This is a genomic window from Niastella vici (assembly GCF_002077945.1).
Classification (GTDB): domain Bacteria; phylum Bacteroidota; class Bacteroidia; order Chitinophagales; family Chitinophagaceae; genus Niastella; species Niastella vici.
Genome location: NZ_LVYD01000052.1, coordinates 57,672 through 173,014 on the forward strand (window position 1 = coordinate 57,672; position 115,343 = coordinate 173,014).

Below are 115,343 nucleotides of genomic sequence, written 5' to 3' on the forward strand. Positions count from 1 at the left end.
ACCGGTGCGCAAAGAATGAATGGCGCTATTTTCAGGGCCATCACCGATTTAAGCCATCCATTGGCTTACGGCTATAATTATCCGTACGTTGATCTGTTCAAGGCCAACACGGTGTATCCTGAGCGGAATAAAAATCCGTATTCCAATCCGTTTGTGTATGGCGACAAGCCTTTGCAAAGTGGATTTGTAACCAAAGAGAATTATGATGCCATTAAAAACTCCGCAGCGGTGCTGGTAAATACGTTGGGGAATGGGCGGGTGATCTCCATTGCCGACAATCCCAATTTCAGAGCGTTTTGGCTGGGCGGAACGAAGTTGTTTATGAATGCGATATTTTTTGGAAGATTGATAGAATTGGGATCGGGAAAGAATGAAAAATAATTTTCTAATAGGCTAATAGAAAGGCATCTACGAAACCCAGGATTGTGTAGCAGGTACAAAATCATATCTGGGGAAGAGACTTAGCAAGAATTTTTCCCCACGCTTAAACACCCTGTTGCCACTAATGCGGGAAACCGTAAATTGCCCCACAAACAATATTTAAGTACGAAGCTAAATTTATTAAGTATGATCAAGTTACAAGTAATCGGCAACCTGGGTAAAGATTGTGTTACCAACAATGTGAATGGAAAAACAGTAATGAATTTTACGGTAGCCCATACAGAAAGATTTCGTGATGCCCAGGGGAACCAGAAAGACAAGACCATTTGGGTGGATTGTGCTTACTGGAGTGACCGTACAGGCATTGCGCCATATTTGCGCAAAGGCACACAGGTGTATGTAGAAGGAAATCCAGAATTAAGAACATTTACTAAGCAAGATGGTACATATGGCGCTTCGTTGACGCTGCGGGTAATATCGATTCAATTATTAGGTGGTCGTCCTGAAGGTGGTAGCGGCGGAAGTGATTTTAGCGGCGGCAATCAATATTCAGCACCAGCGGCGCCTAAAGCAGGCGCTAATGTTTCATCGGGCGGCGGTGGCTTCAATGAGCCGGTTGATGATCTGCCGTTCTAACTTAAGAATAGAGTCGCCTAAAGTTTTGGCATAATAAAACGGGTAACGTCATAAAGAGGTTGCCCGTTTTTTATTTCGTAATTTGCAATAAAGGAATTTTATGGAAGGTAATGCTCCAAACTTGACGCAACTCAATTTATTGTGTTCTGTTCTTTTCAAACTCCTTCACCAACCTTTCCACCTCTGCCTTACTCACCGCCTTTTTCTGATCATCAAGATCAATCACATACAAATATCCTTTGTTGCCGGCAGTGGCGCTGAACGCACTCACCAAATTAAACTGATCGCTTACCAGTAAACGCCCGTTCGAAACATTCCACAATTCTTTCGCACACAAACAACCCATCGTAGGCGTCAATGGATAATACGGCTTGTTCCTGAAATACTCCGGATCAATTGTAGTACCATGGGCAATAATGGAATTACGCCCCACCTTGCCGGCATAAAATGCTTCTGTTACCCAGGGCATGGTTCGCATGGCTGGCGGCAGCAATTGCAAATACCCCCAAAGCATATCATTATTGGGCGTGTACACCACACTGTCGCCTGCATGAAAAAAGGTGGTCCATTTTCTTTCAAACGGCATTACCAGTTGCAGATTGGGCGTGGGCCCAATAAGTTTATTATACGTTACCGCAGTGCCCTGAATACTGTAAACACCTTGTGGTGTATTGCCATCGGGAATAAAATAGGGAAGTCCGGAAGCAGAGCGGGCCAGTTGCTCAAACACCATTAACCGGCCATCGGCATACCGCATAAAGCTGCCATCGGCATTTTGAACGATGGCCAGTCCGGCATAATCGCGGTTATGCCGCTGAAACGAATACACGGCTTTTTTCTTAACCGTTTGCTGATAGCGGAACAATTCAATGAGGTCATTGACAGCAGGTGCTTTATAGCGGGTATACGTGTTCAGGTATTTATCCAGCTCGGCCAGTATGCTGATATTACCATAATTGGGGAACTGTTCCCTGATCCTTTTGCGGATCGTTGCTGCATTTACGGCAGCGGTATCATACCGTAAACAATAAGTGGCGGCAATGGCGAACAAAATGGGATTCGTTTCTTTGGCCAGCAGCAGCTGAATGCTTTGAATGTATTGATCGGGATATACGCCATACACGGTTTCGAGCATGGCCCGTTTGGTATCGTATTGTAATGAATCGTACTGAACGAATAACTGGGTAATACCCTGCTGGGTTGTATCATTATCCAGCGCAAACTGAACGATGGCCCGGCAGGCTGCTTCATACCGGTATTCTGTATTGCTATCGAGGGGCGACAGAAAAGCTTTTCCCACCACATTCTCATGCAGGTCTTTTACCAGTAACTGCCGCTTTTTATATAGCACAAAATCGCTATAAATATCTTCCCGGCGCGGCTGGGCATCAATATCATATTGTATTAAAAAAACAAGTAGACAAAGAAGTACGGCCTTACCATTCATATTTATCAAATATACTTTTACCGGCTGAAAAAAGTCTTTAATAATTGGTAACTTCCCAAGCCTGTGTGCAATTAGCAATGCTTACTGGCGGGTACTCAGCAAGAAACGTGCAGTTATTAATTTATTTAGTTTAAATCTGATTTTAATGTTTGTGGTTTGGTTTTTGCACTTTGCCCTTTGCCCGCCAACCCCACCAGCCGGTGGAGAAAGCGGGTTGCCCAATTGCTCCTGAGCGCAGTCGAAGGATCCGCCCCCTACCCGATACCTTAATTCTATTGAAATATGTCAAAAGATTACGCATCTACCCGCCGTAAATTTTTAAAGCAGTTAACAGCTTCTTCCGCCTTGCTGGCCGCTGGCCCGTTTGCCTCTGTAGCCAACCAGGAACAGCTGGAAGAACGCATCATCCGTTACCAAAAACCCATCAGCGCAAACGACACCATTCGAATAGGCATTATTGGTACCGGTATCATGGGCCACAATGATCTGCAAACAGCCCTGAAAGTCCCCGGTATTGAACTGGCCGGCGCCTGCGATCTGTATACCGGCCGGCTCGAAAGAATAAAAGAACTATACGGCAGCACTATCTATACTACACAGGATTACCGCGAACTGCTCAATAAAAAAGACATTGACGCCGTGATCATTGCAACCAGCGATCACTGGCATGCCCGCATAGCCACCGATGCATTCCGCAAAAACAAACATGTGTATTGCGAAAAGCCCATGGTGCATAAATTATGGGAAGGCCTTCCATTGATAGGCGCCCAGCGGTTGAGCAAAAAAGTAATGCAGGTGGGCAGCCAGCGCGTAAGCAGCATGGCCTACATAAAAGCAAAAGAATTATACAAGGCCGGGGAAATAGGCGCCCTCAATTGTGTGGAAGCCACTTACGACCGGCAAAGCGCTATTGGCGCCTGGGAATATACCATGCCTACCGATGCTTCGCCGCAAACCGTTGACTGGCGGCGGTATATCAGCGGCATGCCGCAGATACCCTTCGATCCTAAAAAGTTTTTCTGGTGGCGCAATTATAAAGCGTTTGGAACCGGAATGGCCGGCGATCTGTTTGTGCATTTGCTCTCGGGCATTCATATGATCACCGATTCAAAAGGCCCTACCCGCATTGTTTCGAGCGGACAACTTTCTTACTGGAAAGACGGCCGCGACGTTCCGGATGTAATGACGGCCATTATGGATTATCCGCAAACCAAAGAGCATCCTGCATTCCAGGTAATGTTACGCGTGAACTTTATCAGCGGTGGCGGCAATAAAAGCGTTATCCGTTTGTACGGAACCGAAGGGATGATTGAAATGGAAGGGAATGGTTTCACTGTTACGCACAGCCTGCTGCCCAAAGCGCCGGGTATTGGCGGCTATGATGCGCTGAACACCTACCCCACCGCCATGCAGGAAGAACTGAAAAAACAATACAGCGACCGCTGGACCAAAGACGACGAAAAAAGACCCGAAAAAGCACCGGTGAAATATAAAATGCACGAAGGGTACAGTGAGCACCTCGATCACTTCACCAATTTCTTCGACGCCATTCGAAACGGCACCCAGGCCAATGAAGGACCCGAATTTGCCTTCCGCGCCGCGGCGCCCTGCCTGGCTGCCAATGACAGTTATTTTACGAAAAGGATCATTTACTGGGACCCGCTGAATATGCGGTTGAAAGGGGCGTAAGCAGCATGGCCTAAACGCTGCGGTCATGGGTTAATTGAATTCGAAAGCAGGAACTTTCTTTTCTTTGCACCATGGCTGAAAAAATATACTCGTACCAACATCTATTCAATTTTACCAACCAGGTATTCCAACAAATAGGCTGTCCGGCAGAACAGGCCGAACTGGCGGCCGAAGTACTGTTAAGCGCCGACCTGCGGGGTATTGACTCCCATGGCGTTGCCCGCCTCAGCGGATATGTGCGCCTGTGGGAGGCCAAACGCGTGAACGCCACCCCCAATATCAGGATCATTCATGAAACCCCCTCCACCGCAGTCGTTGACGGCGATAGCGGGCTGGGCCTGGTAGTGGCGCCCTTCGCCATGCAGGTGGCCATTGAAAAAGCAAAAAAAGCAGGCACCGGCTGGGTCAGCGTGCAAAACAGCAATCACTTTGGCATCGCCGGCTACCACGCCATGATGGCCCTTGAATATGAAATGATCGGTATGGCCATGACCAATGCCAGTCCGCTCGTTTCTCCCACATTTTCTACTGAACGCCTGTTGGGCACCAACCCCATTTGCGTAAGCATACCCGCCGGGGAAGAACCGGCTTTTGTAGCCGACCTGGCCACCACCACCGCCGCCAATGGCAAACTGGAAATTTTACAGCGCAAGAACCAGGAAGCCCCCCTGGGCTGGATCCAGGATAAAGAAGGAAATCCTTCGACCAACGCCCATGAATTAAAAACCGGTGGCGCCCTGCTGCCCCTGGGTGGCGACCGTGAGCATGGCAGCCATAAAGGCTATGCGCTGGGAGCAGTGGTCGATATTTTCTCCGCCGTATTAAGCGGCGCCAATTACGGCCCCTGGGTGCCCCCCTTCCCGGCCTATGTGCCCATGCCAACCGGTATGCCCGGCAAAGGCATCGGTCACTTCTTTGGCGCCATGCGGGTTGATGCTTTCAGGCCGGCCGCCGACTTCAAACATCATATGGACAACTGGATCAGGCGTTTTCGCAGTGCCAAAACCGTAGCAGGAGAAGAAAAAGTGCTTATTCCAGGCGATCCCGAACGGGAAATGGAAGCGCTGCGGATGAAGGAAGGCATTCCTTTGCTCGATGCGGTAGTAACTGACCTAAGCGCTGTTGGTGAACGATTTGGGGTAAAGTTGTAATGGTGAATATTGATTCGCCCCGGGCCGGGGGTGCGCAACCATCCCGTAGCGTCCTGTAATGCAGTCGCAGCAAAGGCCTTCACCAAAAACGAGATGGCATTATCCTGCAAATACAACACACAAACTACGATCTGTACCTTATCTTTGCAGCCCTTAATAAAACGCAACTAAATATCTTTAGATGAAACGAGCCAGGCAAAAATTTTCATTAACCCTTTAATGCAATTTAATACAATGAAAATTTTTGCCTGGGGAGTTCCATCAGGCAAAAACAAAAAATTAATATTTTCTGATGAAAATCATGAAGTTTGGCGGCACCTCGGTGGGCAAACCCGACAGAATGCACCAGGTAGCGCAACTGATAACCAAAGACGACAGTGAGCCAGTTATCGTAGTGTTGAGCGCATTAAGCGGCACTACCAATTCACTCGTAGCCATTGGCGAAGCTATGGCCGCCGGCAGTCGCGACCAGGCTAAAGAACTGATCGACAAACTGGAAGCCCATTACCAGTCATTTATAAAGGAACTGGTGAAGACCGATAAAGCTTATGCCAAAGCCAGGAGCATCGTATCTGAACACTTCGAGTTCCTGAACATCATATTGAAGATCTCTTTCAGCGAAGCCCTGAGCAAGGATATTCTGGCACAGGGAGAATTGCTTTCTACCAAATTATTCAGCGTATACCTCGAAGAAAAAGGTATCGATCATATGCTGTTGCCCGCGCTCGAATTCATGACCATCGACGCACAGGATGAACCGCAGCTGAGCACCATCAAGGTGAAATTGTCGCGCATTCTGCAACAGAACAGCAATAAAAAATTATTTATCACCCAGGGCTATATCTGCCGCAACTCCCGTGGTGAGGTTGATAACCTGAAACGCGGTGGCAGTGATTATACAGCATCACTGGTAGCCGCAGCGGTGAATGCTTCGGTTTGTGAGATCTGGACCGACATCGACGGCATGCACAACAACGATCCCCGTATCGTTAAAAAGACCGTTCCTGTTGAACAGCTGAGTTTTGAAGAAGCTGCCGAGCTGGCTTACTTTGGCGCCAAGATCCTGCACCCAACCTGTATTTGGCCTGCCCAGCAACAAAAGGTTCCGGTGAAGTTGCTGAACACCATGCAACCCGAAGCCCTCGGTACTACCATTACCCAGGAGGCCGGTTCTGTAGGCGTTAAAGCCGTTGCCGCCAAAGATGGTATCATCGTGATCAATATCAAGAGCAGCCGCATGCTGCTGGCCTATGGCTTCCTGCGGAAGATCTTTGAAGTGTTCGAAAAATACCGCACTTCAATTGACATGATCACCACTTCAGAAGTTGCGGTATCAGTAACCATTGACCATGGCGGTAACCTTACTGCTATTGTAAAGGAGCTGGAACCATTTGGCACCATCACTACAGAAGATAACCACACGATCATTTCGGTAGTAGGTAATGAAATTGCACAAACCAAGCATATCCTGAGCAAATTGTTTGAAGCCCTAACACCCATTCCAGTACGAATGGTTAGTTATGGCGGCAGCAAGCACAACGTATCGATGCTCGTTCCTTCTTCTTACAAAACCCAAACCCTGCAATTGCTGAATAAGGGTTTGTTTGGATTGGAATAGGTCAATGGTGAATGGTCAATGGTGAATGGTCAATGGTGAATGGTCAATGGTGAATGGTCAATGGTGAATTGACTCGCGAATTTTGAGCAGACCTTTATTAATATTGAAAGCCGGTAATATCGAAAGACATTACCGGCTTTTTTTTGCTCCCCCTTTAGGGGGCTGGGGGGTATTACTTTATCCACCCACTCTTCGTCATCCACTCCTGCACCAGGTCCATCCACTTCACCTCACTGGTTGAGTTGTTCATCCCGAAACCATGACCGCCTTTTTCGTACAAATAAAAATCAAACGGCACCTTGTTCTTCTGCAGGGCGGTAGCAAACAATAACATGTTCTGCACTTTAACGGTGCTGTCGTCTTCGGCATGCACCAGGTAAGTGGGCGGTGTTTTTTTCGTTACCTGCAATTCGTTTGAATATTCCATCTTCTTTTCAGGCGAAGGGTCTTTGCCCAGTAAATTTTCTCTCGATCCCTTATGGCAGATGCTGTCGGCAAAACTGATCACCGGGTAAACCAGGATCATAAAATCGGGACGCAGGTTTGCTTTTTTACCGGCATCAATATAGGCATGATTAAAATGGGTGCCGGCTGCGGAAGCCAGGTGCCCGCCGGCCGAAAAACCAATGATGCCTACCCGGTTCTTATCAATTTCCCATTCTTTGGCCTTTTCACGCACGATCTGAATAGCCCGTTGCGCATCCTGTATGGGACCTATTTCCTTATTGACCATGGTAACATCACTCGGCAACCGGTACTTTAGTACAAAGGCGGCCACGCCCATTTCATTAAAACGTTTGGCTACATCGTACCCCTCATGACCAATAGCTACATTTCTGTAACCACCACCGGGTATAACAACAACAGCAGCGCCCGTAGCTTTTTCTTTTGGTGGCAGATAAATGGTGAGCGTGGGTATACTTACCTTGCTGATCATGGGAACACCTCTGTGCGAGGTATCTGTTTTTTCTTCATCAGGTGCCGGTTTTGAATTAGGAATGGAATCGGCATATAACGGCATTACGGTTTGAGTGTAACTGATCAAAACAAAGCAAGTTAAGGTTACAAAAAGGATGAGTGGTTTTTTCATACACGGCTACTTATAACCAAATTTACTTGTTTACATTAAAAATTACAGCCATTCTTTTACGCGTTGGCCAAATTCATCCGCGGGGAACAGTTTTGGTAAATATTAAGTTAATACGCCGCCCGCCTGGTTGCAATGACCGGGAATCGGATCAACTTTGTTTTAACACCAAAAAACCTATGATATGAAAAAAATTTACTTAGCGTTTATCCCCATTCTTATTTTCCTCATTGCAGCCTGCAGCAAAGATTTTTTGAAATCATACGACAAACGCATTACCGGCGGCACCTGGGAATTATATGATGTAAACAATTTTGGCATCGGCAGCCACTATTCGCCGGTGTTTAACAGCGGCCGTTTTACTTTTGAATCAACCGGCCAGGTGACCTATACCACAAACCTGGGTGAAGAATATACCGGCAGTTGGGACATCAGGCACGGGTGGCGGGGCAAAGAACTGAACATCACAGTTACCAATTTTCAAACCCAAAAAGTATTGTCAGAACATTTCGACCTTATGGAGTTCACCAGCACCAACCGGTTCAAAACCCATATATACACTGGCGGGCGCACGTATACTTTTAAGTGGAGGAGATAGCTTTAAAAAGGCAATAAACAGCAGGTAATGGTAAAAAAGAAAAACCGGCAACCTCATAAAGAAGTTACCGGCTGTTATTATGCTAAAAAGTGAGGCGACTCAACTTAAAACCAAAAAACAGATTAGATAACCAGCATGGCATCGCCGTAGCTGAAGAAACGGTATTTATCCTTGATGGCTTTTTTATACGCCTCCATCGCCAGGTCGTAACCGGCAAAAGCACAAGTCATGATCAGCAGACTGGTCTTGGGCAGGTGCAGGTTGGTAACCAGTGAATCGGCAATGTTGAACTGGTAAGGCGGATGAATAAAGATGTTGGTCCAGCCCTCAGAAGGCTTCAACAGCTTTTCAGCTGTATACGAGCTTTCAAGTGCCCGCATGGTGGTAGTACCAATGGAGCAGATACGGTGATTGCCCTGGATCGCTTTATTTACAATTTTGCAGGCCAGGTCTTCAATTTTATAATACTCCGCATCCATCTTGTGCTTGCTGAGATCTTCCACTTCAATGGGACGGAAAGTACCCAACCCCGTGTGCAGCGTTACTTCGGCAAACCGAACGCCTTTGATCTCGAGCCTTTTAATGAGCTCAATGCTGAAGTGCAAACCGGCGGTTGGCGCCGCCACAGCACCTTCATGCTTGGCGTAAACGGTTTGATAGCGTTCTTTATCGTCTGCTTCAGGCTTACGTTTAATATATTTTGGCAGGGGCGTTTCACCCAGAAATTCCAGCATATTGCGGAATTCTTCATCGGTACCATCCCACAAAAAGCGAATAGTGCGGCCGCGTGAAGTTGTATTGTCAATTACTTCGGCGATCAGTTCATCGTTCTCGCCAAAGTAGAGTTTATTACCAACACGAATTTTACGGGCGGGGTCCACAATCACATCCCACAGCCGGTTGGGTTTATTTAATTCACGCAGCAGGAACACCTCAATTTTCGCCCCCGTTTTTTCCTTCCGGCCGTACATGCGGGCCGGGAACACTTTGGTATTATTCACTACGAACACATCCTTATCATCAAAATAATCCATGATGTCGCGGAAATGTTTGTTCTCTATCTGGCCGGTTTGGCGATGAACAACCATCAAACGCGCATCTTCACGTCTTTTTGTAGGGTGTTGGGCAATAAGGTTAAGTGGTAAATCGAACCGGAACTGTGAAAGTTTCATGTGTATTTTTAAACTGTTTTTAAAAGCCACATGATACGAACAGGGGGAGTAAGATCAGGGTACATCGGGGTGGTATTCCGATACAAACGAGGTCTTACGGCACCAGGTTTGATATCATGTAAGCTAAAATTCGAGCGGGCAAAGGTAATTAAAAAAAGGGCCGAACCCAAATTTAAAAATCAATAATATGATAGAATTGTCGCCGGGTACAGAAAACTCCTTACAGTAGTGTATCCCTGACAAGTATTGGCCCCGGAAGAAGCTGGTTGGAACCGGAGGGCACAAATTAGGAGCCGGCAATAGGCAGCCGGCAATTAGCTGCGCCCACCGCTCATCAAAAACAGCCAAACTTTTATGGCTTTTTCCCATTTTAACATCTCTCCTATGAATTCACCCCGCTGACATTTGGTTTATTATTACGAAATTTATAAAAGGGAAAAGTGCACTACAGAGAACTCATCAATCGCGCCTTTTAAAATAACCAGGTACCTCCTTCCCGGTAATTACCGGGAGGCATTTCAAGTCACCGGTCATTAATTATTGAGTATGAGAAAATCGATCTCCTTCCTGCTTGTCGTGCTTGTAACCATCGTTATGCCATCCATGGCACAGCAGCCAGCCCATAAACCTAAAATGTCGCCCCAGCCCTCCATTCCGGTTCCGCCCAAACCCGCCTCCAAAAAATATCCCAGCCTGTTGTGGGAGATCAGCGGCAATGGTCTTAAAAAACCGTCCTACCTGTTTGGCACCATGCACGTGAGCGATAAACTGGCTTTTCACCTCGGCGATAGCTTTTACACCGCTATCAAAAGCGCCGATGTGGTGGCGCTGGAAACCAATCCCGAAAGCTGGCAGGACGATTACAGCCAGTCAGTTTTTTTCAGGGGCGGCCGCCGCAATGGCAATAGTTTAATGAACCTGTACTCGAGCCGGTGGGAATGGCCGGCAGACCACATGCGCATCACCACGTTTGCCATCGACCGCTATGAAGAAGCCATAAAAGCCGCGCTGGCGGTAGAACCCTCCATGATCAATGGCATGCTGTACCGCACCTATGGACGCCAGGCCGAAGATTTTGAAGAAGACACCTTCCTCGACATGTACATTTTTCAAACCGGTAAAAAACTGGGTAAACGGGTAAGCGGGGTAGAAAATTTTCAGGAAAGCGAAAAGCTGGTAATGGAAGCCTACAAGGCCATGCTGCGCGATCAGAACAAAAAAAGAAGAAGCTACGATTACGAAGGCATGATGACCAATCCCAAAAAAGTGGAAGATGCCTACCGCAAAGGCGATCTCGACCTGCTCGATTCCCTGGAAAGCCTCACCGTGTTCTCCGATGCCTTCCAGGAAAAATTCCTGTACAAACGCAACGAGATACAGGCCAACTCCATTGACTCCATCATAAAAAAAATGTCGCTGTTCGTAGGCGTGGGCGCAGCTCACCTGCCGGGCAAACGGGGCGTTATAGAATTGTTGCGCCAGAAAGGCTACACCATGCGCCCGGTTCGTATGGACGACCGCAACAGCATGCAAAAAGAAAACGTTGACAAAATACGCATCAATAATACATTCACCACACAAACAGGCGACGATGGCTTTTACAGCGTTTCCATTCCGGGAAAAAAATTCTACCGCTTTACCGACTGGAACGGGATGGATGTAGTGCAATACGCCGATATGGTGAACGGCGCATATTACATGGTAACCCGTATAAAGACCAACAGCCTGTCGTTGGGCCATAGCAGTGACCTCGTATTAAAAAAGATCGACAGCCTGCTGTACGAGAACATCCCCGGCAAGATCCTGAAAAAAACAGCCATTACGAAGAATGGCTACAAAGGACTTGATATCATCAACCGCACCCGCCGCGGCGATTATCAACGCTACCAGCTATACATTACGCCCTTTGAAGTGCTGATCTTTAAAATGAGCGGCAATGGCGAATACATAAATGCCGGCAACGAATCACAGGAGTTCTTCGGTTCCATTAAACTAAAAGAATACGCAACAGCCGGCTGGCAAACCTGGCAGCCGCCAACAGGTGGCTTCAGCGTACAAATGCCCCACATCCCAGCCCTGCTTAAAGACAATGGTTTTGGCACCGACAGGCTTGAATATGCGGCCAGCGATGCGGCTACAGGCAACAGCTATCTCATCATGAAAGCCAACCTGCACAATTATTCTTTCATTGAAGAAGATACATTTGAACTGAACCTCATGGATGAAAGCTATGGCTATTCCGACTTTATCGACAAACAGCTCAGCCGCCGCTTTATATCGCTTAACGGATACCCCGCGCTGGAAAGTAAATACAAACACAAGGATGGCAGTTTCAGCAGCGTGCGCTATGTAATACAGGGACCGGTGTACTATGCCATAATAGCCAGTTACAAAAACGACAATCCCGATACACAACGCTTTCTGCAATCATTTGCCATTACGCCCTATATTTATCCGGTCCCGGCCCCACGCACCGATACAGTAATGAGCATCACTGTTACAACGCCCATATATGCGCAAGCCGATAAAAAGAACGACTCGCCCGGCATGGAAGAATTACTGCAGCTATCGAATGGTATGATGGATGATGACGCAGACGACATTAACGTACCCGCATTCAGTACCCGCCTTATAGGTAACGATACCATCGGCGAAAAAATACTGGTGATGCATTTCAAAGTGCCGCAATACAGTTATAAAAAAGACAGCGCCACCTTGTGGAAGAATGCTTCAGTAAGCACCTGGTTCTCAGACAGTACTTTCATCATAAAACAAAGCAGGGAATACACCCTGCCCAATGGCATGCGTTGCCGCGATCTGCAGCTAACCGATACCAACAGCAGCCGCCTCATCATCTCTAAAATGTTTTATAACAACGGGCATTTCTTCAGCATTACAACCCTTACCGATACGCTGAGCAAACAAAGCGCCCTGCTCTCGAATTTCTTCAGCAGTTTTAAACCAGTTGATACGCTGAAAGGCGAATCGCTGTTTGCCCGCAAATCGGAACAGTTCATAAAAGACCTGTTCAGCAAGGATTCCATGACCGTTAAAAAAGCCCGCAGATCATTGTACCAGGTTGCTTTCGACTCAACAGATGTACCGCTGCTGAAAAAAGCCATTGACTCGCTCAACTGGAAAATGAAAGATTACCTGACCCTTAAAAAATTCTTTATCGACAACCTGGGCCGCATCAGGGATACCAGCATTGTATCTTATCTGCAGAAATTATACTGGAAAGTGAAAGACACTGCCGACTGGCAGGCGGCTATTTTAAATGCCTTGCTGAACCAGCGTACAAAAACCGCTTTCCTGGCATTCAAAGACCTGGTGCTGCAGGAACCACCTGTCATGGACGATGACTATACCTACAACCGGGGCTTCAGACTGCCATCTGTATACGTAGATTACACCACAGTAACAAAAAGTAAAAAGACTTCTTATTTCGGCAAGTGGGCGCCCCTGTTCGATACCCTTTCGCTGTCAAAAGTTATTTTCCCTGATATTTTACAACTGATGAACATCGACGATTACCGCAACGATGTCATGAATTTACTGGTGACCATGGTCGACAGTGGTTACCTGAAGACGGAAGATTATGAAACCAGCTTCCCGAAGATCTACCTGGAAGCAAAACAACTGCTGAAAAAGCAATTGGCCAAAGAGAACAAGGCCAACATGGAAAAAGCCGCCCGTAAAGAGGCGCCCGTAGCATCCCTGTACCCTGCTGATGATGACGATACCGGGGTTTCCGATGCCGGCAATACCGACCTCGACCGCTATGCCATTCTGCTGTTGCCATTCTATAATAAGAACCCGGGCGTGCAAGCTTTCTTTGAACAGTTGCAAACCACCCAGGACCGGCGATTATTGTACAATACGTATATCCTGTTGTTGCGGAATAAATATAAAGTGCCCGATCCCTTCTTTACCAAATACGCCAAACTCGATGAATACCGCAGTGAACTGTATATTGACCTGGAGACCAACAAAATGACCGACAGGTTCCCGAAACAATACAAAAACCAGCTGGATATTAGCCGGAGCCTGATCGTAAAAACGCTGACCAATTACGACAAGATCGACACGCTGATATTCATTGACAAACTGCCGGTAGCCTATGAGCAGAAAAAAGGCTATGTATACTTTTTCAAATACAAACGCATGCGCGATGATCTTACCTGGCAGGTGGCTACGGCCGGCATGCAACCCGAAAAAACAGAGCTGGTTGATGTGAAGAATGATGATTTTACCTCGGTAGATGAAGACCGAAAACTGGAGAGCGACAAACCGGTTAAAGAGCAATTACAAAAAATGCTGAAGGAAATGTTGTATGCACGCCGCAGCAGCGCTTCGGTATTTTACGATGCCAGGTCGTTTACCCTGTACCGGAATTATTTATCTGAAATGGTGAAGAGCCAGCGATACCGCGATTAAGTTCACGGAGCATTCATGTACCTTTACCGACATGACAGATGAGCTGCAAATTATTGAGCAAACAAAGAACTGGATCAAAGCAATAGTGATCGGTTGTAATTTTTGTCCGTTCGCCAACCGGGAATTTACAAACGATACCATTCGCTACCACGTTGAATTCAGCGCCAAACGCACCGATGCACGGGAAACATTATTAAAAGAATTAAAGCAGCTCGATAAGGACAAAACCATTGCCACCACCTTACTTATATTTCCAAACGCATTTGCAGCGTTCGACACCTACCTGCAGTTTGTTGCATTTGCCGAAAACCTGTTGCAGCAAAAGGGTTATGAAGGCATTTACCAGTTAGCCTCCTTTCACCCGTTATACCAGTTCGAAGGCAGCGCCCCCGATGATGCCGCCAACTATACCAACCGGTCAATATACCCCATGCTGCATTTACTGCGCGAAGACCAGGTGCGCAAGGCTATTCAATACTATGGCAATGCCGATGAGATACCCGAAAGGAATGTTCAATTCGCCCGTGAAAAAGGGGAAGCATATATGAAGATGCTTAGGGATAGTTGTTTGTGATGCTTATGCTATAATGCCTTTCGGAATGGAGGCGATCAATTGTTTGGTATACTCTTTCTGCGGATGAAAATAGACCTGCTCCGCATCCCCGATCTCTTCTATCTTTCCTTTGTTCATCACCATAATGCGGTCGCTGATATACCGCACCACCGACAGATCGTGCGAAATAAAAACAATGGTAAAACCCATTTCTGCTTTCAGATCGTTCAGCAGGTTCAGCACCTGTGCCTGTACGCTTACATCGAGGGCCGAAACCGATTCATCACAAACAATGAACTCAGGATTCAACGCCAGCGCCCGCGCAATAACGATCCGCTGCCGCTGACCGCCCGAAAACTCATGTGGGTAGCGATGAAAATGTTCTGCTTTCAGGTTTACCTTTTCAAGCAGCTCCACTACCCTGTCTTTCCGTTGCCCGCTATTGGCAATGATATTATGTACTTTTAATGGTTCTGCAATAGCCGACCCTATCGTTAATCGCGGGTTCAGGGAAGAATAAGGATCCTGGAAAATGATCTGGATATCCTTCCGCATGTCTTTCATGGTAGCGGCATCTATCTTCGACAGGTCGGTGCCATCATAATACACCGAACCCGAAGTAGGGGGTATCAATCCCAGCAAGGTTCGTCCAAGGGTGGTTTTACCACAACCCGATTCGCCTACCAGCCCCAGCGTTTCGCCTTTATAGATCTCAAACCGTACATTATCGATCGCCTTTACATATTCAAGCGGTTTACCCAGCAGGCTCTTTTTTGAGGGGAACCATACATTCAACCGCGACACCTGTATAAAGGGCCGTTTAACCACAGTTGTCTCCGGTTCGTCGCTTACTATTGGCGGAACCGCAGACTGTATATAACGGGCGGCCTCAAACGGCCGGTTGTGTTCCAGAAAATCGCTGACGATGGGCAGCCGTTCTCCCTTGGGATGCAATACCGGCCGGCAGGCCAGCAGTCCTTTTGTATAAGGATGTTGCGGATTGCTGAAAAGATCAGCCACAGGGCCGGCCTCTACAATTTCGCCCCGGTACATCACCACAGCGCGGTCGGCCACTTCTGCCACCACACCCAGGTCGTGCGTAATAAAGATGACGCCCATCTGCTTTGTCTGTTGCAGTTCTTTAATCAACTGCAGAATGGTCTTTTGCACCGTAACATCCAGGGCCGTGGTGGGCTCATCACAGATCAGCAGGGAGGGCTCGCAGCTCATGGCCATGGCGATCATCACACGTTGCTTTTGCCCACCGCTCAATTGATGCGGATAACGGCGAAACAACTGTTCGGGATTGGGCAACTGCACCTGCCTGAACAGATCGATCGTTTTTTGCGTTGCTTCTTTTTTACCGGTCTTCAGGTGCAGCCGCAATGCTTCCTGCACCTGGTGCCCGCAGGTGAACACGGGGTTCAGGGAGGTCATGGGTTCCTGAAAGATCATGGCGATGTGGTTACCGCGAATAGCCCGCAACTGACCGGGTGTTTGCGTTAACAGGTTCACCGGTTCATCTCCATCAACTGAAAATAATATTTCTCCATTTGTATACCGCGCCGGCGGTTTGGGTAATAATTGTAATATGGATAATGAAGTCACCGATTTGCCAGAACCCGATTCGCCTACAATAGCTACGATCTCACCACGATTTACCGTGAGCGAAATATCCTTTACGGCAGTGGTGGTGCCAATGTCGGTAACAAAATCGACCTGCAGGTTATTTATTTGTAGTAAAGGCGCTGGCATTTTGTGGTATAGGTATAAACAAATATCGGGAAAAGCAGGCATATAACACGACAGAAACGACAACGGTGAGCCCAGTTAAGCGCTCACCGTTGTGCATATTGTTTATTTCTTCTTTCCTACTTCTTACTCACCCTGATAACTCCTCCTCCATTATAAGAATGGTAGTCACCATTATACATCGCTTCGGCACTTACGGGTCCCATACGGTAGTTACCCGGTGAAACGGCCCGCACCGCATAATAATAGGTTTGCCGGCTGTTTCTCAGATCATCAAACAAATTAATACGATCATCCCGAACATCCAGCGCAACAGGTGTGGCTGCGTCTTTTATCCATTCCATACCCGGAATTTCCTTGGTACGGGGGTTTTCAATTTCAAAACCTGCAGGCAGAATATCTGTGATCACCACATTATCAACATAACCATCGTACGCTTTCTCTACCGTTACCTGAACGATCACCAGGTCGTTCTGGGTAAACGAATTGCCTTCTATTGTGCGGCCATAACGATCAAAGAAACGGCGGCGTACCTTGATAAAATTATCTTCTTCTTTATAGGCGCCGCTTACGCTTATGCCTTCGCTTTGCCAGTAATAATACAACCGGCCTTCGCCTTTCGATGTAATGTCGATATTGGTTCCACCCAGTTGTTTGGCGGTTAACTTCAACGGACTGGCTTCTACACTGCCTACTGTTTTACCGTTCACTTTTACATCGGCGCTCACTGTTGCCTTGTTGGCAGCGCGGGCCATTTTACCCAGCGCCAGGAAGCTGAACGAACATTCCTGTGTGCTGTACCAGCGCCGTTGTTTTAATTTATCGGCCACATGTTTTGCCATCACCGGTATTTGCGCATTGGAAGGGTCCGCATCAATGAGGGCATTCAACGCAATGGCCTCGTCACGAATATCAGAATAGAAGCTGCCGCCGGTTTGTGCAACCGATACTTCACCACTGAACGAGGAAGGCAGCATTTCGCGGAACTTCGCCTTATCACCGGCCACGGCATAGGCCACACTCAACAGGTATTTACAATCAAGGCTCAGCAGCATGGCATTCGACTTGTAATAGTTCATGGCGCTTACATTGGGCTTACCGGCCAGTGCCAGCACATACAAACTATAGGCAACCTCTTTGGGCGCTATTTTCTTTTTATCGTTCTGATTATAGTAGTATAAAACAGTTTCCTTGTTCTTCAACTTGTTGTTCAGGTAATTGAGAATACCGTTCAACACGTTCTTGTCAACTTCGAACCCGGCTTTTTGTGCTTCGAGTAAGAAATGGCCTGCATATACTGTAGCCCACCAATGTTCGGTACCTTCTCCATCCCACAGGGTAATGGCGCCATTGTACAACTGCCGCAGTTTTATTTTGCGGATGGCTTCGGCTATATTCCAGTTGGCGTTTGCTTTATTCCCCTGGTTGCTTTTCATTTGATCGGCCAGGTCGCCATAATACAATTGCGGGAAGGCGGTTGAAACAGTTTGTTCGGTACAACCATAAGGATATTCACACAGGTAGCGCAACTGCTTACCCAGTTCCAGGGCCGGACTGCGGCTTACCACCAACTGGTAATCGGTGCTGTTGGGCATAAAATCGTTCAACGGTATACTGATGCGTTGTACACCACCACCGGTGAGTGAACCGCTGCCGGTAACCACCTGCAAGGGTGAGGCCGGCCGTATACTGATCTCGGTTTCATCGGTGAACTTTTCACCCAGTCCCTGCACTTCCACTTTTATTTTTCCCACATTAACAGCAGGCGCAGCCACTACCTGGAAGATAGCCTGTCCTTCGCTGTTGCTGTTGATACTGATCGACTGTTGCTTATCGCCCAGTACATTCAGCGGTCCGCTTACGTTCAATGCAGCAGTGGCCGATGCTGATTTGTTAGTGGTATTGGTAATAGTAACCGGTACATTCACTGTATCGCCCGGGCTCAGGAAGCGCGGCAAAGCAGTGCTCAGCACCAACGGATCGGCTACGGTCATGGCAGCTTCGCCGTTACCAAAACTTTCATCCTTATACGCCACCGCCATCAAACGTACTTCACCACTGAACTGCGGAATATCAAACTCAAATTCCGCTTCCCCGCTGCCACCGGTTTTGGTGGTACCGCTCCAGTAGGAAACGATCTTGAAGCGTTTGGCCGGCATGGGGTTGGTGCGTTTATTTGCTTCCAGTTCACCGTCGCCACCCGTACTGCTCAATGTGGCTTTTAATTCGGGGAACAACAACGGGTACAGATCATAGGCATTTACCTCCAGTGCTTTAGCAGCATAGAAGTGATTATACGGATCGGGTGTTTTAAAATCTGTTATCTGCAACACGCCGTTATCAACTGCCGCCAGGGTTACAAAACTGTTGGGCGCCGCTTTTACCGTCACCTTCTGGTGTGTACGCGAGCGAACCGATTTTTGCGCCACGATCTGCACATCAATTTTGCGGCTCTTTTCTTCTACTTTCAAACTTTGATAACCATGTGCTACTGTTAATGGAATATCACTTACCTCGTGCGGTTTAATGAGCGTTGCGGTAACATATACGTTTGGTAAATGCTCGGCAGAGATCTTCAGATCAACCGAAGCGGTGCGGTTCTCCACATTTACATACTGGTACGAAACCACTTTATCGGTTTCCATGGTCACCAGCATGCGGCCGCTGAACGGCGTTTTGAACAACAGCTTCGCATTATCGCCGGCCTGGTAAGAAGATTTATCGGCTTCAATATCAATATTACCTTCTGTATTTACTTCAAACGAAGAGTTATCGCCGCCCCAGAAACCATAACTATAGAAATGTTTGCTTACATAGCTGCCCGAGCCGGGGATGCTCACCTGCAATTCATAGTCGCCGGGCGAACGGGGCACAAAGCCATAGTAAGCGCCTTCGCCGCTGATGGTAATATTCTGATCGGTCACTACTTTATTATCTTCCTGTGATTCGTACCGGAAATAATCCCCGCTCTTGGTGAGCACCGTACGATATTCATGTTTTATCACTTTTACCTGTGCCTTTGCGCCATTCAACACATGCTCGTCTTTATCCAACGCAATAATGGGGAATTTCACCTGCTGGTTCAGCGGGTAATACCAGTACCCATCGCTCCCCACACCAAAGAAGATCTTTTGCGTGTAAATATTGGCGGTGGCGCTGCGGCTCACCGGCCGGCCGGTTTCATCAAACACGGTAGCATAGAACGTTGTCTTCAGCAATCCTTTGTTGGCATACAGGGCGGGCACTTCAAAGGTTTGTTTGGCATTACCATTTTCATCGGTACTGCCCTCGTTCGTTGTTTTGTCGAACGACATGCCCTGGTTCACGATACCAAAGTCAAAGCGTTCATATTTTTTAGGACTGAAATTGGCCGCGCTGGTCTGGATCTCCGTTTCATAATTGCGGTTAGCCGCCGGCGGTCCAAAAAAGTTTACGGCATTTATCGCCAGGCTGGCTGATTGTCCGGGCTCAAGTGAGTTCTTATCCAGTTTGGCAGTCACCTTAATGCGATCGGGCACAAACTCTTCAATGCTGAAATTCTTGCTGGCCAGCAACACATCGTTCGAGGTATATACTTCCAGCGTATAACTACCGGTAATAGCCGACTCTGAAATATCTACATCCCCATCGGTAGCGCCCTGTACATTCAAGGTTTTGCGGAAGGTCTTCAACTCTTTACCATTCGGCAGCAGGAATTTCATTTTTACCGGCAGCTCACCCGGTGATTTCCACAACCGGTCGCGCAGCACAACGGCAAAATTCACTTTTTCACCCGGGCGGTAGATATCACGTTCTGCATATATAAAGGCATCGAGTCCCGTGCTGTTGCTGCGCTTGCCACCTACCTCAAACCGCGAGGTGTTCACCCTGGTGGTGTTGAATGGCAGATAATTAAAATCAGTAGCGGTCTTGGCAATGATCATGGCAGGCTTGAACCCGGCAAATTCCTTCCGCGCAAAAACAACTTCGGCCACGCCATCGGCATTGGAAGTACCGGTTCCCAACACCTGGTTGTTGTTGCCATACACCACTACATTCATCCCATTCACCGGTTGTGCGGTTTTAATGGAGTTGGCAAATACAAACAGTTTATCTTTTCCTTCCCGGGCAATTAACCCGATATCTGATTTGGAAATAAAGCGGCTGTCGCTGATCCAGTAATCGGTAGCCGACCGTATTTTAATATGATAAATACCTTTAAAGTCGGGCAGGCGGTCTTCTACATTAAAAGTGAACAACCGGCTGTTGCCGTACTTAGGCAGCGAGCGCGTATCGATCTCCTGTTCATAGATCACATCGCCGAAACTAACATCACTGCTATAATCATAATCACCGCCATAATATTCTTCATCGTCACCGCCACCGCCGTTATTCTCATCTTTCGGCCGGTAGCCATAACGTTGCGCCGCCAGCAGGTTGCTTTCATAGATCTTTGAAATGATCACTTTTACCTTGGGAATGTTGGTAACGCGCACTTCAATATTCTGGTTACCCAGGGCGCTCAGGTAAACGGCCTTGCTATTGCCAAATTTCAGCGAAGGCTCCAGCTCACCAAAAGCTACATTATTATCGTACTGTTCGCGCAGCACGCCACCAATACGGCCACGCAATCCTTTGGCAATGGTGAATACATAACTTTTATCGGCATCGAAATTATCGCTGGTCACAGTGAAACCATCTTCGGTTTGCTGAACAGAGAATTTTACCGCAGGGGTGAAATGGATCAGGGAAGAAATGTTCTCCATAAGCACCTGCTGGCTGGTACGCACAAACACAGTACCCGATAACCCGTCGTGCTCGGCATGCACATCATTAATAGTAAGGTTGTAGGGCGAAGGGATCACCACTTTGTTTTCAATAGCCTCCTTCGTTCCATTCACACCACCATCAGGAACCAGTCCTTTATCGAAAGCCACTTTTGCATCGAGGTCTTTATCTTCCAGTTTCATCCCTGAAATGCGCAACGAAATGCGGCTATCGGGTCCTTCAGTTATGATCTGGTAAGCAAGCGGCTTGCCATCGATCTGCAACGTCATTTTGTCTTTTATGGTAGCCGGACTGATCGCATAATTAAAATACAGATCAACCTGCGGGTAAGCGGTAGTGGAATGCTGATCAGGAAGCATCCAGGTTACGTTGGTATTATCCAACTGCAGGTAAGGCGTATAAAAGGTGATCTCCTCCCCTTTATCGAGCTTGCCAATTTTGCTGTGGTCAAGCAGATCACCACGCAATTTGGCCTGATAGCTGGTTGCAGGCGACAGGGGTTGTGCGGGTGAGAAAACGAGCTCATCCGGATGTTCCCACCGGAAGCGGCCCTGGATCTTTGGTTCAAAAGAAACATACTCAGTAGAATCCCATTGATTTAACAGTGAATCGGGAACAAGGGATTTGTTGAAGCGGAATACCAGGTTACCGAGGGATTGCACTTCACCTTTGGCATTGGTATAACTAAGAGAGACAGCGCTTCGATTACAGGCGGCTATTACTGTTACAACCAGCACGCCTAGTGTAATCAGGGCGATCTTTGACTTACGCATATAGGGTTAAAGTTATTAGCATGATTAGGCCCGTCTGTACCGAACGTACAATTCGGGCAGGCTTGGGCGCGTTAAAATACAAAAAGGAATTAAATATTTACCGGAACCTTTTGTTGATAAAAATAAAAGTTGAAATTAGCAGGGAAACTATGGAGGAAGGCTTGACAAAGCCATAGAATTGAAAATTGTACCCGAAAGTTACAATCAATTTTTTCACTCCGTTTGTTAATGTGTTATTAAAGTAAGCAATATATGCGCACAAAGGCGCCATGGCGTGAAAGTATAATTAATTGGAGCAAGCGTGTCGCTACCTGGAGCCGCAGTACACCCGCTAAACGAAAATCCCTGAAATACGGTAAACGCCTGCTGATCACCATCGTAGCATCAGTTATTACTTTTTTATTACTTAACTGGGTATTTCCGCTGCCCGATAAAATTGAATACTCCACCATCATAACCGATAGCAAGGGCGAAGTGATACATGCCTTTTTGACCAATGATCAGAAGTGGCGCATGAAAACCGAGCTGGAAGAGATCTCGCCCCTGTTGCGCAAAACGATCATAGAAAAGGAAGACCGGTATTTCTATTCGCACCCCGGCATCAATGCGTTGGCCATTACCCGGGCTTTTGCCAAAAACATCTTCCGTCTCAAACGCACTTCCGGCGCTTCAACCATAACCATGCAGGTAGCCAGGGCGCTGGAACCCAAAAGCCGCACCTACTTCAATAAGTTCATTGAAATGTTCAGGGCTTTGCAACTGGAATACAGGTACAACAAGAACGAGATCCTGCAACTGTACCTGAACCTGGTGCCGTATGGTGGTAACATTGAAGGCGTAAAATCAGCCTCTATCCTTTACTTCAAAAAAAATCCCGATCACCTGTCGCTGGCCGAGATCACTGCGCTTTCCATAATACCCAATCGCCCTTCTTCCCTGGTTATGGGCAAACACAATGACCGTATTGTGGCCGAACGCAACCGGTGGCTGCAAAAATTTGCCAAAGACAAAGTGTTCACCCAAAAAGAAATTGCCGATGCGCTTAGTGAACCGCTCACCGCTACCCGCGGAACCGTTCCCCAACTGATACCACACCTTGCCTGGAAACTGAAACAACAGGGCGGCGATATCATAAAGACCAATATAGAATTGAACACCCAGCTAAAGACAGAAAAGCTGGTGGCCGATTATTCCCGCATTCTTACGCTGAAAAACATCCGAAATGCAGCGGTGGTCATTATCGACAATAAAACGCATAATGTAATTACCTACGTTGGCTCGGCCAATTTCACCGATACCATCGATGGCGGACAGGTGAACGGCGCCAAAGCCATTCGCCAGCCGGGCAGTACCTTAAAACCCTTGCTGTATGGCCTTTGCATCGATGCCGGACTCATGACACCCAAGGCCGTTATCACCGACGTTGCCGTAAATTTTGGCGGGTATGCACCCGAGAACTACGACAAACAATTCAACGGATATGTGACCATGGAATATGCGTTGGAACATTCGCTGAACATTCCGGCAGTAAAAGGATTGCAAATGCTGGGCAAAGACCCCTTCATTCAAAAACTGGGTGAGTGCGATTTTCAACAGATCAAAAAAGACCAGCGCAAGCTGGGATTATCATTGATCCTCGGCGGTTGTGGCGCCACGCTCGAAGAGCTGACCGGATTGTATTCGGTGTTCGCCAATAACGGACAATACCTGCCGCCCCGGTATACGCAGGATAGCTTTCAGCAAGCTGGCCAGGGAATAAAGATCTTAAGTCCCGCTGCCACATTCATGATCAATGATATTTTATCGAAGGTTAACCGCCCCGATTTTCCGTTGAACTGGGGAAGCACCGAACACATGCCCAGGATCGCCTGGAAAACCGGCACCTCCTATGGCCGCCGCGATGCCTGGAGCATCGGGTACAACCGGAAATATACCGTAGGAATCTGGACGGGCAATTTTTCGGCCCTTGGCATTCCTGAATTAAGCGGCGCGAATATTGCCACGCCACTGCTCTTTAAAATTTTCAACACCATCGACTACGACAGTGATGAGCAATGGTTCACCCAACCGAAAGATTGTGATATTCGCATGGTGTGTTCAGAAACAGGTTTACCGCCGGGCGAACATTGCCCCAATACAGTAACCGATTATTTCATTCCGCTTGTTTCAACAAGCCAGTTATGTAATAACCTGCAGGAAATAGCGATCTCGGCCAATGAAAAGATCTCGTATTGCAAAACCTGTCAGCCCGCCGAAGGCTATAAAAAGAAATGGTATCGCGTGGTATCGCCCGAAATGCAACGCTATTATGAGGAACGGCATATCGTATACGAAAAAATACCGCCGCATAATCCCGATTGTGAGCGGGTGTTCAAAGATGGCGGACCGGCCATTACTTCTCCGCGCAATGGATCGGAATACTTTATCAGCAAAAAACATCCGGAACCTTTACAACTTTCGTGCAATGTGGGCAACGACGTGCATAAAGTATACTGGTATATAAACAACCAGTTCTATAAATCAGGCGAAGTGCACAACCGCCAGTTCTTTATGCCCGAAGAAGGGCCGGTGAAAATTTCCTGTACCGATGATAAAGGACGGAACCGCGATATCTGGATCAGGGTAAAGTTTGTTGATCTGTAAGTAACTAATCAACTTTCGTTACTTCACCACTACCCGATATATTCTTATTTACCTGGGCAGTGCCTTTATAGCGAATTTTGCCGCTGCCTGAAATATTAGCATCCAGCTTTATACTGCTGTACACATCAATATTACCGCTGCCCGAGATGCCCAGTTCAGATTCTTCTGACTTTAAATTCAGGGCGCTGATACCACCACTGCCCGAAACATCAGCATTGATCTTTTTTGTATCACCCGAAAGGCTCACGGTGCCGCTACCCGACACGTTGGCTTCAATTTCAGGCGCATCCACATCAAGCGACATTTCACCACTACCGCTTGAAGAGATGTTTAATGTGCCATCATGGGTGATCTTTGTTTGGCCGGTTACATGTCCCGAACCGGAATTTTCAATGCTCTTGTAAGTAGGAGACGTAATATATACTTTCACTGTACGGCTGGGATCGAGCCATACGTGTTCTTTTGAATCAATATCAAGCACCCCGTTCTCAACACGTACATCTATATAGGAAAGGATATTTTGTTCTGCCTCTATTCTTACATCCGCCGCACTTCCCTGAGTAAGAAATACATCAAAACCAGCACTCAATTCAACCCCGTTAAAATTGCCCGGCTGAAATGTTTTGGAGGTCATACTTCCATCTCCTTTTACCCGGTGACCGTCTATACAGGCGTTCAGTAAAACAACAGCAGCGAGCAAAACAAAAGCGATCTTTTTCATATAAGAAGGTTTGGTTAAATGGATGATTCAATTTTTATTTTACCTGGGTAATGCTTCCATTACCCGTAATATGAGTAGAAGGTTGTGCATTTCCTTTATAGCGCACATTCCCATTGCCACCAACCGATACATCCAGTTTCAGGCTCGCATACACATCAGCATCACCATTGCCCAGTATCTTCACCTTCGTTTCTTCTGCCATAAGGTCGAAAGCTTTCAGATTTCCATTGCCATGCAGGCTGCAATCAAAATATCTTGACTGACCTTTTAATTTAATGCCACCATTACCGGTTAACTCGGCGGTTACCTCGGGGGCATCAACATCCAGGTTGATATTCCCATTCCCCTGCACGCCCAGATCAATTTTTGAAGAATCGGTGATGGTTCCCTGGCCAATTATATCGCCAGTACCGCTGGAGTGTATTTTCCGAAACCGGGGAGCGGTCACAAAGATCTTTACTGATCGCCGGGGCCTCAGCCACACACCTTCTTTTGTACGCACCTGCAGTATATTATTATCAACATACGTTTCTATATAAGGTAAAATATTGCTTTCTGCTTCAATTTTCACAGTGGCAGGGCTGCCCACAGCAACATATACGTCAAATGTGCCATGCGACGAAACGCCTTCAAAAGAACTGGCACTCCTGTTCTCAGTAGTTACCTGGTTATTTCCTTTTATGCGGTGACCAACGAACCGGCAATTAGTAAGAAGCATGGATGATAATACAAGAATAGCAGCCCATTTTTTCATGTGTGGAGGTTTTAGTTTGATTACGTTCTACAAAATAATCTGTTTTCACTGCATTTGACGCGGAAGGAGCAAAAATGTTACAGCAAATGGTTGACAAATAATGGATTAATTTAATAGAAGCAGGATACCAATTGACGGTTACCGGGGAAACAAACTCTAAAAATCAGGAACTCCGGGCCTTTTTGGAAAAATTGATGATCGGGAACTAATTTCTCCCCCTGTAGAGGGCTGGGGGGATACCTGTATTTTCTTACCTTCGCACCACCATGACGGAAAAGATTTTAATTCTCGATTTCGGCAGTCAGTATACTCAGTTGATTGCCAGGGCCGTCCGGGAGGCCAACGTTTATTGCGAAATAATTCCCTACCACAAAAAAGTTGACTTTGATCCTTCACTGAAAGGTATAATCCTGTCGGGTTCGCCCTTTTCTGTGAACGACCCCAAAGCGCCGGAAGTAGATGTAAAAGCCCTGCACCAGCAATTGCCAGTACTCGGCGTTTGTTACGGCGCTCAGTTAACGGCCAAACAATTTGGCGGACAGGTTGCCAAAAGCAACAAGCGGGAATATGGCCGCGCCCTGATGCACAAACAAACCGACGACGTGTTACTGAAAGATGTAATGGAACAATCGCAGGTTTGGATGAGCCACAGCGATTCGGTGCTGGAAATGCCCGCCGGCTTTAATGTGCTTGCTACTACCGACAGCATCCCTTATGCCGCCTTTAAAAAGAACGGCGAAGCCAATCCGCTGTATTGTGTGCAGTTTCACCCCGAAGTTTACCATTCGGTTGAAGGCAAAAAGATCATCAGGAACTTCCTCGTAAATATTTGCGGTTGCCAGCAAAGCTGGACGCCCGCCCATTTTATCACCGATACGGTAAATGCCCTGAAACAACAGATCGGCAATCGTAAAGTGATCATGGCGCTGAGCGGTGGCGTTGATTCTACCGTTGCCGCAACCCTTATACACAAAGCCATCGGCAATAACCTGTATGGCATTTTTGTTGACAATGGCGTACTGCGTAAGAATGAGTTTGAGCAGGTGCTCGACACTTACAAGACCATTGGCCTGAATGTAAAAGGAGTAAATGCCAAACAGCTGTTTTACGACGAACTGAAAGGAAAGACCGATCCCGAAGCCAAACGCAAAACCATCGGCCGCCTGTTCATTGAAGTATTTCAGGCCGAAGCCAAAACATTTGAAGGGGTTGAACTGCTGGGCCAGGGAACAATTTATCCCGACGTTATCGAAAGCGTTTCGGTACATGGCCCTTCAGTAACTATTAAATCGCACCACAACGTAGGCGGCTTACCCGATATCATGCACCTGGAACTGGTAGAACCTTTACGCTACCTGTTCAAAGATGAAGTGCGCCGTGTTGGGCATGAGCTCGGTATTCCCGCCGACCTGCTGAACCGCCATCCCTTCCCCGGGCCAGGCCTGGCCATTCGCATTCTGGGCGAGATCACACCCGACAAAGTAGCCTTGCTGCAGGAAGCCGATCACCGGTATGTACAGGGCCTGAAAGAACATAAATTATACGACCAGGTTTGGCAGGCAGGCGCTATTTTGCTGCCGGTGAAAAGCGTTGGCGTAATGGGTGATGAAAGAACGTATGAATTCACCGTAGCTTTACGTGCGGTAACTTCCGTAGATGGCATGACCGCCGACTGGGCTCATCTTCCATACGAATTTTTGGCACATATTTCGACTGATATCATCAACAACGTTAGAGGTATAAACCGGGTGGTATACGACATTAGCAGTAAACCACCTGCAACGATAGAATGGGAGTAACCGTCTTTTATGTATTACCATCCTGATAGCGATCGGGATGGTAATATTAAATTTCGGCGGCGTGCGTATACAAATGACATTACAACAGTTAGTCAATAAAGCATTCCCTATGATGAAAAAATGGATCGTATTATCGCTTTCATGTCTTGCCATGGTCCTCGTAGCGCCTGTATTTGCTCAAATAACACCAGCTGTACAACCAGCACCAGCCACGCTTACAGATTCTACCCGCCAGCAAGTAGCGATCTTTACACCACTTTACCTTGATTCGGCATTTGATATGGCCGGCAATTACCGGTACGACGCCAAAACCTTTCCCCGAATAGCCAGCGCCGGCCTTGAATTTTGGGAAGGCGCCGAACTGGCCATTGACTCCTTAAAGAAGGAAGGTATTAAACTGGATATTCATGTATATGATACCAAAGCATCGCAACAACAGCTAGACTCCCTGCTCACCAGCGAAGCATTCCGTTCAACTGATCTTATTATTGGACAGGTTACCGGTGCTGAAGCCGCAAAATTTGCCGGTATAGCTGCCTCGTTGGAAATCCCCTTCATCAATACCAACTTCCCCAGTGATGCAGGCGTTACCAATAACCCGCATTATGTAATTCTGAACTCTACGCTGGTTACCCATTGCGTTGGTATTTACCGGTGGCTGCAAAAGAATTATTCTTTACAGGACATTATAGTTTTCAGAAAGAAAGGGGTGCAGGAAGACCGCATACGAACTTACATTTCCGACTTTGAAAAAAGCACAGCAGTAAAGCTGAAACTGAAATACGTAACACTCGACGATAACTTCACACAGGAAAATCTCGAACTGTATCTCAACAGCGAAAAACCGAATATTTGTTTGGCCGGCAGCCTCGATACGCATTTTGCGCAAAAGCTTTGCCAGCAACTGGCCCTCTTAAGCAAAGCAGGCAGCCCTAACGTGATCATTGGTATGCCTACCTGGGACCAGATCGATTTTACACAAACGCAGTACAAGAACCTTGAAATAGTTTACAGTACGCCGTTCTATGTAGCGCCCACGGGTAAACTGGCAGCATCGGTACTGGAGAACTTCAAAACAACTTATTATTCACGACCAACGGATATGGTTTTCCGTGGTTTTGAAACCATCTACCACTTTTCGCATTTATTAACGCTGTATGGCAAGAACCTGGGTTCAAGCCTGAGCGATAAAAAATATATGCTGTTCGGTGAATTTGATATTCAACCGGTCATCAATAAAGCCACCATGACCCTCGATTATTTCGAAAACAAAAAGCTTTACTTTATCAGAAAAGCCGATGGCATTGTAAAAACAGTCAATTAGTTTCCGGTTACCAATTTCCGGTTACCGGACCAGAAAGCCGTACCATGGGCATAAACCGTGGCACGGCTTTTTTGTTTACTAAATGTTATGTATTTCGGGTACCAGGCAACCGGTACCTGGTAACTGGTAACCGATTTTATGCCACTCATATCATTTACAGACAAAGGACTTTATTGCGAACAGGGAAATTTTTACATAGATCCCTGGCAACCGGTCGATAAAGCGGTGATCACCCATGCCCATAGTGATCATGCCCGCGGCGGCAGCCGGGCCTATTTATGCCACCGCGATTCCTTACCCCTGTTAAAGTTGCGGTTAGGCCCCTACAATTACCAGTTGGTTGAATGGAATGAAAAAGTAATCCTGAACGAAGTAATAGTATCACTTCACCCTGCGGGGCACATCATCGGTTCTTCGCAGGTACGGGTTGAATACAAAGGAGAAGTATGGGTGGTAAGCGGTGATTACAAAACGGAAGCCGATGGGCTCAGCGGCATATTTGAAGCCATTCCCTGTAATACGTTCATCACCGAATCAACCTTTGGCTTACCCATTTATAACTGGAAACCACAACAGGCAATATACCACGATATCCAAAACTGGGTCCGCAGCAATGAACTGGCCAATAAAACATCTGTATTGATCGGCTATAGCCTGGGCAAGGCCCAACGGCTGTTAAAAGCGGTAGAAGAAGTACCCGGGAACATTTATGTGCATGGCGCTATCTGGAATGTACATGAAACCTTATTGCAGGCGGGTTTTAAATTACCTGCCGTGCAACGTATTACGCCCGACACGCCCAAAGAAGCATTTAAAGGAAGTGTGGTAATAGCGCCGCCTTCTGCGGAAGGCAGCTTATGGATGCGCCGCTTTGCTTCGTACAGCGTTGGCATTTGCAGTGGCTGGATGCAGGTGCGCGGTAACCAGCGCCGAAGAAATGCAGATGCAGGTTTTGCGCTCAGTGATCATGCCGACTGGAATGGTTTATTACAAGCGGTAAAAGCAACCGGGGCCGAAAAAGTGTACATCACGCACGGATTTCAATCGGTGTTCAGCAGGTACCTCAATGAAATTGGAATAGATGCCAGTGAGGTGAAGACGGAGTATGGAACGGAGGATGAAGAAACCCAATCAGCTAATTAGCACGTTATGCATTCTTTCGCCCAACTAATATATACGCTAAGTGGTAGTACCAAAACAAACGAAAAACTTCAGGCGTTGGTCAACTACTTCGCGCACGCCAATGAAAAAGATAAGGTATGGGTAATTGCCCTGTTCAGCGGACGCCGCCCACGCCGTACCGTTAGTGGCACCCAACTCGCCGTTTGGTGCGCCGAGCTGGTGAACCTGCCCATGTGGCTGTTCCAGGAATGCTATCATACGGTGGGCGATCTGTCAGAAACCATTGCCTTGCTGATCCCCGAGAAGACCAACGGTTCCACACAACACCCCGCTCAACCCCTTCATTACTATGTTGAAAAATTCCAGCAGCTCGAAAAAGCAGCAGAAGCAGAGAAGAAACTATTCATTTTGCAATCGTGGTTGGAATTGAGCAGCCGCGAACGTTTTGTCTTCAACAAATTACTGTCGGGCACTTTCAGGGTAGGCGTGTCGCAAAAACTAATGGTGAACGCCCTGGCCCGTACCGTTCAGCTCGACGCCAATGTTATTGCCCATCGTATCAGTGGCAACTGGGACCCTTCCACCACTTTATTTTCAGCGTTGCTGAGCGAGCAAAGCACCCAAACAGATCTTTCAAAACCCTACCCTTTCTACCTGGCCTATGCGCTGGAAGGTTCATTGACCGAACTGGGCGAGCCGGCCGACTGGCAGGCAGAATGGAAATGGGATGGTATTCGCGGACAGGTTATAAAAAGAAATGACCAGTTATTTGTCTGGAGCCGCGGCGAAGATCTTATCACGGAGAAATTTCCCGAATACACCATCCTGCAAAGCAAACTCCCAAACGGCGTTGTAATAGACGGAGAGATCTTACCCTACAAAAACGGACAGGTACTTAATTTCAATGTACTGCAAACCCGCATCGGGCGAAAGAACATTACCAAAAAACATTTGCAGGAAGCACCGGTTGGCCTCTTTGCATACGACCTGCTTGAACTGAACGGTGAAGACATCCGTCACCTGGCTTTGGCTGAACGCAGGGCGGCGTTGGAAGAGTTGATCGGCATGTTGCAATTGCCCTGGTTGCAACTATCCCCCATAGTTACTTTCAGCAATTGGGATGAACTGACCACCATTCGCGAACAAAGCCGGGCCATCAACAGCGAAGGCCTGATGTTAAAAAGAAGATCATCGGCTTATTTGGTTGGCCGCCGCCGGGGCGACTGGTGGAAATGGAAAATTGACCCGCTCACCATCGATGCCGTAATGGTGTATGCACAAAAAGGCGCCGGCCGGCGCAGTAACCTGTATACCGATTATACGTTTGCCGTAAAAGACGGCGATAAACTGGTGCCGTTCACCAAAGCTTATTCCGGCCTAACCGATAAAGAATTTGCCCAGGTTGATGCTTTTGTAAAAAAGAATTCGCTGGAGAAATTCGGGCCGGTGCGCACCGTAAAACCCGAACTGGTATTTGAAATAGCCTTCGAAGGCATTGCCGCCAGCAACCGGCATAAATCGGGGGTGGCCCTGCGTTTTCCCCGCATCAGCCGGTGGCGCATCGATAAACCACCCGATGAGATCAATACGCTCGACGACCTGAAGAAGATGTTGGAACTTTATGGCAAATAGGCCTGGGGTTTCAGGTCAGCGCGCAATCGAAGGCGCCAAGACACACGCATCGAGCTTCCTGAGCGTAGCCCGGGAACGAGATGCACATTGCCGGTTCACATTTAACACTCCCCGCTTTCCTGCCAAATTTCAAATTCGTAAATTCGAAGTATAATTCCTGCACATGAACAAATGGATGGTACTGGTAATCATTGTAGTAAGTGGCGTTGCGTTTACGAGCGTGTTGACCAATGTCGATTATGAACCAGTTCCTATTCCCCCCAGTGTACAACGCACGGGCGGCGATGTGCAAAAAGGATACGAATACCTCACTACCGGCGACTATGTAAAAGGCGGTATTCCCTACAGCATGTTCATCATGGGCATGGGGAAAGACAGAACCAATTACCTGAACCGTACCGGAAAAAATGAGAAGATCTCACATGAATATACGGCCGTAACTTCTACCAATGGCGAAATACTGGTAGCACCCAATTGCATGCAATGCCATGCACAGGTGTTTGAGAATAAACTGGTGATGGGCCTCGGCAATACATTTATTGATTTCACCGAAAATGAAAAGCTGAATGTAAAGAACCTGAAGACGGCGGAAAGCATGTTGAAGCTCACAGCCCCCAACAAGTACAGGGCCGCCAAACCATTTCTGGATGTAGCAAAGACCATTACGCCCTACCTTCACACCGATATCAGGGGCGTTAACGCAGCCGATCGGCTGGCAGCCGTGCTGGTAGCCCATCGCGACCCGGTAACCTTTAAATGGAACGCAGAAACCCAACTGGATATTCCGCCGGGCGTTATTCCGTCAGATGTACCTGCATGGTGGTTGCTGAAGAAAAAGAATGCCATGTTCTACAACGGGTTCGGCCGGGGCGACTTTGGCCGTTTTCTGATGGCAAGCAACCTGCTTACTGTTAATGATACGGCCGAATCGCATGAGGTAGACAGCCATATGCCCGATCTGCTGGCGTATATATATTCGCTGGAACCGCCCAAATATCCCGGCGCCATCAACACGTCACTGGCAAAAGAAGGAGAGATCGTCTTTATCAAAAATTGCTCCCGCTGTCATGGCTCCTACAGTGGCGACGAACAATATCCCAACCTGTTGATACCAGAAGCGGTTATTCAAACAGATTCGTTTTTGTGTAAGAATAATTATTCCAGTCCGCAGTTTGTGAACTGGTTCAACCAAAGCTGGTTCACTACCGGCGATCACCCTGCCCGGCTGGAACCCTTCATGGGTTATATAGCCCCACCGCTCGATGGCATTTGGGTAACCGCTCCCTACCTGCATAACGGCTCTGTGCCAACGCTCGAAGCCCTCCTCAACAGCGATCTGCGGCCCAAATACTGGAGCCGGGATTTTGACAAACCTGAATATGATTATCAAAAGCTGGGCTGGAAGTTTAAAAAAGAAGAAAAGCCTGGTGATAAATCTATTTACAATACCGACCTGCCCGGTTATGGTAACTATGGGCACAACTACGGTGATAAGTTAAAGGAGAAGGAGAGAAAAGCGATCATTGAGTATTTGAAAACGCTTTGATCCGAAACGAAAATCGGCAATCCTGCTAACCGGGAACTGGTAACTGGCTTTCACTCCCCCTTTAGGGGGCTGGGGGGTAAAAATGCCTCCCGAAAAATCGGGAGGCCTGATGTGCAAAATAACCCTCGTGTAACATCATTTAGCCAGTTTACGGAACGAAGTATTTTCGCCTGCTTTCACCTGCACCAGATAAGTACCGGGTAGCAGCGCCGACAAATTACTCATGACAATGGTATTTCTGCCCGTCAGCCCTGACTGCTGAAGCTTTCGTACCAGCCTGCCACCTGCATCGTACAGCGCTACCTGAATCATTCCGGCTTTCTCCAGTTGCATACTTATTTGCAGGATATCTGTAAAAGGATTGGGGAATACCTCGCTTGTCAGTAAAGTATTCCCTGTTCTTACTGCCACCATATTGCTATAATACATATTTCCATAATAATCCGTTTCACGTATACGGTAAAAAACCGTTCCCGTGATACCAGGCGTATGCATGTACGAATATGAAGTGGTTTGGTTATCATTGCCAGTGGCGGCCAGTTCACCTGCTGCGGTAAACGCCTGGCCATCCTGGCTATATTCAATGGTAAAGGAGCGTGCATTGGATTGTGCATAGGCGAACCAGTTCAGTTGCACCTGACTGCTATAATAATTTGCCTGCAGCGAAGAAAGTTTTAATGGCAACACCGTGCAAATATCGGGATTCGCCATAGTGGGCACATAGGTGGTGGTATCGGCCGCAACGAGGCCTGCATTGACGTTCAGGTTACTGAAAGTGCCATTGGTTACCGCCTGGTTAATGTTTAATCGTTGAGCGCCTGCGCCATAGCCTGCAATGGTTTGGTTATTGCCAATACTACCCGCCACATGCAGGCTGCCATTGCCCGTTAGCTGTCCGTTATTGCTAAAGGCGCCGCCTATTCGCAATTGCGCATTGCTGTTATCGATGCGAAAAGTACTTCCATTGATCGTATATGAGCCATGTACCCGCATCAACCCTTCATTACGCGTACCTATTGAACTGGTAAGACTGTTTGAAACTGTCAACTTCCCCAGATTGATCAGGGAATCGCTGGTACTGCCGCCGCTGAACGTGTTATTGCTGCCCTGAAAAACTGCTATATTCTGATTTTTTAATGTACCTGCTATATTAACGTCCCCGGAAACAGTTACCCGCCCCCGGTTATCAATGGTAGTACCACTGCTGGTAGTAAGGCTTTGTGAAAAATTTAAAACGCCATTATTGTTGATGGTGGCGCTGCTGCCCACATTGGTGCCCTGGCTGAAGGTCATAGTGCCACAGGCAGTATTCGAAACCGTTAGGGTAACGTTCTGGTTCCAGCTGCTTGCCCAGGTAAAGCTGCCGCTGTTGGCGATGGCAGCACCGTTACTAAGCGATACGTTGTTCATGACAACCGTACCATTATTGGTTATGCTGGAAGAGAAACTATTGGCCTGGCTGGGAGCAAATTGTCCGCCCACCTGAATTTGAATGATTGATCCCTGATTGGTAGAAAGATTACCGGTATAATTTCCGCCGTTAATGACCACCATTTGGCCGCCATTATTTATTTGAACGGCTCCGCTTACTGCACCAGTAATACAGGTAGTAGTTCCATTGGTAATTGTTCCCGTGCCATTGACAATACTGCCGGCAGGGCATTGGGCTGTTACAGCCTGGGTGGTAAATATTAACATATTTATCGCCAATAACCACCTGATATTGGCGTGGGTACGAAATAAGGGGTTCATGCGGATCGAGGGTTGGGTTGCGGCCCCTACTTCTCCAATCCCGGGCCAAATCAAAAAAGATTACTATCTGTTTTCAGCATACATTTATTCACTCATATTTAAATACCTGTACACTTTACATTTATACCATTTATAATTTTTAATGAAATACCCTTAGCGATCCTGTAAAAACATATATCAATCCATATTTATTTCCCCGTACCGGAATTTTTTTCCAAAATATGGAAGAGGGCATTAAAAGGGCTTATCCCTCCCCACTCCCCTGTCGCCTACGCAAGGCTCGGCGACCAAAGGAAAATTCACTAAATTACCCCGCAAAGGAAAAGGCATCCGGTACACATAGAAGTGTTGCGGCATGCCCTTGTGTTATGAGGCTTCAAACAACTACCGGATATACAATTATTTCAAACTGGCTGGCAAACAAAGGCCTTCACCCGTTCCCCTTCCAGGAAGAAACCTGGCAACATATAATCGATGGCAAAAGCGGATTGGTAAATGCCCCCACGGGCTGCGGAAAGACCTTCTCTGTTTTTCTGGGTTCTGTTATTGATTTTATCAATTCGCATCCCAACAACTGGCAATCAAAAGCAAATAATGGGTTACAACTATTGTGGATCACCCCGCTACGGGCCCTGGCGAAAGATATAGGCCGGGCTATGGAAGAAGTGATCAGGGAGTTGGGTATGGAATGGAAGATCGGCATCCGCAACGGCGATACCGACATCAACGAACGGCAGCGGCAAAAACGCCGCATGCCCGAGGTGCTGATCATTACGCCTGAAAGTTTGCACCTGCTGCTTTGCCAGAAAGGATACCCTGCTGTATTTGAAACCCTGCAGATCATGGCAGTTGATGAATGGCATGAGCTCATTGGTTCAAAAAGAGGCGTGCAGGTTGAGCTGGCTGTATCGCGATTAGTGGGCATGCGGCAGGCTCAATTAAAAGTATGGGGCATCTCTGCAACCATCGGTAACCTCGATCAGGCAAAAGAGGTACTGCTTTCCCCTACCGGCCGGGCCGGCGCCATCGTAAAAGCCAATATTCGCAAAGACGTTGTTATTGAATCAATCATTCCCGATGAAATAGAAAAATATCCCTGGAGCGGTCACCTCGGGCTCAAACTCATTCATAAAGTATTGCCCATCCTGAATACCAGCCGCACTACGCTCATCTTTATCAATACCCGTGGCATGAGCGAGCAATGGTACCAGGCCTTATTAACGGCAGCGCCCGACCTGGCCGGCGCCATTGCCCTGCACCATGGCAGTATTGAACAGGAGCTGCGCATTTGGGTGGAAGAAGCGTTGCATACCGGCCGCCTCAAAGCAGTTGTTTGCACCGCCAGTCTCGACCTCGGTGTTGATTTTCGGCCTGTTGAAACCGTGATACAGGTAGGATCGCCCAAGGGCGTTGCGCGCTTTCTGCAACGCGCGGGGCGTAGCGGGCATAGCCCGGGCGATGTAAGTAAAATTTATTTTCTGCCCACCCATTCGCTCGAACTGGTAGAAGCTGCCGCTTTAAAGAATGCGGTGGAAGAAACATTCATCGAAAGCCGCGAGCCCATGCTATTGTGCTTCGATGTACTGATCCAGTACCTGAGCACGCTGGCCATTTCAGATGGCTTTAAACCCCATGAATTAATTGAAGAGATCAGGTCAACGTATTGTTACCGCGATATCACTGATAGTGAATGGATGGCCATTCTGGAATTCATCACATCAGGCGGCAATGCCCTGCAGCAATACGATGAATATAAAAAGGTAGAGATCATTGATGATATATACAGGATCACCAGCCGGCGCATAGCCATGCGGCATCGCATGCATATTGGCACTATTGTAAGCGAAGCTATGATGAAGGTGAAGTTTGTAAGCGGTGGCTTTATTGGCGTTATAGAAGAATGGTTCGTCACCCGCCTGTCGCCGGGCGATGTGTTTACCCTGGCCGGGCGTAACCTGGAGCTGGTGACCATCAAGGACATGACGGCCCTGGTGCGGAAATCAAATGCTAAAAAGTCGATCGTTCCCAGTTGGCAGGGTGGCCGCATGCCATTGAGTGCGAATTTGGGGAAGAAGCTTCGCGAGAAATTTGAAGAAGCTCAACACCTGGGGCAGTCAACCAATAGTGGCAAGCACCGAAAAAAGGACAACCATTCACCACTCACCACTCCAGAGCGAAGTCGAAGCGACCGTTCACCCGACATTGAACTGCAGGTACTGCAACCGCTCTTCAACCTGCAACAACACCTCTCCCATGTGCCTGGGGCCAACGAGTTGTTGATTGAACAAATTGAGACCAAAGACGGATACCACCTGTTTGTTTTTCCGTTCGAAGGGCGATTGGTACATGAAGCCATGGCAGCTATTTTGGCCTGGCGCATCAGTAAAATAACCCCTATCACGTTTTCCTTTGCCATGAATGATTATGGGTTTGAATTGCTCAGCGATCAACCCATACCGGTTGATGACACCAATGTATATGAGTTGTTCACCCCCGATAATTTACTAGCTGATATTCAGCGAAGTGCCAATGCAACAGAAATGGCAAAACGAAAATTCCGCGATATAGCAGTTATTGGCGGCCTCATATTCCAGGGTTATCCCGGTGAGCAAAAAAAAGCGCGGCATTTACAATCTTCGGCCTCCTTGTTATTCAATGTATTCTCAGAATATGAGCCGGGGAATTTATTATTACGGCAAAGCTATCAGGAAGTGTTCGATCAGCAGATGGAAGAAGTACGATTACGGAATATGTTGGAAAGGATACAGCGATCGACCATTATCATAACTTTTCCACAGCAGCTTACCCCATTCTGTTTTCCGATAAAAGTTGACAGTATGCGCGAAAACCTCACATCGGAAAAGCTCGAAGACCGGGTAAAGAGAATGCAGGCGCAACTGAACGCGCCGGGTCCATAAAAGGGAATAAACTAGCTGATCTGTAGACTGAGTTGACTTAAATTACGATTACAGGTTTCCACATTGCTCCCAAAATGAGAATCTGACCATGCACTCAGCCAGTTGTTGGACCAGGAACAAAAAAATGCCTGCCTTTTTATTGCCGCACCGATAAGCACGAAAAAAAAGCAGGCATAGTAAATTTACACACAGCACTAACCAACAACGTTTAAAAACTTTCAGAGGATCAACAGGTTATTGACAATGGCACTCTGAAGAGAGATTCCATAAGCTAGGGATTAATACGAGCCAAACAGCCAGGCCTTTCCAGGAATTGATTTTGGGTACGCTGTTTTCAAGGGTTCACAGATGATGCAGGGAATGGATGTACGTGTTTTTACAGGGACAGTATATATTGACTAAGAGTAAAAGGCTAAAAAGAAGTTGATTGACATTGGATTTCACCGGTATTCATTGGATATTAGAATGACTTTTGGACGGTTGAATTAAAGGACTCTGGACGATACGAGGTTGCCAATCCCCGTCAATCAACTTGAATTCAAATATACTTGTGGATAACTATGTGGACAAGAGCAGAATTGCCCTATTTTATTTATTCAGTTTTTACCTGCTCAACTAGTAAGAATCACATATATCCGGGATATTAAACACAAACACACATAGTAAACTTACCTTTCAAATAGTTTTACGTATATTCCGAAATAATATAATTTCGTAAATCTGCTATAGTATTTGTCACGAAAATTTAAGACTTTGGGGGCGAAAATGAAAGTAGTGTAAACAGACATTTTCAATCCCTTATTCTATTAAAAATACAACCCGCATGAAAAAACCTGACACCGAAGGCGTTATTAAAGTAGCTATTGCCGACGACCATGCCCTGTTCAGGGCAGGCGTACGTACTGCTCTGGCTGCTAAAAGGGACGTAGAGCTCATCGCCGAAGCCGACAACGGCATGCAACTCTTGAACCTGCTCAGACACATCGAACCAGACATTATTTTGCTGGACATTCAAATGCCTATTATGGATGGTATTCAAACCCTGCCTGAGATTCGCAAACTTCGGCCAGAAGCAAAAGTGATCATTCTTTCCATGCACAATGATCATTCAATGATCAGTAAGCTCATGGAGATCGGTGCCAATTCTTATCTCACTAAAAACTCCGATTCGGAAACCATTTACCAGGCCATTAAAACCTGTTATGAACAGGAATTCTTTTTTAATGAGCTTACCAACAAGGCTTTACTTACTGGTTTGCGTACCAAGCGCACAGATATAGCGGGCCCACAGGATGTAAACCTCTCCGAAAAAGAGATCCGGGTTTTGAAACTCATGTGTGAAGAAAAGACCACCAAGGAAATTGCTGATATCGTAGAGATCAGCCCCCGTACCGTTGAAGCTATCCGCGACAAACTCAAAACCAAAACCGGCGCCAAATCAATGGCCGGGTTGGTTATGTATGCGGTTAAGAATGGTATAATAGCCCAAGACTAAATAGTTCAACGTTCCATCATCAGTCAAAATGTCTGTAAAAGTCCGAAAGCAGGTACACTGTTTTCGGATTTTTTTTGCCCGAAACCTTTGGGTAGAATAATGATACATTGCCCATAATTTATTGGCTCTTACAAGGGCCTCACAGGGACATAGCAGGGACCTAACAGGGAGCTTACAGGGAAAAACTCCTTATGAAGTCCCTTTTAGTTCCTGGTAAAGCCCTTGCAATAATCCTGTAAAATACACTATCGACCCACCATATTCCCACCCAACAATCGCTCCCTACCCAACGACTTTTTGATCATTTGTATTCTTTCCAGAACTTCACCCCATGAACAACTGGTTGTTTTACAATGAAGAGATCATTCCGGCCGATACACCCATCATATCAGCCGGTAACCGGGGATTGCGCTTTGGTGATGGTTTGTTTGAGACCATTAAAGTGGTTAATGGTAAAATGCCCCTTTTCGATCTGCATAAGGAGCGCCTGAACCAGGGGCTGGCGGTTCTGAACATTCAACTGCCCGAACATTACACCGCCGATTACCTTACCCAGATAATTCTTGACCTCTGCGGCCGCAATAATATTCCCGGCGCAGCACGCATACGCATCACTATTTTCCGGGGCAACGGCAGCCTGTTTGCCACGGAAGACCCGTATGCATCCATCATCATTCAGGCTGAACCGTTGGCCAGCGACTATCTCGCACTCAATGACACCGGTTATAGCATTGATATTTGTCCGGGTATACAGAAAAGCTGCGATCAACTGTCAAACATCAAATCGAACAATTACCTGCCCTACGTAATAGCGGCCCAATACGCCCGTCAACATCAGTTGAACGAATGCCTGGTGATGAATACCCATAACCGCATTTGCGATGGTACCATCGCCAACATCTTTCGCTTACATCAAAACACGATCTATACGCCACCTTTATCTGAAGGCGGTATAGCAGGCGTAATGAGAAAATTTTTATTGAACGAATTACCCAAAGCAGGCTATGCCATCCAGGAAAAGATCTGTACGCCCGAAGAACTGGAAGCCGCCAACGAGGTATTTCTTACCAATGCCCTGTATGGTATACGATGGGTAAAGCAGTTCAGGAACAAGGTGTATGGCAATCAATTTGTAGCAGGTTTATACGAAGCATTTATAAAACCGCTGAACAATGGGTAAGAACCAGGCTGTCAACATCTTTTGGTTTCGCCGTGATCTGCGGTTACATGATAATGCAGGGCTTTACCATGCCTTGAAAAGCGACAACCCCGTTCTGCCCATTTTTATCTTCGACACAAATATTTTAACTCAGCTGCCGGCCAGGGCCGACCGGCGGGTTGAATTCATTCATGAGGCATTAACACAATTGCAACAACAGCTGATTGAATCAGGTTCCTCTTTGATCGTATATCACGATACACCCCTCAACGCTTTTAAAAAACTGATTCAGCAATATACCATCGGCAAAGTTTTCACCAACCACGATTATGAACCCTATGCCCGCGAAAGAGATGAAAGCATTGCCCGGTTTTTAGAACAGCACCAGGTGTCATTTCACACGTATAAAGACCAGGTGATCTTTGAAAAACAGGAAGTGGTGAAAGATGACGGCAGGCCCTATACGGTGTTCACTCCATACAGCAAAAAATGGAAGGCCACGTTGAATAAGTTCTATCTGAAAACTTATCCCACTGAAAAATATTTCAGCAACTTTCATCAGCTGGCAGCCAAAGCGGTGCCTTCATTACGAGCTATAGGGTTTACCAAAACAGGGGACTCCTTTCCGTCGGCCACTGTTGATAATAAGATCATAAAACTATACGACCAACAGCGCGATCTACCGGCCATCGCAGGCACCACCCGGTTAGGCGTTCACCTGCGCTTTGGCACCATCAGTGTGCGGCAACAGGCGCAAAAAGCCATTAAGCTCAATGAAACATATTTGAACGAACTCATCTGGCGCGATTTCTTTCAAATGATCCTTTGGCATTTTCCGCATGTAGGAAAGGGCAAGGCCTTTAAAGCGGAATATGACTTTATAAAATGGCGTAACAATGAAGAGGAGTTTACCCGCTGGTGCCAGGGCAATACCGGTTACCCCATCGTTGATGCGGGTATGCGCGAATTAAATACCACCGGTTTTATGCACAACCGCGTGCGCATGATCACCGCCTCCTTTCTGGCCAAACATTTACTGATCGACTGGCGCTGGGGCGAAGCCTATTTTGCCGAGAAGCTGCTCGATTTTGAGCTGGCCAGTAACAATGGCAACTGGCAATGGGCAGCCGGCTGCGGTTGTGATGCTGCACCCTATTTCAGGATTTTCAACCCATATTTACAAACAAAAAAGTTTGACCCCGAGCTGGCATATATCAAAAACTGGGTGCCTGAATTTGAGGGATCAAACTACCCCGCTCCTATTGTTGATCATGAAACAGCCCGCAAGCGTTGTTTGGAAGTATATAAGAAAGCGCTGCAGCGCTAAACTTCAATGGCGGGCAACTGCCAATGATCGTACAGCTTTTTTATAAACACATTGATATACCGCTTCAAATACGTTTCATTCAGGAAAGTATTCGTCCAGTTTTCAAAACGATGGCTTTGCACACCCAGGTAAAAGAATAAAAGGCTTATACTGGCAGCAGGTATCAATTGCTTTTCTGCTTCGGAAATGGGCGTAACAGATTCGTAGCCTTTTAAAAAGTGTTCCAGCTTTAATTCATATTGTCCTGGCTCTCTTTCGGTATTGAATAGCTGTAACATGTAATAGGCAATATCATGCACCAGCCAGCCATTGCCACAGAAATCAAAATCAAATATGGTCACCTCTTCATTGTTGTGAATATTCATGTTATCGAACCAGATATCCAGATGCACTACCCCTTTTCGAAGCAAATGCGCGGGTGCGTTATAATATTGCCGTAACATATACCGCTGCACCCGGTACATCCATTGCATTTCTTCTGTATCAATGGATAAATATTGCTTTATCAACTCAAATGAATCCATCAACAGCACCTGTGGCGTGTATCGAACCCGTTCAATTACCAGGTCCTTCGTTACCTGGTGCATACGGGCCATAATTACGCCCAGCTTATGATGAAGCGTTTCAGAAAAGCTCAGCGTCTTTTCTCCTTTTGCATACGAGAATAACACGCCCATACGCATACCTTCAGGCGCCGGTAGTTGTTGAATATAATTACCCTGCGGATCGGGCAGGGCGAAAGAAACAGGAATGCCATTTTCTTTTAACAGGTCCAACAGTTTAAGCTCTTCAGTGATCTCGGTTTCGGATCGCCAGTTTAAACTGTATAACCTGAAAACATATTGCTGCTTACCATCTGTTACCAGGTAAACATGATTGATGGCGGCACGTATTAAACGGCAGGTAGTGCCAGCTCCTAAATGATATTGCTGTTGCAGGTACACAGCCAAATGTGTTGCCGACAGCGTGGAACACACAACGGGGAAAGGTTGCATAATTGATTATTTTTTAATATCAGCGAATTGATTAAGATCCCGTAGACGGGAGGAGCAGAGGCTGATAAAGAAGGGGCAGCGTGCAGAAAGGAACCCGACCTTTGCCGGGACACCCCACGGAAATGGGGCAGCGAATTTAAACAGTTCCGGCTTACCAGCAAAAAAAATCGAACCGTTAACAGGTTCGATTTTCAAAATTCATCTTCAATATGTTTTACTGCTGCGCCATTCTTATTGCAGTACTGCGCAGTTTGTAGTAGTAATCGTCGATATCCTGCCCCGAGCGCACTGTTAATGCAGAACCATAATTGTCTGGTTCAAGGGAGTAGGTAACACAGGCCTTGTCGTATTTGCTGCCCGATGCCCGGGACGAAAAAAAGGCATTCAGGATAATATCATTTTTGCTAAAGAAAAGTATTTGACCGGTAGAATCGCATTTGATCTTTTGCTTGGGATCGCGTTTTCCATTGATCAGCTCTTTATAGATATTTATTTCCGATTGATCTGTAATGGTTTCAGAAAGTGTATCGCCGTGGTTAAAGAATTTCAATTGCACTTTATCCACATCTTGCAAAAGTTCTGCAAAAAACTTTTTGCCTTTGTTTTTTTGGCTAATACTGCCGCAGGAAAACAATGTCAGGAGAGCTAAACCAAGGGAAACATTTTTCATATAATTACTTTTACAGTACAGCACTCGCTTTACAGATCAGGCACCCGGGTTCAATTCACATTTTACATCCCGGAAATTCAGCAAAGGGCATACCATATTCCTAAACTGCCAGAAAGATATTTTCTGTTTTTGATTTTACCTGTTTTAATTGCTCGTAAATATCCAGAAAAGTATTTACAGCGGCTCTGCCATCGGGTCCCAATTGCAAAGAATAGTTATTCACATACAGATCGATATGCTGCCGCATCACCGTTTCACTCATTTCCTGCGAATGCTGTTTTACATAATCTGTTATCAATGGGTAATTTTTGAATGCGTACTCCAGGCTTCGTTTAATTATGGCGTCTACTTTTTGCTGCAGGGCGCTGGGGAATGTTTTTTTCATTACAATGCCCCCCAGCGGAATGGGATTACCGGTTTTTTGCTCCCAGTATTCGCCCAGGTCAACCAGTTTATGCAAACCCTTTTGCTGATAAGTAAAGCGGTTTTCATGAATGATGACACCCGCATCCACTTCGCCACTCAACACAGCATCTTCAATGGCAGAAAAAACCATGAATTTCTTTTTGGCAGCCTGGGGATAAGCCAGCGAGAATAACATATGGGCAGTAGTATGCTCACCGGGAATGGCAATGGTCATGTCATTCACGTCTTTAGATTGAGCGCCTCCCTTTTTCGTAATTAACAGGGGCCCAACGCCTTTGCCAAGGGCGCCGCCGGCATTCAAAACAATATAATTATCAAGCAACAACGGCAATACGCCATAACTGATCTTGGTAACATCGAGCCGGCCCTGCAGCGCCCATTCGTTGAGCGTTTGTACATCTTCAAGCACCGGTTGTACCGTTATACCATCGGTATCGATCTTTTTGTTTACCAGGGCATCGAAGATAAACGTATCGTTGGGGCAGGGAGAAAAGCCAAGAGTAAGTTCCATTATGTTTGAATTATGTGCTTTTATTTTTAAAAGATCAGTTACAGGGTACAAGTTTCAGGTTGCCGCTTACCAATTGCCAGGGGTTCCCTTGTAACCTGAAACCTGAAACTTGCAACTCCTTCTTATCCCAAATCGCTATTCACTATCTCAATTAGCTTTTCATTTAACAGCTGAATCGCTTCTTTCATCTTCCATTTAGACTTGTCACGCTCTCCTACCATATTTGAAATGGCGCGCAATTGTATATATGGAATTTTTTCACTCAGTGCTATATAATGGAATGCAGCACCTTCCATCGATTCAACAACCGGCTGATACTTTTGTTGTAATTGCCCGATGCGTTCCCGGCGGGTAGTGATCTCATTGATAGTGACGGCTTTTACCATCGGCAGGTTGTATTGCCGTAATAATGCTGAGTTATTATTCACCAGGCTTTTACCCGTATAGGGAGTGGTAATCTGCGGCAGGCCCATATCAAAGATATCTTTGAACTCATTGTTTTCTTCGACCCCCAGGTCGCCGGTCACTTCTTCGTTCACCAGTACCAGGCTGCCGGGCGGAAAGGCAGTATCATAACTGCCGCCAACACCGGCCTGAATAAGCATATCGGGCCGGCGATTGAGAATGGTTCTGGTTAGCCAGTAGGCCGTGCTCATAGTACCAATGCCGGTGATCAGCACATCAAAGCGGTTCCTGCCAATTAAACAATCCCTTTCTGCCAAATAATTAATTGTAGGTTGAATTTCGAAATTCGTAGCGGCCGTTAGCAAAATTTCCATGGTGCAAAGAAAAGAAAGTTTGTAGTACACAGTACGGCGTTTTTAGTTCCCCGGTCCGGGGTTTTCCTGTTTGGTCGGGGGGAGTGCCGCCCCCATCCCGGTTCCTTCCTGCTATAAAATGGAGAAGCATTACCTTTGCGGCAAATTTTCGTGACAACAATGGTGTATTTGACTCGTGTTGAACATTTTAACGCCGCCCACAAACTGTACAACCCTAACTGGAGCCAGGAGCAGAATGAACAGGTCTTTGGAAAATGTGCTAATCAGAACTGGCATGGCCATAATTACGAATTATATGTTACCGTAAAAGGCCGGCCCAACCGGGATACCGGTTTTGTATGTGATGTAAAGGAATTGAGCCGCATCATTAATCAGTATGTAATTGAACATATTGACCATAAGAACCTTAATGTGGATGTACCGTTTATGAAGGACCAGCTTTGTTCAACCGAGAACCTGGCCATTGCGATCTGGAAGCAATTGCAACCCCAGTTACCGGCCGGGGTACAATTACATGGGATTAAATTGTATGAAACTCCCCGTATATTCGTGGAGTATTTCGGCGAATAGCCGGTAACCAACCCAAACAATCACAACCACAGCCTGTTATATTTTATGCTTCATACAATTTAAGGGTAAGGCAGGCAACCTGATTGGAGCGACCCTGTATCTTCAGAATATTGAATGTCGGGCAGACGACTTATAAATGATAAAAAGCATTTTTACTTTGTATCTTAAATAACATGAGCAAAAAAGTAGCTGTTTACCGTAAGGAACATTTTAATGCGGCCCACCGCTTATATAATCCTGCCTGGGATATGGCTAAGAACGATGCCGTGTTTGGGAAATGTAATAATCCCAGTTTTCATGGTCATAATTATGAGGTGATTGTGAAAGTGACCGGCGTACCTGATCCGGAAACGGGTTATGTGATGGACATGAAAATATTAAGCGAGTTGATCAGGGACCATGTGCTGGAAAAATTCGACCATAAAAACCTGAACCTCGATACTGAATATTTTAAAAAGCTCAATCCAACAGCTGAAAATATTTGCCTGGTGATCTATGATCTCTTGCGTGCGCAAATTGATGCCGGGCTCGACTTGCAGGTACGATTGTATGAAACAGAAAGGAATTTTGTAGAATATCCGGCAGAGTAAGCGGTGAATAATAGAGATTGGATATCAGCAAACATTCCGCATTAACCAATAAAAAACTAAATCAACGGAAATGGCTTACAAAAAAATTGAACACTATGAAGATAAGCTCATGCCGGGCTTAACCCACCATTACCGGGAAGCGTTGGCATTGTTGGGCGAGGATCCGGAACGCGAAGGCTTACTGAAAACGCCGGAGCGAGTAGCCAAGGCAATGCAATATATGACCCAGGGATACGATATGGATGCCAGGGCTATCTTAAATTCGGCCAAGTTCAAGGAGAATGTAAGTGAAATGATCCTGGTAAAGGATATTGAATTGTACAGCCTGTGCGAACACCATTTGCTGCCTTTCTTCGGAAAAGCGCATATTGCCTATATCCCTAATGGATATATTACCGGTTTAAGCAAACTGGCCCGGGTAGTTGATGTATATGCCCGGCGGTTACAAGTTCAGGAACGGCTTACCACCCAAATACTCGACGCCATCAAAGAAACCCTGCAACCACTTGGCGTGGCGGTAGTTATAGAAGCATCGCACCTGTGTATGATGATGCGGGGCGTACAAAAACAAAATTCAGTGACCACCACTTCGGCTTTCTGGGGCGAATTTGAGAAGAACGAGACCAGAAGCGAGTTTACCAAATTGATCTCTTCCAGGTTACATTAACAGGGGGGCTGGAAGCGCTAAATTGGCGGTAACACGTTGGAATCAGGAAACTTGTAAGACATAAAAGCATCTCATAAAACAAAGGGTGGGCGGCACGGTCGCCTGCCCTTTGATTTTTTATGAATTTTCCAATTTTTTATTTCAGCCTTAGGGCCCCGGACGGGGACTTCTTTTTTGGATAGTTAAAACCTTTGTGGCATTTTTGTTTTTTAAACCCCTTTTTACATTATGACACATGCTTTTGTGTTCCCGGGACAGGGGTCCCAGTTTCCGGGGATGGGAAAAGACCATTATGAAAACAGCGCTTTTGCGAAAAGATTATTTGAACAGGCGAATGAGATCGTGGGGTTTCGTATTTCGGATATCATGTTTAACGGCAGTGAAGAAGATCTGAAGCAAACCAGGGTAACACAGCCCGCCATCTTTCTTCATTCTGTTATTGCCTTTAAAAGTATTGATAATGCACGCCCCGAAATGGTTGCCGGTCATTCATTGGGTGAATTTTCGGCCCTGGTGGCAAATGGCGTTTTGAGCTTTGAAGATGGATTAAAACTGGTAAGCATCAGGGCACAGGCCATGCAAAAAGCCTGTGAAACAAATCCATCTACCATGGCGGCCGTATTGGGTCTTGAAGATGCCAAAGTTGAAGAGATCTGCGCCCTGGTACAGGACGAAACCAATGAGGTGGTTGTGCCGGCCAATTATAATTGCCCGGGCCAGCTGGTGATCAGCGGCAGCATAAAAGGTATTGAAGTGGCTATTGAACGCCTGAAGGCCGCCGGCGCCAAACGGGCACTGGTATTACCGGTAAGCGGCGCCTTTCACTCACCTTTAATGGAATCAGCCAAATCCGAATTGTCAAAAGCTATTGACGCTACGACCTTCTATCATCCTAATTGTCCTGTTTATCAAAACGTTGTGGCGAAAGCGGTAGGCAACAAGGAAGATATCAAACAAAATTTGATCGATCAGCTTACAAGCGCAGTAAAATGGACGCAGAGCATCAAGACGATGATCACCGATGGCGGCACCCATTTTACAGAATGCGGCCCCGGTAAGGTTCTGCAAGGTCTTATTGGCAAGATCGACAAGAAAGTTACTACGGATGGAGTAAGTTAGTTTTGAGCTAAAAGCTGCCCCTAAAACAAAAGTGGATCACCGTTATCGATGATCCACTTTTGTTTTGTTACAGGTTTCAGGTTCCAGGGCATGTGCAGTTCTCCCTTGTAACCTGAAACTTGCAACTCATTCATATTTTAACATTGACCCGTTTACAGTTCCTTATGTTACTTGCTACCTGATCATTCCTTTAAACTTTGGTTCGCCCAAACGAACATTCGAGTGCAGCACTTCTTCGGTTAACCCGGCACGTTGTTCTACCGTAAAACCCAGGCGGGCATAACTGCCACTATTTATATAACTAAGAACAGAGCTCAGGCAGGTTTCATGGGCATCGCCCCAGTCCTTATCTAACCCATCCGCTACCTGGTAATTCAGGGTCAATCCATTAAAGTAATTCCCTTCCCCGTTCTTGTTCACCGTACGGAAGGAAACCGGGAAAACATACCAGTCGAATACAGAAATAGGATAAAAACCAACCGGCTTGCCGTGGGTATGGGTAGGACCAATCAGCTGTACATCCATATAAGGCACCAGGCTGTTTATCAGCAATTCACTGGCCGATGCAGTATTCTGGCTTACAATAAAGAAAAGCCTGCTCAGGTTGAGGTTTCCCTTTTTGGCAAAGTTCTCCGTTGCATTATAGGAGGAATAGTGGTTGTTAAATTCTTCCGTTAGCATAACGCCATGATCGCCGGCAGTGGGCACCAGGTAATTGGCGAGCAAATTCTGCACCGCCACATAGCCCCCGCCGTTATACCGGAGATCTACTACCACATCCTGCACCTGTTCATTGCTGAACCGGTCAAAGATGCGTACAAATTCATTTTTGATCTCATTGGTATCGCCAAGGAAAGAATTAAATACAAAATAACCGGTCTTGCTGCTGCCGGTATTATATACAGTATCGAATAACAGGGGATGTTCTTTATAAGAAGCCGCTTTTAAAGTAATAGTAGTATCGGACCCTGTGGGGCGGCCAAATAAAAAAGTTCCGGTATTGCTTTGATATACTGATTGAATAATTGCGGTGGCATTGGCCGCGGTGATATTGGCATCACCATTGATCTGCTTAATGTGCCAGCTGCGTTTGATACCAGCTTTGCCCGCGGGAGATTCCTTTTCTACATACGATACCCGCAGATCGTTATTGGTATAGAAAAAGATGTTCAATCCAAAATCGCCACCAATGCCGGTGCTCAGCTTCTCCCAATCAGATTTCAAGATGGCAAAACTCCAACGGTCAACGGGCATAGAGAACCCGGGTTCTGAACTGAAGGTCCTGATGCCTTCCATTACGCCGTTAGGATCGGTATAGGTATGAGCGTCGAATGAAGAAGGGATATGATCATACCACAGGTAAATATCACGGGCAATGTTGGCAGCCGTATCATTCTTTACTTCACGGCTAACAGCATCATGCTCTTTTCTGCAGCTAATTAAAGTAAGTCCTATAAAAATTGCAGTCCCTGCAACAAGCGTTTTCATAAAAGAAACTGAACGTTTTTCTATGTGACCAATATCCGATATAAATATCCTAATTAAAATATAAAGAAAGTAAATCAGAATCACAGGGAGAAGGCAACCCGGATAACTTTAACAAGTTACAAATAATTGAGGAAAAAGTTTGGGTGCAGGGGGAATTTGGATTTGAGAATTGGGCAGGAAACGGAGGTTGGGGACCGAACCAGGAGATCGATTTCTGATTTTTAGATTTAGAGATTTTGCGATTTCCCCTGGTTTGAACTTTCCGAAAAATCTCAAAATCCCTAAATCCCGAAATCTCAAAATCCTACACAGTGATGCTGCAATTGATCCACTCGGGATCAAACTGCGCTTTGTATTTTTTGTAGAAATTGATAGCGGGTGCATTCCACTCAAGCACCTGCCATACAATACCATTGAATTGCTGAGCTTTAGCTTCTGTTATCAATTGATCGAACAGCATTTTGCCCAATCCATTACCCCGCATTTTTTCCGTAACGATCAGGTCTTCGAGGTACATCCGCTGCCCCTTCCAGGTACTGTACCTGATGTAGTAAAGGGCAAATCCTTCTACCTGTCCATCGGCTTCGGCCACAAAAGCCCACCAAACCGGCTGGGCGCCAAAACCGCTTTCAATAAAATGTTCCAGTGTAACAGTGACTTCATCGGGGGCTTTTTCATACACCGCCAGTTCATTGATCAGTTCCAGTAAACGGGCACAATCTTCTTTTACAGCACGTCGAATTCTTATTTCCATTGTTGTTTTAATATATTACAAAATTAACTCAATCAATTATCTGCTTTCTTACTCCCGGTCCTTTTACAAACCTGCCGGGTTTGGCGCCGGTATGTTTTCCATTTGTAAACACGGGTACGCCATTTACCAGCACCTGCTGAACACCAGTGGCAAACTGGTGCGGCTTTTCATAAGTAGCATGGTCCTGTATGGTGGCCGGGTCAAAAATAACCACATCGGCATAATTACCGGCTTTAAGCTCACCGCGGCGTTCGATCTTCAAATTGGTTGCCGGCAGCTTCGTGAGTTTGCGAATGGCTTCTGTTAATGATAACACTTTTTCGTCGCGCACATATTTTCCCAGCAAACAGGCTACGTTGCCATAAGCCCGGGGATGACAATTAAATTTCAAAAAAACGTCTTCGGGCGAAAAAGAACCTTCATCACTGCCAAAGCTTACCCAGGGTAATTGCAGTTGCTTTTTAATATTGGCTTCATCCATCAGGAAATAAATAGATTCTATGCGGGAGCTATCCTGCACAAGGAGGTCAAGCACCGTTTCTTCCGGTGAAGCGTGCCGCATGCCGGCTATTTCACTCAATGATCTTCCAATGTATTTTTTCAGGCTATCCTGTCGAAAGCCAACCAGCAAAATATGATCGGGCGAACCGGCCGCCACATAAAAGTTTTCCCAGGTGGTAGTTGGCGTAACCATGTCGTGAAGGGTTTGCTTGCGAATGGCAGGGTCCTGCAAACGCTCACGCATTTTTCCAAATCCACCATCCTGTAAAGCAGGTGGTAAGCAGGCAGTGAGGCCCGTTCCACCGGCCAGGTAGTTGTACATATCGGCCGTTATGTTCAGTCCTTCGGCGCGTGCGCGCTCAATACGGCGGATCACGCTGTCCATTTTATACCAGTTGGTTTTACCTGCCGCTTTCAGGTGATATATTTCGGCATGAATGTGTGCGCGTTTGGCAATATCGATCAGTTCTTCCACCGCTTCATACAACTGCGTGCCTTCGCTGCGCATGTGTGAGATGTAAGAACCGCCATAGCGGGCCGCTTCATCGCACAATTCAACCAGCTCATCGGTTTTGGCAAAAAAGGCCGGCGGGTATATGAGGGAAGAGCCAACGCCCAGCGCGCCTTCCTGCATAGCCTGTGCAACCAGTTTTCGCATGCTGTCTAACTCCGGGGCTGTTGGCTCACGGTTATCTTCGCCCACAATATAACGGCGAACCGTAGTGGCGCCAACAAATGAAGCCACATTGCAGCTAACGCCTTTTTGTTGCAGGTAATTCAGGTATTCGCCCAGGGTGGTCCAGTTTACTTTGTATTTAATGTCGGTTTGGTATTGCTCCATTTGTTTTTTCATGGCCGGCGTCAGCGGGCCCATACTCTCCCCTTCGCCCATTACCTCCAGGGTAACCCCCTGACGAATGTCGCTTTGCGAACGGCCATCGAGCAATAATGATTCATTGGCCCAGCTTAGCATGTTGATGAAACCGGGCGCTACGGCCATACCTTTGGCATCGATCACCTGTTGTGAATGGGCGCCGCTGAGGTCGCCGATAAATGCAATGGTATCGGCATTGATAGCGATATCGCCCTTGTAAGGCATTTTGCCATTGCCATCATAGATCATCCCATTCCGGATGATACAATCGAATTTGTTTTCCGACGATAATTTGCATGCGCTACCTGTTACAGCTATGCAACCGGCCATTAACCAGAAAAGAGCCTTCATTGTATTTCAGTTAAGATTAGGTTCATTGTCAACTACAAACCCTTCAACGACTGCTCCAGATCGATGAGAATATCCTGCACATTCTCCATACCGATACTCATTCGTATAAGCCCATCCGTAATCCCATACCGTTCACGTTGTTCTTTGGGCACCCCGTAATGCGTCATGGATGCGGGGTGGCACAGCAAGGTATCGCAGGTGCCCAACGATACAGTGCGCGTGCACAATTGCAGGCGGTCCATCATTTTAACACCAGCCTGCAGACCACCTTTGAGCTCAATGCTCATGATGGCGCCGGGATGCCGCATTTGTTTGGAGCTAATATAAAAATCAGGATGCGATGGAAGCCCGGTATAGTTCACTTTTGAAACAGCCGCATGCCCTTCGAGGTAATTAGCGATCTCGGTGGCGTTGTGGCAATGCCGTTCCATTCGCACTTCGAGCGTACGCATGCCATTGATAAGCAGGAACGCATCGAACGGGTTGCTGTTACCGCCCAGCAATTGATAGGTTTTAGCCGCCCGCGTATTCATGAATTCAATATCGCGGCCAATGAACACCCCGCCTACCGCCGTTCCATGACCGTTCAGGAATTTGGTAGTGGAATGTATAATAAAATCAACCCCGAACCGGAATGGCTGTTGCAGGTACGGTGTGGCAAACGTGTTATCGCAGGCCACTATTTTGCCGTATTGCTTCGCCAGTTTGGTGAGTTCCTCAATATCTACACATTGCACCGTGGGGTTAGCCGGCGTTTCGAGATACATCATTTTTATTTGCGGATCTGCTTTCAATGCTGCTTCTGCTTTATTCAGATCGCGCAAATCGACGATCACGGCTTCAATACCCAGACCGGGTAATATCTTATCCATCATTTCCTGCGACCCGCCGTATAAGGAGTAATGCGAGAGAATTTTATCACCGGCTTTCAGGTTCGATAAAAACAAAGTGGTGATGGCCGCCATACCCGATGCATGGAGCAATGCTTTTGTCACTAACGGCCTGCCGCCGGCATCGGTTACGCCAAAGCATTCCATGGCCGCGATCTTTTTTTCGGCCTCGGTAAAAGTGGGATTGCCCCAACGGCTGTAGATATAGCCTTCCTCCTGCTTGCTAAATCGGCGCATGCCCTGTTCGGCAGTGTCATAAACAAATGTGGAGGAAGCATAAATAGGTGTCAGGTGTGCATAGTTTGGGTCCTGCTCGTGGCCGGCATGTATTGCCAGTGAGGTAAAGCCTGTATACGGGAATTCTTTCTTTGCCATGTGTTCGAAGTTAACAGGTTTCAACTTTACAACATAAAAAAAGCCGGTAACATCACAGATGTTACCGGCCATTATAGTAATATAGTAAGCCCGCAAATTCAGGCATGCCGCTATTAATAGCGAGCCCCGAAATGCATTAGCCCATTAACTAACTGAATAACTTACGAACTTTTTAGTACCCCCACTTCACCAGTGTGGCGCCCCAGGTAAAGCCGCCGCCAAACGCAGCCAGTACAATGTTATCGCCTTTCTTCAGCTGACTTTCCCAATCATATAAACATAAAGGAATAGTACCTGCGGTGGTATTGCCATAACGCATAATGTTCAGCATCACTTTATCGTGGGTAAGGCCCATGCGATCGGCAGTGGCATCAATGATGCGTTTGTTGGCCTGGTGCGGAACCAGCCAGGCAATATCGGCCCCGGTGAGTTTATTTCTTTCCAACAGCTCGGCGCTAACATCGGCCATGCCTTTTACGGCTGCCTTGAATACCGGCTGTCCTTCCTGGTAAATGTAGTGTTCCTTATTGGCAACTGTTTCGGCCGAAGCGGGGCGTAATGAACCGCCGGCTTTCATGTGCAGGTGCGCACAACCGGCCCCATCGCTTCTCAAAATGCTATCCAGCACGCCGTACCCTTCGGTATTGGCTTCCAGCAATACAGCGCCGGCGCCATCGCCAAAGATGATACAGGTGGTACGGTCGCTGTAGTCAACAATTGAGCTCATTTTGTCGCCCCCGGCCACAATCACTTTTTTATAGCGGCCGCTTTCGATCATCATGGCACCTGTGGTAAGGGCATACAGAAAGCCGCTGCAGGCTGCCAGCAGGTCGTACCCCCAGGCATTCTTAAGACCTGCCTTGTAGCAAACCATGTTGGCAGTGGAAGGGAACATCATGTCGGGTGTAACCGTTCCTATCACCAGGGCATCGATCTCATCGGGGGTTATGCCTCTTTTCTCTAATATTTGTTTTACGGCCGGAACAATGAGGTCTGAGGTACCTTTCTGGCCTTTCAGGATTCTTCTTTCTTCAATACCGGTACGGCTCCGGATCCATTCGTCGTTGGTATCTACAATTTTTTCGAGGTCTGCATTTGTCAGCTTGTCTTCAGGAACAAAGCCGCCAACAGCTGTGATGGCAGCAGTAATTTTTTGCGTCATGCTTCTATTATACAAGTTTGATATTGAATCATTTTTGAGAACAAAGTCGCTATCAATAGGGCAAATAAGCTGGCAAAGATAATATAAACCCGGTTACCAGTTACACCCGCGGTTCGCAGGGAATTCGCCAGGTATTCGGGTGTAGTTCGCTACCATGCCCCTTAGTACACCCCTGGTTTTACCGGAGTATACCCGTACTCTCTACCGGCTGCACCTTGCTGTGTTGGGGCTACACCTCACTTACACCCTTGCCTGATGACTATAACGCATTCATTAAGTAATTGTTATATACCCCAAAAAGTGCAGCCAAATAAGCGCCTGCTAAAAATTCACAAACCCCAAACTTCAAACGATAAAGCAGAATCCTTTCCCTATTTTCGTAACATGATCGCATTTGTAAGAGGACAATTCGTATTAAAAACGCCCGCCGTTGTTCATATAGAAGCCAACGGTGTGGGATACGAGTTACAAATAAGTCTCAATACTTTTTCTCACATTCAGTCGCTCGACAATGGACTGCTATATACACATTTGCACATTAAAGAAGATGCTCATACGCTGTATGGCTTTTATGATGTGGCAGAAAAGGAACTGTTTTTGCAATTGGTGAGCGTCTCGGGTGTGGGTGCAGCTACTGCACGAATGATGCTGTCTTCCCTGAAACCCGATGAGTTGTCGCGCGCTATTGTTCAGGGCAATACCAAACAACTGGAAGCCATCAAGGGGATCGGAAAAAAATCGGCCGAACGTATCATTTTGGAGCTGAAGGATAAACTCAGCAAAACCAAGCCAGGCCTAAATATTTCGCCCTTGATAAACAATACGTTGGAACACGATGCGTTAAATGCCTTGATTGCACTGGGAATAGCCCGGTCTTCAGCCGAACAGGCCATTCAACGTGTCATAAAAGCGGAACCTTCTCTTAGTGCAGTTGAAGATATTATTAAGAAAGCTTTAAAAACCATTTAAGCCTATCGGTCGGAACTCTACCTAACTAATTCTTTAGAGAAGATTGTTACCTGCACTTTACAGAAACCGGATAACACCTGTGTTAATCGCCGTGTGCGTTGCATTGAGTTCAACCGCTAAGGCTAATTATGCGCCCTGGCAGGATACCAGCAAACCACAAAGCACCATTGACACACTGAAATATCCCCTGCACGACCGGCGGGGCGATAAATTTACCTTTCCTGAACGGAATTCGCTTGGATTGAACGACCCGGCCAACATCCAGGATTCCATCATTTACGATCCCAAAACAAGACAGTACTACATCATTGAAAAGATAGGCAACTTTTACTATCGTAAACCTACCTATCTCACCTTTGAAGAGTTCATGGCTTATCAGGCGCGAAAACAGGAAACGGATTATTTCAAGAAAAGATCGAATATTCTCAGTGGGCTTAACCGCAAAATGCTGAAGCCTAAGATGTCCATGACCGATAACCTGTTCAACCGCATTTTCGGGAACGGTAAGATCGAGATCAAACCCCAGGGTGAGGTGAATATCATCGCCGGCTACCAGGGGCAAAACATCAAGAACCCGGCGCTGCCCGAAAGGGCCCGCCGTAACGGTGGTTTCGATTTTGACATGAACGCCAACCTGAGCGTGATCGGTAATATTGGTGACAAGCTTAAACTGCCCATCAGTTATAACACCCTCGCCAATTTCGATTTCGATAACCAGCTCAAGCTCGATTACACCGGTAGCGATGACGAGATCATAAAAAAAATTGAAGCGGGTAACATCTCGTTCTCTTCAAAAGGAACGCTGATACCCGGCGCCCAGCAATTGTTCGGGATAAAAACCTCGCTGCAATTCGGGAAGCTCTACATTACCGGCGTGCTCGCCAACCAGCGTTCGCAAAAACAATCGCTGGGGCTGCAGGGCGGTTCGGCCAACACCTATTTCGAGTTCAAGGCCGATGATTATGAGGAGAACCGCCACTTCCTGTTAGCCCAGTACTTCCGCAAAAACTTTAATAAAGCCATGTCGAAGTTGCCTGTGGTAAGCTCACAGGTACAGATCCTCCGTATGGAAGTATGGGTAACAAACCGGAACGGTTCTACCACCGAAACCCGCGACGTGGTAGGCCTTATGGACCTTGCTGAAATACATCCTTACGACAGTATCAATACTCAGCCCAACCCCGGCAACGGGAATGGATTGCCCTATAACGATGCCAACGACCTGTACCGCCGCATCATCAAAGACCCCGCCAGCCGGCAGCCATCGTACATTACCAGCAAGCTGCAGTCGTTAGGTTTGCGCCCAGTACAGGATTTTGAAAAAACATTTGCCCGTAAGCTAAGTGCAAGTGACTTCGTTTTTAACCCCCAGATCGGTTTTTTGAGTATCAACCAACCGTTGCAACCCGATGAAGTGCTGGGGGTAGCTTACCAGTACAGCTATAACGGCAAAATATACCAGGTGGGTGAATTTTCGCAGGATGTCCCACCCGATACCACCCAAAAGGCCGCGGGCACCCAAAAGGTACTTTTCCTGAAATTGTTAAAAGCCACCAGCCAACGTACCAACCTGCCGCTGTGGGACCTGATGATGAAGAACGTGTATACGTTGAAAACAAAAGACGGAAGTTATCTTTCAAGCGTACAGGCAGCCGATTTCAAGCTGAACGTATTATACGAAGAACCGAGCCTGGGCCAGAAGCGCTTTTTACCTGAAGGCGATAGACCCGGCACCCCCTTGCTCACCCTGCTGAACCTTGACCGGTTGAACTCCCACAACGATCCCCTACCCGATGGGGTATTCGATTTTCTGGAAGGCTTTACCATACAATCGCAACAGGCCCGTATCATTTTCCCCATGCTTGAACCATTCGGGCGCGACCTGCAGCAAGTGGCCTTCAGTGGCAGTACACCCGATATAATTCAAAAATATATTTACTACCCGCTTTATGATACCATCAAGGAAATAGCCAAGACCTACGCCAACCTCGACCGGTACGTCATCAGCGGGTATGCAAAAGGCCAAAGCACCTCCGAGATCTCACTGGGCGCCTTTAACGTACCGCAAGGTTCGGTAAGCGTAACAGCCGGCGGCCAGATCCTGAAAGAGAACCAGGACTATGTGGTAGATTATAACCTCGGTACGGTAAAGATCATAAACCAGGCCATTCTGAATGCCGGTTTGCCGGTGAACGTGCAGTTTGAGAACAATGCGGGCTATGGTATTCAGCAACGAAACTTTATGGGCCTGCGGCTTGATTATATGGCCAAACAAACCGCACGCGAACAATTGAGCATTGGCGCCTCACTGGTACGGTTGGGCGAACGCCCCTTCTTTACCAAGACCAGCTATAACGAAGACCCCATTCGCAACACCATGTACGGGGTCGACTTCAACTACATGACCCAGGCACCCCGCATCACCAGTTGGTTAGACAAACTACCCTTTTACCATACCACTGAAATGAGTACCATCACCGCCTACGGTGAAGCCGCTTACCTGAAACCGGGCCACCCCCCGCAAATTGGTAAAGGCAGCAGCAGCCAGGTATTCATTGATGACTTTGAAGGCTCGCGCAACGCTATTGACCTGCGTTTTCCGCTGGTAAGCTGGGGGCTTTCTTCAACCCCCGCCCATAATGGCCTGTTCCCCGAAGCCGATAAACGCGATTCGCTGGAATATGGTTACAACCGCGCCAAACTGGCCTGGTATAACATTGAACCGGTATTGCAGGACAAGACAAGCGCCGACAACCCCATCAGCAGAAATCTGCTGAACGACCCCCGGGTACGTTCGGTGAACGTGCGCGACATCTTCCCGCAACGTACGCCCGACCTGGGCCAGGGAAGCCTGGTCACCTTCGACATGGCCTACTACCCTACCGAAAGAGGTCCCTATAACTTCGATGCCCGCACCGGCAGCATTGCGCCCACGGGCAGGTTACTGAACCCCAAAACCCGTTGGGGCGGTATCATGCGCGGTATTGACCAGGTTGACTTTGAGACCGGCAACGTGGAGTTCATTGAATTCTGGTTACAGGACCCCTACATCCTGAACCCCGGCAGCACCGGTGGTGAACTGTATTTTAACCTCGGTAATATTTCGGAAGACGTGCTGAAAGATGGAAAACGTTTCTTTGAGAACGGTATCAGCGGTGCTGTTACCACCGCCCTCGAAGATACGGCTACCCGCTGGGGTAAGGTTCCGGCCAACCCCATACAGGTAACCCAGGCCTTCAGTAACGATCCCGGCGACCGCCCCCTGCAGGATGCCGGTTTCGACGGTTTGGTTGATGATGCGGAACAAATAAAATTCCAGGCATACTTAAACCAGCTGCAGGCTATTGGCAGCCAGGCCTATCAAAAGGCATTGGCCGACCCTTCGAGCGATGACTACATCAACTACCGTAATTCACAATTCGGTTCAAACGACGGTATTCTTGCCCGTTATAAGAACATCAACAACCCGCAAGGCAACTCACCCGTTGCCGGCAGCGGCGATAAATTTGTAAGCGCCTTTACTTTATATCCCGACCAGGAAGAATTCAACCGCGATAATACGCTGAACGAACTGGAAGAATATTTCCAGTACCGCGTTGAACTGAAGAAAGGCAATATGCACGTAGGTTCCAACTACATTACCGACAGTATTGAAGTAAGACCCAGCGGCAGCCCTGCCGAAACCTGGTACCTGTTCCGCATTCCCATCAGGGAATACCAGCAGAAAATAGGCAGCATCCCCGACTTCAAGTCTATTCGCTTTATCAGGATGTACCTTACCGGTTTTGAAGATTCAGTGGTATTGCGTTTTGCCAAACTGGAACTGGTACGCAACCAGTGGCGCCAGTTCAATTACCAGCTCGATACAACCAGCCAGTATGTGCCCATTCCTACCACCACCACTACAACAGTAAAACAGCTGGCAGTGAATGTGGAAGAGAACAGCTCGCGGTATCCGGTGAACTATAAAACGCCACCCGGTGTTATTCGTCAGCAACAGCTGAGCAACAACAACGTAAACCTGTTGCAGAACGAGCAATCACTGAGCATGCAGGTGTGTAACCTGGCCCAGAAAGATGCAAGAGGTGTTTTCAAAACCCTGAGCCTCGATTTGCGCCAGTACAAACAATTGCAAATGTATGTGCATGCCGAGTCGGTGAAAAGCAGCGGCGATATCAAGAACGGTGAGCTGTATGCCGTGGTGCGCCTGGGTAACGACCTCATCAGTAACTTTTATGAAATAAAGATCCCACTCGATATAACGCCCTGGGGAACTACCGATGATGAGTTAATATGGCCGGCAAAAAACAATCTTGACCTGTCGCTCGACCGGTTGACCACGTTAAAAGTTTCGCGTAACAGCAATGGTAACGCGTATAAATATTACCAGGAAACCGATGGCGATGGAAGGCAATTTGCCATCCTTGGTAATCCCAACCTTGGTGAAATACGCTCCTTCTTCATAGGGGTACAGAACGTGAACCGTTTGGATGCCTGTACAGAAGTATGGTTCAACGAACTTCGCCTGTCGGGCCTCGATGAACATGGCGCCTGGGCAGCCACCGGCCGTTTGGATATTAAACTGGCCGACCTGGGAACCCTGTATGTTGCGGGTACTGCCAAAAGCGCCGGCTGGGGAACCATTGAACAACGGGTAAATGAACGCTCACGCGAAACCTTTACCTCGCTCGATGTAGCTACCAACCTGGAGCTGGGTAAACTGTTGCCGCCCAAAGCAGGTATTTCTATCCCCGTGTATGCCAGCTATTCAAAAACGGTGACCACACCTGAATACGACCCGTACGACCTGGATATAAAACTGAAAGATAAACTGAAGGCCGCATCGGGTTCTGCCAAGGATTCTATTCGCAACGACGCAGTTGACGTAAAGACCATTAAAACGGTCAACTTCACCAATGTGAAGAAGATGAATACCACCGGTAAAAAGCAGCAGATCTGGAGCATTGAGAACTTCGACGTCAGCTATTCGTATTATAAAGAAGAACAGCACAACCCGCTGATCGAAAGCAATGAAGTGGTACGGCACCGGGCCGGGTTGGGTTATAATTATACCTCAACCCCTAAATACTGGGAGCCGGCAAAGGGCATTATCAAAACAAAATCGCCCTGGATAGCTGCCTTTAAGGATCTCAACATCAACCCCCTGCCTTCGCTGCTTGGCTTCAGGGCCGATATAAACCGCCAGTTCGGCACCTACCGCCCCCGCAGTGTTGGTACGCCCAAAGGCTTCATCCCCGAAACATACGACAAGTACTTTACGTTTGACCGTACCTACAATTTGCGTTGGGACTTCACCCGTTCGCTGAACCTCGATTTCACTGCCCTGAACCGGGCCTGGGTTGATGAAGACAGCGGACGCCTCGGTGAAGCGGAGAAAAAACGGATGTGGCATAACTTCTGGAAAGGTGGCCGCACCATTCAATACAATCACAAGGCAACGGTTTCGTATACCCTGCCTACCAGTAAAATACCATTCCTTGACTGGACAACCGTTCGGGCCGGCTATACCGCCACTTTCGACTGGCTGGCAGCTTCACTGCTGGCAAAGGAACTGGGAAACACCTTATCGAACAGCCAACAGAAAAACCTGACGGCTGAGCTCGACTTTACCCGGTTGTATTCCAAATCGAGACTGTTGCGGGCCTTTGATGAAGATGCCCCCCCAGCACCGGCGGTACCACCGGTGCCCGGCGCCAAAACCGATTCAACCGGCAAAAAGAAAAAACGCGACAAAAACGCACCGCTTGAATTAAGCGGCCCGGTTAAATTTGGCGGCCGCATTCTCACCATGCTCAAACGGGTGAATGTTCAGTATACCGAAAATGCCAGCGCTACCATTTATGGTTATACCGATAGCACCCGCATTCTGGGTATGAACTTTAAATCGATGGCGCCCGGTCTTGGATTTATTTTCGGCCGCCAGCCCGATACCAACTTTGTAAATATGATGGCCTCCAAAGGCTGGCTCACCGCCGATTCCAATTTCAACTACCAGAACCGGCAGGATTATCAGCAACGGTTGAACATCACGGCTACCCTTATACCCATACGTGACCTTACGATAGATCTTACGCTCGATAAAACGTTTGGTAAAATGTACAGCGAGCTGTACAAAGACACTACAGGCACCGGCGCCCATTTTGCCCGGTTGAACCCGTACACTTCGGGTAGCTTCAGTGTAAGTTATATTGCCCTGAAGACCATGTTTACGCCGGTTAAACCCAATGAGGTAACCAGTACCTTCCAGAAATTCCAGGATTATCGCATCCAGTTATCACAGCGCCTGGCCGAGCAAAACCCCAACTGGCAAAAATTGGGTCCGGGCCAGCAGTTCCAAACCGATGGCTATTATACCGGTTATGGCCGTTATGCCCAGGAGGTTTTATTGCCCGCGTTCCTCGCGGCCTATACGGGCAAGAATCCCAATTCGGTGGCGCTCATCAAAAATGATAACCCGAATATCCGTTCCAATCCATTCTCGGGCATATTGCCCAAACCCAACTGGCGTTTAACGTATAATGGATTATCGCGTATAAAAGGAATGGAAAAGATATTCACCAACTTTACCATTACGCACGGTTATACCGGTACGTTAAGTATGAACAACTTTACTTCGGCCCTTTTGTACCGCGACTCGGCAGCTTTTCCATCATTTATAGATACGCTCACCGGTAACTTTGTGCCTTACTTCCTGGTGCCCAATATCAGTATCAGCGAGCAGTTTGTGCCGTTGATCGATGTTGATATGCAATTCACCAACCAGGTTACGGCGCGTTTTGAATATAAAAAATCAAGAACGGTTAGCTTAAGTTTGATCGACTTCCAGCTCAGTGAATCCCGCTCAACGGAGTTCACCATTGGAGCCGGCTACAGAAAACGAGGCGCCTTCTCGTGGATCAAGTTCAAAGGAAAACCGCTGCAGAACGATGCCAGCTTCAGACTCGACGTAGGGTTACGGGACGACATAACCGCCAATAGCCGTTTGGACCAAACACAGGCCTTGCCAACGAACGGACAAAAAGTGATCACCATTAACCCCACGGTCGATTATGTGGTGAGCAACCGGGTTAATTTGAAATTCTATTTTGAACAGCGGCGGGTTGAACCGAAGATCTCTACTTCACCCCCCATCACAACCACCCGGGCGGGCGTACAAATAAGGATCTCACTGGCGCAGTAAGCTGAAACATAATTAAAATAAAAAAAGGTCCCACACATTAACGTGGGACCTTTTCATTTTATAAACTTTTTATTGAATTATTTTCTCGCGGTAGGCTCCGGCTTTTTCATCAGCATTACATAACCGCACAATTTCTTTTTCTGCTTGTTCACCTGCACCGGTTTTATCATGTGGTATTCAGAAAACTGGGGAACATAGGTATAACTGATAACACTACCATCTATATCGCCCCACTGATGGCGTTTGTATACAACCTGGCGTTCGTTAAAGTCGTACATCCGTACCTCATACAACTTCGAGGTGGGGTCACCGATAAAAAAAAATTGATACACAGTACCGGCCTGCATTGGTAAAACTACTGGCAATTCATACTCACTCTCCATTTGAACGCTCGCTTCGCGTAATAGTATATATCCCTGATCGACACTCGCTTTTTTAATGCTGTCGACAGTTTGCTGATAGGGATTGCCTTCACAGTTTTGTAATTTAATTACATCGCTTTGGGCTCGCAATGGAGGGGAAAACAATAAGGTTATGCATGACAATAGGCATGCGCATAGGGATTTACACATAGAAATTGGCTTTAAGCAGGATTTTGGAATAGTGCAATAATAGTAGCTAATATAAAACTACGCAAATTAACGGTTCATGCAAGTAGATTTGCTAACATTTCACATATTCTAAATGAATTATGTATCAGTCATTTAAAATAATCATTATATTTTATACTGCACTAAAGGGAAAGTACTAGCAACAGGAAAAGTATTTCAACGCAGCAGATCACCGGTGCAGGTAAAAAGAGTTTGCCTGGGCCTGGCAGGTAAGCACCAGCTCGTTGATGCACACATGTGCGGGTAAAGTAGTTGTATAAAAAACGACATCTGCGACATCTGCGGCACTCAGTGGTTGATACCCTTCATACATTTTTTCGGCAGCCGCTTCGTTGCCTTTAAAGCGAACCATTGAAAATTCGGTTTCTGCCGCCCCGGGATGAATAGCCGTTACTTTTATTTTGTGCCGCAACAGGTCGACCCGCATTGATTGAGAAAGTGCATCCAGGGCATATTTTGAGGCGCAATACCCGTTCCCCTTTTCATAAACCTCCTTACCGGCAATAGACCCCATATTGATGATATGCCCCTGTTTCCGCTCGATCATTCCGGGCACAACAGCCTTGGTTACATACATTACGCCTTTTACATTGGTATCGAGCATGGTATCCCAATCGTCAATATCGGCATCTTCAAAATAATCGCGGCCCAGGGCCAGTCCGGCATTATTGATGAGAACATCAATGTTTGCAAAGGCAGGTGGTAATTGTTCAATAACAGCAAAAACAGCAGCGCGGTCGCGCACATCAAACACCAGGGAATGTACGGGTACTTTATAAGCAGCCGTTAATTCACGGGCAAGTGCTTCCAGGCGATCGGCCCGGCGGCCGGTGATAATAATAGTATTGTTGTTGGCCGCAAATTTTTGGGCCATAGCCTTTCCAAAACCTGAAGTGGCGCCGGTGATCAGTACTGTTTTCATGAAGGAAGAACAATTTGGCAGCAAAAGTAAGTTGAAATTGGTAACAAGCTACTATGTTAGCCTTACAACCTATTACCTTATCGTAACAGGATCGCCGTTCCTTTCCGCATTACCACCTTACCGGTATAATCGGTGCCGCGCACCATCCAAACATAGGTTCCGGCATCCTGTGGCTTGCCGTTAATGGAGCCATCCCAGCCCGATTCGGGCGAGTAGCCTCTGTACACCATTTGGCCCCAGCGGTTGTAAATGCAGAAATAATCAATAGTGGCTATACCTACCGGTATCGGCCTTAACCGGTTATTACGGCTGCCATCTGGCCTGAACGCATTGGGAACAAAAATATCGGGCGCCGTTTTAAATACTTTGATGTTGATAGTGTCCAGGTCGTAGCATCCTTCAGCCGTATAGGCCTTTAACTGGTAAGAGAAATTATCTTCCAGCAAGGCAGTGGGATTGGCAATATCATTTCTATTGAGGTGCAACGGCGGCTGCCATTCATAGAAATCGGCCCCACGCCCATTCAATAGCAGCGGCTGATTAACAACTACAGAAGTATCGTTTCCTGCAAAGGCAATTATTTCATCTTTTACATTCACGATCACGGTATCGCGCCCCGGTTTGGGACAACCCAACGTATCGTAAACACTAAGCACATACGCAGTGGTCTTTTTAGGCCAGGCCAGCGTATTGAGGCTGTTGGCATTACTTAATGTGCTTATAGGACTCCAGGTAAACCGGTATCCAACCATGCTGGCATGCAGGCTGGCGGTATCTTCGTAACAGATAAGCGTATCGGCTCCCGCCCGCGCAATGGGATATGGAATGGTGCGAATGGTAATATCATCTGCCGCACTACATTTACCAACATGGGCAACAACATGATAAGTAGTGATTGACGAAGGTTTTACATATGGTTGTTTTACATTCGGGTCGCTGATGTAACCCGGTGTATTGGCCGTCCATTCAAATTTCAACCCGTCTGATTGCGGGTTTAACCTTATGGTATCTGTAAGGCAAATGGTGCTGTCGGCGCCCGCATTCAACGTTACAAAATCAACAACCCGTACCTGCACATTATCTGTGTTAACGCAACCATTTTCGTTTAGGGTTATGGTATAGGTGGTAGTTTTTTTGGGGTACACCGATGGCGTGAAGGTATTTTCATCGAAGATGTTATACAAAGGCGTCCAGGAAGCAATGCCATTACCGCTTGCATTCAGCTTCAATGTATCAATACTACAGATCAAAGTATCTTTGAAGGCAAGAGTGATCGGAGGTTTGTCCCGTACATCGGCAGTGCCTGTTACGGTTCCCACACAACCTTTATCACTTTCAACCGTGAGCGTAACTGTTTTTGTACCGGTGCTGCTGTATTTCCACGAAGGGTTCTGCACGGTCGATATATCGGTGGTAGTGGTTTCATCACCAAAATCCCAACTCCACTTGCTGGCCTTGCCATATTTTGAAGTGGTTTGATCAATAAACTGTATCGGCAGCAATACGCAGGTGCCCTGCACTTTAAATGCCGGATAAAAACCGGGATATACTTTTGCCAGCGTTACGGTTTCATCTTCACACTGCCCGGCCAGCACTACTTTCAGCTTAACGGTATAGGTACCGGTATCGGCATACTGGTGCTGGATCGTTCCTTCAATATCGGTAGTGGTAGCCGGTGGGGTTCCATCGCCAAAATCCCAGGTGTAAACCGAACCGGTGGGGTTCACCTGTTCATTTTTAAACGTTACCAGGAAGTCATCGCAATAAGCATAATTAGGTTTTAACAATGCATCGAGCGGAATACAATCCGACACTTTAACGTGTACATCTTTGCGGTGAATATTGATCAATACGCCCTGGCGGTATTCGTACGCGCAAACGGTGATCACATATTGCCCGGTAGTAGATGGCGCAATACCACTGATCAATCCGGTTTTGTCGTTGATGGTCACCTGGCCGCCCAATGGGGCGTTGCCACCATAAGGCGATTGATAATTCAATTGGGTATAGGGCGGAGTAGAAGCAGTTTGCGGAGCAGGCGTTCCGGTTGATCCGCCTACAAAACCACTGCAAAAAGTGTATTTTATTTCATCTGTTCCATCGGGTTCAGTAGCAGCAAAACTTAAGGTAAAATTACTTCCGCGGCAAATGGCAGTGGCATCGTTGGGTGTAAACCGGGGACTGCTATTCTTATACGCTTCGGGCAATAGCTCTGTACCCGGAATTTCACACATGTAGGTGGCGCCTACCGAATTACTGGGCGACACCAGGTTAACGATATTATTAATACGGCAGCACCGCTGGTAAGCAATAGTATACCCCTTTACATTAATGGGCAGGGTAACGGTGGTGGAAAATGAACGTACCCGGTAACATACATCGGTGGGGGGATTATTGATACAGGGATTTGAATTGGGATCGAATTTTAGAAACACGTCACCGGTGGTAGGTGCGGTGAACGGACTGCCGGAGATCTGACTGTTGCTGTTGTCCTTATCAAAAATGGTCAGCTTTATTTCCGTATCAAGCTGTCCGCTGCTGTTAGCATTACAGTCGATGTACAGCTTTAAAGTGATCCTGTACAGTGATGTACCCGCAGCACTACCGGGGCCCATGTAATCATAGAACATCTCCCCTCCCTTAATATGCTCGGCAAACAGGGACTGGATCGTTCCAACTAACAACAAAGCTATCGCGAGGGCTTTTCTCATTCAACTGGTTAACAACTCACTTTACTTTATCCTAATTATTCATGCATCAAAAAGGCGTCAACAAAAGAATTACCCGGCACCGGTTCCTCCCACATTCCCATATGTCCACTATGTTCCAGCGTATGGAAATAGGACAATCCCGGTAAATAACACTGTTGCAAACCCTGCACATATGGCACTGCTGTATCGTATTTTCCTAATATGAACAATACCGGGCGGGGAAAGTTTTTAAGCACATGGGTGCGGTCGGGCCGAACCATCATGCACTGGTAGTAATTTACGAGTGATTGCCCAATAAAGTTGGAAAACCGCGCTAATATTTTCCCCACCAGTTCGGGTTGTTGCTTTTTTGTTTCTTCAGAAAAAAGATTGGGAATCGATTGCGCTAAAAATTTTGCAGGGCCGTTTTGCTCAATGAACTCAATTCCGCGGCGGCGGGCAGTCTTTTTTTCTTCACTATCAGCAAAAGCGGTGCTATGAAATAAACCAAACGAACGAAGTCTTTCGGGCCAGGTTTCGGCAAATGCCAGGGTAATATATCCACCCATGCTATGGCCGATCATACTTACCGCCCCAATTTTTTCGGCATCCAGTATAGCACGGATACATTCCGCAAAATATTCCATCGACCAGTTTGCATCGTTGATCGGCGATTGCCCACTGCCAGGCAGGTCGGGAACAATGAGCTGATATTTATTTTTGAGGTATTCAACCTGGTTCTCCCAAACGGTTCCATCTTCTGCAAATCCATGTACCAGCACCACCGGCTTCCCCTTCCCTTCTATGCGGTAATATACCGGCTGTCCGTTTAGCTGGATATTATTAATTGTTGCTGCCATGCCCTGAAGGTACTACAATTCTATGTTTACGCTTTTCGAACTATGCAACACTTTAGTGCTGTTATTTGCTGCTGCATCTTTCTTATTCAGATTGCCTCTGAAATAACTGCGCAGTAAAATAATACCCAGTATGGGCAACACCGCCATATTGAATTGTTGCGGAATAAAAAACCACGAAACAGCAAATAAAAGCGTGAGCGCAAACACAACGCGGAAGTATTGCTGCAGCCATCTTCTTTTTAAATACACAACAAAGGCAATGAAAAAATGCGTTGGCAATGCCCATATAACGTTGAAATTATTACGGCAAACAGTATCAATGCGTATGGTCCATAAGGTTACCATCAAGATGCCACAGATGCCAAGGAATAAGAAAAAGATACAGTCAAATACATTCAGGCACCGTTGCGCCCAGCTATTGGTGCTGAATGATAGCAGCCCTGTAATGATGAGCAGTATGGAGAAAATAAACAAAGGGGTCATTAACGCACCGGCCGGCGGTTCGGCAGTCATGGCCAACACCGTTTGTGTTTGCGCAACCAGCGGGTGGCCATTGGCGGTGGCGCTATCAAAACCTTTCATCAGGTAATCGGGCAAAAACATGGCTTCGTCATTCGTTACCTTTTTATCGAAAGTGCTGCCCAATAAAATATCGATGCCCAGCTTGCTCCAGTATTGATTGTTTTTATCGAGATAGGTATGTATCAGGTTGCGGTAGGTAGGCGTTTTTTGGGGCAGAATATTTTTAAACACAACCGCTGCACCTGCTTTTTGGGCTATCACATCCCGGGCGCGGGTAGTGCAGTTATCTGAATGAAAATAATAATTGTAAAACCGGTTCTGTTCCTGTGCATTTTCCTGCAATGCAGCATACAGGTGTAGTTTTTCATCGCCGCTCAACGCCAGGTTCTGCTCAATAACACCGCGCTTTTCGTATTGGTATTCCCGCAAAAAATCGGAAAACGAATAGTTTGAAAGGGCATACACCATTATGCCTTTGGTGAACTTCGCATAAAAGTTGGGATCGCGGTCGTCGAAGGTGCCATAATTATACACCATATCAATGCCGCGGGTACTGTCGGTGACCCTGATGGCGGTATGACCAAATGTTGAATACAGTTCGGCCCCGGGGCTGCAGGTAAGTAAACTAATGCGCAAATGGCTGATATCGGGTTGGGCAGTGGCAGGCAGGCAAAAGAGCAGGCAAAGAAATGGAAATAATAGACGGAACTTCATTAGGAGGAATTTATAAATACAAGTTACAGGTTGCAGGTTGCAGGTTACAGGGATATCCTAAGGCTGAGGATGCTACTAAAGCATGGGAACCCCGAATATCACGACCTGTAACCTGAAACATGTAACCTGTAACCAATTACTATCGTCTGCTGTAATTGGGTGCTTCTCTGGTAATTTCAATATCGTGTGCGTGGCTTTCTTTCATCCCGGCATTGGTAATGCGAACAAATTGCGCCTGCTGCAATGCTTTGATGTCTTTTGCACCGCAATAGCCCATACCCGAACGCAATCCGCCTACATATTGATAAACGATCTCACTCAGGTTGCCTTTAAATGCCACCCGGCCTTCAATGCCCTCGGGTACATATTTTTTAATATCCGCTTCCACATCCTGAAAGTACCGGTCGCCACTACCCTGGCTCATTGCGCCCAGGGACCCCATACCACGGTATTGCTTGAATTTTCTGCCTTCGTAAATAATGGTTTCGCCAGGGCTTTCTTCGGTTCCGGCAAAAATACTTCCCATCATTACCAGGTTGGCGCCTGCGGCCAGGGCCTTCACCATATCGCCGGTATACCTGATGCCACCATCCGCAATTAACGGAACGCCCATTTTATGCAGTACAGAAGCAGCTTCCATAATGGCGGTGATCTGTGGTACACCTGCTCCGGCTACAATGCGGGTTGTACAAATAGAACCGGGCCCTATCCCTACTTTTACTGCATCTGCGCCGGCTTCAGCCAGAGCTTTTGCACCGGCGGCGGTTCCTACATTCCCCGAAATAACCTGCAGTTTTTTAAAATTCTTTTTAAGCGTTTTCAATGCATCGATCACGCCTTTACTATGACCATGCGCACTATCCAAACAAACCACATCAACGCCAATTTGTTGCAGGGCGGCAGCACGGTCGAGCAGGTCACGGGTAATACCCAGCGCTGCGCCCACCAGTAAGCGGCCGTATGAATCTTTTACCGCATTGGGATAACTCACCACCTGCAGAATATCGCGGTAGGTGATCAGTCCAAACAAGGTACCGTCTTTTTTAACGACGGGCAGTTTTTCAATCTTATGTTGTTGTAAAATCTTTTCGGCTTTTTTCAGCGTAGTGCCTTCAGGAGCGGTGATCAGGTTTTCGCGGGTCATTACCTCGCTTACAACACGCTTGTTATCAGTTTCAAAACGCAGGTCGCGGTTGGTTAAAATACCAACCAGTTTCTTATTATTATCAACAATGGGAATACCGCCAATGCGGTTCTCTTTCATTAACCGCTGGGCATCGCTTATTGTGGCTTGTTCATGCAGCGTAATAGGCTCAAGAATGAGCCCGCTTTCACTTCTTTTCACTTTCCGCGCCTGTTCAACCTGCTTTTCAATGCTCATATTCTTGTGCAGAATACCCAAACCGCCTTCGCGGGCCAGGGCAATGGCCAGGTTGGCCTCTGTTACCGTATCCATTGCGGCCGATAACATAGGGATATTCAATTGAATGTCTTTGGTAAGCCAGGTACGGATCTCTACATCTCTGGGTAGAACCTGCGAATAAGCGGGAACCAGTAAAACGTCGTCGAACGTTAAACCTTCACCAAAAAACTTACTTGACTTGGGGGATTTCTTCTGAGAAGCGCTAATTCTTGTTGCCATGTGCAAAGATAGGATGACCGCCCAATATGCTCCAAATGAAATTTTATTGCATCATTTAATGCTTTATGATAAAATAATTAGTATTTTAGCGCTAAACTTATTAGTCTATGTCAACGGCCGGTAAAAATCTGAAATATCTGCGCAAACTGCGTGGATGGACCCAGGAAGAATTTGCCACCAAATTACAGATCAAACGATCACTGCTGGGTGCTTATGAAGAAGAGCGGGCAGAACCCCGTATTGATGTACTGGAAATGGTAGGCGAGCTGTTCAAGCTTACGCTTGACGAATTACTGCTCAAGGACCTGGCAGATACCAGGGGAAATTACCTGGCCAAACGACGCGCCCAAAAGCTGGCTGCCGGCACCAATGAAATACAGTTTGTACCAATAAAAGCAGCAGCCGGTTACCTGGCCGGTTATGCCGATCCCGAATTTATAGATGAGCTCAACACTTTCACCCTTCCCATGCTGGCGCCGGGCCAGTACCGTGCTTTTGAAATTGTGGGAGACTCCATGTTGCCAACACCCAGCGGTTCTATCATTGTGGGCGAAAAAGTAGACGACATCAACGATGTAAAGAATAGCTTCACGTATATAGTTGTATCACGCAACGAAGGCATTGTTTACAAACGGGTGCTGAAGAACAACCGCACAAAGAATAAATATACCCTCGTTAGTGATAACCCATCTTATCAGCCTTACCAGGTAAATGGTGAAGACATACTGGAAGTATGGAAAGCCATGATGATCATTGGCAAGGCCAATGCACAACCGCACTGGAACGTAAATCAACTGGCCAATGTGGTGAACACCTTACAGGAACAGGTAAGCTATTTAAAAAAGAAGATCAACTAACCAGGAACTACTAACTCCCGTTTAATACCGCACTTCAAAACCCCAAACCCGCCGGGGCAGCTATTTTATTGCCATAATTGTCATAATTGTCATGAACTTCTTATATTGAGCGATATTTAAAGGGCTGTCTATGCGCGACCAGACATTCCCGCCGGTAATTTGTAATACTTTCCTTTCCTATTAACCAGTTAGTCTAATAACCAGGCTAACCTGCCTGCGCATACATTACCATGCACATCAGGAATGGATTTGATGATCCTACCAGGTGACGGATATACATGTTTGTTAAAAACATTTTATCTGGCGCTAAAGCAGCTTTGGCTCTGGTGCTCAAAAATGGTGTATAATATGACCCTCTGTCAAAATATAAATCCGGCTATTGCTGCCACTCTTAAAATGACCTATGCATAAAGGCCTGGTTGTTATATTACTGCTCACGATGTATGCGGGGCTATTGAAGGCGCAGCCCAAAGTAACCCGGGCCATCAAGGTTACCCAGGCGCCGCGGATCGATGGCTCATTAGATGACTCCGCCTGGCAGCACGCCCCCCTGGCCGTTGATTTTATCACCAATTCACCGGTATATGGCAACCCTGCTGCAGTAAAAACTGAAGTGCGGGTTGTGTACGACAATACCTCCATTTATATAGGCGCTTACCTGTACGACGATCCGGCTGAAATACGGCGGCAGTTCACCACGCGCGACAACCTGCAACGCGCGAACGTAGACTATTTCGCAGTATTTCTTGATACCTATAAAGACAGGCAGAATGCCTTTCAGTTCCTGGTAACCGCCCGTAACGTGCAAACCGATGCGCGGGTAAGCGCCAATTATGATGGCGAAGAAGGAAACTATGGCGATGTAAGCTGGGATGCCGTTTGGGATAGCAAAGTGAGCATCAGGCCCGATGGCTGGATCGTTGAAATGCGTATACCGCTTTTTTCCATCCGGTTCTCCCGTAAATCAGACGCCGACTGGGGTATCCAGTTCATGCGTTTCAGCCGGCGGCATAATGAAACTTCGTTCTGGAACCCTGTAAACCCCGCTGTTAGCGGTTTTGCCAACCAATTTGGCGACATTACCGGTTTCAATAAACTGGTGCCGCCATTGCGACTGAGCTTTTCGCCCTATGTAAGCGGTGGCTACCGGCAAACGCCCTACGCCAACAGCGCCAACCAGTATGAAACACTGAAAAGCGGTGGTATGGATGTTAAATACGGCATCAATGAAAGTTTTACACTCGATGCAACCCTTATCCCCGACTTTGGACAGGTGATCTCTGATAATGTGGTCAACAATCTTAGTCCGTTCGAGATCAGGTTCCGGGAAAACCGCCCCTTCTTTACCGAAGGCACCGAACTGTTCAATAAAGCCGGTATTTTTTATTCGCGTCGCATCGGGAAAGTGCCCGACCTGTACGATTCGCTGCAGGATAAAATAAGCTCCGGTGAATTAGATGGCTACCAGGTATTGAAAAATCCTTCGGTGACCCGGTTGTACAATGCCGTTAAATTTTCAGGACGAACAGCCGGCAACCTCGGTATTGGCGTTTTTAATGCCGTTACCGAAAATGTAAAAGCCACGCTGCGTAACCGCGGCACCGGCAAAGACTCAACCGTAATAACAGAACCGCTTGCGAACTATAACATCATTGTATTGGACCAGGCCCTGAAGAACCGCTCGTACATTACATTTACGAATACCAATGTAATGCGTAACAGCCACGAACGCGATGCCAATGTAACCGCATTGGATATTGCCCTGTATGATAAAGCCAACCGTTATGGAATAGTACTAAAGCCGCGGTACAGTGTAGTGTATGATATCCCGGGCCGGTACAATGGGTTCGCCAATTACCTCGAAGTGGGCAAAGTAAGTGGCAACCTGCAATATTCCTTTACCAATGAATTGAAATCAGACCAATACGATCCCAACGATATGGGCTTTCAGTTAGCGCCGAATGTGTTTGCCAATACCGCTGCGGTAAGTTATCATATCTATCAGGCCACACCCGCTTTTTTAAACCAGAGCTACCAGGTAGCTGTAAAGCAGGATTACCTGTACAAACCCTTTAGTTATCAAAAAACGGCTTTTGTGGCCTCAGCCTCCTGGCTGTTTAAAAATTTCCTGAACCTGATCATCAACACAGATATTGCACCCCGGTGGTATAACGACTTCTTTGAAATGCAAACGCCAGCGAGCCTGTTTAAAACTCCCCGGCAACAATTAAAGCGCTCGCCTTATTACAGCCTGTTCATTGATGGCAGCACCGATAATCGCAAACCATTAATACTAAGCTGGCATATAGGTGGAGCAGAAGGTCCCCTGCCCAATGATCCCTATTACGCGCTGCAATTTGGCATCAGGTACCGGTTCAGCGACCGGCTCATGCTTGAACTGAACTATAAACGCCAATATGATAATGGCCAGTTCGGCTATGCATTCATTCGCGACCCATCAACCGCAGCGCCGGTACTTGCCCGCCGTACATATGCCGATGTAACTTCGGTGATCAGCGGTGTGTATAATTTCACATCACGCATGAACCTTACGTTCAGGGCCCGCCATTACTGGAACCGGTTACAGAACACCAACCTGTATACCGTTCATAACGATGGGTACTGGACAGAAAGGACCGATCTGGTACCGGCCGATTATAACATCAATTACAATGCCTTCAACCTCGATGTTTTCTATACCTGGGATTTTCGTTTAGGCAGCCGCCTGATACTGGGCTGGAAGAACTGGCTGGGGAAAGATTATGAATACGCGATCAATGATGTTACCTATAAATACTACACCGCCAATGCCGGTCAGTTGTTTCGTACGCCGCATGGCAATGAATTTACTATCCGCTTTATTTACTTCCTCAATTACCAGCAGCTGGTGAAAAATAAAAGATAGCCGGCCCCGGCAGGTTACAGGGAATAAATATCCTTTGCCACCCTGAACGTATTGCAATGCGCTTCTACGATCGTTTTAATATCGGGCGAATAACCACCGCCCATGGCCACTACGCAGGGAATATGCTGTTGCTTCAGTTTTGTAAAAACCATTTCATCACGTTGCCTGCAACCTTCCATACTTATTTTCAGCTTTCCGAATTTATCGGTCCACAGAATATCTACCCCCGATAAATAAAAAGCAAAATCAGGCTTTACCTGCTCGAGCAAACTATCCAATGTATTTCGCAACAGGCTTAAATATAAACCGTCTTCGGTACCATCGTTCAGGGCAATATCCAGATCGCTTTTCTCTTTATGAAAGGGATAATTATGGGCGCCATGCATACTGAAGGTGAACACGCGGGGTTCGTGCTCAAACAGGCTGGCCGTTCCATTGCCCTGGTGTACATCGAGGTCAATAATTAATATTTTATGCGCAAGCCCTTTTTTAAGCAGGTAATTGGCGGCTACGGCAAAATCATTCAACAAACAAAACCCTTCTCCCCTATCGGCAAATGCATGATGCGTACCACCTGCCACATTCAGGGCCACGCCATGTACCAGTGCGTAATGACAGCAATCGATAGTTCCCTGTGCAATCACAAATTCGCGCCGGGTAAGCTGGGGTGATTGCGGAAAACCTATATGCCGTTGTTCGCGTGCCGATAAAGTTTGCTGATGCAGTTTTTGAATATAGGCGGCATCGTGCGTCCATAACACCACTTCATCTTCACAGGCCGAAGGCGTAAACAGGTTATGGGAAGTTATGGTTCCCTCATACAACAATTGTTCGGGTATCAGTTCATATTTAAGCATGGGGAACCGGTGCCCTTCAGGCAGCGGGTGCGCATAAATGGGATCAAATGCTATTTTCAATAAAGGCGGTGTGAAACTCATTGCAATTGTACAATATGATCATTTACGATAGCAAATACATTTTCTTCATAATCCGGTTGCACCAGTGCAATACCGGTAAACCGGCTAAAAGCCGGCAATACACAAAATGCCTTTGCAAAGTAAAAACAGGGAAAGCTAAGCGATTGTTTGGCCGCGCCCTTAATACGAACTCCGGGATGTATATGACCCGAGAAAAAATAAGCATCGTCCCGGGCTGTCACTTCATCGAGGTCATGGCGAAACCGGAAACAACCCAGCTGCAGCTCATCTTCCGTAACATGAATGCCGCATTGCTGGTACCAGCTATCGTGCAGAATATCGTGATTGCCTTTTATGAGGTGGATATGCAGACCGGGAAAATCGTGCCGCCACCGTTGAAACAGCTCCAGTTCCTTGTTCTGGTGACTGTGAAACAGATCGCCCACCACCATCAATTGCCGGGGTTGAAAATATTGTATGCCGTGTACCAGCCGTTGCAGGTCTTCTTTATACACAGCCTGGGGAACGGCAATACCCGATTTGCGAAAATGACCTGTTTTGCCAAAGTGCAGGTCCGATACGATGAGCGCTTTTTCTTCTTCCCAAAAAATATACCTGTGCGCCGACAACCAAAGCTGCTGCGTTAATAATTTATATGAAACCGGGGCCTGCATCCGCTGATCTGTATTAATTCAATTATAATATACGATGTGTTTACCATCCATGAGGGAAAAAAACAAATTTCCCTGTGCTTTTTCACCAGCCTGTTCTTTTAAAACACATTAGCTTGGGCTTGCAATATTACTACAATAATGCCGCTGATAACCCTTAATATTGAGTATCCGTTGCCTGTTTTGGAATATTAATAAAATTTACCAACCCTGCCTATGCCCGGCGAGAACCATAACATTATCATATTCATAATAGTCACCACGCTCGTTATACTTATTCTCATTTTCTTTGTTGTATTTATCCTGTTCCTGTACCAACGCCGGCAGATCGCCTACAAAAAAGGGCTTGAAATACTGAAATCTGATTTTGAGAAAACCCTGCTAACCACCCAGCTCGAAATACAGGAGCAAACCTTTCAGAGCATTTCGCGTGAAATTCATGATAATATCGGGCTTTCGCTTACCCTGGCCAAGCTGAACCTGAATACCATTGACTGGAATAACTCCGGTTATTCGCGGGAAAAGGTCGATGGCTCAGTAACATTTATTTCCCGCGCCATTGAAGACCTGAGCTATATTTCCAAGGCATTGCATACCGGTTTTATTGAAGAGAATGGATTGCTGAAAGCGCTTGAGCTGGAAATAAATAAAATTCAAAAGCTGGGTATTTTCAATGTGCGTTACGATGTAACCGGCTCGCCTGTTTATATGCAAACACAAAAGGAGCTGGTAATTTTCAGGATCATTCAGGAAGTGCTGAACAATTGCATCAAACATGCAGAAGCAACGGCCATTGAAGTATTGTTGAATTACCAAAGCGATTTTGTAGAAATTGAATTGAACGATAACGGGAAAGGATTTACATACAAAACAACCACCAATAAAACAGAAAAAGGTACGGGGTTAATGAATATCGTAAAACGGGCAGCCTATATCAATGGTTCCTGCCATATAAATAGTTTTCCGGGAAAAGGCACAACCGTACATTTGAAAATTCCCTATTGATAAAATTTATGACGAACCAGGATTCCCCTATACAGGTAGCGCTTGCTGATGACCATATTCTGTTGCGCGATGCGCTGGCCTCACTGATCAATACTTTTGATAATTGCCGGGTGACATTTACCGCTTCGAACGGACAGGAAACGCTTGAAAAGATCAAAAACGGTCAAATACCCCAGGTGCTTATCCTTGACCTGAACATGCCCCTGCTCGACGGGTACGACACTTCTATGTGGCTGCACAAGCATTATCCGGGCATACATGTATTAATGTTAACCATGTACGATACCGACCTTACCCTTATCAGGTTGTTACAGGCCGGGGTTAAAGGCTTTTTGAAAAAAGACATCCATCCCGAAGAACTGAAATTTGCGATCAGGTCGGTTATGGAATCGGGTTATTATTATTCGCATCATGTTACGGGCAAGCTGGTGAACCTTTTTCGCAATACCCTCGAAGACCTGGCGCAAAAAAAGAACCTGCTCAATGAACAGGAACTGCAATTCCTTAAATTAAGTTGCAGCGAATTAACATACAAAGAAATTGCCGGTAAAATGCAGCTCAGTCCGCGGGCGGTAGATGCCTTGCGTGATCAGTTGTTCAATCGTTTGGATGTAAAAAGCAGGGTGGGTTTGGCCATGTATGCCATACGGCATGGGCTGGTAAGCTTTTAAGAAAGCGGGATAAGGAGTGGTAAAAGAGTTTAAGCGGTCGGTTTTGCCGGTTTCTGCCATCAACATTAATCGATGAGCTTGTTGCGCATACCATACATAATGAGCCCGGCAATGGTTTTGGCGCCTACTTTCGATTTCATGTTCTGACGAATGGTTTCAATAGTGCGGGGGCTCAGGAACACTTCTTTCGAAATTTCTTCCGTGGTTTTATCGGCCGCCAGCAGCTTCAGTATGCGAATTTCTTTCTCGGAGAATTTTACGGGATTGGGATAAAACTGCCGTACCTGTTTTTTGGTTTGCAGTTTCGATAATACAGCCTTATTAACAAGATCATTAAAGTAAAAGTCATCATTCATGCAGGTGAGTATGGCCTGATAGATCTCTTCAGGGTCAGAGGTTTTGGTTAGATAAGCGTTGGCACCCATTTCCATCATCTTGGTGATCATTTCCTGTTCGTCGTACATGGTAAGTACCACGATCTTTACATCACTGTATTCTTTACGCAGGATCCCAATTGCATTCACTCCATCTACCTCGGGCATACGAATATCCATCAACAAAACATCAGGTTTTTTGATCTGCATTTTATGCATCAGATCTTTGCCATCTTCGGCTTCCCAAAGGATCTTCAGGTATTCTTTTCCTTTCAGAGCCATCTTAATGCCGTCCCGAAAAATTTTATGATCGTCGGCAAGTGCTACTTTAATAACCAGTTCAGTGCTCATAATGGGTAAGGTTGGCTTATTAATGGGTTATAAGTTGTTCCGTTTCAGGTACAATACGCCCTACCGTTAACCCCAGATCAATGTTCGATCTTATAAGGGCCCTAACCTTCAGGCAATATCGTATAAAAAAACGATTCCACTCACTTTGTAAACGTTAGTTTACCAGGATCAATCGAAATTGTACCAGTTTATACTACGACACTTTTACGTGTTTACCGGTAATTCCCGAACAATTAAAAAAGAGCAATTCCGCTATTGCGAACAGGCGGGTGGCCGATTATTTTTGTTTCAGAAGTTGATTGGTAAGGAATGGCAACCTTAAAACATCCAATATTCTGATTACCGTCCTAAAAAATAATTTCCAACGATCTTATGAAAGCCACCTGTCAAATCCAATATCAGTCAACTTCTTCTTTCTGTTTTTAATCACACCGCTTTCAACCATTACCTCATCCTGACAACACAAGATCATACCCTTCGAAAACATAGTTCTATTGATACCTGTTTTATTCAAGTTGTTTTGCAATCACTCAGCCGATAAATAAGAAAAGGAAATTTTTATTGCAAGAGCAGCTACTAACTAAGCCCCGTTTTTAAAATCCGACATTACTTAAGCATTAATCCCATCATTCTTAAGCATTTTCACTTATCCACACATGTGAACAACTGCATCACAAATGTCGGCTTCACGAACTTTTACGACAGTAAATATACGGTAAATCACGAGAAAAATTCCCCCATTTCAAATCGTAATATTTCCTAGTAAATCCCCCCGAAACGTAGGCCCGTAGAGCATTTCGAGCAAAATTACACCATTTAGCGGTGCTCGCAACCCGTTGTATATCTTTTTTTTTGGAGGTTTCTTACTAACCGGAACCACTATTTACAACCTCTAAAAACTTACTACTATGATGCAAACTGAACTCCTCACTAAACGTAACATTGCTACGGTTGGTGAAGAAATTACCCATGAACTCGGCGCAAAAATGATCCGGGACTACGAAAAAGCAAATCCGGCTGACGTAAAATCCTTCATTATTGGAAAAGACATTATCAACCAGATCCTGGCCCAGCCCGGTTGTGTTGGCATTCAATTGTTTAATGCTTACAACGAGGAAGGCAAAAAAACACTGGTGTATGTTGGTTTAAATGCAGATGAAAAACCCATTTTGCAATATTCCCTCATTACCGGTAATGGCGCCCTTGAAACTAAAAACGGATTGGTTGGTGACAGAATCCCCCAGGGCGATGGCATCGAAGATTGGGGCTGGTTTTTTGACGAATAAGCATGCCGAACAGCTATGTTTCCTTCTAACTATTTATATTATATTTGGCGTATAATATAAGTACCTTTCTGAGATTACTTGAAACTATAGCAGTTTACTCAAGCATTATACCAATATTACTTTTCATTTTACTTTTCAAAAAAAGTAAAATGAAAAGTTTTTTTATAATAACAAGCTATTCAATCGCTTCCTTTGCCAGTGACCAAATATCCGGCTGGCTGTTTGTAATTGACCGTAGTTCAGCAGCTTATTCTGTTCAAAATGCATTTACCTTAATAGAATATTCTTTATTCGCCCTGCTTATATATCTTGAAATTCATAATAAAAGAGTAAAAAAGATCGTATTATTCCTTTCTTTCAGTTTTTATTGTACGTGTATTTATAACTATATATCCTCACCGCCACATTTTGATTCGCTGAACGTAACATTAGAATCTATATTAATAATTGCCTATTGTATTTACTTTTTCTTTGAGCAGATCAATATTCCCAGAATTACGTTTATCTATGCTTTTCCTCAATTCTGGATAACCGCCGGAATATTGATTTACCTGGCTTCAACCTTTTTTTTATTTATGCAGGCAGATTCGCTTACAAGGGAAGCGCGAAGAGGCTATTGGATCATTGCCATACTAAGCCAGATCATAAGAAATGTACTTTTTATAATTGCATTTTTAACTAAAAAACATAAAGAGAACTCATTAGACAAGTTTGATAACCAAAGCATTTATACGGAATTCTAAAAACTGCCCTAACCCCTGAGAAAAATGATATTTCTACAAACAGTAAATACGACCGGAGTTTCAGGAGTATTATTTTTCGGCACCATCGGCATGCTGGTTCTTACCATTGGCCTGATCGTATTTATCATTTTCCACCAGCGCAAGGTTATCCGTTACCAAATGCAGTTGCAGCACATGGAGCAGGAGCAGCAAAAAATGTTACTGAATGCCTCCATTCGCCTGCAGGAAGAAGAACGGCAACGCATTGCAGCCGATTTACACGACGACGCCGGCCCCCTGCTGGCCACTGCGCGTTTATACCTTAACGAAAACCTGGTAAACCTCGATAAAACCACGCAACTGCAAAGTATCTACAATGCCAAGCAGATCATCGACGACACCATTCAACTTATACGTAATATTTCCCACAGCCTCATGCCGCCCACCCTCAAGAATTTCGGACTTGAATCAGCGGTGAACGACCTGTTCCAGAAGATCAGCGGTTCGGGCAGCATGAACGCCAGTTGCCGGTTTCACGATTATCGCGAACGCCTGCACGCCGACCAGGAACTCATCATTTTCAGAGTAATACAGGAACTGGTAAATAATATCCTGAAACACAGCAATGCCAGTTTTATTCATCTTACTCAAAACCTGAGTGGTAATAAATTGTATATTCGCCTCCATCATGACGGCCGCGGTATTACCCAGGCCGATTTTGATAAATTGAATAAAAGCAATGTTGGGTTAGGTTTGAAAAATATCCAGAGCAGGTTAAAATTGTTGCATGGACGCATTTATTTCGAAAAAGATATTTCGCAAACTTACTATAAGGTTACTATCGAAATTCCACGAATAGAGGAAGAAACGATAGCACCACAGATATAAAATAATTGGTTCATATTTTGATAAGGGCTAATAACGTAAATAGTGGGGCGGAATAAGTGTTTACACTAACGTATTTATGCGGTACCCCCTGAATGCCTAAACACTGAAGATTTTTAGTAATTTAGTTTTGCCAATATCATAAACAGATGGGACCTATAAAAGTGGCTATTGCTGATGACCACAAAATATTCCGTAAAGGAGTAATATTGTCGTTAAGGCCTTATACAAACATTAAATTCGTACTTGAAGCTGAAAACGGTCAGGAACTGTTGGATAATTTACCAACTGCCCCTGAACAACCCGATGTTATTTTGATGGATCTGCGAATGCCCCTGAAAGATGGCATCGAAACCACAAAAGTAATCGCCCGCCAATATCCTAACATTCATGTCATAGCTCTTACCATGTATGAAGATGAACGGTTTGTGAGCCATATGATGGAAATAGGCGCCAATGGCTACCTGCTTAAAAGCGCCGACCCTTCCGAAATAAAGAAGGCCATTATGGAGGTAATGAGCAAAGGTTACTATCTGAACAACTTTGTGAACAGGATCCTTTTAAAAAAATCACACGCGCGGGTAAAAGTAGTACCAAGCCTGAACAGCGAAATTACCCTCAGCGATCGCGAACGCGATGTGATCAAATATATTTGCATGGAGTTTACCGCCCATGAAATTGCACAAAAATTAGAGGTAAGTCCGCGCACTGTTGAAGCCATCAAAGACAGATTGATGGAGCGCTTCGGTGCTAAAAACACGGCAGGCCTGGTTTTTTTTGCAGTTAAGAATAACCTGATTGACTAAACTCCCGGCAACTTTTGACAAATAGCGGAAACCCTATTATTTGTTTAACGCATAACAGCCGGCATTATGTTGATACCCTTTTTTCCAGCGACAAAAACAATTGGAACCCCTATGAAGAACCGGTTTGGCCCTGAACTGTTTGACCATGGTAAAAACCGGTGGAAGTATATTTTTTGCCCTGCCGCTGGTAGTAATGTTACTGTCATTACTACCCGTATGTATTCTCTTTGTCCGTAAAGTAGCCCCTTCCGCCATCCTTAACGTTCTGAGAACCCTTTGCCTCCTTGTCTTTCTGCAATACCTCACCATTTATTTCTTACAACCCGGTACGCCATCCCTTCAAACCGGTTTCAGACTGGCAGAATTCACGTTGATATTTTACCTGTTCAAATTACTGATGCCTGCCCAACAGGGAAAGGATCTCATGAACATGTTCCTCGTTTCCTTTCTATCGGTAATAATTACTATATACTCGCTCAAAGGCATTTCGGCTTATGCAGCCACCATCACCATTGTTGAGGCGGCCCTGCTCACCATACTGTCGCTGGCAGCGCTTTTTCAGCTTATCAATAACCGGCACATTGTGCTGATGAACGAACCTGCCTTCTGGATGACAGGTGGGTTGTTATGTTATTTTGGGATGGTAGTGTTTATGGAATCCATTGCAGGCTATCAAAGCGGCCTTTCGCAACAGATCCTATCCGAAAAAGACCTCATTATAACGGTTGCAGATATGTTAAGAATGGTGTTTTTAATTGTGGCGGCCGTCGTAGCAGGTAAAAAAGATAGTAATAACAATGCAGAAGATCATACCCCGCCCCCGCCGCCTCCGCAGGTTCCCCGGCGTACGATCAAATATTAGTCATTAAATCACCATCTCCGGTATATTTCCTTCAATTAATAATTTGCCCAATGTTTTGGCCTTTATTTCTTCTACCGTTATGCCTGGCGCCCGTTCAATAAGTTTAAACCCGCCCTGTGGCAATACATCAAGCACAGCCAGGTCACTTACGATCCGCTTCACACATTTTACGCCGGTTAATGGCAATGTGCAGGCAGGCAATAGTTTTGATTCGCCTTTCGGATTGGTATGCATCATGGCCACAATGATGTTTTTAGCGCTTGCCACCAGGTCCATAGCCCCGCCCATTCCTTTCACCATTTTACCGGGTATTTTCCAGTTGGCGATATCGCCATTTTCCGAAACCTCCATGGCGCCCAGTACAGTGAGGTCAACCTTGCCGGCGCGTATCATGCCAAAACTTTCGGCACTGTCAAAGAAAGCACCGCCAGGGATCACTGTTACTGTTTCCTTACCGGCATTAATGAGGTCGGCATCTATTTCTGCATCAACAGGGTAAGGCCCCATGCCCAATAAGCCGTTCTCCGACTGTAGCATGATCGTCATGCCATCGGGAATATAATTAGCCACCAGTGTAGGAATACCAATTCCCAGGTTCACGTACATGCCATCCCGTAATTCCTGTGCTATCCGCTTTGCAATACCGTATTTATCTAAAGCCATTGTAGTTTTTAGTTTTTTAGTTCTCAGTTCTTAGTTGCTGCCGCGCCTTGAGATTTCGCTTTTCATTTCTTCTTTCCTCATTTTTCATTCCTGATTTCTCATTTACCGTTTATCTGCACCGTTCTGCGCTCAATTCGTTTCTCATAGTTGCTTCCCTGAAAGATCCGGTGCACATAAATACCCGCCACATGAATATGATCAGGGTCAAGCTCACCCGGTTCAACCAGGTGTTCTACTTCAGCAATTGTAATGGTGCCGGCTTTGGCAATTGAGGTAGAAAAATTGCGGGTTGTTTTACGAAATACCAGGTTGCCATATTTATCCCCTTTCCAGGCTTTTACAATAGAAAAATCAGCATACAGCGCATGCTCCATCAGGTACATTTTATTATTGAACTCACGCACTTCCTTACCGGTTGCTATTTCAGTACCATAACCAGCCGGTGTATAAAACGCGGGAATACCCATGCCGGCCATTTGAATACGCGTGGCCAGCGTGCCCTGGGGTATCAGGTCAACTTCCAGTTCACCCTGCAACAACTGCCGTTCAAATTCAGCATTCTCGCCCACATAGGAGCTCATCATTTTTTTTATCTGACGGGTCTTTAACAGCAAGCCCAGGCCAAAGTCATCAACGCCCGCGTTGTTGGAGATACAGGTGAGATCTTTTACGCCTTTGCGCACAAGCGCAGCAATACAATTTTCGGGAATGCCACATAAACCAAAACCGCCCAGCATAATGGTAGCACTATCCCTTATGTCGGCGATGGCTTCATCAGCATTGGCAACAACTTTTTGCATAGCAAGCAATTTATTGATAAAAATAAGGGAACTGCCGCGCAAACGGTCAAAAAACTAACAGATGTTTGTAATAAATTTCCCTACCCCACAAACGGGGCTCATAAGAGAAATTATCAGCAAAACTTTCTCAGGAAGTTTTTTTCGGTTGGAACCGGAGCCTACGCAGGCTGTCGAATTTGAGGCGTTCGAGCGGTGGCCGCCCGTGACGGAAATCTGGTTTAACCATTGGGGGCGGAACCGGTGTTGGCAGTGCAGCCGGTAATGGCGCAGCTTTAATGGAATCAATTTTAACTTTCGCAGAATCGGCTTTACGTATAGCTACCGAATCCATCTTTAGTTTGGCGGTATCGCTCGTTTGAGGTTTGTACAGTTCTTCCCGGCGCCGGTTGGCCCTGGTAGCCAGGGAATCGAACATATCGCGGGCGATATCGGGACGGCTCATGTAAAATTTATAGCTCTTTATGAATTCATCTTTTGAAACCTTGTGAATATCAAAAACCTGGGCATATAATTTAAATGTTTCGGCTTTCAGGTTTTTAGAGGAATCCCTTATAAAGGTTTCCCTGAAACGCTCGGCCTGTATCATATCCCACAACACCTTTTCCATTTTGTCCTTCGGTAAAACCCCTTTGGGTATCTTATCCTTATCTGTACAACTAATACTAAAACACACTATAACGCTCAAACATACCAGTAATAGCCGGTTCATTTTAATTCCGATTTATACGTATTGGAATTGGAGATATCTATCTTTTGTAATATTTCTCTTGCTTTCTGTTTGTCTTCGGGCGTACCTTTTTTAAATATCCTGATGAGCTCGGTCGATTTTCCCTGGAAGAAGAACTGAACGATCATGGTATTGGGAATATCGTTATTCATAGTATTGATGAGGCTCAGGGAATTCAGTATGGCGCTGCGGGCTTCCGTTTCATTTTCATACATGTAATCCATACCCAGGCGGTAATAGCTGTAAATGGCATCATGCATCAGGTTGTACCGGTTGTTGGTCAAATTTTCCATTAACCAATAGCGGTTGCGCAAACCATCAAATGCTTTCCAGCCGCTGATATCCCTTCCTTCTGGTGCATTGTTCACAATATTCATGGCTTTCTGGTACCAGGGATCGCCGCCACGTAAAGCAAAAGAATCGAAATCGAGACCCATAATTACATATACATAATAAGCGAGTATGGCCGGCAGGTTCCCCACCATTGGGTCAGAACCCGAGATCCGGTTCTCATTAAATTCAATTGACTGGTATTCTACATATTTAAACAGTACGTTCTCGTCCATGAAATTGATCAGCGGACATTCGTAATTGGTATTATACACCGGACGGGCAGCCTGTACAGTAAGTTTAGCTTTATAAACATTGCTTCCCTGGGCTTCCGTGATCATCAACAGAAAATTACATACGATCTTTTCATTGGGTTGAAAAGTTTCTTTTGTCCATTTTCGGTTGTTGAGGAAATTGTTAAGCGCAGCCTGGCAGGTTTGAAACGCTTTTTTATCGGCTGGTGTACCCAGCGCCTGGGTATTGATGGTTATACGGGCTTTAAGCTCCTGGGCGCACAAACATACCGGCGCCACCACCATCAGGCATAGTATCCATACGGTCTTTCTACACATATAGTATGTTTACGATTCTATCAACGATATCTTTAGCCACTTGTTGTTTGGGCTTGCGGTCGTACACGAGCTCGTTACCGCCTTTTTCAAAAATAGTTACCTTGTTGGTATCGTAACCAAAGCCGGCCCCTTCATCGTTCAGGGAATTCAACACAATAAGATCGGCATTTTTTGAAGCCAGTTTATCCAGCGCATATTGCCGCTCATTGGCTGTTTCAAGGGCAAACCCCACCAGCAATTGCTTATCGCGTTTCAACTGGCCCAGGCTTTTCAAAATATCCTTTGTTTTGGTTAGTTCAATTACCAGGGTGCCGCTTGTTTTCTTGATCTTTTCGGGTGCCGTTTCAACCGGGGTATAATCGGCCACGGCCGCACTCATAACGGCAATATCGGCCGAGGGGAACTCAGCCATACAGGTATCATACATTTGACCAGCTGTTTGCACCTTGTGTACGTAAATACCAGGGAGTGTTGTTTTTACTGCAGAAGGTCCCAATACCAGGTGCACCTCAGCCCCCCGCCGGGCCAGCTCTTCAGCAATGGCCAGTCCCATTTTACCCGAAGAATGATTTCCAATGAACCGCACGGGATCAATTGGTTCGTAGGTTGGGCCAGCCGTTACCAGGGCCTTTTTACCGGCCAGGTCTTTTTGCCCGAAAAAATTGTCGCCCAGGAATTGCATAATAGCCTCAGGTTCGGCCATGCGGCCATCGCCATACAGGCCACTGGCCAGTTCGCCTTTATCAACGGGAATAATGCGGTTGCCAAACGACTCCAGCTTCTGCAGGTTGCTTTGTGTAGCGGGGTGATGCCACATATCTTCATCCATGGCCGGCGCCACTACCACAGGGCAGGTGGCCGACAACCAGGTAGCTAATAACATATTGTCGCATAACCCATTGGCCATTTTTGCCAGGGTGTTGCAGCTTAAAGGTGCCACCACCATCACATCGGCCCAACGGCCCAGCATCACGTGGTTGCTCCAGGATTCGTTACTCACCAGTTCAGTAATGACTGCATTTTTTGACAGGGTGGCCAGGGTAAGCGGTGAAACAAATTCCCTGGCGGCCGGCGTCATTACCACCTTTACTTCGGCCCCTGCTTTAACCAGCAGGCGCACCAGTAAAATGGCTTTATAAGCAGCGATACTTCCGGTTACAGCCAGCAAAATTTTTTTATCCTGGAACATAATTGGTTAAAATTAGGTCATTTGCGTTAAACAAAACGGGTAGCATAGTACCCGGTTTATCAACAATAACATTATTTCAACAGGCTCTCACTATCAATAAAGTATCTATAAAACTAAAAAGCGACAGGTATCTTCTGTCGCTTTCCATACATTTTTAACCGCTATATATTAGCTGAACAGGTCATCTTCATTTTTACGATAATAGATCTTATCGTCGAGGAATTCCTGGGTAGCCAGCAATGATGGGTTAGGCATACGCTCATACGCCCTTGAAATTTCGATCTGCTCTTTATTCTCGTGGATCTCTTCCAGGCTATCGGTATGGCTGGCGAACTCTTCCAGTTTATTATGCAATTCCTCTTTCAGGGAGATATTGATCTGGTTAGCCCTTTTGGCAATAATGGCAATAGATTCGTACACATTGCCGGTTTTGCCTTTAATGGCGTTCAAATCTTTTGTTTCGGCCGTATTAGCGGTATTGGCGCTAATTTGTCTTCGTAATTTGCTCATTATTGTTGGCTTTAAGATTGTTTTTTGACAATGTCTCGTAATTCTCTACTTCCTTTTTAAAACTGCTTTCAGGGAAGCGGTCAATAAAATCATGACACTCTGTAACCACCTGTTCAAAGCGTGCAGCCTTCTTGTCTTCGATACTATTTACAGCAAATAAATAATATGACTTGATAACCTGCAACTTATACGCATCACTTTTTTGCGAATCAGGAAAATCATTCATCAAACTGGTATAGGCGATAGCCGCGGCGCGGTAGTGACCCATATTGTAATATAAGGAGGCGCTGCCATATTCCTTATCCTCCAGTTTTACCCGGCATTTATCCATGATCTCCGACGCCTCTTTGTTCTTGGGCGAATTGGGGTGTGTATTGATAAACGTCTGCATCAAACCAATTGTTTTCTGGGTATTGGTTTGATCGAGCTCGGCCTTGGGCGATTGGCGATAATAAGTATACGCCCGCATAAATTCCATTTCCTCGGCCTTTGGGCTGTTGGGGAAAACCTCTACAAATTGCTTGAAAAGATTTTCGGCCTGCAGCCAGTCGCGCAGGTAATAGGAACAATACGCATATTTATAAAAAAGATCTTCAAACTGAGGCTGTCCTTTCATCAAAGGAAAGAGTTCCTCATATAATTGCTGGGCATAATTGTACTTCTTGGCTACATAGTACTTTTCGGCCATGCGCAATTTATAGTCATAGTCGGTACTCTTCTGCACCTTCGAAAACTTCGAGCAGGACACTACTCCCAGGGCAATGATTGCAATTAGTAAAGCTGAACGCATAAAAGTGGGCAAAGTTAAGGTTTTCCTGCAAATATGTATGGAAAGGTGCTTTATCCCAAAAACAAGCCGTTAAGATAAATATAAAAACCTTCCCCCGGCAAAACGGGGGAAGGTTATACTATTAGTTAAAGCAATTTAAGCTAAAGTACTTTTTAACGGCCACGACGAAGGTTCGGGTGTGGAGCAGGCACTGTAGTAGGACCTTCTTCATTAGTTCCATCGCGCAGGTCTACAGTGTTGCAATCACCACCGGTTTCACCATACTTGAAGATGAAACGATCAGCGTTAATGCCTTCTTTATCAACCAGGTAGCTGATAACAGCATTCACGCGATCCCAACTTAACTGTTGTTCAGATTTGCTTGAAGAGCAGTAACCGATAACAGCGATCTTACAGTTAGGATTATCTTTTATCTTCTGAGCAGCTGAAGCCAGTAATGCTTTGGCGTCGTTGCTTAATGTGATAGATTTCGGTTTGAAGGTAACGCTTGGTAAGTCACCGATACCGCACTCGCCTTTGATACCACCTTTTTTAATGATCTCCATCAGAGAATCGCAGCATGCAGGCGGAGGACATTTACCAATACCATCAGCATCAACAGGTTGACATTGTGTTGGTGTATTCAGTTCCTTGTCTTTGTAATCAGGAACACCATCACCATCAGTATCGCGGCTAACACCATGAGTATCAACCGGAGCACCAGCAGGTGTGTTAGGCTCCTGATCGAACTGGTCAGTTACACCGTCGCCATCAGCATCATCCAATACTGGTTTGGGGAGCTTCATGTGGCGGGGTTTGTTAACCTCGTTGTAAGCGTAATCCAGCGGATTCAGCCACCATAAAGGTTCAACAGCTTTGTTTCCGATTGCCATGTTGAGACCAACAGACAGGAAGTTGTAAGTGTCGAAATCTCTGGTCTGTGCAGGAGCACCTGTTGAACCGGGAACAGAGGTAGCAACGCCGTTTTCCTGCCATTGTTGACCATCTAACAGGTCAGTTTTTGGAATAGTCAGCTTGTCTTCAACAGCAAAGCTGAATTTCTTGTTGATTTTGAATTGAACACCAGCACCTACGTTAGCAATAAAACGGAATGGTTTTTTGAACAGTTTAGGCTGGCTGGCATCTGTTTCGGCCTCAGTTTCGTATTTACCGTCCAGAGCATCTTTCAGATCTTTTTTGATGTCTTTTCTGTTCTTGTAACCGAAACCATCGGCAGTAGCAGCATACTTATTATAGATATTCTGAAAATCTGTAGCGTAAGTTGTGCCATCGCCTTTCTTTGCATCTATTTTAGTATTATAGATCATACCGCCCAAACCAGCAAAAGCATACACATTGAAGCTGCTTTTTGATTTGTGAAAGCGAATGTTACTCAAGGTTACCACACCCTGTAAGCTCAGATCGTATATATTCGTTTTGTAGTTGTAGAATACAGGGGTACCTGGCGCATAGCCAGTTTTTGACCATGCTGGATTCTTAGACCATTGGGTCGAAGGTTGGAAGTTCAACCCCTTTGTAGTTCCAAAACCAAGCTGACCTCTTAATGAGAAAACATAACCCAGCGCTTTGCGTACATGTAACGCGACGCCGCCTATAGGCGTACGGTTACGCACATCACCTGAAATGGTGAAAGCCCCTGCCTGCAAACCTATTTCCCATTGGTTACGGGGTTTGGCCGGATAAGGGTAGTTGTTTGCCATGAACTCCGTGTGCTGGGGCAATCTTTTAGAAGGTATAACTGAAGAGTCCTGTACATCATACGAACCACCCAACTGTGCGTGGGAAGCAGCAGATGCTAACAGAAACGATAAGCTTAAAAAACTTACGTACTTTTTGCTTGCCATAACTAAATTTTATGTGAAGGATTAAGTAACCTGAACTCAGAATCTGTGCAAAAATATTAATTGACAGCTAACTACCAAATTTTTTTCCCCAACACAATGTGCATTATCTTGCTGTTTTTCACACAGTAAGATCATTACAGAGCAAATTAAATGCCTCTTACGATATACATTAATAAATAGTAATTTGCTCCTCTTATATTCCGCATGAAGTTATCACTAGCAATATTACGAGAAGAATTACCCGAATTTGAAAAGCAATTTCATGAGGCGGTAAAGAGCCAGGTCCCGCTCCTGAACCGCATTATGCGCTTTATTGTGAACCGGAAAGGGAAGCAATTACGGCCTATGTTCGTACTGCTTTCGGCCAGGCTGTGCGGGCCCGTTAATGATACTACCTACCGGGCAGCCTCCTTAGTAGAACTACTACATTCGGCTACCCTGGTGCACGATGATGTGGTAGATGAATCGCTGGAGCGCAGGGGATTTTTCTCTACATATGCGCTGTGGAAAAGCAAGGTATCGGTTTTGGTAGGCGATTACCTGCTGGCCAAGGGCATGCTGCTTTCTCTTGATCATGACGACTACCGCATCTTAAAATTACTGTCAAACGCCATCAGGCAAATGAGCGAAGGCGAACTGTTGCAAATGGAAAAAGCGCGGTCGCTCAACTTTGAAGAAGATACTTATTTCGAGATCATTAAAGGTAAAACCGCCTCCCTGCTGGCCTCGGCCTGCGCCTCCGGCGCCTGGTCTACCTCTCACGACGAAACCATTACCGAAAAAATGCGGGTATTTGGTGAAAAAGTAGGCATGGCCTTCCAAATAAAAGACGACCTCTTCGACTATGGCAATGAAGCCGTTGGAAAACCTACTGGTAACGATATCCGGGAAAAGAAACTCACCCTGCCTTTAATATACACGTTGCAGCATACCGATGCCGCCACCCGCCGCAAACTGATCTATATTATAAAAAATCAAAATAAAGACCCCGAAAAAGTTCAGGAAGTAATTAATGTAGTGAAACAAACCGGCGGTATCAGTTATACTGAGAAAAAAATGTTTAGCTTCAGGGATGAAGCGCTGAACATTTTACAGGGCTTCGATAATCTAGAAATACGTAACGGTCTTGAAGAACTGGTACGGTATACTACAGATAGAAAGTATTAGTAAGTAAACATCCACAACCAAAACAGCGGGCAATTGACAATGCGCAGTTGGCAGTTAGTTGGAATTTATTAATTGAGATTTGGTATTTGTGATTTTTATTATGTTATGTTACAAAAGAGATGGAACATACTAACCGCAGATGATGATAAAGTGCAGCAATTGTATGCCGGACTTAAAATACACCCTGTTCTTTGTAAGATTCTTACCCAGCGCACCATAGATAATTACGATAAAGCAAAACAATATTTTCGACCTGCATTAGCCGACTTGTATGATCCCTGGCTTATGAAGGATATGCTTAAAGCCGTTACCCGCATTCTTTCAGCATTTGAAGACCAGGAAAAAATATTGGTATTTGGTGATTATGATGTTGACGGCACCACCGCCGTATCGTGCATGCTGCAATTTCTGCAAAAAGTGTACACCCCCGAAAAAGTCGACTTCTATATCCCCCACCGTTACCGCGAAGGATATGGCGTATCACAAAAGGGCATCAATTATGCCATTGAGAACGGGTTCACCCTTATTATTTCGCTCGACTGTGGAATAAAATCAGTTGACCTCATTCAAAACGCCCGGGAAAATGGTATCGACTTTATTGTATGCGACCACCATATGCCCGATGACCAGCTACCGCCGGCCATTGCCATTTTAAATCCCAAACAAAAAGACTGCACCTACCCTTTTAAAGAATTGTGCGGTTGCGGCGTTGGCTTCAAACTCATCACTGCACTGGCCCAGGAGCTGCAGCTCGATGAATCGGCGCCCTTTGAATACCTCGACCTGGTAGCAACTGCTATTGCTGCAGACATCGTTCCCATGACGGGTGAGAACCGGATCCTGGCCTTTTATGGCTTGAAGAAGGCCAATGAAAACCCCAACTACGGCATACTGGCACTAAAGCAGCTCAGTGGCGTTCAAAAAGAACTGTTTATCAATAGCCTGGTATTCATGATAGCGCCCCGCGTAAATGCGGCCGGGCGTATGGATGATGCCCGCAAGGCAGTTCAGATGTTTATTGCCAATACCCCGCAGGAAGCCCTGCAGTTTGCCGAAATGCTGCATTCAGACAATACCGACCGCAAGGAAGCCGATAAAAATATAACCGAAGAAGCCCTGGCCATTATTGAGAACAACGACATGTTCAGGACCAGCAAGTCGACTGTTGTTTTTCAATCGCACTGGCATAAAGGCGTGGTAGGCATTGTTGCCTCCCGGCTTATCGATTATTATTACCGCCCTACTATTGTACTTACCCAGTCAGGAGAATACGTTGCCGGTTCGGCCCGCAGTGTAGCCGGCTTTAACGTATATGAAGCCATCCATCAGTGCAAAGACCTGTTATTAGGGTATGGCGGCCATTTTTATGCGGCCGGCATGACGCTTGCCCTCGATAAGGTGGAAGCATTCCGCGACCGGTTCGAAGAAGTGGTGGCAGCCACCATAACCCCCGAATTGCTGACGCCCGAAATAATCATCGATGCAGAAGTGGAATTCAAAGACCTGAAGCAACCCTTCTACAATATCATTCACCAGATGGAGCCCTTTGGGCCCGAGAACATGCGCCCCCTCTTCGTTGTGCGCAATGTTACCGACTCAGGCTATTCACGCATTGTAAAAGAGCAGCATATCAAATTCTCCCTGCGGCAGGATAATATCCTGTTTAACGGGATCGGCTTTGGTATGGCTAAAAAGTTCCATTTGCTTGAATCAAAAAAACCGGTAGATGTGGTATTCACCCTGGATGAAAATGAGTGGAACAATGAAAAACACTTACAGCTTCGGGTTATAGATTTCAGGTTATCGGAAGATGCTAATAACCTGCAAAAACCTGCAACGGGATCATAACAGGAAAATGCTCATACGGGCCTTGTTTTTATGAACATTCGTTTGCATTTGCTGCCCATTCTGTGTTTCAGGCATTGATAATGAGGCAATATGCGTTAACAATCCATCCCCACAAAAGGTTTACCGTTTAAAATTTTATGGTACAATAATATTTTCGGCGTTAGTAGTTTGCCATTATTATAATATTTTTACTATCCACCCACAGGGTTGGTTTTCACTTGCTACCAACGTAGATTGTATGAAAAATAACCAGGCACTGATACCGGTATATGATATGGCCGCCTGCATTCCGGGCACCAACTTCATTATTAAAAAAACAGAAGGTAATTCTGTACCATCTTATATGGCCATCCCGCATCGCCATACTGATTACAAGATCAGTTTTTTGCAGGAAGGCGAAGTAACGCATTATACCGACTTTGAAAAATATACCATCAAAGCACCCGCATTATTGATGCTGGCGCCCGATCAGGTACACCAGCAAACAGGCAATTCCTATTATAAAATGATGCACATCTCCTTTAACAAGGAATTCCTGCTTACCGAAACTCAGGGTGTTCTTGCCTGTTGGGAATGCATGTTCAGCCAGGTGGTATTACCGGTTATCAATCCCGAACAAATGCAGGAGATAACTGTTTATCTCGATTTAATGTACCAGGAGTTCAGGGATAACAAACCACAGAAAGGTGTTATCCTTAAAAACCTGTTGAATGCATTTATCATCTGCGCCGGCCGCCTGGTGAATTGCAAAAATGAAACAGTGGTCACCAATGTGGTGAATATGGACTACTCACAAAACCGCATCGTACGTCAATTCAAATCACTTATAGATGAAAACTTTGTAAACTCTACCCAGGTAACGCAATATGCCGATATGCTGTATGTTACCCCCGGCCATTTAAATGACCTCATAAAAACTGTTACCGGTAAAACTGCTAAACAAATTATCGACGAAAGACGAATACTGGAAGCTAAACGGCTTTTATTCTGGGGCGAACATTCTGTAAAAGAGATCGCCGGCCGCCTGAACTTTGAAGATGACGCTTATTTCAACCGTTTCTTCAAAAAACATACAGGCAATACGCCTGCCCTGTTTCAAAGACAAATCCGGGAAAAGTACAATTAATCCCCCAATAAGGTAAATTATTGGCTCCTCAATCGTTATTACTTTTACGGGATGATTTTAATGGGCAGGTTATATGATAAAAGCTTAGTATTACCCAACAGCATGGCAACAGCTACCTGTTAATTTATTGCATTCTTCAATACCTATTACTCTCCGGAACCTGGAATCGTTCACGTACCCAACGCCAACTGATCCCGGTATACTGCTCCGCATCTGAACCTGCGCACAAGCTGCGCGCCGTAGTCTTATCGCAGTACGCGATCTGCTTGCCTTTAACGATTTATTGTATGTCTATTAAACCATGTATGATGAAACCTTTAGATAACATGAAGACCAATTACAGCTGGGTTAAGTTACTTACAGCTATCAGTGTTGCAACAGTCTTGTATAGCTGCAGCAACACCTCAGCAACCCCCGGAATGCCGCAACAAGCTATGGCATTACCCGTAGTACCCGTAACCACCACGACGGCAACTACTTTTAGGGAATACCCTGCATCACTCGAAGGAAAAGTGAATGTTGAGATAAAACCTCAGGTGGAAGGTTATCTTGAAAAGATCTTTGTTGATGAAGGCGCCTGGGTAAAAACAGGGCAGCCTCTCTTCAGGATCGACGCCCGTATGTACAATGAAGCATTGAACACAGCGAACGCGAGCCTGCTTGCAGCCAAAGCCAATGTGGCCAAAGCAAAAGTAGATGTAGACCGCCTCGTTCCGCTCGTAGAGAACAAGGTGATCTCTGATGTGCAGCTTAAATCGGCCCAGGCCGTTTACGATGCAGCAGTAGCTGCTGAAGCGCAGGCAAAGGCTGCCATCGCCAACGCACAGATCAACATTGGTTATACCCTTATAAGAGCTACCGCCAATGGATACATCGGCCGCATACCTTTTAAAGCAGGCGCTCTTGTTACAAAGAGTGATGCCCTTACTGTACTGTCAGACATTCATGAAATGTATGCGTACTTTTCATTGAGCGAACCAGACTTTATTGCGTTCAAGAACCAGTTTGCCGGCAACTCAATTGAGGAAAAAGTAAAACAGGTTCCACCTGTTGAACTGGCGCTGGCCGACAACAGTATTTACCCCGTAAAAGGAAAGCTCAGCACTATCGAAGGACAATTCGATAAAACAACCGGTGCTATCAGCTTCCGCGCTACTTTCTCTAACCCCGGCGGTATACTGCGTACCGGCAATACCGGAAAGGTTCGCATTCCCCAACAATTTAATGATGCGCTTATTGTGCCCATGGAAGCCACCTTCGATGTACAGGATAAAGTGTTCGTGTTTGTTGTGGGCGACAGTAATAAAGTGGCCAGCAGGCCCATCACCGTTACGGGTAAAACCACCAACTATTACTTTGTAAAAGATGGGGTGAAAGCCGGTGACAAGATCGTATTCTCAGGGGTAGGTAACCTGCAGGATGGTATGGCAATAGTGCCCCAGCCAATGTCTGCAGACAGCTTGTTGAAAGCGAAACCTCTTTAATTCACGAAGTAGAAAGTAAGATGCATGTAGCCAGAGAGCGCCCCTCTCTGTCTGTAGGGAGTTCTTGTGCCTGATAAGCCTTTTTTGCATCCTGCTTCTTACCTCATCCTTCTGAATGCTGACATCAGACATCAGAATCAAATTCAAATTATTCACTCATGTTAAGAAGATTTATTGAAAGACCGGTTCTGTCAACGGTAGTTTCTATCATTCTGCTTTTATTAGGCGGGCTGTCGTTGTTTACATTGCCAGTTACGTTGTTCCCCGACATTGCGCCACCAAGCGTACAGGTAACAGCCCTGTATCCCGGCGCCAATGCCGAGGTGGTTGCCCGTTCGGTGGCCACCCCGCTGGAAGAAGCGATCAATGGAGTGGAGAACATGACCTATATGACCTCCAACTCCAGTAACGACGGTAGTATGACGCTTACCGTTTATTTCAAACAGGGAACCAATCCTGATATCGCATCGGTAAACGTGCAGAACAGGGTATCAAAGGCCGTAAGCCAGGTACCTGCCGAAGTGGTGCAGGCGGGTATTTCAACCCAGAAAGTACAGAACAGTATCATCATGTTCGTGGCGCTCAGCAGCGACGACAAGAGTAAATACGATGAGCTGTTCCTCGAAAACTATATCAAGATCAACCTTATCCCTGCCATACAACGTGTACCCGGTGTAGGTCAGGCCCTGGTTTTTGGTACCAAGGATTACTCCATGCGTATCTGGCTGAAGCCCGACCGGCTTACCGCCAATAACCTGAGCCCCCAGGATGTACTGAGCGCCATCAGGGATCAGAACCTGGAAGCCGCCCCTGGCCGTTTGGGTCAAAGCAGCAAGGAAGTATATGAATACGTTTTGAAATACAAGGGTAAGTTGAACCAGGGCGAAGAATATGAGAACATGATCATCAAGGCCAATTCCGATGGTTCCATGCTTCGCCTGAAAGATGTGGCCCGTGTTGAATTTGGTTCCTATACCTATTCAACCAACGCCCGTATGGATGGCACCCCGGTATCGGGTTTTGCCGTGTTCCAGACAGCCGGTTCAAACGCCAACGATATCCTGAAAGAATGTGAACGCCTGCTGAAGGATTTTGAGAAAACCCTGCCCAAGGGACTCAAAACCACCATCATGTACAACTCGAAGGAGTTCCTCGATGCCTCTATTGACCAGGTAACAGAAACCCTGGTGATCGCCTTCATACTGGTGTTCATTGTGGTATTCATATTCCTGCAGGATTTCCGTTCAACCCTTATCCCGGCCATTGCCGTTCCTGTGGCCATCATTGGTACCTTCTTCTTCATGCAGTTGTTCGGCTTTACCATCAACCTGCTTACGCTGTTTGCGTTGGTACTGGCAATTGGGGTGGTAGTGGATGACGCCATTGTGGTAGTGGAAGCGGTGCACTCGAAAATGGAACGAACGAACCTGCCGGCAAGGGTAGCCACCGTTCAGTCGATGAGCGAGATCTCGGGCGCCATCATCTCCATTACGCTGGTAATGGCTGCGGTGTTCATTCCCGTAGGCTTTATGCAGGGCCCGGCCGGGGTGTTCTACAGGCAGTTTGCCTTTACGCTGGCCATCGCCATCCTTATTTCAGCCATCAATGCGTTAACGCTGAGCCCCGCATTGTGTGCCCTGTTCCTGAAGAACGAGCATGCAGGCGAAGGTGAGCATGCCCGCAAAAAAGGCTTTATGAACCGTTTCTATGCCGGTTTCAATGCAGGCTTTAACGGTATAACCAACAGATACATACGCAGCCTGAAATTCCTGGTACGCCGCAGATGGGTGGCAATAACTGCCCTCGTGCTCATCGCCGCCGGCGCCTTCTTCCTGGTGAAAAAAGCCCCCACCGGCTTCATTCCCACAGAAGACCAGGGTTTCGTACTGTTTGCAGTTAACACACCGCCCGGTAGCTCACTCGAAAGAACGCATGAGGCTACCCTGAAAATAGACAGCATCATTCAGCAGGACCCGGCCTACAACCACCTGTATGTGATCGATGGGTTGAACTTCATCAGCAATGCGAACGCATCGCCTTATGCAGCCGGCTTTATGCGGTTGAAGAATTATGATGAACGAGGCCCCGTGAAGAACCCTGATCAAATTGCCGCCGGACTTATCGGAAAAGTAAGCCAGGTGAAAGGCGCCAACGCCTTCTTCTTCAACTTCCCTACCGTACAGGGTTTTGGTAACGTGAGTGGTTTTGAGTTCATGTTGCAGGACCGCACCAACGGCCCGCTCGATAAACTGGGTGGAACCGCCTGGCAGTTCATTGGCGCATTGATGCAAAGACCCGAGATTGGATTCGCCTTTACCACCTTTGCCGCCGGTAACCCGCAATACACCATTGAAGTGGATTATGCAAAAGCCAAACAGCTGGGTGTATCGGTAAGCGAGCTCATGCAAACCATGCAGATCTACTACGGTAGTAGCTTCGTCACCGACTTCAACCGGTTTGGTAAATACTATCGCGTAATGGCGCAGGCCGATGTGGCATTCCGTGCCGATATCAACTCGCTGCAGGGAATATACGTAAAGAACAACCGCGGCGAAATGGTTCCAGCCAATACCATGGTGAACCTGAAACGCGTGTATGGTCCTGAAACCGTAACCCGCAACAACCTGTTCAACGCCGTTACCATCAACGGTTCGCCCAAACCAGGTTTCAGTACGGGTGATGCCATCAAGGCCATTGAAGAAACCGCTAAAAAGGTATTGCCCAGAGGTTATTCTTACGAATGGACGGGCGTAACCCGCGAAGAAATTAAAACCGGTAACCAGCAGGCCTTTATCTTCCTGCTGAGCGTACTGTTCGTTTACTTCCTGCTGGCCGCCCAGTATGAAAGTTACATTCTGCCGCTGGCAGTGATCTTAACGGTTCCAACCGGTGTATTGGGTGTATTTGCCTTTATTGGTTTTGCCGGTATCGACAATAACATCTATGTGCAAATCGGTTTGATCATGCTGGTAGGTCTGTTGGCGAAGAACGCGATCCTGATCGTAGAATATGCTGTACAACGCAGAAGAAGCGGTATGGGACTCATTGATGCGGCACTGGAAGCCTCGCGCTTGCGGCTTCGCCCCATCCTCATGACCTCCTTTGCCTTCATTGTAGGTCTGTTACCACTGGTTTTCACGCATGGCGCTTCGGCACTCGGTAACCACTCCATTGGTGTAAGTGCTATTGGCGGTATGCTTACCGGGGTAATACTCGGCGTGTTCCTGATCCCTGTGCTGTTTGTGATCTTCCAGTATCTGCAGGAAAAGGTTCAGAAGAGGCCGGTGTTCGACCAAACAAATTTGCCAGATGCTGAAATCGCAGCTGCAAAACATTGATAAATTAAAGATCAGCAGTGTACCGGCCTGCCGGCAGGCAGGCCGGTACACTCAATAACCTAAATAAGGAGATAATGCGAAAAAGTAATATCACTATCTATTCCACCCTGGCATTGGTGGCGTTGCTGGCAGCGTGCCGCATGGGTAAAGATTATCAGCGCTCCGATCTTTCTTTACCGGCACAGTTCGCCAATACAACAGCACCCTCCGACTCCAGCGTGGCAGATATGGAATGGAAAAAGTTTTTTTCAGATCCTACCCTGCAGTCACTGATAGGCCATGCGCTCCAGAACAGCTTTGATGTACAGCTGGCCATGAAGCGGGTCGATGAAGCCCGCGCCTATGCCAACCAGGCCAAAGTGAACTGGGGACCAACCATACAGGCAAACATCAATGCCTCTTCTTCTTTTCCCTCAAAGAACAGTTTGAACGGCTTAAGCCTGAAAAACTTTCTGGGAAAAGATCATATTGAAGATTATAACCTGGGAGCAGGATTAACCTGGGAAATAGATATCTGGGGCAAGCTGCGCCGTCAGCGCGAAGCTGCCGGAGCCAGCTATCTGCAATCATATGAAGCCAGCCGGGCTGTGCAAACCGCCCTGGTGGCCAATATTGCCAGCGCCTATTATAATTTGCTGATGCTCGATGCCCAACTGGCCATTGCCCAAAACAACATAAACCTGGGCGATACCATTGTACGGTTTATTGGCCTGCAAAAACAGGCGGGTCAGGTTACTGAACTGGCTGTACAACAGGCAACCGTTCAACAGCAAACAGCTAAGTTACTGGTGCCGCAGCTCGAACAGCAAATTGCCATTCAGGAAAACACCATCCGCATCCTGAGCGGCGATCAACCCGGCACCATTGCCCGCAATGCACAATTGAGCACATACAAAGTATGGGATAATTTGCCCACCGGTGTACCGGCTGCCATGGTAAGCCGCCGGCCCGATGTACGCACCAATGAAATGGCCCTGGTAGCCGCCAATGCGAAAGTAGGCGTAGCCGAAGCAAGCTTTTACCCAACCATAAGCATTTCGGCCAGCGGCGGATTAAATGCCTATCAGTTCAGCAAATGGTTCACCATGCCGGCCTCGCTGTTTGCTACCGGAACTGCCGGTATTACCCAGCCCATTTTTCAACGCCGGGCTTTAAAAACCAATTATGAAGTAGCCAAATTGCAACGCGACCAGGCAGCCATTACCTTCCGCCAAAGTGCGGTTACCGCGCTGGGCGAAGTAACGAATGCGCTGGTTAGTTTGGATAAGCTGAAATCACAATACCAGATCAGCACCGACCAGGTGAATACCTTGCACAGCGCTATTAGCCATGCACGACTGTTATTCCAAAGCGGTCTGGCCGATTACCTGGAAGTGATCACAGCCCAAAGCAACCTGTTGCAGGCCGAATTGAACCAGGCCACTATTGAACGCGATCAGCTCAGCGCTGCCGTTGAGTTGTACAGAGCGTTAGGCGGTGGCTGGAAGTAAGACCAGAAATGTAGTATTTATGGGGTGATGGGATATGGATAATTAAAGACAGGTGAAGTGAATATATAAGAATGGAAGTATAACGAATGGATAATTGGTTTAGTAGGTAAAAATAAAAAAGCCATCAGTGATAAACTGGTGGCTTTTTTTATGTCGTATTATTTCTTACTAGGCTTTAGCGCCAGCCAATTGTTCGGCTCCCATTAAATCAACACTGCGATTGATGAAGTTGGTAAGGTTACCCCCCTTCAGCAAGCCTTGCGACAACAAGGCCAGGTCGGCCAGGTTATGCACCATTTTCTCTTTCATTTCTTTATTATCGCTTTTCAGCACCTGCTGATAAATGGGGTGATTGCCATTAACAGTAAGCGTTACTTCATCGGGCATGTTGGCGTAAAAACTACCCATAGGACCACTCAAATTGGCCATGTCTTTCATGCGGCGCATGAACTCAGGGCGCGTAGCTACAACGGGCGGCGCATCGGTGCTCAGTCCTTTTACCTCAACCGTCATGTTCAAACCCGGCATTTTAAGATCGAACAGTCCTTTTAAAGCGCTTTCCTCATCCTTGCTCAATACACTATCCAGGTTCTCCTGTTTGTCAATAAGGTTATCGGCAATATCAGCATCAACCCGGTTAAAATGAACATCGTTCCATTTCGTTTCCATTTGGTTAATGAACGAAGGATCAATGAGCGTATCGAGTTTCACCACTATATAGCCCTTTGCTTCAGCCCCTTTGATGAATGCATCCTGTTGTACCATATCGGTGGTGTACAGGATAACCAGCTTCTCCTCTTTATTCTTTTGCAGGGTTTCAGCCGCCATACGGTATTCCTCAAGGGTGTAAAATTTCTTTTCAGCCCCTTCCGCATTGCTGGCAGTTTCGAACAAATGGAACTTGTTGCCCCTTTCCATGAACTTGTCATCGGTCATCATACCATACTTCACAAACAAGCCGAGGCTATCCCATTTGCCTTCAAATTCTTTTCTTTCTTTATTGAACAGCTCTTCCAGCTTATCGGCCACCTTCTTGGTGATGTGGTTGTTGATCTTCTTCACATTGGGATCGCCCTGCAGGTAGCTGCGGCTAACGTTAAGCGGTATATCCGGGCTATCTATTACCCCATGCAACAGCATCAGAAACTCCGGTACAATATCCTTTACTTCATCAGTAACAAACACCTGGTTGCTGTACAGCTGTATCTTGTCTTTCTGTATTTCGTAGCTCTGTTTTATTTTGGGGAAGTACAGGATGCCGGTGAGGTTGAACGGATAATCCACATTCAGATGTATCCAGAACAAAGGCGGTTCGTTATAGGGATATAATTCCTTATAAAAACTCTGATAATCTTCCGGGGTAAGCTCGCTGGGTTTCTTTTTCCAGGCAGGTTGGGTATTGTTGATAGGCCCGGTCTCTTTTTCTTCTTCCAGCTTTTCCTCTTCCTTATGACGGAAATAAATGGGTATGGGCAAAAAGCGGCAGAACCGGTTCAAAATACCTTTGATGCGATCAGCATCCAGGAACTCGGCGCTTTCTTCGTTAATGTGTAAAACAATGTCGGTACCGCGGTCTGCTTTTGTTGTTTCTTCCAGCATATATTCCGGACTGCCATCGCATTCCCAGCGAACGGCCGGCGCCTCTTCTTTAAAGCTTTTGGTAAATACTTCTACCTTATCGCTCACCATAAAGGCCGAGTAAAAACCCAAACCAAATTTACCGATGATGGCATTCTCATTCTGCCCCTTGTATTTTTTTACAAATTCTTCGGCGCCGCTAAAAGCCACCTGGTTCAAATATTTTTCTACCTCAGCCGACGTCATCCCAATTCCGCGGTCAGAAATGGTAATGGTCTTTTTTTCTTCATCGAGCTTTATCTCGATGTTCAGATCGCCGTATTCCCCCTTGGCTTCTCCAATGGAAGAAAGGGTCTTCAATTTCTGGGAAGCATCCACTGCATTACTGATCAGCTCCCGAAGGAAAATATCGTGATCGCTATACAGGAATTTCTTGATAATTGGAAAAATGTTCTCCGTTTGTACCTGTATGGTCCCTTTTTGCATATGTATCTTTTTTGGCAGTTAATAGTATGTGGGAGGAACCTCACCAAAGAGAGTGCCATTGGCCATCCGGGCCTGAAAATCGGCAATATTGTCAGCCCGGCAGCAAAAAAATACCGGCAACGCGCTGAATATACTGGCTGAGCAGCTTTTAGCCATGCCGCATCAGACAGCCGATCATTCTTATAATAATGAATGCGATCCAGATCCAATGCCAGGCTTTGAGGCCGGAATTATTGGCCGGCCTGCTTTGACCGCGCACCTGGCGGCGGGAAAAAGCGGTGGTGGCAGCCGCAGTGGTGGTTGTGCTGGTTCTTTCCCTGGTGGCATTAATGGCCTTTAATTGCTTTTCCGCCGCTTTCTGTTCTTTGGTGCGGTAATCGAATCCTCTTGCCAACAGTATCCGGCGGGCGGTATCCACTACGCCGGGCTGATAGTTTCCAGAAGTATCGGTAACTATCTGAACGAGTTGTTCGGTGCTGTAGGCGGCATACTTGTCATACGTGGCGTCTCCGGTTTTGAATAAAGACATATGCTGGTATTAAGGATTGGGGTAAAAATAACCTATTCGCTGGTATGGGAAAAGTGGTTATTTCGGGCACTAACGCATGCGCCATAAACGACAAAATATGACAGAAATGCGCTCAAAATAATTACAATGTCGCTTTTTTATATTTATATTAGTGTGTTCATGCGACCTGTACGTTTACAATTACCGATAAACGATAACATTCGCATAATACAGGGCTTATATCTTTGGCCCAAAGTACCACCCCCAAAAAATCCTTTACTGGTAGTATTTCCGCTTGCCCGCCAGATCCACTGAATAACCGCAAAATATTTTTCCTTCAAACCAAAATGCACAATGAGAAAATTTTACCTGTTACTAGGTATGCTCTTCATGGCATGTCCTGAAATCTTTTCCCAGGTTAGTTTAACCGCTTTGAACACAACCTATTCCCAGGATTTTAACACGCTGTCCAATTCCGCCGCATCATCAACAGTTCCCTCGGGGTGGTTGTTCAGTGAAAGCGGTACTGCTGCCAATACCACTTACAACATTAACACCGGATCAACCGCTACAGGAGATACTTACAGCTTTGGTTCTTCTGGCAGTACCGACAGGGCCTTCGGCGGAATTTTATCAGGCAGCCTCGTGCCCACCATCGGCGCTGCATTTACCAACAATACCGGCAGCACAGTTACCACGCTTACTGTTTCCTATACCGGCGAGCAATGGCGGTTGGGAACCACAGGCCGCACAGACAGGCTCGACTTTCAATACAGTCTTGACGCAACCAGCCTTGCTACCAGTACTTTTACCTGGGTTGATGTAAACAGCCTTGATTTTAATGCCCCGAATTCTAGCGGAACACTCGCTTTAGACGGAAATGTAGCCGCTAACAGAACTGCCATCAGCTTTACCATAACAGGTTTGTCAATACCCAACGGCGCTACTTTTTATTTCAGATGGAACGATTTCAATGCAGCCAGCTCTGATGATGGCTTGGCTATTGATGATTTTAGCCTTACGCCTGCAAATCCGGATGCAACCCTGTCGGCACTTGCCATCAGTGCAGGCTCATTAACACCCACGTTCTCCTCTTCCACTACCAGCTATACGGCATCTGTGGCCAATGGCATCAGTAGCATCACCGTTACACCAACTGCCACCAATGCATCGGCTGCTATTACTGTTAACAGCACTTCGGTGGTCAGTGGCAACGCTTCTGCACCCATCTCCCTGGCTGTGGGATCCAATATTATAACCACTGTAGTAACTGCACCCGACGGCATTTCTTCCCAAACCTATACAATAACCGTTACCAGGGCCGCTTCAGTGCCAACGGTTATCCTGAATTCAGGATTAACAGGTTTTGGGAATACCTGCATCAATACCACCGCAGGCCCTAACTCATTTACCATAGATGGCGCTGATCTGGATGGCACTGATATTACCATCGCCGCCCTTCCGGGATTTACGTATAGCGAAACATCGGGCGGAACCTATACCAGTACACTTACATTCTCTTATAGCGGCACGAGCTTTTCGGGCAAGATCATCTATGTGAAGTTCAGCCCTACCGCGGTTCAATCGTATGACGGCAATATTGCTGTGAGCGGTGGCGGAATCACCACATTGAACGTTCCCGCTACAGGGTCGGGCGTAAACGCAACTGCTACGGTAAGCACCGGTACAAGTTCGGCAATCACCTCTACCACAGCCACTGTTGCAGGCACCATTACCGACGCCGGTTGCTCAACGATCACCAGCTATGGCATCGAATACAGCACTACCCCCGGCTTTACAAATGGTACGGGAACGCAGGTAACGGCTTCGAACCTGAGCGGTGGTAATTTCAGTGCAGCGCTTACCGGCCTGGCCCCCAATCAAACCTATTATTACAAAGCATTTGTAACCACTGCTGGCGGCACCGGCTATGGCAGCCAGCAGTCATTTACCAATACGCCGGTGCCTGTACCTATGGGGTCACAGCCCGGCATGAGCTATACGCAGGATTTTTCAGATATCGCCTCCTGGACCAATTTCGTAACAGGTACCGGCGCCAACCATTTTGGCGGGTTGACTGCAGGGGGAACGGGAACAATTCCTACTCCTGGTTATATCACTACAACCACTACGTCCTTCATAACCGGCACTTCCGGTGGCGTACAAAAAGGTACACAGGCCATTGTATTATTATCGACCGGTGCCAGCGACAATACCACTTCAGCAGCGATAGACTTTTATATGGATTTTACCGGCGTAAATGCCGGCACCCTGAGCTTTGACTGGGCCTCGGTAAATAATACAAGTGGCGACCGCAATGGCTCACTGCGGGTGTATGCCAGCGTCGATGGCACCACCTTTACCGAGCTCACCAATGTGCTGAATTTTACCAATTTTTCACCTACCAGCGGCACAAAATCAAATATTGCACTGCCTGCTATCTTCAACAACAGTACAACCGCAAGACTTCGTTTTTACTATTACAACGGTACGGGCGGTGCCAGCGGATCAAGACCCAAGCTCAGCATCGACAATCTTACCGTAACAGCGGTGTCTACCACACCCTGCGCTACGCCAACTGCTGCACCCACAGCATTGATCTTTGGTACCATTACTGATGTATCAATACAGGCCAGCTTTACCGCTGCCAGCCCTGCGGCAGATAATTACCTTGTTATTGCCAGTACCAACAGCAGCCTTACTTCTGACCCTGTAGACGGACAGATATACAACGTAGGCGATAATGTGGGTGATGGAACGGTGATCGCCAATAGCAGCAGCACCACTTTTACCGCTTCAGGGCTCAATGCCTCCACAACCTATTATTTCTTCATTTATTCCCTGAACAACCTTTGTACCGGTGGGCCGTTATATTATACAGGCACAGTACTTACCGATCAGGCTACTACCAATGCAGGATTACCCCCCTGTACAGCACCGGCCACACAGCCAACGAACCTGGTTTTCGGTACTGCAACCACCAGTACTATTCCCGGTTCTTTCACCGCTACTACTGCAGATGAATACCTGGTATTGGTAAGCACATCCGCTTCGCTCAGCAGCAACCCGGTGAACGGAACGGCATACGCAGCCGGCGATGTAATAGGTAACGCAACCGTGGTTACGCGAGGCACCACTACTTCCTTTACAGCAAGTAACCTGTCACCCAACACAACCTATTATTTCTATGTATTCAGTCTGCAATTACAAAATTGTTTGAACGGCCCTGCATATAACACGGCGTCTCCGTTGTCGGGTTCGCAGAATACGCAGCCGCTGCCTCCCTGTACCACACCTGCAGTGCAACCAACTTCATTGACCTTCAACGCTTCTAATACCAGCATTTCCGGAGCCTTTACTTCTGCCAGCGGGGCAGATGGTTACCTGGTGATCAGAAGCACCTCTTCGACCCTGTCTGCAACACCAGTAGACAATACCGATTACAATGTGGGCGACAATCTCGGCGGCGGTATAGTAGTGGCCAATACCGCTACCACCAGTTTCCTGGCTACAGGGCTTACCCCGGTCACCACTTATTATTTCTTTGTTTTCGCTACCAATAAAAGTTGTACGGGTGGAACAAAATACCTGGTCACTTCGCCATTAACAGGAAGCCAGGCCACCACCAATACGCCTGTATATAATTACTATTTCGGTACCCTGCACGCGCATTCCGATTATTCAGATGGTAATAAGGACAGCGTAGGCTACAGGCCTGCCGAGGATTACAATTATGCCATGAACTCCCAGTGTATGGATTTCCTGGGTATTTCAGAGCATAACCATTATTCTACTTTCAACAACCCGGGCGACTCGTTACCCAATTATCATAAAGGTTCGTTTCAGGCCGATAGCTTCAGCGCCGCCAATTCCAATTTCCTGGCATTGTATGGCATGGAGTGGGGTGTCATCAACAACGGCGGCCATGTGATAATTTACGGCGATGGTATGAACGACCTGTTCGGCTGGGAAAGCGGCAGCGGCGTCTGGGGCTCAAGTAATAATTACGATATATATGTAGGCAAGTATGATTATACCGGTACAAGCGGTTTGTTCAAGACAATCAACGACTATGTAGCCAAAAATACATTTGCTACACTGGCCCATCCCAATTCAACCGATTATAACAATATCGCCAACATAGCCTATGATGCGGTAGCAGATAATGCCATTACAGGCTCAGCGGTGGAAAGCGGCCGTGCAACATCTACCAATACCACTTACTCCAATCCTGCCGCTTCCATGTCGTATCTGTCGTATTTCCAGAAAATGCTCGCCCTTGGGTATCACCTGGGACCCACCGTCGACCACGATTCCCACTATACCAATTTTGGCCGTGCCACTTATTCACGCACCGGGGTACTGGCGCCATCGCTCACCAAAACAGAGATCATCAAAGCTTTTAGGAATATGCACTTCTATGCAACCCAGGATTGCGACACTAAAGTTGACTTTACGATCAATACCCAAATCATGGGTTCTGTATTTACCGATCGCAATGCACCGGTCATTTCTGTGAACCTGACCGACAACACCACCAGCGTGAGCAGTGCGGTGATCAACGTAATGTATGGTGTGCCAGGCAGTGGAGTAACCGCGCAAAAGATAGCCTCCGCAACCGGCAGCAGCATGTCCTATACAGACAATAACCTGGCTAATCTTTCTACAGGTTATTATTATATCGATATCACCAATGGCAGCGCGCGGATAATTACTTCGCCCATCTGGTATACCCGGAACGATGCAACCACACCGCTTCCGGTGACCCTGGTATCCTTTACAGGCCAGAAAGTGAATACGTCAATAAAGCTTAGCTGGACCACGGCCCAGGAAAGCAACAGCAGGGAATTCATTGTTGAAAGAAGCACCGATGGCCGCACGTATACTGCAATTGGCAAAGTAGCCGCAGCAGGCAATAGCGACCACGCTACCACCTATGGCTTTACCGATGCGCAACCGGCTTATGGCGTTAATTACTATCGCCTGAAACAAGTGGATATTGACGGAAAAGCCACCTACTCAAATATCGTTATCATCAGAACTGATAACGAAGGCGGTTTTGTGGCCGGCCCCAACCCGGCCCGTTCAACAGTAACGGTTTACCGGCAGGGCAATACCGAACAGGCGCGTATTGAGCTGATGGATGTAAATGGCAAGCTCATCAAACAATTGAGCATGGCAGGCACAACGGCTTACACTACCATCAATGTAAGCGGCTTGTCGAAAGGCATTTATTTGCTGAAACTGACCACCACAAAGGGTATGCAAACCCAAAAGATTATGGTGGAATAAGCGCTTATTAGCGATAGAAAACCCCTCAGGCAGTATACCTGAGGGGTTTTTCAATTTACTACCACCCTGTTTATCATACATTTACAGCATTAACTTTTATACTTTTGTCTCTTTTTGCCCCTTTCGCAGATTTGACTTACTTTTGCAGCCCATTTTAAAAATTATTTTTTAACCAACAAACAGGGATCAATGAACAATTACGAATTGATGGTGATTTTTACCCCTGTGCTGTCTGACGACGATTTCAAAGCGTCTCAGAAAAAATACACCGACTATATCAAAAGTATCGGCGGTGAGATTGTGCACGAAAATCCCTGGGGACTGAAATCACTGGCGTATCCGATCCAGAAAAAGACCACTGGTCTGTACTGGGTTATGGAATACAAAGCGCCATCCAACCTCAATGAGCAATTGAAAATTCAATTGCTGCGTGACGACAATGTGTTGCGTCACATGTTCACTGTGCTCGATAAATACGCCGTCGAGTACAATAACAAGAAGAGAAGTGGTGTACCTACAGGAACTGAAAAAGTAGAGGGATAGTACTATGGCAAAAGCAAATGAAATTAAGTACCTGACCGCCATTAAAACCGAGAAACCCCGGAAGAAATTCTGCCGTTTCAAGAAATATGGCATTAAGTACGTTGACTACAAAGATGCTGAGTTCCTGAAAAAATTCCTGAACGAGCAAGGTAAATTGCTGCCCCGCCGCATTACCGGTAACTCTTTGAAGTACCAGCGTAAAGTAGCTCAGGCATGTAAAAAAGCCCGTCAAATGGCTTTATTACCGTACGTAACTGACCTTTTAAAATAGGAGGACACCATGGAAATAATACTGATACAAGACGTAGATAACCTGGGTGGGGCCAACGAGGTAGTTAAAGTACGCAATGGCTATGCCCGTAACTTTCTTATTCCCCAAAAGTTTGCAGTAGAAGCCAGTCCTTCTAACCTCAAACAATTAGAGGAAAAAAGAAAACAGATAGAAAAGAAAGAAAAGAAAATGCTTTCTGCTATCAATGAAGTAATTGCCAAACTGAAAGAAGGCGCCCTGAAGATCGGAGCTAAATCCGGCACCAGCGGCAAGATCTTCGGTAGCGTTACCTCTTTGCAACTGGCCCGCGCCATCCGCGAACAAAAAGGTTATGAGATCGATCGCAAAAAGATCACTCTGCCTGATGAAGTAAAAGAACTGGGCGCTTATAAGGCTACCATCGATTTCGGCAATGGTCATTCAACCGAGCTGGAATTTGAAGTAGTGGCTGAGTAATTTTGTTCCCACTTCAATAAAAATTAGCCTTTTCTGCCGCCTGGCAGGGAAGGCTTTTTCTTTTGCAACCATATGTAAATATTTATCATATTTCCGGCCCAACCCTACCTGGCCATAAACGGCCCGGTTTCCCGGAAAATACCCCTATTTTTTTCTAAGTACTTGTCTTAAATCAAGTCCGTATTTCCCGCAAACCCGCACCCTTAGTGCATGTCAGATTTTTTTTATTGTTTAAATCAAATTATTTCTCCTATCTTCATGTTTAGATTAATGTCTTAGTTCTCATGTTCTGCAGTGTCTTACCTGTTTTTCGGTTTCCTCAGTTCATTGTAGCAACTATTGCCATTATCCTTTTTTTCAGAACACTAAAATTTTCGTTACAATGAACATTTATGTAGGGAACCTCTCCTGGCAAATGACCGATGAGGATTTAAGAACCCTGTTTGAGCAGTACGGCTCTGTTACATCTGCAAAAATTGTGAAAGACAAAACCAGCGGACGTAGCAAAGGTTTTGGATTCGTTGAAATGCCTGAGGACAGTGAAGCTCAGAACGCACTGACCAGCTTATACGAGTCTGAAGTTTTAGGCCGTAAGATTATCGTTAACGAAGCACAACCAAAACCACAAGGTGGTGGCGGCGGCGGATTCAAAAAACGCAGCTTCGGTGGCGGCGGCGGCGGCGGTGGCTACAAAAAAGGTGGCTACAATCGCGGCGGTGGCGGCGGTGGATACAACCGGGATTATTAATAAATCAACAAAGCCATTATATAAATCCTTCCGGCATACCGGAAGGATTTTTTTTTGCCCCCAGCCCTAAAAGGTAGCATCCTCCTTTACGCTTCTAACTACAACTTACAATTTCATTTGCTATAGGATCAGCCCTGCTGCAACATCACCCACGCGGATCCTGGCCCGCACCCGTAATCGTTCACTTTGGGCTATAAACGGCGGTAACTGAGAAGGTCGAACGCATGAACTTACAAATTGCCGCCCTGACGGCCTCTGGCACACCCTTTTCATTTAATTCTCTTTTAATATCAACTTAACGCCCAGTCAACATTAAGAGCCGAACTTACAATACATAAAAGGTTAAGCACCGGCGGGCATACATGTGGATTTTTCCCCACATATAGGACATTTTAATGCCTGTAAGAAGGAAAGGCACATCTTTTGCCTTTCTAAAGCGGTGTACAATATGCGCCTTGGGCAGGCACTAATTTCAGACCAGATTTTTCCTCAACTGCTTACATTCTGTGGAATCGCATTTATAGACTGTGGAATCACTTGTAGAAATCTATAAACCGGAGAAAATATGCTAACTGTAATTATACCAGTTTTAAACGAAGAGAAAACGATTGGTAATGTGGTCAGGTTCTGTCAGCAATTTCCGCTGGTGAGCCAGATAATCGTAGTGGATGACAAGTCGGAAGATAATACGGTGAATATAGCCACTGAAACCGGTGCACAGGTCATCATCAGCCAGGTGCGCGGCAAAGGCATTTCCATGAAAGATGGTATTGCCAAAGCCACCAATGACATCATCATTTTCCTCGATGGCGATATTGATCCGTATCCCGAAGGCACCATCACCAATTTGGCCGCTCCCCTGCTGGCCGACGAAGCCGATTTTGTAAAAGGCAGTTTCGCCCGCAATGCCGGCCGCGTTACAGAGCTGGTGGCAAAACCATTACTGAACATCTTCTACCCCGGTTTATCCCATTTTGCCCAGCCACTCAGCGGCATGATAGCCGGTAAAAAATCATATTTCAAAAAGATCGATTTCTTTAATGATTATGGTGTCGACATCGGCATCCTCATCGATATGTACCTGATGAAAGCGCGGGTGACCGAAGTGAACATCGGCTATATAGAAAATAAAAGCAAACCCTGGCAGGCACTGGGCAAAATGAGTAAAGAAGTATCCCGCGCCATCATCAGCAAAGCCCAGTTGCAGCATTCAGATACCATTAGTGAAGAAGAGATGCATTCGCTGGAGACCATCAACCGCGAAATGAATAAAACACTGCGTGAGAAATTATCAGGCTTTCATAAAATGGCCATCTTCGATATGGACGATACCATTTTGCAGGGCCGCTTCATCGATGCCTGCGCTGCCGCATTTGGCTTTACCGCCAAGCTCGAAGACCTGCGCGCCCGCGAAAAAGACGCCATCATTCTTACCAAACGCATCGGTTCATTTTTAAAGGGCCGTACCATGGACGAGCTGCTCCATGTAGCCAGCCAAATTGAAATGGTAAGCGACATCAGGGAAGTGGTGGGAGAATTGAAAAACCGGGGCTATATCATCGGCATCATCAGCAACAGCTATACCCTCATCACCAACTTTGTACGGCAAAAGATAGGCGCCGATTTTTCCTATGCCAATCAGCTGGAGTTCTTTGAAGGAAAGGTGACCGGCGAAATAAACCTGCCCTCCTATTTCTTTGGTTCGCCCGAAAGTGTATGCGGCCATTCCTATTGCAAAACCAACGCGCTGCAATATGCCTGCGAAAAATACAACGTGCCGCTTAAAAGTTGTATTGTAGTAGGTGACAGCCGCGACGACCGGTGTATGGTAGGGCATGCCGGTAAAGGCGTTGCCTTCTGCACAAAAGATGAATTACTCGAAACCATAGCATTTAAAAATATAAAGGAGAACAGTTTTCAATCGCTCCTGGCGCTGGCCATATAAGGGCGCCCGGGGTCAAAGGTCTGATGAAGCGAATAGTAAACCACATTTCTAACAGTAAACCTAAAACGAACGTCTATGCCAGGAAAATTATATAACATACTGGTGCCGGTTGATTTCTCCGGCCGCAGCAAGTGGGCCATCACAAAGGCTATTGAACTGGCTAATACCTTCCAGTGCAATATTCACCTGGTACACGTAGTATCGAAGAACCTGCTGCCACTGATACCCATTGACGCCAGCATGCTGCTTCCTTACGACATTACTGGCGATCTTAACCATGCCCGCAAAAAACTGGAATTACTGAAAGAAACCTATCAGCATCATTTATGTGGTGAAGGTAAGATCGAGATCAGCCTGTTACAGGGCCGGCCAAGCCAGCAACTGGTAAAATACATTGAACAATACGATATGGACCTGGTGGTAGTGGGATTGTCAAAATTCAATCTTATACACCGGATCCTATCTTCCGTTTCTATCAGCCAGCTGGCACGCAAAACCAATGTGCCTGCGCTGGCCATCAGGTCGAGCGGGTTGGTGAGCCATTTTAAAAAGATCGTATTACCGCTCACCAATGAAGTACCGGTGCGCCGCATAAAGTTCACCACGCTGCTGGCACGTACCTTCCAAAGCACGGTATACCTCGTTAGTTTGCGCAAGGAAGATAATGCCGCAGAAATAGTACTTGATAAAACACTGGAAGTAATACAAAGCCTGAGCACAATACCGGTGCAATGCTTTTTGCTGGAAGGTAAGAACCTGGCCAAGAGCACGCTTGAGTTTTCAAAACGCATCAATGCCGACCTCATCATGGCTAATCCGCTCAAAGAATTCCATATGCCCGGTTGGTGGAACCGTATAACGCGTAAGTTGTTATCGTATGGTTCAAAGATCCCTGTTATCACTGTTGATAAGAATAGCGAACAGGCATCAACCAATCCCCCATCGTAACACGTTTTGTTTTTTTAGATAAAGAAAAGCACTGCCTCATGGCGGTGCTTTTGCTTTTGGCGGAATTCGTTTATTTTTACTGCACAAAACCCTTTCGCCCTTATATGAAAGCTTTTATCCTTCTGTTGTTTACTACTATCTGTCTCCGATCATTTGCACAAACCGGCAACATCAAAAGAAACGCCGTATTCCTGAGCTTTGAAGAATTTAAAAACAATACGCCTTCTATTCACCCTATTCATATATTCCTGGAACAAACCGCAGAGGATGAATACACCCTGAAGTACCAGGATTCAACAGGCAATACAGAAAAATATAAAAGATCTGTCTGGGGATTTTCTGACAGTGAGGATGTTTATATTAGATACAATAAACATTATGCAAAATTCATGGCCATCGGCAGGATCTGTGTATTTAAATATTTACAGGAGTCACAAACACAATGGAGTGCAAGTCAGCCTGGTTTTGCAAGTGTCAGATACAAAACCAAAGAAGTAGAAAAGTCATATATACTTGATGTTAATACCGGCGATATAATTACCCTAAAAGTATCTGCTGTTAAAAAGCTGATAGCTGATGACACGGAGTTATTGGCAGAATATGATCAGCTTCCTGAATATAACCAGGAAAGGGACAAGCTCACATATATAACAAAATACAACGAACGCCACTAAATCAATACAGCTTTATTTATGTTCAAACAACATAATGCAAGCGCCTGCTGTTCATAATTATTTTATATGAAAAGCAAAAGAATATAAAATATACTCTATACCTTTAAAAGGAGAAGTGGAGGGTAGTTGTTATTATTGCAAGGAAAAGTTTACGAGAACCATAACCGTCCAACGTCTTGATTTCACCTCATAAGAAGGCCTATGAGGATCTATAGAGGTAATTACCTCCCCATCATTATCCGGAATACTCAAAGGCTCTGTACCGGTCCCACGCTATTCATTGTTTCGGTTAATGAAAACTGTTAAACACCATTACCTCTCAACAAATCATCTCCCGTTACCCCATACATAGGTAATATGGTTTCACTGTAATGAAAGGTTAAGATCGATCATTAACGGATCTGCATTGCACCGTACTGTTTTATTACAGCACTGTTTGTTATGCCCTGCCGCTTCAGCACTTCATTACAATAACCAAAAAAACTAATTTATGAAGCCAAAGACTTTCTCTGAGACACTGCGACCAAAGAATGGAAACGACAAAGATCCAATTTTAGCCACAACGCCTACACCCAGTTTGATTGAAACCTTACCCGGC

The 115,343-nt window shown here is 46.4% G+C and carries 84 protein-coding genes (2 of these 84 cut by a window edge); 48 read left to right on the forward strand and 36 right to left on the reverse strand.

The genetic code is table 11. The features are described 5' to 3' along the window. On the forward strand, nucleotides 1-381 hold the 3' portion of the coding sequence (locus tag A3860_RS21400; RefSeq protein ID WP_081149617.1) for a M14 metallopeptidase family protein. It extends 2,214 nt beyond the left edge of the window; 381 of the gene's 2,595 nt are visible here — the last part of the coding sequence; its start codon lies off the left edge, out of view; the stop codon is at nucleotides 379-381. A gap of 186 nt (nucleotides 382-567) precedes the next feature. Then, a complete protein-coding gene (locus A3860_RS21405) occupies nucleotides 568-1,017 on the forward strand; it encodes a single-stranded DNA-binding protein (protein WP_081149620.1) in 450 nt (149 codons plus the stop codon). A gap of 136 nt (nucleotides 1,018-1,153) precedes the next feature. Here the strand turns inward: A3860_RS21405 and A3860_RS21410 are convergent, their stop codons facing one another. Next, complete coding sequence (locus A3860_RS21410; protein ID WP_081149623.1) at nucleotides 1,154-2,464, reverse strand: hypothetical protein; 1,311 nt, start codon at nucleotides 2,462-2,464, stop codon at nucleotides 1,154-1,156. Between the two features lie 282 nt (nucleotides 2,465-2,746). Here A3860_RS21410 and A3860_RS21415 point away from each other — a divergent pair, with 282 nt between their 5' ends. The 3 genes from A3860_RS21415 to A3860_RS21425 all read left to right on the forward strand — a co-directional run bounded on the left by A3860_RS21415 (nucleotide 2,747) and on the right by A3860_RS21425 (nucleotide 6,922). After that, nucleotides 2,747-4,153, forward strand: coding sequence for a Gfo/Idh/MocA family protein (locus A3860_RS21415; protein WP_143774208.1), 1,407 nt, complete (start codon nucleotides 2,747-2,749; stop codon nucleotides 4,151-4,153). Nucleotides 4,154-4,224: 71 nt separating this feature from the next. Continuing rightward, nucleotides 4,225-5,304, forward strand: a complete 1,080-nt coding sequence (locus A3860_RS21420; RefSeq protein WP_081149626.1) for an Ldh family oxidoreductase — start codon at nucleotides 4,225-4,227, stop codon at nucleotides 5,302-5,304. A gap of 292 nt (nucleotides 5,305-5,596) precedes the next feature. Next, entirely contained in the window at nucleotides 5,597-6,922 is a 1,326-nt protein-coding gene (locus A3860_RS21425; RefSeq protein ID WP_081149629.1) for an aspartate kinase, read from the forward strand. A gap of 172 nt (nucleotides 6,923-7,094) precedes the next feature. Here the strand turns inward: A3860_RS21425 and A3860_RS21430 are convergent, their stop codons facing one another. Then, nucleotides 7,095-8,012: an alpha/beta hydrolase gene (locus tag A3860_RS21430; protein ID WP_081149632.1), complete on the reverse strand. Its 918-nt coding sequence runs from the start codon at nucleotides 8,010-8,012 to the stop codon at nucleotides 7,095-7,097. A 181-nt stretch (nucleotides 8,013-8,193) separates the two neighbouring features. Here A3860_RS21430 and A3860_RS21440 point away from each other — a divergent pair, with 181 nt between their 5' ends. After that, nucleotides 8,194-8,607: a hypothetical protein gene (locus A3860_RS21440; protein ID WP_081149638.1), complete on the forward strand. Its 414-nt coding sequence runs from the start codon at nucleotides 8,194-8,196 to the stop codon at nucleotides 8,605-8,607. Between the two features lie 122 nt (nucleotides 8,608-8,729). On the opposite strand, the gene queA is transcribed toward A3860_RS21440, so the two are convergent. After that, nucleotides 8,730-9,779, reverse strand: a complete 1,050-nt coding sequence (gene queA / locus A3860_RS21445) for a tRNA preQ1(34) S-adenosylmethionine ribosyltransferase-isomerase QueA (protein ID WP_081149641.1) — start codon at nucleotides 9,777-9,779, stop codon at nucleotides 8,730-8,732. 546 nt (nucleotides 9,780-10,325) lie between these two features. On the opposite strand from queA, the gene A3860_RS21455 reads away from it, so the two are divergent. Both A3860_RS21455 and A3860_RS21460 read left to right on the forward strand, forming a co-directional pair. Next, on the forward strand, nucleotides 10,326-14,216 hold the full coding sequence (locus A3860_RS21455) for a TraB/GumN family protein (RefSeq protein ID WP_081149649.1): 3,891 nt from the start codon (nucleotides 10,326-10,328) through the stop codon (nucleotides 14,214-14,216). Between the two features lie 31 nt (nucleotides 14,217-14,247). Continuing rightward, entirely contained in the window at nucleotides 14,248-14,790 is a 543-nt protein-coding gene (locus tag A3860_RS21460) for a DUF1415 domain-containing protein (RefSeq protein ID WP_081149652.1), read from the forward strand. A gap of 3 nt (nucleotides 14,791-14,793) precedes the next feature. On the opposite strand, the gene A3860_RS21465 is transcribed toward A3860_RS21460, so the two are convergent. Both A3860_RS21465 and A3860_RS21470 read right to left on the reverse strand, forming a co-directional pair. Then, nucleotides 14,794-16,524: an ABC transporter ATP-binding protein gene (locus tag A3860_RS21465; protein WP_081149857.1), complete on the reverse strand. Its 1,731-nt coding sequence runs from the start codon at nucleotides 16,522-16,524 to the stop codon at nucleotides 14,794-14,796. Nucleotides 16,525-16,640: 116 nt separating this feature from the next. Beyond that, nucleotides 16,641-22,061 (reverse strand): alpha-2-macroglobulin family protein, encoded by a 5,421-nt coding sequence (locus A3860_RS21470; protein ID WP_081149655.1) that lies wholly within the window; start codon nucleotides 22,059-22,061, stop codon nucleotides 16,641-16,643. 252 nt (nucleotides 22,062-22,313) lie between these two features. Between A3860_RS21470 and pbpC the strand changes: the two genes are divergently transcribed. Further along, nucleotides 22,314-24,704, forward strand: a complete 2,391-nt coding sequence (gene pbpC, locus A3860_RS21475; RefSeq protein ID WP_081149663.1) for a penicillin-binding protein 1C — start codon at nucleotides 22,314-22,316, stop codon at nucleotides 24,702-24,704. A 4-nt stretch (nucleotides 24,705-24,708) separates the two neighbouring features. On the opposite strand, the gene A3860_RS21480 is transcribed toward pbpC, so the two are convergent. Continuing rightward, complete coding sequence (locus A3860_RS21480) at nucleotides 24,709-25,425, reverse strand: head GIN domain-containing protein (protein WP_081149666.1); 717 nt, start codon at nucleotides 25,423-25,425, stop codon at nucleotides 24,709-24,711. Between the two features lie 34 nt (nucleotides 25,426-25,459). Next, a complete protein-coding gene (locus A3860_RS21485) occupies nucleotides 25,460-26,179 on the reverse strand; it encodes a head GIN domain-containing protein (RefSeq protein WP_081149669.1) in 720 nt (239 codons plus the stop codon). A gap of 266 nt (nucleotides 26,180-26,445) precedes the next feature. Here A3860_RS21485 and guaA point away from each other — a divergent pair, with 266 nt between their 5' ends. From guaA to A3860_RS21510, 5 genes are all read left to right on the forward strand, one after another. After that, nucleotides 26,446-27,978: a glutamine-hydrolyzing GMP synthase gene (guaA, locus tag A3860_RS21490; protein ID WP_081149672.1), complete on the forward strand. Its 1,533-nt coding sequence runs from the start codon at nucleotides 26,446-26,448 to the stop codon at nucleotides 27,976-27,978. 61 nt (nucleotides 27,979-28,039) lie between these two features. Beyond that, nucleotides 28,040-29,302, forward strand: a complete 1,263-nt coding sequence (locus A3860_RS21495) for an ABC transporter substrate-binding protein (protein ID WP_143774209.1) — start codon at nucleotides 28,040-28,042, stop codon at nucleotides 29,300-29,302. A gap of 138 nt (nucleotides 29,303-29,440) precedes the next feature. Next, complete coding sequence (locus tag A3860_RS21500; RefSeq protein ID WP_081149677.1) at nucleotides 29,441-30,445, forward strand: ligase-associated DNA damage response exonuclease; 1,005 nt, start codon at nucleotides 29,441-29,443, stop codon at nucleotides 30,443-30,445. A 6-nt stretch (nucleotides 30,446-30,451) separates the two neighbouring features. After that, the gene (locus tag A3860_RS21505) at nucleotides 30,452-32,056 is read left to right on the forward strand and encodes an ATP-dependent DNA ligase (RefSeq protein WP_081149680.1); all 1,605 of its coding nucleotides are present in this window, start codon (nucleotides 30,452-30,454) and stop codon (nucleotides 32,054-32,056) included. A gap of 163 nt (nucleotides 32,057-32,219) precedes the next feature. Beyond that, nucleotides 32,220-33,602, forward strand: coding sequence for a c-type cytochrome (locus A3860_RS21510; RefSeq protein WP_081149683.1), 1,383 nt, complete (start codon nucleotides 32,220-32,222; stop codon nucleotides 33,600-33,602). Between the two features lie 135 nt (nucleotides 33,603-33,737). Here A3860_RS21510 and A3860_RS21515 read toward each other — a convergent pair whose 3' ends face one another. After that, entirely contained in the window at nucleotides 33,738-35,354 is a 1,617-nt protein-coding gene (locus A3860_RS21515; RefSeq protein WP_081149686.1) for a T9SS type A sorting domain-containing protein, read from the reverse strand. A gap of 368 nt (nucleotides 35,355-35,722) precedes the next feature. Between A3860_RS21515 and A3860_RS21520 the strand changes: the two genes are divergently transcribed. From A3860_RS21520 to A3860_RS21535, 4 genes are all read left to right on the forward strand, one after another. Beyond that, nucleotides 35,723-38,272 carry a ligase-associated DNA damage response DEXH box helicase gene (locus A3860_RS21520; RefSeq protein WP_081149688.1) on the forward strand — a complete coding sequence of 850 codons (2,550 nt, stop codon included), beginning with the start codon at nucleotides 35,723-35,725 and terminating at the stop codon, nucleotides 38,270-38,272. 823 nt (nucleotides 38,273-39,095) lie between these two features. Continuing rightward, nucleotides 39,096-39,767, forward strand: a complete 672-nt coding sequence (locus tag A3860_RS21525; RefSeq protein WP_081149691.1) for a response regulator transcription factor — start codon at nucleotides 39,096-39,098, stop codon at nucleotides 39,765-39,767. A 331-nt stretch (nucleotides 39,768-40,098) separates the two neighbouring features. Beyond that, nucleotides 40,099-40,947 (forward strand): aminotransferase class IV, encoded by an 849-nt coding sequence (locus A3860_RS21530; RefSeq protein ID WP_081149694.1) that lies wholly within the window; start codon nucleotides 40,099-40,101, stop codon nucleotides 40,945-40,947. After that, the gene (locus A3860_RS21535; protein ID WP_081149696.1) at nucleotides 40,940-42,253 is read left to right on the forward strand and encodes a cryptochrome/photolyase family protein; all 1,314 of its coding nucleotides are present in this window, start codon (nucleotides 40,940-40,942) and stop codon (nucleotides 42,251-42,253) included. The genes A3860_RS21530 and A3860_RS21535 overlap by 8 nt, the downstream gene beginning before the upstream one ends. Here the strand turns inward: A3860_RS21535 and A3860_RS21540 are convergent. The 4 genes from A3860_RS21540 to mqnB all read right to left on the reverse strand — a co-directional run bounded on the left by A3860_RS21540 (nucleotide 42,250) and on the right by mqnB (nucleotide 45,664). After that, nucleotides 42,250-43,248: a phosphotransferase gene (locus tag A3860_RS21540; protein ID WP_081149698.1), complete on the reverse strand. Its 999-nt coding sequence runs from the start codon at nucleotides 43,246-43,248 to the stop codon at nucleotides 42,250-42,252. The genes A3860_RS21535 and A3860_RS21540 overlap by 4 nt on opposite strands. Before the next feature lie 214 nt (nucleotides 43,249-43,462). Continuing rightward, nucleotides 43,463-43,918, reverse strand: coding sequence for a hypothetical protein (locus A3860_RS21545; protein ID WP_081149701.1), 456 nt, complete (start codon nucleotides 43,916-43,918; stop codon nucleotides 43,463-43,465). Between the two features lie 100 nt (nucleotides 43,919-44,018). After that, complete coding sequence (locus tag A3860_RS21550; RefSeq protein ID WP_081149703.1) at nucleotides 44,019-44,855, reverse strand: 1,4-dihydroxy-6-naphthoate synthase; 837 nt, start codon at nucleotides 44,853-44,855, stop codon at nucleotides 44,019-44,021. 122 nt (nucleotides 44,856-44,977) lie between these two features. Beyond that, nucleotides 44,978-45,664, reverse strand: coding sequence for a futalosine hydrolase (mqnB, locus tag A3860_RS21555; protein ID WP_143774210.1), 687 nt, complete (start codon nucleotides 45,662-45,664; stop codon nucleotides 44,978-44,980). A gap of 129 nt (nucleotides 45,665-45,793) precedes the next feature. On the opposite strand from mqnB, the gene A3860_RS21560 reads away from it, so the two are divergent. From A3860_RS21560 to fabD, 4 genes are all read left to right on the forward strand, one after another. Continuing rightward, nucleotides 45,794-46,204 (forward strand): 6-pyruvoyl trahydropterin synthase family protein, encoded by a 411-nt coding sequence (locus tag A3860_RS21560; RefSeq protein ID WP_081149708.1) that lies wholly within the window; start codon nucleotides 45,794-45,796, stop codon nucleotides 46,202-46,204. A 173-nt stretch (nucleotides 46,205-46,377) separates the two neighbouring features. After that, on the forward strand, nucleotides 46,378-46,794 hold the full coding sequence (locus A3860_RS21565; RefSeq protein ID WP_081149711.1) for a 6-pyruvoyl trahydropterin synthase family protein: 417 nt from the start codon (nucleotides 46,378-46,380) through the stop codon (nucleotides 46,792-46,794). Between the two features lie 70 nt (nucleotides 46,795-46,864). Further along, on the forward strand, nucleotides 46,865-47,461 hold the full coding sequence (gene folE, locus A3860_RS21570; protein WP_081149713.1) for a GTP cyclohydrolase I FolE: 597 nt from the start codon (nucleotides 46,865-46,867) through the stop codon (nucleotides 47,459-47,461). A 228-nt stretch (nucleotides 47,462-47,689) separates the two neighbouring features. Further along, nucleotides 47,690-48,580, forward strand: coding sequence for an ACP S-malonyltransferase (gene fabD, locus A3860_RS21575; protein ID WP_081149716.1), 891 nt, complete (start codon nucleotides 47,690-47,692; stop codon nucleotides 48,578-48,580). A 174-nt stretch (nucleotides 48,581-48,754) separates the two neighbouring features. Here the strand turns inward: fabD and A3860_RS21580 are convergent, their stop codons facing one another. The 5 genes from A3860_RS21580 to A3860_RS21600 all read right to left on the reverse strand — a co-directional run bounded on the left by A3860_RS21580 (nucleotide 48,755) and on the right by A3860_RS21600 (nucleotide 54,975). Continuing rightward, nucleotides 48,755-50,068 carry a S41 family peptidase gene (locus A3860_RS21580; RefSeq protein WP_081149719.1) on the reverse strand — a complete coding sequence of 438 codons (1,314 nt, stop codon included), beginning with the start codon at nucleotides 50,066-50,068 and terminating at the stop codon, nucleotides 48,755-48,757. Nucleotides 50,069-50,372: 304 nt separating this feature from the next. Continuing rightward, nucleotides 50,373-50,822 carry a GNAT family N-acetyltransferase gene (locus A3860_RS21585; RefSeq protein ID WP_081149721.1) on the reverse strand — a complete coding sequence of 150 codons (450 nt, stop codon included), beginning with the start codon at nucleotides 50,820-50,822 and terminating at the stop codon, nucleotides 50,373-50,375. A 28-nt stretch (nucleotides 50,823-50,850) separates the two neighbouring features. After that, entirely contained in the window at nucleotides 50,851-52,548 is a 1,698-nt protein-coding gene (locus A3860_RS21590) for an N-acyl-D-amino-acid deacylase family protein (protein WP_081149724.1), read from the reverse strand. 32 nt (nucleotides 52,549-52,580) lie between these two features. After that, nucleotides 52,581-53,813: a trans-sulfuration enzyme family protein gene (locus A3860_RS21595; RefSeq protein WP_081149860.1), complete on the reverse strand. Its 1,233-nt coding sequence runs from the start codon at nucleotides 53,811-53,813 to the stop codon at nucleotides 52,581-52,583. Nucleotides 53,814-53,985: 172 nt separating this feature from the next. Beyond that, entirely contained in the window at nucleotides 53,986-54,975 is a 990-nt protein-coding gene (locus tag A3860_RS21600; RefSeq protein WP_081149726.1) for a beta-ketoacyl-ACP synthase III, read from the reverse strand. A gap of 384 nt (nucleotides 54,976-55,359) precedes the next feature. Between A3860_RS21600 and ruvA the strand changes: the two genes are divergently transcribed. Together ruvA and sov are read left to right on the forward strand one after the other, a co-directional pair. After that, entirely contained in the window at nucleotides 55,360-55,944 is a 585-nt protein-coding gene (ruvA, locus tag A3860_RS21605; protein WP_081149729.1) for a Holliday junction branch migration protein RuvA, read from the forward strand. A 103-nt stretch (nucleotides 55,945-56,047) separates the two neighbouring features. Then, nucleotides 56,048-63,145, forward strand: coding sequence for a T9SS outer membrane translocon Sov/SprA (sov, locus tag A3860_RS21610; RefSeq protein ID WP_245843585.1), 7,098 nt, complete (start codon nucleotides 56,048-56,050; stop codon nucleotides 63,143-63,145). A 77-nt stretch (nucleotides 63,146-63,222) separates the two neighbouring features. Here the strand turns inward: sov and A3860_RS40610 are convergent, their stop codons facing one another. The 6 genes from A3860_RS40610 to guaB form a co-directional block, all read right to left on the reverse strand. After that, nucleotides 63,223-63,657 carry a hypothetical protein gene (locus A3860_RS40610; protein ID WP_143774211.1) on the reverse strand — a complete coding sequence of 145 codons (435 nt, stop codon included), beginning with the start codon at nucleotides 63,655-63,657 and terminating at the stop codon, nucleotides 63,223-63,225. A gap of 268 nt (nucleotides 63,658-63,925) precedes the next feature. Beyond that, complete coding sequence (locus A3860_RS21620; protein WP_081149737.1) at nucleotides 63,926-64,678, reverse strand: SDR family NAD(P)-dependent oxidoreductase; 753 nt, start codon at nucleotides 64,676-64,678, stop codon at nucleotides 63,926-63,928. Nucleotides 64,679-64,755: 77 nt separating this feature from the next. Then, nucleotides 64,756-67,389, reverse strand: a complete 2,634-nt coding sequence (locus tag A3860_RS21625) for a PKD domain-containing protein (protein ID WP_081149739.1) — start codon at nucleotides 67,387-67,389, stop codon at nucleotides 64,756-64,758. Nucleotides 67,390-67,424: 35 nt separating this feature from the next. Next, nucleotides 67,425-68,228 (reverse strand): alpha/beta fold hydrolase, encoded by an 804-nt coding sequence (locus tag A3860_RS21630; RefSeq protein ID WP_081149741.1) that lies wholly within the window; start codon nucleotides 68,226-68,228, stop codon nucleotides 67,425-67,427. A 12-nt stretch (nucleotides 68,229-68,240) separates the two neighbouring features. Beyond that, nucleotides 68,241-69,464 (reverse strand): DUF4105 domain-containing protein, encoded by a 1,224-nt coding sequence (locus tag A3860_RS21635; protein ID WP_081149744.1) that lies wholly within the window; start codon nucleotides 69,462-69,464, stop codon nucleotides 68,241-68,243. Between the two features lie 139 nt (nucleotides 69,465-69,603). Beyond that, nucleotides 69,604-71,106, reverse strand: a complete 1,503-nt coding sequence (gene guaB, locus A3860_RS21640) for an IMP dehydrogenase (protein ID WP_081149862.1) — start codon at nucleotides 71,104-71,106, stop codon at nucleotides 69,604-69,606. A gap of 107 nt (nucleotides 71,107-71,213) precedes the next feature. Between guaB and A3860_RS21645 the strand changes: the two genes are divergently transcribed. After that, nucleotides 71,214-71,963 (forward strand): XRE family transcriptional regulator, encoded by a 750-nt coding sequence (locus tag A3860_RS21645; RefSeq protein WP_081149746.1) that lies wholly within the window; start codon nucleotides 71,214-71,216, stop codon nucleotides 71,961-71,963. 403 nt (nucleotides 71,964-72,366) lie between these two features. Continuing rightward, nucleotides 72,367-74,868: a DUF5916 domain-containing protein gene (locus A3860_RS21650; RefSeq protein WP_081149748.1), complete on the forward strand. Its 2,502-nt coding sequence runs from the start codon at nucleotides 72,367-72,369 to the stop codon at nucleotides 74,866-74,868. Between the two features lie 14 nt (nucleotides 74,869-74,882). On the opposite strand, the gene A3860_RS21655 is transcribed toward A3860_RS21650, so the two are convergent. After that, complete coding sequence (locus A3860_RS21655; RefSeq protein WP_081149751.1) at nucleotides 74,883-75,806, reverse strand: histone deacetylase family protein; 924 nt, start codon at nucleotides 75,804-75,806, stop codon at nucleotides 74,883-74,885. After that, on the reverse strand, nucleotides 75,803-76,459 hold the full coding sequence (gene pdeM, locus A3860_RS21660) for a ligase-associated DNA damage response endonuclease PdeM (protein ID WP_081149753.1): 657 nt from the start codon (nucleotides 76,457-76,459) through the stop codon (nucleotides 75,803-75,805). The genes A3860_RS21655 and pdeM overlap by 4 nt, the downstream gene beginning before the upstream one ends. A 213-nt stretch (nucleotides 76,460-76,672) precedes the next feature. Between pdeM and A3860_RS21665 the strand changes: the two genes are divergently transcribed. Both A3860_RS21665 and A3860_RS21670 read left to right on the forward strand, forming a co-directional pair. Then, a complete protein-coding gene (locus tag A3860_RS21665) occupies nucleotides 76,673-77,461 on the forward strand; it encodes a sensor histidine kinase (RefSeq protein ID WP_081149755.1) in 789 nt (262 codons plus the stop codon). 8 nt (nucleotides 77,462-77,469) lie between these two features. After that, nucleotides 77,470-78,132: a response regulator transcription factor gene (locus A3860_RS21670; protein ID WP_081149758.1), complete on the forward strand. Its 663-nt coding sequence runs from the start codon at nucleotides 77,470-77,472 to the stop codon at nucleotides 78,130-78,132. A 65-nt stretch (nucleotides 78,133-78,197) separates the two neighbouring features. On the opposite strand, the gene A3860_RS21675 is transcribed toward A3860_RS21670, so the two are convergent. Next, the gene (locus A3860_RS21675; protein WP_081149760.1) at nucleotides 78,198-78,857 is read right to left on the reverse strand and encodes a response regulator transcription factor; all 660 of its coding nucleotides are present in this window, start codon (nucleotides 78,855-78,857) and stop codon (nucleotides 78,198-78,200) included. Nucleotides 78,858-79,765: 908 nt separating this feature from the next. Between A3860_RS21675 and A3860_RS21680 the strand changes: the two genes are divergently transcribed. The 5 genes from A3860_RS21680 (at nucleotide 79,766) to A3860_RS21700 (ending at nucleotide 83,418) form a co-directional block, all read left to right on the forward strand. Continuing rightward, the gene (locus tag A3860_RS21680; protein ID WP_081149762.1) at nucleotides 79,766-80,143 is read left to right on the forward strand and encodes a hypothetical protein; all 378 of its coding nucleotides are present in this window, start codon (nucleotides 79,766-79,768) and stop codon (nucleotides 80,141-80,143) included. Between the two features lie 149 nt (nucleotides 80,144-80,292). Next, nucleotides 80,293-80,886 (forward strand): hypothetical protein, encoded by a 594-nt coding sequence (locus A3860_RS21685; protein ID WP_081149766.1) that lies wholly within the window; start codon nucleotides 80,293-80,295, stop codon nucleotides 80,884-80,886. Between the two features lie 24 nt (nucleotides 80,887-80,910). Further along, nucleotides 80,911-81,753, forward strand: a complete 843-nt coding sequence (locus tag A3860_RS21690; RefSeq protein ID WP_081149770.1) for a sensor histidine kinase — start codon at nucleotides 80,911-80,913, stop codon at nucleotides 81,751-81,753. A gap of 146 nt (nucleotides 81,754-81,899) precedes the next feature. Continuing rightward, nucleotides 81,900-82,556 (forward strand): response regulator transcription factor, encoded by a 657-nt coding sequence (locus tag A3860_RS21695; RefSeq protein ID WP_014221254.1) that lies wholly within the window; start codon nucleotides 81,900-81,902, stop codon nucleotides 82,554-82,556. 145 nt (nucleotides 82,557-82,701) lie between these two features. After that, nucleotides 82,702-83,418, forward strand: a complete 717-nt coding sequence (locus tag A3860_RS21700; RefSeq protein WP_143774212.1) for a hypothetical protein — start codon at nucleotides 82,702-82,704, stop codon at nucleotides 83,416-83,418. Nucleotides 83,419-83,421: 3 nt separating this feature from the next. On the opposite strand, the gene A3860_RS21705 is transcribed toward A3860_RS21700, so the two are convergent. The 8 genes from A3860_RS21705 to A3860_RS21740 form a co-directional block, all read right to left on the reverse strand. Beyond that, entirely contained in the window at nucleotides 83,422-84,081 is a 660-nt protein-coding gene (locus tag A3860_RS21705; protein WP_081149776.1) for a 3-oxoacid CoA-transferase subunit B, read from the reverse strand. Nucleotides 84,082-84,179: 98 nt separating this feature from the next. After that, on the reverse strand, nucleotides 84,180-84,881 hold the full coding sequence (locus A3860_RS21710; protein ID WP_081149865.1) for a CoA transferase subunit A: 702 nt from the start codon (nucleotides 84,879-84,881) through the stop codon (nucleotides 84,180-84,182). Between the two features lie 127 nt (nucleotides 84,882-85,008). Continuing rightward, nucleotides 85,009-85,590, reverse strand: a complete 582-nt coding sequence (locus tag A3860_RS21715) for a DUF4296 domain-containing protein (protein ID WP_081149778.1) — start codon at nucleotides 85,588-85,590, stop codon at nucleotides 85,009-85,011. Further along, nucleotides 85,587-86,510, reverse strand: coding sequence for a type IX secretion system protein PorD (gene porD, locus A3860_RS21720; protein ID WP_081149781.1), 924 nt, complete (start codon nucleotides 86,508-86,510; stop codon nucleotides 85,587-85,589). Before porD ends, A3860_RS21715 begins: the two co-directional genes overlap by 4 nt. Continuing rightward, nucleotides 86,503-87,699 carry a bifunctional phosphopantothenoylcysteine decarboxylase/phosphopantothenate--cysteine ligase CoaBC gene (gene coaBC / locus A3860_RS21725; protein ID WP_081149784.1) on the reverse strand — a complete coding sequence of 399 codons (1,197 nt, stop codon included), beginning with the start codon at nucleotides 87,697-87,699 and terminating at the stop codon, nucleotides 86,503-86,505. Before coaBC ends, porD begins: the two co-directional genes overlap by 8 nt. Nucleotides 87,700-87,867: 168 nt before the next feature. Next, nucleotides 87,868-88,209, reverse strand: a complete 342-nt coding sequence (locus A3860_RS21730) for a DNA-directed RNA polymerase subunit omega (protein ID WP_081149787.1) — start codon at nucleotides 88,207-88,209, stop codon at nucleotides 87,868-87,870. Further along, nucleotides 88,184-88,999, reverse strand: a complete 816-nt coding sequence (locus A3860_RS21735; RefSeq protein ID WP_081149790.1) for an outer membrane protein assembly factor BamD — start codon at nucleotides 88,997-88,999, stop codon at nucleotides 88,184-88,186. The genes A3860_RS21730 and A3860_RS21735 overlap by 26 nt, the downstream gene beginning before the upstream one ends. Before the next feature lie 152 nt (nucleotides 89,000-89,151). Continuing rightward, nucleotides 89,152-90,843 carry an OmpA family protein gene (locus A3860_RS21740; RefSeq protein WP_081149793.1) on the reverse strand — a complete coding sequence of 564 codons (1,692 nt, stop codon included), beginning with the start codon at nucleotides 90,841-90,843 and terminating at the stop codon, nucleotides 89,152-89,154. 204 nt (nucleotides 90,844-91,047) lie between these two features. On the opposite strand from A3860_RS21740, the gene A3860_RS21745 reads away from it, so the two are divergent. The 6 genes from A3860_RS21745 (at nucleotide 91,048) to A3860_RS21770 (ending at nucleotide 101,296) form a co-directional block, all read left to right on the forward strand. Beyond that, nucleotides 91,048-92,010 carry a polyprenyl synthetase family protein gene (locus tag A3860_RS21745; protein WP_081149796.1) on the forward strand — a complete coding sequence of 321 codons (963 nt, stop codon included), beginning with the start codon at nucleotides 91,048-91,050 and terminating at the stop codon, nucleotides 92,008-92,010. 105 nt (nucleotides 92,011-92,115) lie between these two features. Next, nucleotides 92,116-93,858 (forward strand): single-stranded-DNA-specific exonuclease RecJ, encoded by a 1,743-nt coding sequence (recJ, locus tag A3860_RS21750; RefSeq protein WP_081149799.1) that lies wholly within the window; start codon nucleotides 92,116-92,118, stop codon nucleotides 93,856-93,858. A 238-nt stretch (nucleotides 93,859-94,096) separates the two neighbouring features. Further along, the gene (locus A3860_RS21755) at nucleotides 94,097-94,984 is read left to right on the forward strand and encodes a helix-turn-helix domain-containing protein (RefSeq protein WP_081149802.1); all 888 of its coding nucleotides are present in this window, start codon (nucleotides 94,097-94,099) and stop codon (nucleotides 94,982-94,984) included. Nucleotides 94,985-95,289: 305 nt separating this feature from the next. Continuing rightward, nucleotides 95,290-96,468 carry an efflux RND transporter periplasmic adaptor subunit gene (locus A3860_RS21760; protein ID WP_173820242.1) on the forward strand — a complete coding sequence of 393 codons (1,179 nt, stop codon included), beginning with the start codon at nucleotides 95,290-95,292 and terminating at the stop codon, nucleotides 96,466-96,468. Nucleotides 96,469-96,626: 158 nt separating this feature from the next. After that, a complete protein-coding gene (locus A3860_RS21765) occupies nucleotides 96,627-99,806 on the forward strand; it encodes an efflux RND transporter permease subunit (RefSeq protein ID WP_081149808.1) in 3,180 nt (1,059 codons plus the stop codon). 74 nt (nucleotides 99,807-99,880) lie between these two features. Further along, the gene (locus tag A3860_RS21770; protein ID WP_081149870.1) at nucleotides 99,881-101,296 is read left to right on the forward strand and encodes an efflux transporter outer membrane subunit; all 1,416 of its coding nucleotides are present in this window, start codon (nucleotides 99,881-99,883) and stop codon (nucleotides 101,294-101,296) included. Nucleotides 101,297-101,464: 168 nt separating this feature from the next. Here A3860_RS21770 and htpG read toward each other — a convergent pair whose 3' ends face one another. Both htpG and A3860_RS21780 read right to left on the reverse strand, forming a co-directional pair. After that, entirely contained in the window at nucleotides 101,465-103,360 is a 1,896-nt protein-coding gene (gene htpG, locus A3860_RS21775; protein WP_081149811.1) for a molecular chaperone HtpG, read from the reverse strand. Between the two features lie 148 nt (nucleotides 103,361-103,508). After that, a complete protein-coding gene (locus A3860_RS21780; protein WP_081149814.1) occupies nucleotides 103,509-103,889 on the reverse strand; it encodes a hypothetical protein in 381 nt (126 codons plus the stop codon). A 333-nt stretch (nucleotides 103,890-104,222) separates the two neighbouring features. On the opposite strand from A3860_RS21780, the gene A3860_RS21785 reads away from it, so the two are divergent. The 9 genes from A3860_RS21785 to A3860_RS21825 all read left to right on the forward strand — a co-directional run. Further along, the gene (locus A3860_RS21785) at nucleotides 104,223-109,160 is read left to right on the forward strand and encodes a cadherin-like beta sandwich domain-containing protein (RefSeq protein WP_081149817.1); all 4,938 of its coding nucleotides are present in this window, start codon (nucleotides 104,223-104,225) and stop codon (nucleotides 109,158-109,160) included. Between the two features lie 189 nt (nucleotides 109,161-109,349). Further along, nucleotides 109,350-109,703: a 30S ribosomal protein S6 gene (gene rpsF / locus A3860_RS21790; protein ID WP_081149820.1), complete on the forward strand. Its 354-nt coding sequence runs from the start codon at nucleotides 109,350-109,352 to the stop codon at nucleotides 109,701-109,703. Nucleotides 109,704-109,707: 4 nt separating this feature from the next. Continuing rightward, the gene (rpsR, locus tag A3860_RS21795) at nucleotides 109,708-109,974 is read left to right on the forward strand and encodes a 30S ribosomal protein S18 (RefSeq protein WP_014221276.1); all 267 of its coding nucleotides are present in this window, start codon (nucleotides 109,708-109,710) and stop codon (nucleotides 109,972-109,974) included. A gap of 9 nt (nucleotides 109,975-109,983) precedes the next feature. Next, a complete protein-coding gene (gene rplI / locus A3860_RS21800; protein WP_081149823.1) occupies nucleotides 109,984-110,430 on the forward strand; it encodes a 50S ribosomal protein L9 in 447 nt (148 codons plus the stop codon). 382 nt (nucleotides 110,431-110,812) lie between these two features. Then, a complete protein-coding gene (locus A3860_RS21805) occupies nucleotides 110,813-111,178 on the forward strand; it encodes an RNA recognition motif domain-containing protein (RefSeq protein WP_081149826.1) in 366 nt (121 codons plus the stop codon). A 565-nt stretch (nucleotides 111,179-111,743) separates the two neighbouring features. Then, nucleotides 111,744-113,123, forward strand: coding sequence for an HAD-IB family phosphatase (locus A3860_RS21810; RefSeq protein ID WP_081149829.1), 1,380 nt, complete (start codon nucleotides 111,744-111,746; stop codon nucleotides 113,121-113,123). A 75-nt stretch (nucleotides 113,124-113,198) separates the two neighbouring features. Further along, nucleotides 113,199-114,071: a universal stress protein gene (locus A3860_RS21815; protein ID WP_081149832.1), complete on the forward strand. Its 873-nt coding sequence runs from the start codon at nucleotides 113,199-113,201 to the stop codon at nucleotides 114,069-114,071. 104 nt (nucleotides 114,072-114,175) lie between these two features. Further along, nucleotides 114,176-114,745, forward strand: coding sequence for a hypothetical protein (locus tag A3860_RS21820; protein WP_143774213.1), 570 nt, complete (start codon nucleotides 114,176-114,178; stop codon nucleotides 114,743-114,745). Nucleotides 114,746-115,235: 490 nt separating this feature from the next. Further along, nucleotides 115,236-115,343: the beginning of a trypsin-like serine peptidase gene (locus A3860_RS21825; RefSeq protein ID WP_216823486.1), read on the forward strand. It continues 921 nt past the right edge of the window; 108 of the gene's 1,029 nt are visible here — the first part of the coding sequence; its start codon is at nucleotides 115,236-115,238; its stop codon lies beyond the right edge, outside the window.

What these genes read in the sequence shown, in the direction of transcription:
- A3860_RS21405 (WP_081149620.1), top strand. Translation starts at nt 568, where the DNA reads ATGATCAAGTTACAAGTAATCGGCAACCTGGGTAAAGATTGTGTTACC.
- A3860_RS21410 (WP_081149623.1), bottom strand. Translation starts at nt 2,464, where the DNA reads ATGAATGGTAAGGCCGTACTTCTTTGTCTACTTGTTTTTTTAATACAA.
- A3860_RS21415 (WP_143774208.1), top strand. Translation starts at nt 2,747, where the DNA reads ATGTCAAAAGATTACGCATCTACCCGCCGTAAATTTTTAAAGCAGTTA.
- A3860_RS21420 (WP_081149626.1), top strand. Translation starts at nt 4,225, where the DNA reads ATGGCTGAAAAAATATACTCGTACCAACATCTATTCAATTTTACCAAC.
- A3860_RS21425 (WP_081149629.1), top strand. Translation starts at nt 5,597, where the DNA reads ATGAAAATCATGAAGTTTGGCGGCACCTCGGTGGGCAAACCCGACAGA.
- A3860_RS21430 (WP_081149632.1), bottom strand. Translation starts at nt 8,012, where the DNA reads ATGAAAAAACCACTCATCCTTTTTGTAACCTTAACTTGCTTTGTTTTG.
- A3860_RS21440 (WP_081149638.1), top strand. Translation starts at nt 8,194, where the DNA reads ATGAAAAAAATTTACTTAGCGTTTATCCCCATTCTTATTTTCCTCATT.
- queA (WP_081149641.1), bottom strand. Translation starts at nt 9,779, where the DNA reads ATGAAACTTTCACAGTTCCGGTTCGATTTACCACTTAACCTTATTGCC.
- A3860_RS21455 (WP_081149649.1), top strand. Translation starts at nt 10,326, where the DNA reads ATGAGAAAATCGATCTCCTTCCTGCTTGTCGTGCTTGTAACCATCGTT.
- A3860_RS21460 (WP_081149652.1), top strand. Translation starts at nt 14,248, where the DNA reads ATGACAGATGAGCTGCAAATTATTGAGCAAACAAAGAACTGGATCAAA.
- A3860_RS21465 (WP_081149857.1), bottom strand. Translation starts at nt 16,524, where the DNA reads ATGCCAGCGCCTTTACTACAAATAAATAACCTGCAGGTCGATTTTGTT.
- A3860_RS21470 (WP_081149655.1), bottom strand. Translation starts at nt 22,061, where the DNA reads ATGCGTAAGTCAAAGATCGCCCTGATTACACTAGGCGTGCTGGTTGTA.
- pbpC (WP_081149663.1), top strand. Translation starts at nt 22,314, where the DNA reads ATGCGCACAAAGGCGCCATGGCGTGAAAGTATAATTAATTGGAGCAAG.
- A3860_RS21480 (WP_081149666.1), bottom strand. Translation starts at nt 25,425, where the DNA reads ATGAAAAAGATCGCTTTTGTTTTGCTCGCTGCTGTTGTTTTACTGAAC.
- A3860_RS21485 (WP_081149669.1), bottom strand. Translation starts at nt 26,179, where the DNA reads ATGAAAAAATGGGCTGCTATTCTTGTATTATCATCCATGCTTCTTACT.
- guaA (WP_081149672.1), top strand. Translation starts at nt 26,446, where the DNA reads ATGACGGAAAAGATTTTAATTCTCGATTTCGGCAGTCAGTATACTCAG.
- A3860_RS21500 (WP_081149677.1), top strand. Translation starts at nt 29,441, where the DNA reads ATGCCACTCATATCATTTACAGACAAAGGACTTTATTGCGAACAGGGA.
- A3860_RS21505 (WP_081149680.1), top strand. Translation starts at nt 30,452, where the DNA reads ATGCATTCTTTCGCCCAACTAATATATACGCTAAGTGGTAGTACCAAA.
- A3860_RS21510 (WP_081149683.1), top strand. Translation starts at nt 32,220, where the DNA reads ATGAACAAATGGATGGTACTGGTAATCATTGTAGTAAGTGGCGTTGCG.
- A3860_RS21515 (WP_081149686.1), bottom strand. Translation starts at nt 35,354, where the DNA reads ATGAACCCCTTATTTCGTACCCACGCCAATATCAGGTGGTTATTGGCG.
- A3860_RS21520 (WP_081149688.1), top strand. Translation starts at nt 35,723, where the DNA reads ATGAGGCTTCAAACAACTACCGGATATACAATTATTTCAAACTGGCTG.
- A3860_RS21525 (WP_081149691.1), top strand. Translation starts at nt 39,096, where the DNA reads ATGAAAAAACCTGACACCGAAGGCGTTATTAAAGTAGCTATTGCCGAC.
- A3860_RS21530 (WP_081149694.1), top strand. Translation starts at nt 40,099, where the DNA reads ATGAACAACTGGTTGTTTTACAATGAAGAGATCATTCCGGCCGATACA.
- A3860_RS21535 (WP_081149696.1), top strand. Translation starts at nt 40,940, where the DNA reads ATGGGTAAGAACCAGGCTGTCAACATCTTTTGGTTTCGCCGTGATCTG.
- A3860_RS21540 (WP_081149698.1), bottom strand. Translation starts at nt 43,248, where the DNA reads ATGCAACCTTTCCCCGTTGTGTGTTCCACGCTGTCGGCAACACATTTG.
- A3860_RS21545 (WP_081149701.1), bottom strand. Translation starts at nt 43,918, where the DNA reads ATGAAAAATGTTTCCCTTGGTTTAGCTCTCCTGACATTGTTTTCCTGC.
- A3860_RS21550 (WP_081149703.1), bottom strand. Translation starts at nt 44,855, where the DNA reads ATGGAACTTACTCTTGGCTTTTCTCCCTGCCCCAACGATACGTTTATC.
- A3860_RS21560 (WP_081149708.1), top strand. Translation starts at nt 45,794, where the DNA reads ATGGTGTATTTGACTCGTGTTGAACATTTTAACGCCGCCCACAAACTG.
- A3860_RS21565 (WP_081149711.1), top strand. Translation starts at nt 46,378, where the DNA reads ATGAGCAAAAAAGTAGCTGTTTACCGTAAGGAACATTTTAATGCGGCC.
- folE (WP_081149713.1), top strand. Translation starts at nt 46,865, where the DNA reads ATGGCTTACAAAAAAATTGAACACTATGAAGATAAGCTCATGCCGGGC.
- fabD (WP_081149716.1), top strand. Translation starts at nt 47,690, where the DNA reads ATGACACATGCTTTTGTGTTCCCGGGACAGGGGTCCCAGTTTCCGGGG.
- A3860_RS21580 (WP_081149719.1), bottom strand. Translation starts at nt 50,068, where the DNA reads ATGAAAACGCTTGTTGCAGGGACTGCAATTTTTATAGGACTTACTTTA.
- A3860_RS21585 (WP_081149721.1), bottom strand. Translation starts at nt 50,822, where the DNA reads ATGGAAATAAGAATTCGACGTGCTGTAAAAGAAGATTGTGCCCGTTTA.
- A3860_RS21590 (WP_081149724.1), bottom strand. Translation starts at nt 52,548, where the DNA reads ATGAAGGCTCTTTTCTGGTTAATGGCCGGTTGCATAGCTGTAACAGGT.
- A3860_RS21595 (WP_081149860.1), bottom strand. Translation starts at nt 53,813, where the DNA reads ATGGCAAAGAAAGAATTCCCGTATACAGGCTTTACCTCACTGGCAATA.
- A3860_RS21600 (WP_081149726.1), bottom strand. Translation starts at nt 54,975, where the DNA reads ATGACGCAAAAAATTACTGCTGCCATCACAGCTGTTGGCGGCTTTGTT.
- ruvA (WP_081149729.1), top strand. Translation starts at nt 55,360, where the DNA reads ATGATCGCATTTGTAAGAGGACAATTCGTATTAAAAACGCCCGCCGTT.
- A3860_RS21620 (WP_081149737.1), bottom strand. Translation starts at nt 64,678, where the DNA reads ATGAAAACAGTACTGATCACCGGCGCCACTTCAGGTTTTGGAAAGGCT.
- A3860_RS21625 (WP_081149739.1), bottom strand. Translation starts at nt 67,389, where the DNA reads ATGAGAAAAGCCCTCGCGATAGCTTTGTTGTTAGTTGGAACGATCCAG.
- A3860_RS21630 (WP_081149741.1), bottom strand. Translation starts at nt 68,228, where the DNA reads ATGGCAGCAACAATTAATAATATCCAGCTAAACGGACAGCCGGTATAT.
- A3860_RS21635 (WP_081149744.1), bottom strand. Translation starts at nt 69,464, where the DNA reads ATGAAGTTCCGTCTATTATTTCCATTTCTTTGCCTGCTCTTTTGCCTG.
- guaB (WP_081149862.1), bottom strand. Translation starts at nt 71,106, where the DNA reads ATGGCAACAAGAATTAGCGCTTCTCAGAAGAAATCCCCCAAGTCAAGT.
- A3860_RS21645 (WP_081149746.1), top strand. Translation starts at nt 71,214, where the DNA reads ATGTCAACGGCCGGTAAAAATCTGAAATATCTGCGCAAACTGCGTGGA.
- A3860_RS21650 (WP_081149748.1), top strand. Translation starts at nt 72,367, where the DNA reads ATGCATAAAGGCCTGGTTGTTATATTACTGCTCACGATGTATGCGGGG.
- A3860_RS21655 (WP_081149751.1), bottom strand. Translation starts at nt 75,806, where the DNA reads ATGAGTTTCACACCGCCTTTATTGAAAATAGCATTTGATCCCATTTAT.
- pdeM (WP_081149753.1), bottom strand. Translation starts at nt 76,459, where the DNA reads ATGCAGGCCCCGGTTTCATATAAATTATTAACGCAGCAGCTTTGGTTG.
- A3860_RS21665 (WP_081149755.1), top strand. Translation starts at nt 76,673, where the DNA reads ATGCCCGGCGAGAACCATAACATTATCATATTCATAATAGTCACCACG.
- A3860_RS21670 (WP_081149758.1), top strand. Translation starts at nt 77,470, where the DNA reads ATGACGAACCAGGATTCCCCTATACAGGTAGCGCTTGCTGATGACCAT.
- A3860_RS21675 (WP_081149760.1), bottom strand. Translation starts at nt 78,857, where the DNA reads ATGAGCACTGAACTGGTTATTAAAGTAGCACTTGCCGACGATCATAAA.
- A3860_RS21680 (WP_081149762.1), top strand. Translation starts at nt 79,766, where the DNA reads ATGATGCAAACTGAACTCCTCACTAAACGTAACATTGCTACGGTTGGT.
- A3860_RS21685 (WP_081149766.1), top strand. Translation starts at nt 80,293, where the DNA reads ATGAAAAGTTTTTTTATAATAACAAGCTATTCAATCGCTTCCTTTGCC.
- A3860_RS21690 (WP_081149770.1), top strand. Translation starts at nt 80,911, where the DNA reads ATGATATTTCTACAAACAGTAAATACGACCGGAGTTTCAGGAGTATTA.
- A3860_RS21695 (WP_014221254.1), top strand. Translation starts at nt 81,900, where the DNA reads ATGGGACCTATAAAAGTGGCTATTGCTGATGACCACAAAATATTCCGT.
- A3860_RS21700 (WP_143774212.1), top strand. Translation starts at nt 82,702, where the DNA reads ATGGTAAAAACCGGTGGAAGTATATTTTTTGCCCTGCCGCTGGTAGTA.
- A3860_RS21705 (WP_081149776.1), bottom strand. Translation starts at nt 84,081, where the DNA reads ATGGCTTTAGATAAATACGGTATTGCAAAGCGGATAGCACAGGAATTA.
- A3860_RS21710 (WP_081149865.1), bottom strand. Translation starts at nt 84,881, where the DNA reads ATGCAAAAAGTTGTTGCCAATGCTGATGAAGCCATCGCCGACATAAGG.
- A3860_RS21715 (WP_081149778.1), bottom strand. Translation starts at nt 85,590, where the DNA reads ATGAACCGGCTATTACTGGTATGTTTGAGCGTTATAGTGTGTTTTAGT.
- porD (WP_081149781.1), bottom strand. Translation starts at nt 86,510, where the DNA reads ATGTGTAGAAAGACCGTATGGATACTATGCCTGATGGTGGTGGCGCCG.
- coaBC (WP_081149784.1), bottom strand. Translation starts at nt 87,699, where the DNA reads ATGTTCCAGGATAAAAAAATTTTGCTGGCTGTAACCGGAAGTATCGCT.
- A3860_RS21730 (WP_081149787.1), bottom strand. Translation starts at nt 88,209, where the DNA reads ATGAGCAAATTACGAAGACAAATTAGCGCCAATACCGCTAATACGGCC.
- A3860_RS21735 (WP_081149790.1), bottom strand. Translation starts at nt 88,999, where the DNA reads ATGCGTTCAGCTTTACTAATTGCAATCATTGCCCTGGGAGTAGTGTCC.
- A3860_RS21740 (WP_081149793.1), bottom strand. Translation starts at nt 90,843, where the DNA reads ATGGCAAGCAAAAAGTACGTAAGTTTTTTAAGCTTATCGTTTCTGTTA.
- A3860_RS21745 (WP_081149796.1), top strand. Translation starts at nt 91,048, where the DNA reads ATGAAGTTATCACTAGCAATATTACGAGAAGAATTACCCGAATTTGAA.
- recJ (WP_081149799.1), top strand. Translation starts at nt 92,116, where the DNA reads ATGTTACAAAAGAGATGGAACATACTAACCGCAGATGATGATAAAGTG.
- A3860_RS21755 (WP_081149802.1), top strand. Translation starts at nt 94,097, where the DNA reads ATGAAAAATAACCAGGCACTGATACCGGTATATGATATGGCCGCCTGC.
- A3860_RS21760 (WP_173820242.1), top strand. Translation starts at nt 95,290, where the DNA reads ATGATGAAACCTTTAGATAACATGAAGACCAATTACAGCTGGGTTAAG.
- A3860_RS21765 (WP_081149808.1), top strand. Translation starts at nt 96,627, where the DNA reads ATGTTAAGAAGATTTATTGAAAGACCGGTTCTGTCAACGGTAGTTTCT.
- A3860_RS21770 (WP_081149870.1), top strand. Translation starts at nt 99,881, where the DNA reads ATGCGAAAAAGTAATATCACTATCTATTCCACCCTGGCATTGGTGGCG.
- htpG (WP_081149811.1), bottom strand. Translation starts at nt 103,360, where the DNA reads ATGCAAAAAGGGACCATACAGGTACAAACGGAGAACATTTTTCCAATT.
- A3860_RS21780 (WP_081149814.1), bottom strand. Translation starts at nt 103,889, where the DNA reads ATGTCTTTATTCAAAACCGGAGACGCCACGTATGACAAGTATGCCGCC.
- A3860_RS21785 (WP_081149817.1), top strand. Translation starts at nt 104,223, where the DNA reads ATGAGAAAATTTTACCTGTTACTAGGTATGCTCTTCATGGCATGTCCT.
- rpsF (WP_081149820.1), top strand. Translation starts at nt 109,350, where the DNA reads ATGAACAATTACGAATTGATGGTGATTTTTACCCCTGTGCTGTCTGAC.
- rpsR (WP_014221276.1), top strand. Translation starts at nt 109,708, where the DNA reads ATGGCAAAAGCAAATGAAATTAAGTACCTGACCGCCATTAAAACCGAG.
- rplI (WP_081149823.1), top strand. Translation starts at nt 109,984, where the DNA reads ATGGAAATAATACTGATACAAGACGTAGATAACCTGGGTGGGGCCAAC.
- A3860_RS21805 (WP_081149826.1), top strand. Translation starts at nt 110,813, where the DNA reads ATGAACATTTATGTAGGGAACCTCTCCTGGCAAATGACCGATGAGGAT.
- A3860_RS21810 (WP_081149829.1), top strand. Translation starts at nt 111,744, where the DNA reads ATGCTAACTGTAATTATACCAGTTTTAAACGAAGAGAAAACGATTGGT.
- A3860_RS21815 (WP_081149832.1), top strand. Translation starts at nt 113,199, where the DNA reads ATGCCAGGAAAATTATATAACATACTGGTGCCGGTTGATTTCTCCGGC.
- A3860_RS21820 (WP_143774213.1), top strand. Translation starts at nt 114,176, where the DNA reads ATGAAAGCTTTTATCCTTCTGTTGTTTACTACTATCTGTCTCCGATCA.